The 114,016-nt window shown below is 71.1% G+C and carries 110 protein-coding genes, 3 tRNA genes and 1 pseudogene; 41 read left to right on the top strand and 73 right to left on the bottom strand.

Going from position 1 to position 114,016, the window contains the following annotated elements; genetic code table 11:
• The first annotated feature begins 42 nt into the window (after window positions 1-42).
• The 4 genes from LV457_RS12500 to LV457_RS12485 all read left to right on the top strand — a co-directional run bounded on the left by LV457_RS12500 (window position 43) and on the right by LV457_RS12485 (window position 3,336).
• Entirely contained in the window at window positions 43-621 is a 579-nt protein-coding gene (locus tag LV457_RS12500) for a hypothetical protein (protein ID WP_232171478.1), read from the top strand.
• Between the two features lie 88 nt (window positions 622-709).
• Window positions 710-1,672, top strand: a complete 963-nt coding sequence (gene trxB, locus LV457_RS12495; RefSeq protein WP_232171477.1) for a thioredoxin-disulfide reductase — start codon at window positions 710-712, stop codon at window positions 1,670-1,672.
• Between the two features lie 25 nt (window positions 1,673-1,697).
• Complete coding sequence (trxA, locus tag LV457_RS12490) at window positions 1,698-2,033, top strand: thioredoxin (protein WP_232171476.1); 336 nt, start codon at window positions 1,698-1,700, stop codon at window positions 2,031-2,033.
• A gap of 109 nt (window positions 2,034-2,142) precedes the next feature.
• Window positions 2,143-3,336, top strand: coding sequence for an N-acetylmuramoyl-L-alanine amidase (locus LV457_RS12485; protein ID WP_232171475.1), 1,194 nt, complete (start codon window positions 2,143-2,145; stop codon window positions 3,334-3,336).
• A gap of 7 nt (window positions 3,337-3,343) precedes the next feature.
• On the opposite strand, the gene LV457_RS12480 is transcribed toward LV457_RS12485, so the two are convergent.
• The 9 genes from LV457_RS12480 to rpmH form a co-directional block, all read right to left on the bottom strand.
• Complete coding sequence (locus LV457_RS12480; RefSeq protein ID WP_232171474.1) at window positions 3,344-4,054, bottom strand: acetyltransferase; 711 nt, start codon at window positions 4,052-4,054, stop codon at window positions 3,344-3,346.
• Window positions 4,055-4,177: 123 nt separating this feature from the next.
• Entirely contained in the window at window positions 4,178-5,143 is a 966-nt protein-coding gene (locus LV457_RS12475) for a ParB/RepB/Spo0J family partition protein (protein WP_232171473.1), read from the bottom strand.
• On the bottom strand, window positions 5,140-6,084 hold the full coding sequence (locus LV457_RS12470) for a ParA family protein (RefSeq protein WP_232171472.1): 945 nt from the start codon (window positions 6,082-6,084) through the stop codon (window positions 5,140-5,142). The genes LV457_RS12475 and LV457_RS12470 overlap by 4 nt, the downstream gene beginning before the upstream one ends.
• On the bottom strand, window positions 6,081-6,779 hold the full coding sequence (rsmG, locus tag LV457_RS12465; protein ID WP_232171471.1) for a 16S rRNA (guanine(527)-N(7))-methyltransferase RsmG: 699 nt from the start codon (window positions 6,777-6,779) through the stop codon (window positions 6,081-6,083). The genes LV457_RS12470 and rsmG overlap by 4 nt, the downstream gene beginning before the upstream one ends.
• Window positions 6,780-6,824: 45 nt before the next feature.
• Window positions 6,825-7,370, bottom strand: a complete 546-nt coding sequence (locus LV457_RS12460) for a R3H domain-containing nucleic acid-binding protein (protein WP_232171470.1) — start codon at window positions 7,368-7,370, stop codon at window positions 6,825-6,827.
• A gap of 31 nt (window positions 7,371-7,401) precedes the next feature.
• A complete protein-coding gene (gene yidC, locus LV457_RS12455) occupies window positions 7,402-8,505 on the bottom strand; it encodes a membrane protein insertase YidC (RefSeq protein WP_374198825.1) in 1,104 nt (367 codons plus the stop codon).
• On the bottom strand, window positions 8,480-8,782 hold the full coding sequence (yidD, locus tag LV457_RS12450; protein WP_232171507.1) for a membrane protein insertion efficiency factor YidD: 303 nt from the start codon (window positions 8,780-8,782) through the stop codon (window positions 8,480-8,482). Before yidD ends, yidC begins: the two co-directional genes overlap by 26 nt.
• Before the next feature lie 5 nt (window positions 8,783-8,787).
• Complete coding sequence (rnpA, locus tag LV457_RS12445) at window positions 8,788-9,147, bottom strand: ribonuclease P protein component (RefSeq protein WP_232171468.1); 360 nt, start codon at window positions 9,145-9,147, stop codon at window positions 8,788-8,790.
• A gap of 24 nt (window positions 9,148-9,171) precedes the next feature.
• Complete coding sequence (gene rpmH / locus LV457_RS12440) at window positions 9,172-9,315, bottom strand: 50S ribosomal protein L34 (protein ID WP_019735309.1); 144 nt, start codon at window positions 9,313-9,315, stop codon at window positions 9,172-9,174.
• Window positions 9,316-9,868: 553 nt separating this feature from the next.
• On the opposite strand from rpmH, the gene dnaA reads away from it, so the two are divergent.
• The 10 genes from dnaA (at window position 9,869) to LV457_RS12390 (ending at window position 21,612) form a co-directional block, all read left to right on the top strand.
• Window positions 9,869-11,332 carry a chromosomal replication initiator protein DnaA gene (gene dnaA, locus LV457_RS12435; RefSeq protein ID WP_232171467.1) on the top strand — a complete coding sequence of 488 codons (1,464 nt, stop codon included), beginning with the start codon at window positions 9,869-9,871 and terminating at the stop codon, window positions 11,330-11,332.
• A gap of 496 nt (window positions 11,333-11,828) precedes the next feature.
• On the top strand, window positions 11,829-13,040 hold the full coding sequence (dnaN, locus tag LV457_RS12430; protein ID WP_232171506.1) for a DNA polymerase III subunit beta: 1,212 nt from the start codon (window positions 11,829-11,831) through the stop codon (window positions 13,038-13,040).
• Window positions 13,041-13,094: 54 nt separating this feature from the next.
• Window positions 13,095-13,988 carry a phosphogluconate dehydrogenase (NAD(+)-dependent, decarboxylating) gene (gene gnd / locus LV457_RS12425; RefSeq protein WP_232171466.1) on the top strand — a complete coding sequence of 298 codons (894 nt, stop codon included), beginning with the start codon at window positions 13,095-13,097 and terminating at the stop codon, window positions 13,986-13,988.
• A 2-nt stretch (window positions 13,989-13,990) separates the two neighbouring features.
• Complete coding sequence (gene recF, locus LV457_RS12420) at window positions 13,991-15,151, top strand: DNA replication/repair protein RecF (protein WP_232171465.1); 1,161 nt, start codon at window positions 13,991-13,993, stop codon at window positions 15,149-15,151.
• The gene (locus LV457_RS12415) at window positions 15,148-15,708 is read left to right on the top strand and encodes a DUF721 family protein (RefSeq protein ID WP_308192192.1); all 561 of its coding nucleotides are present in this window, start codon (window positions 15,148-15,150) and stop codon (window positions 15,706-15,708) included. The genes recF and LV457_RS12415 overlap by 4 nt, the downstream gene beginning before the upstream one ends.
• Before the next feature lie 213 nt (window positions 15,709-15,921).
• Entirely contained in the window at window positions 15,922-17,961 is a 2,040-nt protein-coding gene (gene gyrB, locus LV457_RS12410; protein ID WP_232171464.1) for a DNA topoisomerase (ATP-hydrolyzing) subunit B, read from the top strand.
• Window positions 17,962-17,991: 30 nt separating this feature from the next.
• Window positions 17,992-20,508 carry a DNA gyrase subunit A gene (gene gyrA / locus LV457_RS12405; protein WP_232171463.1) on the top strand — a complete coding sequence of 839 codons (2,517 nt, stop codon included), beginning with the start codon at window positions 17,992-17,994 and terminating at the stop codon, window positions 20,506-20,508.
• Window positions 20,509-20,518: 10 nt separating this feature from the next.
• Window positions 20,519-21,289: a DUF3566 domain-containing protein gene (locus LV457_RS12400; protein WP_232171462.1), complete on the top strand. Its 771-nt coding sequence runs from the start codon at window positions 20,519-20,521 to the stop codon at window positions 21,287-21,289.
• Window positions 21,290-21,338: 49 nt separating this feature from the next.
• Window positions 21,339-21,415, top strand: a tRNA-Ile gene (locus LV457_RS12395).
• Between the two features lie 124 nt (window positions 21,416-21,539).
• A tRNA-Ala gene (locus LV457_RS12390) sits at window positions 21,540-21,612 on the top strand.
• Window positions 21,613-21,620: 8 nt separating this feature from the next.
• Here LV457_RS12390 and cwsA read toward each other — a convergent pair.
• Window positions 21,621-22,001: a cell wall synthesis protein CwsA gene (cwsA, locus tag LV457_RS12385; protein ID WP_232171461.1), complete on the bottom strand. Its 381-nt coding sequence runs from the start codon at window positions 21,999-22,001 to the stop codon at window positions 21,621-21,623.
• Between the two features lie 76 nt (window positions 22,002-22,077).
• Here cwsA and LV457_RS12380 point away from each other — a divergent pair, with 76 nt between their 5' ends.
• Window positions 22,078-22,605 (top strand): peptidylprolyl isomerase, encoded by a 528-nt coding sequence (locus LV457_RS12380; RefSeq protein WP_308192191.1) that lies wholly within the window; start codon window positions 22,078-22,080, stop codon window positions 22,603-22,605.
• Between the two features lie 104 nt (window positions 22,606-22,709).
• Here the strand turns inward: LV457_RS12380 and LV457_RS12375 are convergent, their stop codons facing one another.
• Both LV457_RS12375 and crgA read right to left on the bottom strand, forming a co-directional pair.
• Complete coding sequence (locus LV457_RS12375; RefSeq protein WP_232171459.1) at window positions 22,710-23,132, bottom strand: PH domain-containing protein; 423 nt, start codon at window positions 23,130-23,132, stop codon at window positions 22,710-22,712.
• Window positions 23,133-23,288: 156 nt separating this feature from the next.
• Window positions 23,289-23,573: a cell division protein CrgA gene (crgA, locus tag LV457_RS12370; RefSeq protein ID WP_232171458.1), complete on the bottom strand. Its 285-nt coding sequence runs from the start codon at window positions 23,571-23,573 to the stop codon at window positions 23,289-23,291.
• Between the two features lie 83 nt (window positions 23,574-23,656).
• Between crgA and LV457_RS12365 the strand changes: the two genes are divergently transcribed.
• Together LV457_RS12365 and LV457_RS12360 are read left to right on the top strand one after the other, a co-directional pair.
• Window positions 23,657-24,406, top strand: a complete 750-nt coding sequence (locus LV457_RS12365; RefSeq protein WP_232171457.1) for a DUF881 domain-containing protein — start codon at window positions 23,657-23,659, stop codon at window positions 24,404-24,406.
• Window positions 24,407-24,416: 10 nt separating this feature from the next.
• Window positions 24,417-25,085: an aminodeoxychorismate/anthranilate synthase component II gene (locus LV457_RS12360; RefSeq protein WP_232171456.1), complete on the top strand. Its 669-nt coding sequence runs from the start codon at window positions 24,417-24,419 to the stop codon at window positions 25,083-25,085.
• Window positions 25,086-25,114: 29 nt separating this feature from the next.
• On the opposite strand, the gene pknB is transcribed toward LV457_RS12360, so the two are convergent.
• From pknB to LV457_RS12325, 7 genes are all read right to left on the bottom strand, one after another.
• On the bottom strand, window positions 25,115-27,001 hold the full coding sequence (gene pknB / locus LV457_RS12355) for a Stk1 family PASTA domain-containing Ser/Thr kinase (protein WP_232171455.1): 1,887 nt from the start codon (window positions 26,999-27,001) through the stop codon (window positions 25,115-25,117).
• Complete coding sequence (locus LV457_RS12350) at window positions 26,998-28,326, bottom strand: protein kinase (RefSeq protein ID WP_232171454.1); 1,329 nt, start codon at window positions 28,324-28,326, stop codon at window positions 26,998-27,000. Before LV457_RS12350 ends, pknB begins: the two co-directional genes overlap by 4 nt.
• A 16-nt stretch (window positions 28,327-28,342) precedes the next feature.
• Window positions 28,343-29,821 carry a D,D-transpeptidase PbpA gene (pbpA, locus tag LV457_RS12345; protein WP_232171453.1) on the bottom strand — a complete coding sequence of 493 codons (1,479 nt, stop codon included), beginning with the start codon at window positions 29,819-29,821 and terminating at the stop codon, window positions 28,343-28,345.
• Complete coding sequence (locus LV457_RS12340; protein WP_232171452.1) at window positions 29,818-31,236, bottom strand: FtsW/RodA/SpoVE family cell cycle protein; 1,419 nt, start codon at window positions 31,234-31,236, stop codon at window positions 29,818-29,820. Before LV457_RS12340 ends, pbpA begins: the two co-directional genes overlap by 4 nt.
• A complete protein-coding gene (locus LV457_RS12335) occupies window positions 31,233-32,711 on the bottom strand; it encodes a PP2C family serine/threonine-protein phosphatase (protein WP_232171451.1) in 1,479 nt (492 codons plus the stop codon). The genes LV457_RS12340 and LV457_RS12335 overlap by 4 nt, the downstream gene beginning before the upstream one ends.
• Window positions 32,712-32,785: 74 nt before the next feature.
• The gene (locus LV457_RS12330; RefSeq protein ID WP_232171450.1) at window positions 32,786-33,250 is read right to left on the bottom strand and encodes an FHA domain-containing protein; all 465 of its coding nucleotides are present in this window, start codon (window positions 33,248-33,250) and stop codon (window positions 32,786-32,788) included.
• A 122-nt stretch (window positions 33,251-33,372) separates the two neighbouring features.
• Complete coding sequence (locus LV457_RS12325; protein ID WP_232171449.1) at window positions 33,373-34,749, bottom strand: DUF3662 and FHA domain-containing protein; 1,377 nt, start codon at window positions 34,747-34,749, stop codon at window positions 33,373-33,375.
• Window positions 34,750-34,994: 245 nt separating this feature from the next.
• Between LV457_RS12325 and LV457_RS12320 the strand changes: the two genes are divergently transcribed.
• A tRNA-Leu gene (locus LV457_RS12320) sits at window positions 34,995-35,077 on the top strand.
• Between the two features lie 389 nt (window positions 35,078-35,466).
• On the opposite strand, the gene LV457_RS12315 is transcribed toward LV457_RS12320, so the two are convergent.
• On the bottom strand, window positions 35,467-35,985 hold the full coding sequence (locus tag LV457_RS12315; RefSeq protein WP_232171448.1) for a GNAT family N-acetyltransferase: 519 nt from the start codon (window positions 35,983-35,985) through the stop codon (window positions 35,467-35,469).
• Window positions 35,982-36,290: pseudogene (locus LV457_RS12310) on the bottom strand (DUF1778 domain-containing protein); the annotation flags it as partial. The gene LV457_RS12315 and the pseudogene LV457_RS12310, both read right to left, overlap by 4 nt.
• A gap of 216 nt (window positions 36,291-36,506) precedes the next feature.
• Between LV457_RS12310 and LV457_RS12305 the strand changes: the two are divergent.
• The 4 genes from LV457_RS12305 (at window position 36,507) to LV457_RS12290 (ending at window position 39,538) form a co-directional block, all read left to right on the top strand.
• Entirely contained in the window at window positions 36,507-36,653 is a 147-nt protein-coding gene (locus LV457_RS12305) for a hypothetical protein (RefSeq protein ID WP_232171447.1), read from the top strand.
• Window positions 36,654-36,689: 36 nt separating this feature from the next.
• Window positions 36,690-38,129: a serine/threonine-protein kinase gene (locus LV457_RS20130; RefSeq protein ID WP_305071244.1), complete on the top strand. Its 1,440-nt coding sequence runs from the start codon at window positions 36,690-36,692 to the stop codon at window positions 38,127-38,129.
• Between the two features lie 138 nt (window positions 38,130-38,267).
• The gene (locus LV457_RS12295; protein ID WP_232171446.1) at window positions 38,268-39,119 is read left to right on the top strand and encodes an SDR family oxidoreductase; all 852 of its coding nucleotides are present in this window, start codon (window positions 38,268-38,270) and stop codon (window positions 39,117-39,119) included.
• Entirely contained in the window at window positions 39,116-39,538 is a 423-nt protein-coding gene (locus LV457_RS12290) for a thiol-disulfide oxidoreductase DCC family protein (RefSeq protein WP_232171445.1), read from the top strand. The genes LV457_RS12295 and LV457_RS12290 overlap by 4 nt, the downstream gene beginning before the upstream one ends.
• A 4-nt stretch (window positions 39,539-39,542) precedes the next feature.
• On the opposite strand, the gene LV457_RS12285 is transcribed toward LV457_RS12290, so the two are convergent.
• Together LV457_RS12285 and pyrE are read right to left on the bottom strand one after the other, a co-directional pair.
• A complete protein-coding gene (locus tag LV457_RS12285; RefSeq protein ID WP_232171444.1) occupies window positions 39,543-39,875 on the bottom strand; it encodes a GNAT family N-acetyltransferase in 333 nt (110 codons plus the stop codon).
• A 218-nt stretch (window positions 39,876-40,093) separates the two neighbouring features.
• On the bottom strand, window positions 40,094-40,672 hold the full coding sequence (gene pyrE / locus LV457_RS12275; protein ID WP_232171443.1) for an orotate phosphoribosyltransferase: 579 nt from the start codon (window positions 40,670-40,672) through the stop codon (window positions 40,094-40,096).
• Window positions 40,673-40,943: 271 nt separating this feature from the next.
• On the opposite strand from pyrE, the gene LV457_RS12270 reads away from it, so the two are divergent.
• Window positions 40,944-42,044: a phosphotransferase family protein gene (locus tag LV457_RS12270; RefSeq protein ID WP_232171442.1), complete on the top strand. Its 1,101-nt coding sequence runs from the start codon at window positions 40,944-40,946 to the stop codon at window positions 42,042-42,044.
• On the opposite strand, the gene LV457_RS12265 is transcribed toward LV457_RS12270, so the two are convergent.
• The 23 genes from LV457_RS12265 to LV457_RS12155 all read right to left on the bottom strand — a co-directional run bounded on the left by LV457_RS12265 (window position 42,013) and on the right by LV457_RS12155 (window position 66,508).
• Complete coding sequence (locus LV457_RS12265; protein ID WP_232171441.1) at window positions 42,013-42,477, bottom strand: SRPBCC family protein; 465 nt, start codon at window positions 42,475-42,477, stop codon at window positions 42,013-42,015. The two genes, LV457_RS12270 and LV457_RS12265, sit on opposite strands and share 32 nt — an antisense overlap.
• Window positions 42,470-44,281 (bottom strand): bifunctional diguanylate cyclase/phosphodiesterase, encoded by a 1,812-nt coding sequence (locus LV457_RS12260; protein WP_232171440.1) that lies wholly within the window; start codon window positions 44,279-44,281, stop codon window positions 42,470-42,472. Before LV457_RS12260 ends, LV457_RS12265 begins: the two co-directional genes overlap by 8 nt.
• A 63-nt stretch (window positions 44,282-44,344) precedes the next feature.
• Complete coding sequence (locus LV457_RS12255; protein ID WP_232171439.1) at window positions 44,345-46,096, bottom strand: AAA family ATPase; 1,752 nt, start codon at window positions 46,094-46,096, stop codon at window positions 44,345-44,347.
• Complete coding sequence (eccE, locus tag LV457_RS12250; protein ID WP_232171438.1) at window positions 46,093-47,799, bottom strand: type VII secretion protein EccE; 1,707 nt, start codon at window positions 47,797-47,799, stop codon at window positions 46,093-46,095. Before eccE ends, LV457_RS12255 begins: the two co-directional genes overlap by 4 nt.
• Window positions 47,800-47,809: 10 nt before the next feature.
• The gene (mycP, locus tag LV457_RS12245) at window positions 47,810-49,468 is read right to left on the bottom strand and encodes a type VII secretion-associated serine protease mycosin (RefSeq protein ID WP_232171437.1); all 1,659 of its coding nucleotides are present in this window, start codon (window positions 49,466-49,468) and stop codon (window positions 47,810-47,812) included.
• Window positions 49,468-50,991: a type VII secretion integral membrane protein EccD gene (gene eccD / locus LV457_RS12240; protein ID WP_232171436.1), complete on the bottom strand. Its 1,524-nt coding sequence runs from the start codon at window positions 50,989-50,991 to the stop codon at window positions 49,468-49,470. Before eccD ends, mycP begins: the two co-directional genes overlap by 1 nt.
• A complete protein-coding gene (locus LV457_RS12235) occupies window positions 50,988-52,409 on the bottom strand; it encodes a MinD/ParA family protein (RefSeq protein ID WP_374198831.1) in 1,422 nt (473 codons plus the stop codon). The genes eccD and LV457_RS12235 overlap by 4 nt, the downstream gene beginning before the upstream one ends.
• Before the next feature lie 166 nt (window positions 52,410-52,575).
• A complete protein-coding gene (gene eccB / locus LV457_RS12230) occupies window positions 52,576-54,066 on the bottom strand; it encodes a type VII secretion protein EccB (protein WP_232171434.1) in 1,491 nt (496 codons plus the stop codon).
• 112 nt (window positions 54,067-54,178) lie between these two features.
• Window positions 54,179-55,048 (bottom strand): ESX secretion-associated protein EspG, encoded by an 870-nt coding sequence (locus LV457_RS12225; protein ID WP_232171433.1) that lies wholly within the window; start codon window positions 55,046-55,048, stop codon window positions 54,179-54,181.
• Window positions 55,049-55,136: 88 nt separating this feature from the next.
• Window positions 55,137-55,433, bottom strand: coding sequence for a WXG100 family type VII secretion target (locus LV457_RS12220; RefSeq protein WP_232171432.1), 297 nt, complete (start codon window positions 55,431-55,433; stop codon window positions 55,137-55,139).
• 19 nt (window positions 55,434-55,452) lie between these two features.
• The gene (locus LV457_RS12215; protein ID WP_232171431.1) at window positions 55,453-55,761 is read right to left on the bottom strand and encodes a WXG100 family type VII secretion target; all 309 of its coding nucleotides are present in this window, start codon (window positions 55,759-55,761) and stop codon (window positions 55,453-55,455) included.
• A gap of 88 nt (window positions 55,762-55,849) precedes the next feature.
• On the bottom strand, window positions 55,850-57,091 hold the full coding sequence (locus LV457_RS12210; RefSeq protein ID WP_255701656.1) for a PPE domain-containing protein: 1,242 nt from the start codon (window positions 57,089-57,091) through the stop codon (window positions 55,850-55,852).
• A gap of 3 nt (window positions 57,092-57,094) precedes the next feature.
• Entirely contained in the window at window positions 57,095-57,400 is a 306-nt protein-coding gene (locus LV457_RS12205; RefSeq protein ID WP_232171429.1) for a PE domain-containing protein, read from the bottom strand.
• Between the two features lie 77 nt (window positions 57,401-57,477).
• Window positions 57,478-60,507, bottom strand: a complete 3,030-nt coding sequence (gene eccCb, locus LV457_RS12200) for a type VII secretion protein EccCb (protein ID WP_232171428.1) — start codon at window positions 60,505-60,507, stop codon at window positions 57,478-57,480.
• Window positions 60,504-61,661 carry a hypothetical protein gene (locus LV457_RS12195; RefSeq protein ID WP_232171427.1) on the bottom strand — a complete coding sequence of 386 codons (1,158 nt, stop codon included), beginning with the start codon at window positions 61,659-61,661 and terminating at the stop codon, window positions 60,504-60,506. Before LV457_RS12195 ends, eccCb begins: the two co-directional genes overlap by 4 nt.
• 38 nt (window positions 61,662-61,699) lie before the next feature.
• Complete coding sequence (locus tag LV457_RS12190; RefSeq protein WP_232171426.1) at window positions 61,700-61,999, bottom strand: DUF2710 domain-containing protein; 300 nt, start codon at window positions 61,997-61,999, stop codon at window positions 61,700-61,702.
• Entirely contained in the window at window positions 61,996-63,657 is a 1,662-nt protein-coding gene (locus LV457_RS12185) for a PPE domain-containing protein (protein WP_232171425.1), read from the bottom strand. The genes LV457_RS12190 and LV457_RS12185 overlap by 4 nt, the downstream gene beginning before the upstream one ends.
• A 12-nt stretch (window positions 63,658-63,669) precedes the next feature.
• The gene (locus LV457_RS12180) at window positions 63,670-63,945 is read right to left on the bottom strand and encodes a DUF2694 family protein (protein ID WP_232171424.1); all 276 of its coding nucleotides are present in this window, start codon (window positions 63,943-63,945) and stop codon (window positions 63,670-63,672) included.
• A complete protein-coding gene (locus tag LV457_RS12175) occupies window positions 63,942-64,250 on the bottom strand; it encodes a type VII secretion target (protein WP_232171423.1) in 309 nt (102 codons plus the stop codon). Before LV457_RS12175 ends, LV457_RS12180 begins: the two co-directional genes overlap by 4 nt.
• A gap of 10 nt (window positions 64,251-64,260) precedes the next feature.
• Window positions 64,261-65,073, bottom strand: a complete 813-nt coding sequence (locus LV457_RS12170) for a DUF4226 domain-containing protein (RefSeq protein ID WP_232171422.1) — start codon at window positions 65,071-65,073, stop codon at window positions 64,261-64,263.
• A complete protein-coding gene (locus tag LV457_RS12165; protein WP_232171421.1) occupies window positions 65,070-65,210 on the bottom strand; it encodes a hypothetical protein in 141 nt (46 codons plus the stop codon). Before LV457_RS12165 ends, LV457_RS12170 begins: the two co-directional genes overlap by 4 nt.
• A gap of 74 nt (window positions 65,211-65,284) precedes the next feature.
• Window positions 65,285-65,761, bottom strand: a complete 477-nt coding sequence (locus LV457_RS20125) for a hypothetical protein (protein WP_305071243.1) — start codon at window positions 65,759-65,761, stop codon at window positions 65,285-65,287.
• A 30-nt stretch (window positions 65,762-65,791) separates the two neighbouring features.
• Complete coding sequence (locus LV457_RS12155; RefSeq protein WP_232171420.1) at window positions 65,792-66,508, bottom strand: helix-turn-helix transcriptional regulator; 717 nt, start codon at window positions 66,506-66,508, stop codon at window positions 65,792-65,794.
• Window positions 66,509-66,657: 149 nt separating this feature from the next.
• Between LV457_RS12155 and LV457_RS12150 the strand changes: the two genes are divergently transcribed.
• The 3 genes from LV457_RS12150 to LV457_RS12140 all read left to right on the top strand — a co-directional run bounded on the left by LV457_RS12150 (window position 66,658) and on the right by LV457_RS12140 (window position 73,341).
• A complete protein-coding gene (locus LV457_RS12150; protein WP_232171419.1) occupies window positions 66,658-66,948 on the top strand; it encodes a WhiB family transcriptional regulator in 291 nt (96 codons plus the stop codon).
• A 320-nt stretch (window positions 66,949-67,268) separates the two neighbouring features.
• Window positions 67,269-71,879 carry a glutamate synthase large subunit gene (gltB, locus tag LV457_RS12145; protein WP_232171418.1) on the top strand — a complete coding sequence of 1,537 codons (4,611 nt, stop codon included), beginning with the start codon at window positions 67,269-67,271 and terminating at the stop codon, window positions 71,877-71,879.
• Window positions 71,872-73,341: a glutamate synthase subunit beta gene (locus LV457_RS12140; protein WP_232171417.1), complete on the top strand. Its 1,470-nt coding sequence runs from the start codon at window positions 71,872-71,874 to the stop codon at window positions 73,339-73,341. Before gltB ends, LV457_RS12140 begins: the two co-directional genes overlap by 8 nt.
• Window positions 73,342-73,691: 350 nt before the next feature.
• On the opposite strand, the gene LV457_RS12135 is transcribed toward LV457_RS12140, so the two are convergent.
• Window positions 73,692-74,540, bottom strand: coding sequence for an LLM class F420-dependent oxidoreductase (locus LV457_RS12135; RefSeq protein ID WP_232171416.1), 849 nt, complete (start codon window positions 74,538-74,540; stop codon window positions 73,692-73,694).
• 73 nt (window positions 74,541-74,613) lie between these two features.
• Here LV457_RS12135 and LV457_RS12130 point away from each other — a divergent pair, with 73 nt between their 5' ends.
• Window positions 74,614-75,177 (top strand): TIGR03086 family metal-binding protein, encoded by a 564-nt coding sequence (locus LV457_RS12130; RefSeq protein ID WP_232171415.1) that lies wholly within the window; start codon window positions 74,614-74,616, stop codon window positions 75,175-75,177.
• Between the two features lie 23 nt (window positions 75,178-75,200).
• Window positions 75,201-76,211, top strand: a complete 1,011-nt coding sequence (locus LV457_RS12125) for a PHP domain-containing protein (protein WP_232171414.1) — start codon at window positions 75,201-75,203, stop codon at window positions 76,209-76,211.
• Here the strand turns inward: LV457_RS12125 and LV457_RS12120 are convergent.
• From LV457_RS12120 to LV457_RS12110, 3 genes are all read right to left on the bottom strand, one after another.
• The gene (locus LV457_RS12120) at window positions 76,178-76,729 is read right to left on the bottom strand and encodes a TetR/AcrR family transcriptional regulator (RefSeq protein ID WP_232171413.1); all 552 of its coding nucleotides are present in this window, start codon (window positions 76,727-76,729) and stop codon (window positions 76,178-76,180) included. The genes LV457_RS12125 and LV457_RS12120 overlap by 34 nt on opposite strands.
• 64 nt (window positions 76,730-76,793) lie before the next feature.
• Window positions 76,794-78,002, bottom strand: a complete 1,209-nt coding sequence (dinB, locus tag LV457_RS12115; protein WP_232171412.1) for a DNA polymerase IV — start codon at window positions 78,000-78,002, stop codon at window positions 76,794-76,796.
• 35 nt (window positions 78,003-78,037) lie between these two features.
• Window positions 78,038-78,676, bottom strand: coding sequence for a TetR/AcrR family transcriptional regulator (locus LV457_RS12110; protein WP_232171411.1), 639 nt, complete (start codon window positions 78,674-78,676; stop codon window positions 78,038-78,040).
• A gap of 77 nt (window positions 78,677-78,753) precedes the next feature.
• On the opposite strand from LV457_RS12110, the gene LV457_RS12105 reads away from it, so the two are divergent.
• On the top strand, window positions 78,754-80,226 hold the full coding sequence (locus LV457_RS12105; RefSeq protein ID WP_232171410.1) for an NAD(P)/FAD-dependent oxidoreductase: 1,473 nt from the start codon (window positions 78,754-78,756) through the stop codon (window positions 80,224-80,226).
• On the opposite strand, the gene rraA is transcribed toward LV457_RS12105, so the two are convergent.
• From rraA to LV457_RS12065, 8 genes are all read right to left on the bottom strand, one after another.
• Window positions 80,223-80,702: a ribonuclease E activity regulator RraA gene (gene rraA / locus LV457_RS12100; protein ID WP_232171504.1), complete on the bottom strand. Its 480-nt coding sequence runs from the start codon at window positions 80,700-80,702 to the stop codon at window positions 80,223-80,225. The two genes, LV457_RS12105 and rraA, sit on opposite strands and share 4 nt — an antisense overlap.
• A gap of 17 nt (window positions 80,703-80,719) precedes the next feature.
• The gene (locus LV457_RS12095; RefSeq protein WP_232171409.1) at window positions 80,720-81,472 is read right to left on the bottom strand and encodes a MerR family transcriptional regulator; all 753 of its coding nucleotides are present in this window, start codon (window positions 81,470-81,472) and stop codon (window positions 80,720-80,722) included.
• A 44-nt stretch (window positions 81,473-81,516) separates the two neighbouring features.
• On the bottom strand, window positions 81,517-82,113 hold the full coding sequence (locus LV457_RS12090; protein WP_232171408.1) for a hypothetical protein: 597 nt from the start codon (window positions 82,111-82,113) through the stop codon (window positions 81,517-81,519).
• 98 nt (window positions 82,114-82,211) lie between these two features.
• Window positions 82,212-83,129, bottom strand: coding sequence for a CopD family protein (locus LV457_RS12085; protein ID WP_232171407.1), 918 nt, complete (start codon window positions 83,127-83,129; stop codon window positions 82,212-82,214).
• Complete coding sequence (locus LV457_RS12080; protein WP_374198824.1) at window positions 83,126-83,641, bottom strand: copper resistance protein CopC; 516 nt, start codon at window positions 83,639-83,641, stop codon at window positions 83,126-83,128. The genes LV457_RS12085 and LV457_RS12080 overlap by 4 nt, the downstream gene beginning before the upstream one ends.
• Window positions 83,638-84,258, bottom strand: a complete 621-nt coding sequence (locus LV457_RS12075) for a YcnI family protein (protein WP_232171406.1) — start codon at window positions 84,256-84,258, stop codon at window positions 83,638-83,640. The genes LV457_RS12080 and LV457_RS12075 overlap by 4 nt, the downstream gene beginning before the upstream one ends.
• 44 nt (window positions 84,259-84,302) lie before the next feature.
• A complete protein-coding gene (locus tag LV457_RS12070; protein ID WP_232171405.1) occupies window positions 84,303-84,815 on the bottom strand; it encodes a hypothetical protein in 513 nt (170 codons plus the stop codon).
• 4 nt (window positions 84,816-84,819) lie between these two features.
• Window positions 84,820-85,476, bottom strand: a complete 657-nt coding sequence (locus LV457_RS12065) for a DUF6474 family protein (protein ID WP_232171404.1) — start codon at window positions 85,474-85,476, stop codon at window positions 84,820-84,822.
• 181 nt (window positions 85,477-85,657) lie between these two features.
• On the opposite strand from LV457_RS12065, the gene LV457_RS20120 reads away from it, so the two are divergent.
• The 3 genes from LV457_RS20120 to LV457_RS12050 all read left to right on the top strand — a co-directional run bounded on the left by LV457_RS20120 (window position 85,658) and on the right by LV457_RS12050 (window position 88,602).
• Window positions 85,658-86,914: a hypothetical protein gene (locus LV457_RS20120; RefSeq protein WP_232171403.1), complete on the top strand. Its 1,257-nt coding sequence runs from the start codon at window positions 85,658-85,660 to the stop codon at window positions 86,912-86,914.
• Window positions 86,915-86,980: 66 nt separating this feature from the next.
• A complete protein-coding gene (locus LV457_RS12055) occupies window positions 86,981-87,472 on the top strand; it encodes an ImmA/IrrE family metallo-endopeptidase (RefSeq protein WP_232171402.1) in 492 nt (163 codons plus the stop codon).
• Window positions 87,469-88,602: a hypothetical protein gene (locus LV457_RS12050; protein ID WP_232171401.1), complete on the top strand. Its 1,134-nt coding sequence runs from the start codon at window positions 87,469-87,471 to the stop codon at window positions 88,600-88,602. The genes LV457_RS12055 and LV457_RS12050 overlap by 4 nt, the downstream gene beginning before the upstream one ends.
• Here LV457_RS12050 and LV457_RS12045 read toward each other — a convergent pair.
• The 5 genes from LV457_RS12045 to LV457_RS12025 form a co-directional block, all read right to left on the bottom strand.
• A complete protein-coding gene (locus LV457_RS12045) occupies window positions 88,596-89,006 on the bottom strand; it encodes a transcriptional regulator (RefSeq protein ID WP_232171400.1) in 411 nt (136 codons plus the stop codon). The genes LV457_RS12050 and LV457_RS12045 overlap by 7 nt on opposite strands.
• A 445-nt stretch (window positions 89,007-89,451) precedes the next feature.
• Entirely contained in the window at window positions 89,452-90,135 is a 684-nt protein-coding gene (locus tag LV457_RS12040) for a TMEM165/GDT1 family protein (protein ID WP_232171399.1), read from the bottom strand.
• Window positions 90,136-90,382: 247 nt separating this feature from the next.
• Window positions 90,383-90,916, bottom strand: coding sequence for a peptidase (locus tag LV457_RS12035; RefSeq protein ID WP_232171398.1), 534 nt, complete (start codon window positions 90,914-90,916; stop codon window positions 90,383-90,385).
• A 190-nt stretch (window positions 90,917-91,106) separates the two neighbouring features.
• On the bottom strand, window positions 91,107-91,727 hold the full coding sequence (locus LV457_RS12030) for a superoxide dismutase (protein WP_232171397.1): 621 nt from the start codon (window positions 91,725-91,727) through the stop codon (window positions 91,107-91,109).
• A gap of 144 nt (window positions 91,728-91,871) precedes the next feature.
• Window positions 91,872-92,030 carry a hypothetical protein gene (locus LV457_RS12025; RefSeq protein WP_232171396.1) on the bottom strand — a complete coding sequence of 53 codons (159 nt, stop codon included), beginning with the start codon at window positions 92,028-92,030 and terminating at the stop codon, window positions 91,872-91,874.
• A gap of 526 nt (window positions 92,031-92,556) precedes the next feature.
• Here LV457_RS12025 and LV457_RS12020 point away from each other — a divergent pair.
• From LV457_RS12020 to LV457_RS12010, 3 genes are read left to right on the top strand one after another with little or no spacing between them, the layout of a single operon-like run.
• Window positions 92,557-92,907 (top strand): rhodanese-like domain-containing protein, encoded by a 351-nt coding sequence (locus LV457_RS12020; protein WP_232171395.1) that lies wholly within the window; start codon window positions 92,557-92,559, stop codon window positions 92,905-92,907.
• 19 nt (window positions 92,908-92,926) lie between these two features.
• Window positions 92,927-93,976: a DUF4328 domain-containing protein gene (locus tag LV457_RS12015; protein ID WP_232171394.1), complete on the top strand. Its 1,050-nt coding sequence runs from the start codon at window positions 92,927-92,929 to the stop codon at window positions 93,974-93,976.
• A gap of 4 nt (window positions 93,977-93,980) precedes the next feature.
• Window positions 93,981-94,811, top strand: a complete 831-nt coding sequence (locus LV457_RS12010; protein WP_232171393.1) for a glycerophosphodiester phosphodiesterase — start codon at window positions 93,981-93,983, stop codon at window positions 94,809-94,811.
• A 9-nt stretch (window positions 94,812-94,820) separates the two neighbouring features.
• On the opposite strand, the gene LV457_RS12005 is transcribed toward LV457_RS12010, so the two are convergent.
• From LV457_RS12005 to LV457_RS11995, 3 genes are read right to left on the bottom strand one after another with little or no spacing between them, the layout of a single operon-like run.
• Complete coding sequence (locus LV457_RS12005; protein WP_232171392.1) at window positions 94,821-96,026, bottom strand: LCP family protein; 1,206 nt, start codon at window positions 96,024-96,026, stop codon at window positions 94,821-94,823.
• A 9-nt stretch (window positions 96,027-96,035) separates the two neighbouring features.
• Window positions 96,036-96,809 carry a CPBP family intramembrane glutamic endopeptidase gene (locus LV457_RS12000; RefSeq protein WP_232171391.1) on the bottom strand — a complete coding sequence of 258 codons (774 nt, stop codon included), beginning with the start codon at window positions 96,807-96,809 and terminating at the stop codon, window positions 96,036-96,038.
• A 25-nt stretch (window positions 96,810-96,834) separates the two neighbouring features.
• Complete coding sequence (locus LV457_RS11995) at window positions 96,835-97,605, bottom strand: DUF2470 domain-containing protein (RefSeq protein ID WP_232171390.1); 771 nt, start codon at window positions 97,603-97,605, stop codon at window positions 96,835-96,837.
• A 110-nt stretch (window positions 97,606-97,715) separates the two neighbouring features.
• Here LV457_RS11995 and pheA point away from each other — a divergent pair, with 110 nt between their 5' ends.
• Window positions 97,716-98,648 (top strand): prephenate dehydratase, encoded by a 933-nt coding sequence (pheA, locus tag LV457_RS11990; RefSeq protein WP_232171389.1) that lies wholly within the window; start codon window positions 97,716-97,718, stop codon window positions 98,646-98,648.
• The gene (locus tag LV457_RS11985) at window positions 98,645-99,331 is read left to right on the top strand and encodes a histidine phosphatase family protein (RefSeq protein WP_232171388.1); all 687 of its coding nucleotides are present in this window, start codon (window positions 98,645-98,647) and stop codon (window positions 99,329-99,331) included. The genes pheA and LV457_RS11985 overlap by 4 nt, the downstream gene beginning before the upstream one ends.
• A 2-nt stretch (window positions 99,332-99,333) precedes the next feature.
• Here the strand turns inward: LV457_RS11985 and LV457_RS11980 are convergent, their stop codons facing one another.
• The 3 genes from LV457_RS11980 to LV457_RS11970 form a co-directional block, all read right to left on the bottom strand.
• Window positions 99,334-99,528: a hypothetical protein gene (locus LV457_RS11980; protein WP_232171387.1), complete on the bottom strand. Its 195-nt coding sequence runs from the start codon at window positions 99,526-99,528 to the stop codon at window positions 99,334-99,336.
• A 70-nt stretch (window positions 99,529-99,598) separates the two neighbouring features.
• Window positions 99,599-99,937 (bottom strand): metallopeptidase family protein, encoded by a 339-nt coding sequence (locus LV457_RS11975; RefSeq protein WP_239030695.1) that lies wholly within the window; start codon window positions 99,935-99,937, stop codon window positions 99,599-99,601.
• A gap of 17 nt (window positions 99,938-99,954) precedes the next feature.
• Window positions 99,955-101,322 carry a septum formation family protein gene (locus LV457_RS11970; RefSeq protein ID WP_232171385.1) on the bottom strand — a complete coding sequence of 456 codons (1,368 nt, stop codon included), beginning with the start codon at window positions 101,320-101,322 and terminating at the stop codon, window positions 99,955-99,957.
• A gap of 141 nt (window positions 101,323-101,463) precedes the next feature.
• On the opposite strand from LV457_RS11970, the gene serS reads away from it, so the two are divergent.
• Both serS and LV457_RS11960 read left to right on the top strand, forming a co-directional pair.
• Entirely contained in the window at window positions 101,464-102,723 is a 1,260-nt protein-coding gene (gene serS, locus LV457_RS11965; protein WP_232171502.1) for a serine--tRNA ligase, read from the top strand.
• A gap of 30 nt (window positions 102,724-102,753) precedes the next feature.
• Complete coding sequence (locus LV457_RS11960) at window positions 102,754-106,029, top strand: BTAD domain-containing putative transcriptional regulator (protein WP_232171384.1); 3,276 nt, start codon at window positions 102,754-102,756, stop codon at window positions 106,027-106,029.
• A 3-nt stretch (window positions 106,030-106,032) separates the two neighbouring features.
• On the opposite strand, the gene LV457_RS11955 is transcribed toward LV457_RS11960, so the two are convergent.
• Entirely contained in the window at window positions 106,033-106,731 is a 699-nt protein-coding gene (locus LV457_RS11955) for a hemerythrin domain-containing protein (RefSeq protein ID WP_232171383.1), read from the bottom strand.
• Between the two features lie 156 nt (window positions 106,732-106,887).
• On the opposite strand from LV457_RS11955, the gene LV457_RS11950 reads away from it, so the two are divergent.
• Window positions 106,888-108,036 carry a zinc-dependent alcohol dehydrogenase gene (locus LV457_RS11950; RefSeq protein WP_232171382.1) on the top strand — a complete coding sequence of 383 codons (1,149 nt, stop codon included), beginning with the start codon at window positions 106,888-106,890 and terminating at the stop codon, window positions 108,034-108,036.
• Entirely contained in the window at window positions 108,033-108,623 is a 591-nt protein-coding gene (locus LV457_RS11945; protein ID WP_232171381.1) for a hypothetical protein, read from the top strand. The genes LV457_RS11950 and LV457_RS11945 overlap by 4 nt, the downstream gene beginning before the upstream one ends.
• Window positions 108,624-108,626: 3 nt before the next feature.
• Here the strand turns inward: LV457_RS11945 and LV457_RS11940 are convergent, their stop codons facing one another.
• The 3 genes from LV457_RS11940 to LV457_RS11930 form a co-directional block, all read right to left on the bottom strand.
• Complete coding sequence (locus LV457_RS11940; RefSeq protein ID WP_232171380.1) at window positions 108,627-108,968, bottom strand: hypothetical protein; 342 nt, start codon at window positions 108,966-108,968, stop codon at window positions 108,627-108,629.
• Window positions 108,965-110,527 (bottom strand): MBL fold metallo-hydrolase, encoded by a 1,563-nt coding sequence (locus LV457_RS11935; protein WP_232171379.1) that lies wholly within the window; start codon window positions 110,525-110,527, stop codon window positions 108,965-108,967. The genes LV457_RS11940 and LV457_RS11935 overlap by 4 nt, the downstream gene beginning before the upstream one ends.
• A 74-nt stretch (window positions 110,528-110,601) precedes the next feature.
• Window positions 110,602-113,634, bottom strand: a complete 3,033-nt coding sequence (locus tag LV457_RS11930; RefSeq protein ID WP_374198823.1) for an RND family transporter — start codon at window positions 113,632-113,634, stop codon at window positions 110,602-110,604.
• Window positions 113,635-114,016 lie beyond the last annotated feature (382 nt).

The raw sequence follows: 114,016 nt of genomic DNA, 5'->3' as shown, positions 1-114,016 counted from the left end.
CATCACCGACCGCGGTAGCTCACCTACGACGTCAGGACGCCCATGGCCACCGGCGATGACGACGCGCCGCTTCCCCCCGACGTGCTCGCCGCGCTGCGCGCCGACCTGGCCGTGCTGCGCGACTCCCCGGCACCCGAGGTGCCGCCCGTCGTCACCGAGCGCGTGCTGGCGGCGCTGCGGTCAGCGGCCACGCCGCGGCGGACGTCCCGGGCGGCGGCGGTCGTCGGAGCGGTCGCCGCGGGCGCGGTGGTCGTCGTCGGGGGCGTGGCGCTCGCCCGCGACACCGGCACCGCGGATCCGGCGCCGGTCCGGCCGGCGCACCTGATGGCCGAGCCGACCGTTCCGCTCGACGCCGGGCAACTCAGCGCACTGCTGCGCCGCCCACCCGACTTCGGGGCGCTCACCGAGCCGGGCCGCCGCGCCGCCTGCCTGCGCCACCTCGGCTACGGCCCCGGCACGCCGCCGCTCGGGGCGCAGCCGGTCGAGATCGCCGGCGGCCCCGCCGTCCTGCTGCTCCTGCCCGGCGACACGCCGCGCGAGCTGGCGGCGCTGGTCGTGCGGCCGAACTGCAGCGCCGCCGACACCGGGCTGGTCGCGCAGACGCGGGTGCGCCGGCCGTAGGCGGCGGGAACATCGCCGCTTAGGCTGGTGTTTCAGCTAGCGCCGGCGACGCACCCCTGGGTCGGCGGACTCGGGCAGAAAGGCTGGTATGAGCTCCTCCACCGTCCACGACGTCATCATCGTCGGCTCGGGACCGGCCGGATACACCGCCGCCATCTACACCGCCCGCGCGCAGCTCCACCCGCTGGTGTTCGAGGGCAGCCAATTCGGCGGCGCGCTGATGACCACCACCGAGGTCGAGAACTTCCCCGGCTTCCGCGACGGCATCATGGGCCCGGCGCTGATGGACGAGATGCGCGAGCAGGCGCTGCGATTCGGTGCCGACCTGCGCATGGAGGACGTCGACGCCGTCTCGCTCGACGGTGAGATCAAGACCGTCACCGTCGGCGACGAAACCTACCGGGCGCGCACCGTGATCCTCGCGATGGGTGCTGCCGCGCGCTACCTCGGCGTGCCCGGCGAGGAGGCGCTGCTGGGCCGCGGGGTCAGCGCCTGCGCCACCTGCGACGGCTTCTTCTTCCGCGACCAGGACATCGCGGTCATCGGCGGCGGCGACTCGGCGATGGAGGAGGCGATCTTCCTGACGAAGTTCGCGCGCACCGTCACCGTCGTGCACCGCCGCGACGAGTTCCGCGCCTCACGCATCATGCTCGACCGCGCCCGCGCCAACGACAAGATCTCGTTCCTCACCAACACCCAGGTGGTGTCCGTCGAGGGGGACACGAGCGTGACCGGGCTGCGGGTCCGCAGCACCGCCGGGGCGGAGTCGACCCTGCCGGTGACCGGCGTGTTCGTCGCCATCGGTCACGATCCGCGCTCCGAGCTGGTCAAGGGCCAGGTGAACCTCGACGCCGACGGATACATCGAGGTCCGCGGCCGCACCACCGCCACCTCCGTCGACGGGGTGTTCGCCTGCGGCGACGTCGTCGACCACATCTACCGCCAGGCCATCACCGCGGCCGGCAGCGGCTGCTCGGCCGCCATCGACGCCGAGCGCTGGCTCGCCGAGCACGCCGGCTACGACCAGGGCGTCGGCGATCCCACCGACTGACCCGCCCACCCCGGAAGGAACTCCCATGCCCGAAGCCAACGGCTCCACCGTCGCCGTCACCGACGCCACCTTCGCCAGCGACGTGCTGGGCAGCGGTAAGCCCGTGCTCGTCGACTTCTGGGCGACGTGGTGCGGACCGTGCCGCATGGTGGCGCCGGTGCTCGAGGAGATCGCGAAGGATCACGGCGACAAGCTGACCGTCGCGAAGCTCGACGTCGACGCCAACCCGGAGACCGCGCGCGACTTCGACGTCAGCTCCATTCCGACGATGATCCTGTTCCGCGACGGTCAACCGGTGAAGCGCATCGTCGGCGCAAAGGGCAAGGCAGCGCTGCTGCGGGACCTCGCCGACGTCCTCTAGGACGCGTGGTTTTTCCGCTTTCGGGTAACCGTCTGCGAGAATACGGCTAGCTTCTCCTTCCGCCAGCCGCGCTGTGGCGTCAGCGCGCGCCGTGACCGAAAGGCCTGGTATGCCGAGTCTGCGCCGCGGTGACCGTGGCCGCGCGGTGTCGGAGATCCGCGCCACGCTCGCGTCGCTGGGGCTGGTCGAGGATTCCGACGCCGACCTCAGCACCGGCCGGCACGCGATCCCCGAGGTGTTCGACGCCGAGCTCGATCAGGCCGTGCGCGCCTTCCAGCAGCGCCGGGGCCTGCTGGTCGACGGCGTCGTCGGCGAGGCCACCGCCCGCGCGCTGCGGGAGGCGTCGTACCGATTGGGTGCCCGCACGCTGTACCACCAGTTCGGCGCCCCGATGTACGGCGACGACGTGGCCCAATTGCAGTCGCGGCTGCAGGATCTCGGGTTCTACACCGGTCTGGTCGACGGCTACTTCGGGCTGCAGACCCATCAGGCGCTGATGTCCTACCAGCGTGAGTACGGCTTGTTCGCCGACGGGATCTGCGGACCGGAAACCCTGCGCTCGCTGTACTTCCTCGGCTCCCGCGTCACGGGCGGCTCGCCGCACGCGATCCGGGAGGAGGAGCTGGTGCGCAACTCCGGACCGAAGCTCTCCGGCAAGCGGATCATCATCGATCCGGGCCGCGGCGGCGCCGACCACGGGCTGATCATGCAGGGGCCCGACGGCCCGATCAGCGAGGCGGATCTGTTGTGGGACCTGGCATCCCGGCTGGAGGGCCGGATGACGGCGATCGGCATGGAGACGTTCCTGTCGCGGCCCGCCCATCACGGCCCGAGCGACGCCGAACGGGCCGCCACCGCGAACACCGTCGGTGCCGACCTGATGATCAGCCTGCGCTGCGAGACCCAGCCGTCCCCCGCCCCCAACGGGATGGCGTCGTTCCACTTCGGTAACTCCCACGGCTCGGTGTCGACCATCGGTCGCAACCTCGCCGACTTCATCCAGCGGGAAGTGGTGGCGCGCACCGGTTTACAGGACTGCCGGACCCACGGCCGCACCTGGGACCTGCTGCGGCTCACTCGCATGCCCACCGTCCAGGTCGACGTCGGCTACATCAGCAATCCGCGCGACCGCGGGATGCTGGTGAGCACCGCCACGCGCGATGCGATCGCCGAGGGCATCCTGGCCGCAGTGAAGCGGCTGTACCTGCTGGGCAAGAACGACCGGCCCACCGGAACGTTCACCTTCGCCGAACTGCTGGCCCACGAACTGGCCGTCGAGCGCGCCGGCGGTATTCCGCAGTAGCCTCCGGTCAGGCCTGTCCGACCGGCTGCAGCTGCGACGCTTCGAGCAGCCGCTCCAGGGCGGCCTCGACCTCGGCCTTCCAGCCCAGACCCTGGTCCAGTTCCAGCCGCAGCCGCGGGAAATACCGGTGCGGCGCGACCACCGAGAAGCCGGCGTCGACGAGAAAGTCGGCCGCCAACATGCACTGGTCGTACGAGCAGTCCCCCAGCGGTTGCACCACCGGGCGCACCTCGGCCGGCACCGCCGCAGGATCCTGCAGTTCGGCCGCGGCGGCCGTCCGGCCGAAGGACTCCAGCGCCCGCACCCCGCGGCGCACCAGGTCGTTGACCACGTGGGCGAGCAGCGCCTCGGCGAGCGCCTCGTCGCGATGGTCCGCCTCGAGTCCGAGCGTCGTGAGCAGCACCGCGTCGGCGCTGACGGGACCGGTGGGGAAGCACTGCGACCGGGGCACCGCCCGCGGCGGCGCGTAGAACGCGTAGCCCACGCATGCCGGCTCGAGCGAACGGTCGGGCCGGATCTCGCCAGCGGGCACCGCCAGCTGACCGCAGGAGCCCCACTCGAGCATGACCATCGACAGCCACGCTTCCTTCTCGAACTCCGGATCCGCGAGGTGGTCGCGGAGCGTCTGCGGGTCGACCTCCCAGAACACGCACCGGCGGGCATGCTTCGGCAGCTGCTCGAAGTCCTCGAGCCGCAGCGACGTGATTCGAGCAGACACTAGTGTTCCGCGCGTCCGTGCGACGCTCGACAGCAATACGGTTGTGCCGCAACAGCATCGGCGCCACCCGCCACTGCCGCCGTCACAGTGACGTAACGCCCGGGTACGTCCGGGTCCGGCGGTTCAGGCGCCATGGGCCTTCATCATCGACACGATGCGTTGCAGATCGTCGACGGACCCGAATTCGACGACGATCTTGCCTTTGCGCTTGCCGAGGCTGACGGTCACCCGGGTGTCGTAGGTGGTGGACAGCTGCTCGGCGACGTCCTGCAGGCCCGGCATCTGGATCGGCTTGCGGCGAGCCGGCGGGGTGGTGCCGGTGCCGCCCGCGCGGTTGGCCAGCGTGACGGCTTCCTCCGTCGCCCGGACCGACAGGCCCTCGGCGACGATCCGCGCGGCCAGCTCCTCCTGGGCCTCGGGCCCGCCTTCCAGCGACAGCAGCGCGCGGGCATGACCGGCCGACAGCACGCCGGCGGCCACGCGGCGCTGCACCGGGATCGGCAGCCGCAACAACCTGATCATGTTCGTGATCAGCGGACGGGATCGACCGATGCGGGAGGCCAGTTCGTCGTGGGTGACGCCGAACTCGTCGAGCAGCTGCTGGTAGGCCGCCGCCTCTTCCAGCGGGTTCAGCTGCACCCGGTGGATGTTCTCCAGCAGCGCGTCGCGGAGCAGGTTGTCGTCGGCGGTCTCCCGGACGATCGCGGGGATGGTCGCCAGTCCCGCCTGCTGCGCCGCCCGCCACCGCCGCTCCCCCATCACCAGCTGGTAGCGCGGCGAGCCCTCGACCGCCCGGACGACGATCGGCTGCATCAAACCGAACTCGCGGATCGAGTGCACCAGCTCGGCGAGCGCCTCCTCGTCGAACACCTGCCGCGGCTGCCGGGGGTTCGGGTCGATGGCCGACGGATCGATCTCGCGGTACACGGCGCCCACCTCGCCGCGCGCTGCGGTCGGCTGCGCACCGCCGATGACGACGTCCGCGGCCGCTTCCCCCATCCGGGTGCCGTCTCCGTCGGCCGGTCCGGTGGGGATCAACGAGGCGAGCCCGCGACCGAGGCCGCCCTTGCGTCGCTGCGGTTGGCTCATGCGCGTTCCTTCGATCGGCCGCGTTCGGCGAGTTCTCGGCTGGCATCGAGATAGCTCAGCGCGCCACGCGAACCGGGGTCGTAGTCGAGGATCGTCATTCCGAACCCCGGCGCTTCGGACACCTTGACGCTGCGCGGAATGACGGTGCGGAGCACCTTGTCGCCGAAGTGGCGGCGGACTTCCTCCGCCACCTGGTCGGCCAGTTTGGTGCGCCCGTCGTACATGGTGAGGAGCACGGTGGTGACGTCGAGCGCGGGATTCAGATGGGCTTTGACCATGCCGATGTTGTTGAGCAGCTGGCCGACGCCTTCGAGCGCGTAGTACTCGCACTGGATCGGGATCATCACCTCGGGCGCCGCCACGAGCGCGTTGATGGTGAGCAATCCCAGCGAGGGCGGGCAGTCGATGAAGACGTAGTCGAAGTCGGACGTGAGACCCGACAGTGCGGTACGCAGCCGGCCCTCTCGGGCGACCATGCTGACGAGTTCGATCTCCGCGCCCGCCAGGTCGATCGTCGCCGGCACGCAGAACAGCCGCTCGCTGTGCGGGCTCCGCGTCACCGCGTCGGCGATCGGGATGTCGCCGATCAACACCTCGTAGGACGACCGCGTACCGGGCCGGTGTTCGATGCTCAGCGCGGTGCTCGCGTTGCCCTGCGGATCGAGGTCGATGACGAGCACCCGCAGGCCCTGCAGCGCGAGCGCCGCTGCCATGTTCACCGCCGTCGTCGTCTTCCCGACGCCGCCCTTCTGGTTCGCGATGGTGAAGATGCGCTGCCGTGCGGGGCGCGGGAGTTGGCCGCGTGCGCTGTGCAGTACTCGCATCGCCTGCTCGGCGGCCGCCGCGATCGGCGTGTCCGAGTGCAGGTCGGTCGTGGCGGGCCATGTTTCACGTGAAACATGGCCGCTCGAGCGGCCGTCGCGGTTGTCCGTCGAACTCATTGCCGTCCCCCGGCGGTCCGCCGCTTCGCCGCTGCCGGCATCCGACCGCGGGCTCGGTGCGCGACGACCACCGTCGCGGCCGGCTCTAGAACGTCCACGCCACATCTCACCACCCTGACGTCGTGCAGACCAAGTGCGTGCAATGCCGCGCCGTGAGCGGCCACTTCCGCCGCAGCTCGCTCACCCTTCAGCGCAATCATTCGGCCGCCGTCCCGCAGCAGCGGCGCGCACCAGCGGCCCAACCGATCCAGCGGCGCCACCGCCCGGGAGACCACCGCGTCCGCCTCCCCGGCTCGCTGCACCACCGCGCGGTCTTCGGCGCGGCCACGGACGATCTCGACATTGAGCGTCAGCGCCTCGACCACCTCGGCGAGAAAGGCTACGCGCCGCTGCATGGGCTCCACGAGCGTCATCCGCAGATCCGGACGTGCGAGCGCGAGGGGGATGCCGGGCAGACCGGCGCCGCTGCCGACGTCGACGACTCGCTCAGTGGGGCCCAGCAGCTCGGCCACCACGGCGCTGTTCAAGAGGTGCCGCTCCCAGAGTCGGTCGACCTCGCGCGGACCGATCAGTCCCCGTTCCACACCGTCGGTGGCCAGTCGGTGCGCGTAGGCGACGGCGTTGTCGGTCTGCTCACCGAAGACCTCGGCGACCGACGGGGGCGGCGGAGCGACGCCATGTTTCACGTGAAACATCCTCCCCGGTGGCCGCCGGTGCTCGAAATGACAGGCGTGCAATTCTCAGTCGGCGATGACGACGACGCGGCGCGACGGTTCGGCGCCCTCGCTCTCGCTGTGCACGCCGTCGATTTCCGCCACCGCGTCGTGCACGATCTTGCGCTCGAACGGTGTCATCGGGGCCAGCTGCTCCGGCTGACCGCTTTCCAACACACGGCGGGCGACCTTGGCGCCGAGCTCGGCGAGCTCGTTTCGGCGGCGCCGACGCCAGTTGGCGATGTCGAGCATGAGCCGGCTGCGCTCCCCGGTCTTCTGGTGCACGGCCAGCCGTGTGAGCTCCTGCAGTGCGTCCAGCACTTCGCCGTTGCGGCCGACCAGCTTGCTGAGGTCGTCGCCACCGTCGATGCTCACCACGGCGCGGTTGCCCTCGACGTCGAGGTCGATATCGCCGTCGAAGTCCAACAGGTCGAGCAGCTCCTCGAGGTAGTCGCCGGCGATCTCGCCTTCGGCGACCAGTCGGTCCTCCAGGTCCTCGCCGTGGGCCGTCTCCGTCGCCTCGGGCTCCTGGTCGACCTGCTCGCTGCGTTCGGTGGTCTCGGCGTTCGTCATGTGTTCGTCCTTCGTCAGGCCGGTGTCCCGGTCAGCGTTTGCGTTTCTTGGACCTGGCGCCCGGCCGCGGGGTCCGCGGCGCCGTGGCGTTGCCCCGGCCGTTGGTTCGGTTGCCGTTCTTCGGCGGTGGCGAATCGGTACCCGGCCCCTCGGCGCTGTCCTCGACAGCGGTGCTGTCCACCACCTCGACGGCGGCGGTCGGCGTCTTCTTCGCCTTCGGCTTGGCGCCGGGCGCCGGCGCGTTGGCCGCCCGCCGATCGAGCGCCTCCTGCTTCTTGGCTTCCTCTTCCTTCGCGATCCGGCCGAACACGTAGTGCTGCTGGCCGAAGGTCCAGATGTTGTTGGCGAACCAGTAGAGGATGACGGCGAGCGGCAGGAACGGGCCGCCGACGACGACGCCCAGCGGGAAGACGTACAGCGCCAGCTTGTTCATCAGCGCCGTCTGCGGGTTCGCCGCCGCCTCGGCCGATTGGCGGGCCACCGACGCCCGGCTGTTGAAGTGCGTCGCGATGCCCGCGGCGATCATCAACGGCACGCCTACGGCCACCACCGCCCAGCGGTCGAAGTTCACGAACGCCTCTAGGCCACGCTGCTGGATCATGGTGGCGCCCAGCGGCGCGCCGAACAGGTCGGCGCTCAGGAAGTTCCGGACGTCCTCGGCGCTGAAGAAGTAGTTGCCGAGCGCAGCGTTCGCCTCCACCGACAGGCCGAGCCGGCCGACACCGGTCTGCGTGCGGTTGAAGGACATCAGCACGTGGTAGAGCCCGAGGAACACCGGGATCTGCGCGAGCATCGGCAGGCAGCCGAGGACCGGGTTGAACCCGTGCTCGCGCTGCAGCTTCTGCATCTCCAGCGCCATCTTCTGGCGGTCCTTGCCGTACTTCTTCTGCAGCGCCTTGATCTGCGGCTGCAGCTCCTGCATCTGCCGCGTCGTGCGGATCTGCTTCACGAACGGCTTGTACAGGATGGCGCGCAGCGTGAAGACGAGGAACATGACCGACAGCGCCCAGGTGAAGAAGTTGGACGGGCCGAGCACCAGGCCGAAGACCTTGTACCAGAGCCACATGATCCCCGACACGGGGTAATAGATGATGTCCAGGCTCAACCAGTTAAACAAGCGTTCGGCTCCTGACATCGTCGTCGGTGGCGCGCGGCGCGCCGGGGTCGGTGTCCGGGCGGGCTGCACCGCGCTCGGGTATCGGGTCCCATCCTCCCCTATGCCAGGGTCCGCACTTCGCGAGCCGGATGAGGGCGAGCGTGCCGCCGCGGAGCAGCCCGTATTCGGTGAGGGCGTCCACCGCGTATCGGCTGCAGGTCGGCGTGAAGCGACAGGTAGGGAGTCGCATCGGCGACACGTAGGTGCGGTAGAGCTCGATCAGCAGGATCGCCGCCCGGGCCGGCAGCCGCCGCAGGCCGGTCACGGTCGCCCGCCGGGCACCAGCCGGGTCTTCACCAGACCGGTGTGCAGCTGGCGGGCCAGGCTGGCCGACACGGCGTGCCGACTGCTGGGCAACGCGCGGATCACCACCTGATCGCCGGCTTCGAGGTCGGCCAACAAAGGCCGTGCGACGTGGCGCAGCCGCCGGGCGACCCGATGCCGTTGCACCGCGTTGCCCACCGACTTCGCGACGACCAGCCCGACCCGGGGTGCGTCAGCGCCGGTGTCCGCGCCGCGTCGGGCGTGAACCACCAGATCCCGCGAGGCGGCGCGGGCGCCGTGCGCGATGGTGGCGCTGAAGTCGGACGACCGCGTCATCCTGTTGCGAGCCGGAAGCACTGCGGCGACCCCGCATCCGCCCGGTCAGGCAGTCAGCGAACGACGACCCTTGCGACGCCGGCCCGACACGATGGCACGCCCGGCGCGGGTCCGCATCCGCAGGCGGAACCCGTGGACACGGGCGCGCCGGCGGTTGTTCGGCTGGAAGGTCCGCTTGCCCTTGGCCACGGTGATCTCCTCGTTCCTCGGGCTCCCACCGAACGGCACGCCGACATGTCTGGCATACCGATCCGACGCAGGCGCCGCTGCTAAGCTTCGCGTCTCTCGCTAACCGGCGCGGACCCCGGATTCGGTACCCGGATCGCAGCCGTATCGCCGACGTACGGGCGACTGCTCGAGGGTACTGACGGCGTCTGACTGGGTCAAACCACGCTCCCTTCCCCGGCAATTGTTCACTGTCGTCACAGCCGTCACCGAGCGCGAAAACCGGTGTCCCACCGAGCGTTGAGCAATCTCCCAGAACGGTTGGCACCCGCGTCAAAACCTGTTAGCTTCTGCCGAAGCCGCTTCGTGAACCGGAGCGGGCAGGACAACAAGTGAGGACGACCGGACCGACTTGCGGCCGCCAGCGCGCCCGACGCGCTGCCCGCAAATCCGCCGCCTCGTCGCACGCCGGTACCGACGACTCCCGTTGTTTCCACAGCTGTGGATAACAATGTGGATAACTCGGCGTCGGCGGATACAGTCGCTGCAGAATTCGCGGCCAAGGGGGTAGTCGTTCTTGTCGACCGACGTCGAACTTCCCTTCACCGCCATCTGGGAGAGCGTCGTCGCGGAACTCAACGGTGAACCGTCGCTCACCGCCCAGCAGCGGGCCTGGCTCACCCTGGTCACCCCGCTGACGTTCGCCGAAGGCTTCGCGCTGCTCGCGGTGCCCAACAGCTTCGTGCAGAACGAGATCGAGCGCAGCCTGCGCATTCCCATCATCGACGCGCTCAGCCGGCGGCTGGGTCAGCCCGTCGAACTCGGGGTGCGCATCGTGCCGCGGGATCCGGCCGACGGCCACGAGCCGCTCGCCGCCGCCCCGACCCTGCGCCCCGAACTGGAGCCCGACGAGGTCGACGAGGCGAGCGAGGCCCTCGCCAGCGCCCACGAGAGCTGGCCGTCGTACTTCATCGACACTCCGCGGGCCGCGCCGAGTGAGCACTCCAACGGCGTCAGCCTCAACAAGCGGTACACGTTCGACACCTTCGTCATCGGTGCGTCCAACCGGTTCGCCCACGCGGCGGCGCTCGCGATCGCTGAGGCGCCGGCACGGGCCTACAACCCGCTGTTCATCTGGGGCGAGTCCGGCCTGGGCAAGACCCATCTGCTGCACGCCGCGGGCAACTACGCGCAGCGGCTGTTCCCCGGCATGCGGGTGAAGTACGTCTCCACCGAGGAATTCACCAACGACTTCATCAACTCGCTGCGCGACGACCGCAAGGTCGCGTTCAAGCGCAGCTACCGCGACATCGACGTGCTGCTCGTCGACGACATCCAGTTCATCGAAGGCAAGGAAGGCATCCAGGAGGAGTTCTTCCACACCTTCAACACGCTGCACAACGCGAACAAACAGATCGTCATCTCGTCGGACCGGCCGCCCAAGCAGCTCGCCACGCTGGAGGACCGGCTGCGCACCCGCTTCGAGTGGGGCCTGATCACCGACGTGCAGCCGCCGGAGCTGGAGACCCGCATCGCCATCCTGCGCAAAAAAGCGCAGATGGAGCGGCTCGACGTCCCCGCCGACGTGCTGGAGCTCATCGCCAGCCGCATCGAGCGCAACATCCGCGAGCTCGAGGGCGCCCTGATCCGCGTCACCGCGTTCGCGTCGCTCAACAACACGCCGCTGGACAAGGCGCTCGCCGAGGTGGTGCTGCGGGACCTGATCGCCGACGCCGGCACCATGCAGATCAGCGCCGCGGCGATCATGGCGGTGACGGCCGAGTACTTCCAGACCACTGTCGAGGAGCTCCGCGGGCCGGGGAAGACGCGGTCGCTCGCCCAGTGCCGGCAGATCGCGATGTACCTCTGCCGGGAACTCACCGACCTGTCGCTGCCGAAGATCGGCCAGGCCTTCGACCGCGACCACACCACCGTCATGTACGCGCAGAAGAAGATCCGCGGCGAGCTGGCGCAGCGCCGTGAGGTGTTCGACGACGTGAAAGAGCTCACCACGCGGATCAAACAGCGCGCCAAGCGCTGAAAATCCTTGCGTTCGCTGCGAATTCGCGGCAAAAACTTTCGTACCACCCGCATCGCCGGTCACAGGCGCGGCTTGTGCAATCGCTGTGGACAAGGCCCGGACAACCTTGTGATTGAACGGTGAGCCGCGGGCATCGCCGCTCGGCGCTCACACCGCCTCCACAACGACACCCCGATAGTCCCCGCTTCGTCCACAACCCGACGCGCCCGCCCACCAGCACCGAACGCGTGTCGTCCCCAGATTCCACAGCGCCTATTACTGTTGCTGTTCTCTCCATCAGGTTCTTCTTCTAGAAGACGGCGGTGGGGACAACCCCTGCCGAGGCCGTGCGAAACGTCGCATCGAGCACCGATGTCACCGGCTTCGATTAGCTTTCAAGATGGGGTCAAAAGCTCTACGGTTGTGCTTCGACTCCCCTACGGCGCCCCACCCGCGGGACGCGCTCGCCGCACTCGGCCGAGCGCGGGCGCCGATCAGCTGGACGTGAAGGGACGCACTGCACGTGGCGACGACGACTGCCGGCCTGACCGACCTGAAGTTCCGGTTGGTCCGTGAGGACTTCGCGGATGCGGTGGCCTGGGTCGCCCGCAACCTGCCCACCCGCCCCACGGTTCCGGTGCTGGCGGGCGTGCTGCTCACCGGCTCCGACGACGGGCTGACCATTGCCGGATTCGACTACGAGGTCTCCGCCGAGGTCACCGTGCCGGCCGAGATCGCCACCCCCGGCCAGGTGCTCGTGTCGGGGCGGCTGCTGTCCGACATCACCCGGGCGCTGCCCGCCAAACCCGTCGACGTCAGCGTCGACGGCACGCGCGTGGCCCTCACCTGCGGCAGCTCGCGGTTCTCGCTGCCGACCATGGCGGTCGAGGACTACCCCGCGCTGCCCACGCTGCCCGACGAGACCGGCGTCGTCCCGTCCGAGGTGTTCGCCGAGGCCATCGGGCAGGTCGCGGTGGCCGCCGGTCGCGACGACACCCTGCCCATGCTCACCGGCATCCGCGTCGAAATCACCGGCGACGCCATCGTGCTGGCGGCCACCGACCGCTTCCGGCTGGCGGTGCGGGAACTCACCTGGTCCACCAGCTCCCCCGGCGTCGAGGCGGCGGTGCTGGTTCCGGCCAAGACGCTGGCCGAGGCCGCCAAGACCGGGGCCGCCGGTGGCGAGGTGCAGCTCGCGCTCGGCGCCGGCGCCGACGTCGGACGCGAAGGTCTGCTGGGCATCCGCAGCAACGGCAAGCGCAGCACCACGCGGTTGCTCGACGCCGAGTTCCCGAAGTTCCGCCAGCTGCTGCCCGCCGAGCACACCGCCGTCGCCGAGATCGGCGTCGTCGAGCTCGTCGAGGCCATCAAGCGGGTGGCGCTGGTCGCCGACCGCGGCGCCCAGGTGCGGATGGAGTTCAGCGACGGCATGCTGCGGCTCTCCGCCGGCGCGGACGACGTCGGTCGCGCCGAGGAGGACCTGCAGGTGGACTTCGCCGGCGACCCGCTGACCATCGCCTTCAACCCCACCTACCTCACCGACGGCCTGAGCTCGCTGCACTCCGAGCGCGTGGCGTTCGGCTTCACCACCCCCAGCCGTCCCGCGGTGCTGCGGCCCGCACCCGACCGCGGCGCTGACGGTTCGGCGCCGGTCAGCGGCTCCGGACCGTTCCCGGCCGCGCAGACCGACTACGTCTACCTGCTGATGCCGGTCCGGCTGCCCGGCTGACCGCCGCGCGCTGCCCCATCCCCCGACCGACCTGACGACGAGAAAGACACGCTGATGGAACTCGGAATGGTCGGCCTGGGCAGGATGGGTTTCAACATGCGGGCCCGGCTGCGCGACGGGGGGCACACCGTGGTCGGCTACGACCCGCGGCCCGAGGTCACCGATGTTCCGACGCTCGCCGCGCTCGCCGATGCGCTGCCGGCCCCGCGGGTGGTGTGGGTGATGGTGCCGTCCGGCCCGGTCACGCGCGAGACCATCACGTCGCTCGCCGAGGTGCTGTCCGAGGGCGACCTGGTGATCGACGGCGGCAATTCCCGCTACACCGAGGACGGCGTGCACCAGGAACTGTTGGCGCGCAATGGAATACGGTTCGTCGATGCCGGCGTGTCCGGCGGCGTCTGGGGACTGGAGAACGGCTACGGCCTGATGGTCGGTGGCAGCCGGGACGACGTCGAACGCGCCATGCCGATCTTCGACACGCTCCGCCCCCCCGGCGAGCTGGCCGACGGCTTCTCGCACGCCGGTCCGGTCGGTGCCGGCCACTACGCGAAAATGGTGCACAACGGCATCGAGTACGGGTTGATGATGGCCTACGCCGAGGGCTACGAGCTGCTCGCCGCCGAACCTCTCGTCGAGAACGTGCAAGCGGTCATCCAGGCCTGGACCAACGGCACCGTCGTGCGGTCGTGGCTGCAGGAGCTGCTGGCCAAGGCACTCAAGGAAGATCCGGGCTTCGCCGACATCTCCGGTTACACCGAGGATTCCGGCGAGGGACGGTGGACCGTCGAGGAGGCGATCCGGCACCGGGTACCGATGCCGGTGATCGCCGCATCGCTGTTCGCCCGCTTCGCTTCCCGGCAGGACGACTCCCCCACCATGAAGGCCGTGTCCGCGCTGCGCAACCAGTTCGGCGGGCATGCCGTCAAGCGGGTGGGATTGTCCGGGTAGGGATGTACGTCCGCCGGCTCGCGCTGCACGACTTCCGCTCGTGGGCAGCAGCCGATCTCGAGTTGGCGCCCGGCCGGACCGTCTTCATCGGCCCGAACGGTCACGGCAAGACGAATCTCGTTGAGGCGCTGTGGTATACCGCCACGCTGGCCTCACACCGAGTGGCGTCGGACGCGCCGTTGATCCGAGTCGGTGCCGAGCGTGCCGTGGTGTCCACCATCGTCGTCAACGAGGGCCGCGAATTGGCCGTCGACCTCGAGATCACCTCCGGGCGGGCGAACAAGGCGCGGCTCAACCGGTCGCCGGTGCGCAGTGCCCGCGAGGTGCTCGGTGTGCTGCGGGCGGTGCTCTTTGCGCCGGAGGATCTGGCGCTGGTGCGCGGCGATCCTGCCGAACGCCGGCGATATCTCGACGAGCTGGCGACCGTGCGGCGGCCCCGGATCGCCGCTGTGCGAGCCGATTACGACAAGGTGCTGCGGCAGCGGACCGCGCTGCTCAAGACGGCCGGCGGGTCGCGCGCGGCCGCGTCGGCGACGCTCGACGTGTGGGACGGCCAACTCGCCGAACACGGCGCCCAGCTCCTGTCGGCGCGGCTAGCCCTGGTCGCCGAGTTGCGGCCCGAGGTCACCAAGGCCTATCAGCTGTTGGCACCACAGTCCCGGCCCGCGGACATCGGCTACCGCTCGAGCCTTGAGCGGGCGGGTGTCGTGCTCGACGCCGGCGTCACCGACGTGGAGTACCTGGAGGCGTTGCTCCTCGACGGGCTGGCGCGGCGCCGCAGTGCGGAACTGGACCGTGGGATGTGCCTGGTAGGCCCGCACCGCGACGATCTGGAGCTGCGGCTGGGCGACCAGCCGGCGAAAGGGTTTGCGAGCCACGGTGAGTCGTGGTCGATGGCGCTGGCGCTGCGGCTGGCGTCCTATGAGCTGCTGCGCGCCGAGGGCAGCGAGCCGGTGCTGCTGCTCGACGACGTGTTCGCCGAGCTGGATTCCGCGCGGCGCCGCGCACTGTCGGAGCTGACGCAATCCGCCGAGCAGGTGTTGATCACCGCGGCGGTGCCCGACGACGTCCCCGGGGTCGGGGATCATCGCCGGGTGGGCATCTCGATGGTCGAGGATGCAACGAACGACGGGGGTGACCGGATGTCGGTGATGCAGCCGTGAGCGATACCGAGGACGCGGCGGGTCCGCCGGCACACCTGCAGCACCTGGCTGGCATGGATCTGGTGCGGCGCACGCTCGAGGAGGCGCGCGGGGCCGCGCGCGAGCAGGGCAAGGACGTCGGGCGAGGGCTGCGCGGCCGCGCGCCGGCGCGCAAGGCGGCGCCCAACAGCCGCCGCCGCTGGTCCGGACCGGGACCGGACCAGCGCGATCCGCAGCCGCTGGGGGTGGTGGCCCGCCAGATCGTCCGGACGCAGGGCTGGTCGGCGCAGGTGTCCGTGGCGGCGGTGTTCGCGCAGTGGCCGTCGATCGTCGGCGAGCAGATCGCTGCCCACGCCTCCCCCACCACGCTGCGCGACGGTGTGCTGGGCGTCGCGGCCGAATCCACCGCGTGGGCCACCCAGCTGCGCATGGTGCAGGCGCAGCTGCTGGCCAAGATCGCCGCCGCGGTGGGCGACGGGGTGGTCAAGCAACTCAAGATCACCGGTCCCGTCGCGCCGTCGTGGCGCAAGGGCCGCTATCACGTGCCGGGCCGCGGGCCACGGGACACCTACGGATGAAGCTGCGCTTGAGAGGCCGCTGAGCCGCCGCAGCCATCGCCCTCGCCGTCTCGACGCTCGGAATGCCGCGAAACCGCCCCCACGGCGCAATCAGGCGCGAAGAAACGCCGCCTGAGCGACGGTGCAGGGCGCCGACACCGGTAGACTGGACAGCAGACCCGCGGCGGTGCTTTCGGCCGCTTGCCCCGCGAACCCCGAGGAGACCCGTCCAACGTGGCTGCCCAGAAAAAGAACGCTCCCAAGGAGTACGGCGCCAACGCCATCACCATTCTCGAGGGGTTGGAGGCCGTGCGCAAGCGGCCGGGCATGTACATCGGCTCCACCGGTGAGCGGGGTCTGCACCACCTGATCTGGGAGGTGGTGGACAACGCGGTCGACGAGGCGATGGCCGGCTACGCCGATTCGGTGCAGGTCACCATCCTCGAAGACGGTGGCGTGCAGGTCACCGACAACGGCCGCGGCATTCCGGTCGAGATGCACGCGAGCGGGGCGCCCACCGTCGACGTCGTCATGACGCAATTGCACGCCGGCGGCAAGTTCGGCGGCGAGGACGGCGCGTACGCGGTGTCGGGCGGTCTGCACGGGGTGGGCGTGTCCGTGGTGAACGCGTTGTCGACGCGGCTCGAAGCCGACATCCGCCGCGACGGCTACGAGTGGCACCAGACCTACGACCGGTCGGTGCCGGGCACGCTCAAGCAGGGCGAGGCGACCAAGGCCACCGGTACCACCATCCGGTTCTGGGCCGATCCCGACATCTTCGAGACGACCGAATACAACTTCGAGACGGTCGCCCGCCGGCTGCAGGAGATGGCGTTCCTCAACAAGGGCCTCACCATCGAGCTCACCGACGAGCGCGTCGCGCCGGAGGAGGTCGTCGACGAGGTCGTCAGCGAGACCGCCGAGGCGCCGAAATCGGCCGAAGAGGCGGCGGCGGAGAAGGCCGCGCCGGCGCGAAACAAGGTCAAGCACCGCACCTTCCACTACCCGGACGGCCTGGTGGACTTCGTCAAGCACATCAACCGCACGAAGAACCCCATCCAGCAGAGCATCATCGCGTTCTCCGGCAAGGGCACCGGTCACGAGGTCGAGGTGGCGATGCAGTGGAACGCCGGCTACTCCGAGTCCGTCCACACCTTCGCCAACACCATCAACACCCACGAGGGCGGCACCCACGAAGAGGGCTTCCGGGCGGCCCTGACGACCATCGTCAACAAGTACGCCAAGGACAAGAAGCTGCTCAAGGAGAAAGACCCCAACCTCACCGGCGACGACATCCGCGAAGGACTGGCCGCCGTCATCTCGGTGAAGGTCAGCGAACCGCAGTTCGAGGGCCAGACGAAGACCAAGCTCGGCAACACCGAGGTGAAGTCCTTCGTCCAGAAGATCTGCAACGAGCAGCTGACGCACTGGTTCGAGGCGAACCCCGCCGAGGCCAAGACGGTGGTGAACAAGGCGGTGTCGTCGGCGCAGGCGCGGCTGGCCGCCCGCAAGGCGCGAGAGTTGGTGCGCCGCAAGAGCGCCACCGACATCGGCGGCCTGCCGGGCAAGCTGGCCGACTGCCGTTCCACCGATCCCCGTAAGTCGGAACTGTATGTGGTGGAGGGCGATTCGGCCGGCGGATCGGCCAAGAGCGGCCGCGACTCGATGTTCCAGGCGATCCTGCCGCTGCGCGGAAAGATCATCAACGTCGAGAAGGCCCGCATCGACCGGGTGCTGAAGAACACCGAGGTGCAGGCCATCATCACCGCGCTGGGTACCGGCATCCACGACGAGTTCGACCTCGCCAAGCTCCGCTACCACAAGATCGTGCTGATGGCCGACGCCGACGTCGACGGCCAGCACATCTCGACGCTGCTGTTGACGCTGCTGTTCCGCTTCATGAAACCGCTGATCGAGCACGGCCACGTCTTCCTCGCGCAGCCGCCGCTGTACAAGCTGAAATGGCAGCGCTCCGAACCGGAGTTCGCCTACTCCGACCGCGAGCGAGACGGCCTGCTCGAGGCCGGGCTCAAGGCGGGCAAGAAGATCAACAAGGACGACGGCATCCAGCGCTACAAGGGGCTCGGCGAAATGAACGCCACGGAGCTCTGGGAGACGACCATGGACCCGTCGGTGCGGGTGCTGCGGCAGGTGACGCTGGACGACGCCGCAGCGGCCGACGAACTGTTCTCGGTGTTGATGGGCGAGGACGTCGAGGCGCGCCGCAGCTTCATCACGCGCAACGCCAAAGACGTTCGCTTCCTTGACGTTTAACGATCTACCGCCGATAGCGAGGACTTCTCGATGACTGACACCACCCTGCCGCCCGGCGACGAAGCCGGCGACCGGATCGAACCGGTCGACATCCAGCAGGAGATGCAGCGCAGCTACATCGACTACGCGATGAGCGTGATCGTGGGCCGCGCCCTTCCCGAGGTGCGCGACGGCCTCAAGCCGGTGCACCGTCGCGTGCTCTATGCGATGTACGACTCCGGCTTCCGGCCCGATCGCAGCCACGCGAAATCCGCTCGCTCCGTGGCGGAGACGATGGGCAACTACCATCCGCACGGCGACGCGTCGATCTACGACACGCTGGTCCGCATGGCGCAGCCGTGGTCGCTGCGGTACCCGCTCGTCGACGGCCAGGGCAACTTCGGCTCGCCGGGCAACGATCCCCCGGCCGCGATGCGCTACACCGAAGCACGGCTCACGCCGCTCGCGATGGAGATGCTGCGTGAAATCGACGAGGAGACAGTCGATTTCATCCCGAACTACGACGGCCGGGTGCAGGAGCCGACGGTGCTGCCGAGCCGGTTCCCGAACCTGCTCGCCAACGGTTCGGGCGGTATCGCGGTCGGCATGGCGACCAACATCCCGCCGCACAACCTGCGCGAACTCGCCGACGCGGTGTACTGGTGCCTCGAGAACGTCGACGCCGACGAGGAGAGCACGCTCGCCGCGGTGATGGAGCGGGTCAAGGGACCCGACTTCCCCACGCACGGGCTGATCGTCGGTTCGCAGGGCATCGAGGACACCTACCGCACCGGCCGCGGCTCGATCCGCATGCGGGGCGTCGTGGAGGTCGAGGAGGATTCGCGCGGCCGCACCTCGCTGGTGATCACCGAGTTGCCGTACCAGGTCAACCACGACAACTTCATCACCTCGATCGCCGAGCAGGTGCGCGACGGCCGGCTCGCCGGGATCGCGAACATCGAGGACCAGTCGAGTGACCGCGAGGGCTTGCGCATCGTCGTCGAGATCAAACGCGATGCGGTGGCCAAGGTGGTGCTGAACAATCTCTACAAGCACACCCAGCTGCAGACCAGCTTCGGCGCGAACATGCTCTCGATCGTGGACGGCGTGCCGCGCACGCTGCGGCTCGACCAGCTGATCCGGCACTACACCGATCACCAGCTCGACGTCATCGTCCGCCGGACGCGCTACCGGCTCCGCAAGGCCAACGAGCGGGCCCACATCCTGCGCGGTCTGGTCAAGGCGCTCGACGCGCTCGACGAGGTCATCGCGTTGATCCGGCGGTCGGAGACGGTCGACGTGGCCCGCCAGGGCCTGATCGAGCTGCTCGAGATCGACGACATCCAGGCACAGGCGATCCTCGACATGCAGTTGCGACGCCTGGCGGCGCTGGAGCGCCAGCGGATCGTCGACGACCTGGCGAAGATCGAGGCCGAGATCGCCGACCTGGAGGACATCCTCGCCAAGCCGGAGCGGCAGCGGGCGATCGTCCGCGACGAGTTGAAGGAGATCGTCGACAAGCACGGCGACGACCGCCGCACCCGCATCATCCCGGCCGACGGGGACGTCAGTGACGAAGACCTCATCGCGCGTGAGGACGTCGTCGTCACCATCACCGAGACCGGTTACGCCAAGCGGACCAAGACCGACCTGTACCGCAGCCAGAAGCGTGGCGGCAAAGGCGTGCAGGGCGCCGGGCTCAAGGCCGACGACATCGTCAACCACTTCTTCGTCTGCTCGACCCACGACTGGATCCTGTTCTTCACCACCCAGGGGCGGGTGTACCGCGCGAAGGCCTACGAGCTGCCCGAGGCCCAACGCACCGCGCGTGGCCAGCACGTGGCGAACCTGCTGGCGTTCCAGCCCAACGAGCGCATCGCCCAGGTGATCCAGATCAAGAGCTACGAGGACGCGCCGTACCTGGTGCTCGCCACCCGCAACGGGTTGGTGAAGAAGTCGCGGCTGACCGACTTCGATTCGAACCGGTCCGGCGGCATCGTGGCGATCAACCTGCGCGACGGCGACGAGCTGGTGGGTGCGGTGCTGTGCTCGTCCGACGACGATCTGCTGCTGGTGTCCGCGAAGGGCCAGTCGATCCGGTTCGCGGCGACCGACGAAGCACTGCGGCCGATGGGCCGGGCCACGTCCGGTGTGCAAGGCATGCGGTTCAACACCGACGACCGATTGCTCTCGCTGAACGTGGTGCGGGAAGGCACCTATCTGCTGGTGGCGACGTCCGGTGGCTACGCCAAGCGGACGGCGATCGAGGAGTACACCCCGCAGAACCGCGGCGGCAAGGGAATCCTGACGATCCAGTACGACCGCCGGCGTGGCACGCTGGTCGGCGCGCTGATCGTGGACAACGACACCGAGCTGTACGCGATCACGTCGGGCGGCGGTGTGATCCGCACCGCGGCCCGGCAGGTGCGCAAGGCCGGCCGCCAGACCAAGGGCGTGCGGTTGATGAACCTGGGCGAGGGCGACACACTCATTGCCATTGCCCGCAACGCCGAGGAAGCTGACAGCACGGACGAGGTCAACACCAGCCTCGACGGACCGCAGCAGTGAGGAGCCGTAGGTGAGCTCACCGAAGGACCCGGGCTACCCCGGCGGTAGCGACGGACCCCTCAACGGCAGCGCCCGTGAGCCTCGTCCCGCCGCCGGACCGGCCGTCGGCGACCCCGGTGACGGGCCGCCGTGGCAGGGCCGGGGTACGGCGCGACCGCCGCAGCGGCCGCCGGGCCCCGATTCGGGCGGCGTCGAGGCGCGGGTGAACCGGTTCGTCTCGGGCGGCTCGAGCCCCGTGCAGAGCGGCCGGGCGGTCGAGGCCGAACCGCGCCCCGAGGCCTACCGCAGCGAATTGCCCGACCTCTCCGGACCGGCACCGCGGGCGACCGCGTCCCGCAAGCCGCCGGCCGAGCGGAACGACAACCCACCGCCGCGGCCGAGCCCGTCGCCGACACGCGCCGCGGTGGCCGGCAGGTCGTCGCGCGGCCCGGTGCGCGCGAGCATGCAGGTGCGGCGCGTCGACCCGTGGAGCGTGCTCAAGGTGTCGCTGATCCTGAGCGTCGCGCTGTTCTTCGTCTGGATGATCGCGGTGGCGTTCCTGTACCTCGTGCTCGGTGGTATGGGCGTCTGGAGCAAGCTCAACAGCAACGTCGGTGACCTGCTGACGCAGACCAACGACACCGAGCTGGTCTCGAGCGGATCCATCTTCGGCGGCGCGGCGGTCATCGGGCTGGTCAACATCGTGCTGCTGTCGGCGATGGCCACCGTCGGGGCCTTCATCTACAACCTGACGACCGATCTGGTGGGCGGCGTGGAGATCACGCTGGCAGACCGCGACTAGCGTTTTGGGTCGCGCGGCGTCGGTGCGGTAATCTCGTCCGGTCGTTTCCGGGCCTATAGCTCAGGCGGTTAGAGCGCTTCGCTGATAACGAAGAGGTCGGAGGTTCGAGTCCTCCTAGGCCCACCACGTCGAGGGGTGCGTCCGTGAAACTGCTCATGCTGGTCGCTGCGGCCGTAGCCGCTGCCGCGGTGATCCGCCGCCGCCACGGCGACGAAGTGTGGCACACCGCGGCCGAACCCGATCGGCACGAGGGGCCTTAGCTCAGTTGGTAGAGCGCTGCCTTTGCAAGGCAGATGTCAGGAGTTCGAATCTCCTAGGCTCCACTCGCTTTTCACGGTCGCGCTTCGACGTCCACGCTCGGCGGCCGCGGCGACGGCTCGGGCCGCGACGACTGCCGGATCACCGCGAACGCCGCCGCTCCGCCGGCCACTGCGGCCGCGACGCCTCCGACGATCCACAGCCGGCGCCGCCGGTGCTGCTGCCGGCGGTCGGGAAACACCGCCGGCAGTGCCGCCAGCTTCTCCTGCGCGGTGGCGGCGAGCCGGCCCGACCGGTAGCGCGTGCGCGCGGTCGAGGCGGCGGACGTGACGCCGCGCGCGGTCAGCCCCACCGCTGCGCGCGCGATGTCGACCGGACCCGTCGCCGTGTGGTGCAGCCCGCGCCGCAGCCGCTGCCGGGAGGTCAGTGCCGGTGCCTTGATCGTCGTCGCCACGTCCCACACCCTGCCATGCGGTGGCGCTGCCGTGGGGTGAACGACGCGGCGCGAGCACGTGGCAGACTGGCTTCTCGTGACGAGTCCCATTGCGACCGCGACGGCCACGCTGCACACCAATCGCGGCGACATCCAGATTGCGCTCTTCGGAAATCACGCCCCCAAGACCGTCAAGAACTTCATCGGCCTGGCGGACGGCACCAAGAAGTACGAGGGCAAGAACGCCTCCGGTGAGTCGTCGGGCCCGTACTACAACGGCGTCGTCTTCCACCGCGTGATCGAGGGCTTCATGATCCAGGGCGGCGACCCGACCGGCACCGGCGCGGGCGGTCCGGGCTATGAGTTCGACGACGAGTTCCACGGCGAGCTGCAGTTCGACCGGCCGTACCTGCTCGCCATGGCCAACCGCGGCCCCGGCACCAACGGCTCGCAGTTCTTCATCACCGTCGGCCCAGCGCCGCACCTGAACCGGCGCCACACCATCTTCGGTGAGGTCGTCGACCCGGCCTCCCAACAGGTCGTCGACGCGATCGCGTCCACGGCCACCGACGCGCGCGACCGCCCCACGGAGCCGGTCGTCATCGAGTCGATCACCATCTCCTAGCTCGCCGACCGCGGGCGTGCGCTGCGGTACGCGCGCTGCGGCGTGTCGGCGTACCGACACGCACGCTCGCGGGACAGCTGCCTGGCACCGGGACAGGGGTGGGGTCAGCGGCGGCCGGGCGCGTAGCCGGCCTCGGTCAGCGCATCGAGCACGTCGAGCGGGTCGGTGCCCAGATCCCATCGGCTGAGCACGATCAGCCGGTCATTAATGGTGTCGATCTCCAGCAGCCGCACCTTGCGGCCGATGCGGCGGAACTCGGTGATGCGGATGAGCGAGATGTCGTCGCGACGCAGGAGCTGGGTGCGCAACCACCCGCGGATGGTGAGACCGGCTTCGGAGATTGCCAGCTTCGGGCGGGCGCGCAGCGAGAATCCCGCAAAGACCAGCAGCCCCGCTGCGGCAATGCTGGCGAGAAGCCGCCCGGGAGCGTCTGTGACGAGGGTCACAGCGGCGACAGCCATCATGACACCGCCGACGGCGAACGCCGCGACGGCCCCGGTGCTCGGTTGCCACGAAGTTTGCTGCATACGAAAATTACCCGCGCTGACCGCTGGTTTCGCCGCTATCCACAGGTGCTATGCACAATGGGGATGAACTACACGCGTGTGATTGGGCATCCGGCACACCGCGGCGCTGGTAAAGCTCCCCGACGTCGGCCACGAGCGATTCGGTGTTCCGGCTGGTCACCGCCACCGCATCGTGAGCAACAGCCCGGTGATCATGAAGGCAAACGCGATGGCGTAGTTCCACGCCTGCAGGTTGGCCATCCAGACGAGGAAACCGGGCGCATCCAGCGGGTTGGTGGCGGCCAGCTGGTAGACGAGCAGCCAGAAGAGACCGATCAGCATGAGCCCGAGGAACAAGGCCACGAACCAGGTGCTCGACGGCCCGGCCTTCACCTTCACCGGCGTGCGGCTGACCGGCTTGACCGAGAAGTCGTTCTTCTTGCGGACCTTGGACTTGGGCATGGCAACCTTCGGGCAGCTGTTCGGGTGTCGTCGGCCGGGCGGATCGCTCCTGGCTGGCCACTGAGAAGATTAACGTAGGCCGCATGACGGCCGGTCCGCGCGCAGCGTGGCGGACGGCGGTGCCCGTCGTCTGCCTGCTCGCCGGCATGCTGCTGGCCGCCACCCACGGCGTCGCCGACGGCAACGAGATCCGCCGCAGCGACGCCCCCCGACTGGTGGACCTGGTGCGAGAGGCGCGCGACGCCAACGACCGGCTGGCCGCCCAGCGCGAGGCGCTCACCGCCGAGGTGGAGGCCGCGCGGCAGGCGACCGCCGAGGACGAGCGGCTGGCCCCGCTGAAGTCGCGGATCGACGCGCTGGTCTTGGACGCGGGCCTGACGCCGGTGCGGGGTCCGGGCCTGGTCGTCACGCTGAACGACGCGCAGCGCGACGCTGAGGGCCGGTTTCCGCGCGACGCCTCCCCCGACGACCTGGTGGTGCACCAGCAGGACCTCGAGGCCGTGCTCAACGCGCTGTGGTCCGGGGGCGCGGAGGCCGTGCAGATCCAGGACCAGCGGGTGGTGGCGAGCACGGTGGCGCGGTGCGTCGGCAACACCCTGCTGTTGAACGGCCGCACCTACAGCCCGCCCTACACCGTGACGGCGATCGGCGATGTCGCCGGCATGCAGGCAGCGCTGGCGGCGGCGCCGTTGGTCACCCTGTACAAGCAGTACGTGGTGCGCTTCGGGTTGGGCTACACCGAGGAGACGCGCACCGACGTCCAGCTTCCCGGCTACACCGAGCCGGTCGCGGTGCGCCATGCCGCACCGCTGACGGCGCCCGCCGGCCGGTAACCTGGCAGGCGTGCGCGTCCTCGTCGTCGACAATTACGACAGCTTCGTCTTCAACCTGGTGCAGTACCTGGGCCAGCTCGGGGTCGAGGCCACCGTCTGGCGCAACGATGACGAGCGACTGCGCGACACCGCGGCGATCGCCGCCGAGTTCGACGGTGTGCTGCTCAGTCCCGGCCCGGGTACTCCGGAGCGGGCCGGCGCGTCGGTTCCGCTCGTACATGCCTGCGCCGACGCGAGCACTCCCCTGCTCGGTGTGTGCCTGGGCCACCAGGCGATCGGCGTCGCGTTCGGCGGCACGGTGGACCGCGCTCCGGAACTGCTGCACGGCAAGACCAGCGTGGTGTACCACACGAACGCGTCTGTGCTGCACGGACTTCCGGACCCGTTCACCGCGACCCGGTACCACTCGCTGACGATCCTGCCGCAGACCATGCCCGCCGAACTCGAAGTCACCGCCCGCACCGACAGCGGTGTGGTGATGGGTGTGCGGCACGTGACGCTGCCCATCCACGGTGTGCAGTTCCACCCCGAATCCATCCTCACCGAGGGCGGCCACCGCATGCTCGCCAACTGGCTGGCCGAATGCGGCGAAGCGCCGAGCGAGGCGCTGGTGGCGGAGCTGGAGGCGTCGGTCGCGCAGACGGTGCGGGCGGCGACCGCGGGGGCCGCGTCCGGCTAGCGACGCGCCCGCTTTACAGCCTTCGCGCGTCAGGCGCCGAATCGCAGGGTGATGTCGCCGCTGAAGTTGACCTTGGCGCCCGCCGGGGGGCTCTGCGAGACCACGCGATTGCGCTGCTGATCGCCGCCGCCGGTGACGTCGGGACCCTTGACCAGCACGCCGGTCCAGCCCTTGCTCCGCAGCAGCGGCTCGGCGTCCAGCCACACCATCCCGGTGAGGTCGGGCATCGAGAACTGGTTGCCCTTCGACACCCGCAGCTCGATCACCTGGTCGAGCGGAATCGTCGCGCCGGGTGCCGGATTGGTGCCGACGACTTCCCCGGCCGGCGCCACGTCGTCGACCGGCACCTGGTTGAACTTCGTGAACCCGTACACCGCGAGATTCTGCTGAGCGAGGTCGACGGTCTGGCCGGCGACGTCGGGAAGCTGCGCGGTGGCCGGCCCGGAGCCGACGTAGACCGTGATCTCGTTGGTGATGGCCGCCGTCTGGTTGGCCGGCGGGCTGGTGCGCACGACGCGACCGCGCTGTTCCGGCGACGACACCTCCGAGGCCTCGCGGAACCGCGTGAACCCGGCGTCACGCAAGCGGGTGACGGCGTCCTCGTAGCTCAGCGCCGACACGTCCGGCAGCTCGCGCTGCTCCGGCCCGGTCGAGATGTTGAGCGTGATCTCCTCACCGGCGCTGACGGTTTCGTTGCCACCGGGCTCGGTGTCGATGACGTGATCGGGCGGGACGTTGGAGTCCGGCTGCTGCTGGGTGCGGGTCTTGAAGCCGCGGTTCTGCAACGCCGCGATGGCGTCCGCGCTGACCTGTCCGGCGACGTCGGGCACCTGTACGTCGCGCGGCTCGTCGCCCACCATGTTGATGACGACGGCGGTCACCACCGTCAGCACCGCGAGCACCGCGACCGCGATGAGCCAGCGGCCTATCGAGCCGCCCGAGCGCCGGTGTGAGCCGTCGGGCTGCTGGCGCGGGATCCGCTCGGTGTGCGCGCCCGGTGGCGGGGGAGGTGCCGGCGGGTTGTTGAGCAGCGACGTGCGCTCGGCGTCGGTCAACACCTTCGGCGCGTCCGGCTGCTCGCCGTTGTGCACGCGGACCAGGTCGGTGCGCATCTCGGCGGCGCTCTGGTAGCGGTTGTCGGGATTCTTGGCCAGCGCCTTGAGGACGACGGCGTCGAGTTCGGGGGAGATCCCGGCGTGGCGGCGCGACGGGGGCGTCGGGTCTTCCCGCACGTGCTGGTAGGCAACCGCGACGGGCGAGTCGCCGACGAACGGCGGCTCGCCGGTGAGGATCTCGTAGAGCACGCAGCCCAGCGAGTAGACGTCGCTGCGGGCGTCGACCGGTTCGCCGCGCGCCTGCTCCGGCGACAGGTACTGCGCGGTGCCGATCACCGCGGCGGTCTGGGTGACGCTGTTCCCGCCGTCCGCCAGCGCGCGGGCGATGCCGAAGTCCATCACCTTCACCGCGCCGGTGTGGCTGATCATGATGTTCGCGGGCTTGACGTCTCGGTGGATGATGCCGTGCTGATGGCTGAAGTTCAGCGCCTGGCAGGCGTCGGCGATGATCTCGAGCGCCTTGCGGGGCGGGATGGGGCCGTCGTTGTGGACGATGTCGCGCAGCGTGACGCCGTCGACGTACTCCATGACGATGTAGGGGAGCGGCCCGGCCGGCGTCTCCGCTTCGCCGGTGTCGTACACCGCGACGATTGCGGGGTGGTTCAGCGCGGCAGCGTTCTGCGCCTCGCGGCGGAACCGCAGATAGAAGCTCGGATCGCGGGCGAGGTCGGCACGCAGCACCTTCACCGCGACGTCGCGGTGCAGGCGGACGTCGCGGGCCAGGTGGACCTCGGACATGCCACCGAAGCCGAGAACTTCTCCCAGCTCGTAGCGGTCCGACAGGTGCTGTGGCGTTGTCATCGGCAGGTCTCGTGACGTACGTCGGGGAAGGTGGGCAGCGTTACCGCGGTCAGGATCAGCTCGTGGGGGGGCGTTTGCGCGATGTCCCCACCTTGGCCGACGAACCCGTCGTCCGTCCAACTCGACGGCGCGACGGGCGCCGGCTGGCCGGACGGCTCTTCGGTGAGCGTCTCGGTCACCGGCGGCGGCGGGGTCTGATTGCGGTCCTGGTTGACGCGGTCCTCGAACCGCAGGAACAGCAGCACCGCGATGACGATCGCCAGCGCACCGAGCACGCCGGCCGACCACAGCAGCGCCCGCTGCCCGGACGTGAAGGTGCGGCGCGGAGCCGGCGGTGGCCGGTGACCGCCCGTCGCGGGCCGGGCGCGCGTGCCGGTGGCCGGCGCAGACCGGCCGGTGACGTCGACGGCCGCGCGCGCCTGGGTGCTCGACGGGATCGCCGCCGGCGCCGCACGGTTGATGGTGGGCGCCTGGTTCGGCCGCGGTGGCCGGCGCCCGGACCGGACGGCGGCGACCGCGTCGGCGAATGCCCCGCCGCTGCGGTAGCGGGCGCTCGGGTTCTTGACGAGCGTGATCTCGATCAGCTCGCGGACGTTGGGCGGCAGATCCGCGGGCAGCGGCGCCGGCTGCTCCTTGATGTGCTTCATCGCGACCGTCAGCGCGCCGTCGCCGGTGAACGGCCGCTTGCCCGAAACCGCCTCGTACCCAACTACTCCCAGCGAGTACACGTCGCTGGCGGCGGTGGCGTCGTGGCCGAGCGCCTGCTCGGGCGCGATGTACTGCGCGGTGCCCATGACCATGCCGGTCTGGGTGACGGGCGCGGCGTCGACGGCCTTGGCGATGCCGAAGTCGGTGAGCTTCACCTGGCCGGTGGGCGTGATGAGGATGTTGCCGGGTTTGACGTCGCGGTGCACCAGGCCGGCGGTGTGGGCGACCTGCAGTGCGCGGCCGGTCTGCTCGAGCATGTCGAGCGCATGCCGCAGCGACAGCCGGCCGGTGCGCTTAAGCACCGAGTTCAGCGGCTCGCCGTTGATGAGCTCCATGACGAGGTAGGCGGTGCGGCCCTCGCCGTCCATGTCGGTTTCGCCGTAGTCGTAGACGCTCGCGATACCGGGATGATTGAGCATCGCGACGGTGCGGGCCTCGGCGCGGAACCGCTCGACGAACTCGGGGTCGTCGGAGAATTCGGCCTTGAGCACCTTCACGGCCACCCGCCGGCCCAGTCGGCTGTCGACCGCTTCCCACACCTGCCCCATGCCGCCGGTGGCGATCAGCCGCTGCAGCCGGTACCGGCCCGACAGCGTGACGCCGACGCGGGGGCTCATCTCTCGGCTCCGTCGCTCACGAGCGCTCCCGCAGCGCGGCGGCGATGACGGCCCGTCCGATGGGAGCCGCGACGGCGCCGCCGGTGGCGTTGAGCCGGTCTCCGCCGTTCTCCACGAGCACGGCGATGGCGACCTTCGGTGCCTGCGCCGGCGCGAACGCGATGTACCAGGCGTGCGGGGGAGTGTTGCGGGGGTCAGTTCCGTGCTCGGCCGTGCCCGTCTTGGAGGCGATCTGCACGCCGGAGATGGCTCCTCTCTGCTGCGTGCCCTGTTCGGCGCCGATCATCAACTCCGTGAGCTTACTGGCCACGTCCGGCGAGACGGCACGGCGCAGCTGTTTCGGGGCGGTGGTCGACAGGATGGACAGGTCCGGGCCGCGCACGCTCTCCACCAGATACGGCGCCATGACCACCCCGTCGTTGGCGACGGCGGCGGCGACCATCGCGTTCTGCAGCGGCGTGAGCGCGACGTCCTTCTGGCCGATGCTCGAGATGCCCAACGCGGCCGCGTCGGGGATGGGGCCGACGGTGGATTCGGCGACCTGCAGCGGGATCGGCGCCGGCGAGGTGTCGAGGCCGAACGCCTCGGCCGTCTGGCGCAGCGCGTCGCTGCCGGTCTGCAGGCCGAGCTGGACGAACGCGGTGTTGCAGGAGCGGGCGAACGCCTCGCGCAGCGACACGGTGGGGCCGCCGCCGCAGGGGTTGTTGCCGAAGTTGGCGAGCGTGGCGGTGCTGTCCGGGAGCTGGATGCTGGGCTGCGACGTGAGCTGCGTGCGCTCGTCGACGCCGGACTGCAGCGCGGCCGCCGTGGTGATGACCTTGAACGTCGAACCCGGCGGATAGGTCTCCGACACGGCGCGGTTGAGCAGCGGGTTGTCCGGGTCGTCGCGCAGCCGCTCCCACGCTTGCGCCTGGTCCTCGGTGTCGTGCGACGCCAACAGGTTCGGGTCGTAGGACGGCGCGGAGACCAGCGCGAGGATCTTGCCGGTGTCGGGCTCGAGCGCGACGACGGCGCCCTTGCAGGGCCCGCCGCTGCACCCGGTCGACAGCGCGGTCCACGCCGCCTCCTGCACCGGCGGGCTGATGGTGGTGGCGACGTTGCCGCCGCGCGGGTCGCGACCGGTGAAGAAGTCGGCGAGCCGCTGGCCGAACAGCCGCTCGTCGGATCCGTTCAGGACGGTGTCCTCGGCCCGCTCCAGCCCGGAGCTGGAGTAGCGCAGCGAGTAGAAGCCGGTGACGGGGGCGTACACCTGCGGCTCGGGGTAGATCCGCAGGAACCGGAAGCGCCCGTCGGTGGCATCGGAGTAGGCCATCAGCTCCGCGCCGGCCGAGATCTGGCCGCGCTGCCGCGAGTACTCGTCGAGGAGCACCCGCTGGTTGCGCGGATCGGACCGCAGCCCGTCGGCGGTGATGACCTGGGTGAGCGTCGCGTTGGCCAGCAGCAACACGATGAGCGCCATCACGGCGAGCGACACACGGCGCAGCGAGGTGTTCATACCCGCTCGATCACCTCCGTGCCGGCCGCCGCGATCGAGGTGCGCGGTGAGACCGGTTTGGTGTCGAGCGGTTGGCGGGCGGCATGGGAGATCCGCACCAGGATCGCCAGCAGCACGTAGTTGGCGAGCAGCGAGGAGCCGCCGTAGGACAGCCACGGCGTCGTCAGCCCCGTCAGCGGGATGAGCTTGGTGACACCGCCGACGACGATGAACAGCTGGATCGCCAGCGTGCACGCCAGCCCCGCGGCCAGCAGTTTGCCGAAGCTGTCGCGCACCGCGATCGACGTGCGCAGCCCGCGGACGATGACGATCGTGTAGAGCATCAGCACGCCGGCGAAGCCGACCAGACCGAGCTCCTCGCCGACCGCTGCGATGATGAAGTCGGTGGAGGCCGCCGGAACCGTGCCGGGCTGGCCGTTGCCGAGCCCGGTGCCGAAGATGCCGCCGGTGGCGAAGCTGAACAGCGACTGCACCATCTGGTAGCCGGCGCCGTCGGGGTCGGCGAACGGGTCCAGCCAGGTCTGCACCCGCAGCTGTACGTGGTCGAAGATGCGGTATGCCGCAACGCTTCCCGCGGCGAAGAGCGTCAACCCGAGCACCACCCAGCTGATCCGCTCGGTGGCGATGTAGAGCAGCACCAGAAAGGACGCGTACAGCAGCAGCGAGGTGCCGAGGTCCTTCTCGAACACCATCACGCCGACCGAGATGATCCAGCCGGCGAGCAGCGGCGCGAGATCGCGCGGGCGCGGCAGCGTGGCGCCCAGCACGTGCTTGCCGGCACTGGTGAACAGGTCGCGCTTGTCGACCAGCACGGCGGCGAAGAACACCAGCAGCAGGATCTTCGAGAACTCCGCCGGCTGAATGCTGAAGAACGGCAACTCGATCCAGATCTTGGCGCCGTTCTGCTCCGAGACCGACGAGGGCAGCACCGCCGGGATGGCCAGCAGCACGAGGCCGGTGAGCCCGCACACGTAGCCGTAGCGCGCCAGCACCCGGTGATCGCGGAGCAGCACGACGACGACCACGAACGCGACGACGCCGAGCAGCGTCCAGAGCATCTGCTGGGTGGCGCTGGGACCGCTCGACACGCCGGGGGTCAGCTCCGCCTCCGGAAGGTCGAGCCGGTGGATCATGACCAGGCCGAGACCGTTCAGCAGGGCGACCACCGGCAGCAGCAGCGGGTCGGCGTAGGGCGCGAAGCGGCGGATCGCCAGGTGCGCCACCCCGAACAGCCCGAGGTAGCCGAAGGTGTACAGCAGGAGGTCCGGACCGAGCCCCTGCTCCTGGTTCACCTCGACGATCAGCAGCGCCACGGTCGTGATCACCGCCGCATAGCCGAGCAGCAGCAATTCGGCGTTGCGGCGGTTGGGCAGCGGCGGCGTGACCGTCACCGGGGACTGCGGCTGCGTCGTCATGACGCCGCCCGGCAGTTCGTCCCCGGTTCCGGTGGCGGCGGCGACAACGTGGTCGGTCCAGGCGCGGGCCCGGTGGGCGTCGGCCCGGGTGGTGCCGACGGCGACGGCGACGGCGACGGCGCCGTTGATGGCGCCGGTGACGATGGTGCCGGGGGCCGACTGGTGGGCGACGATGCCGGGGGAGGCGCCGACGTCGTGCGGGTGACAGGCCGCGCCGGGCAGATCGGTAGGACGGAAGACGTTGCCAGCGCGTCGATCTGGCTGATCGCCTCGTCGAGTGACCCGCCGGGCAGTCCCGCGTTGACCTGCGCCCGCTCGGGCGGCCGTAGGTCGTCGACCCCGAGCGGCTGGCAGTCGCCGTCGTCCTCGGTGCCCGGGGTCACCAGCGAGAGCTGGTTGCGGTTGTTGAGGCAGCCGGTGAGGTGCGGTTCGGACAGCGGAAAGCCGAGGATCGAGCCCTGCACGCCGCGCATGATCGACACCGTGCCGTTGTTGGCGACCACGTAGTAGTTGGTGCGAATGATCCAGCGCGCCAGCGCGAGCCCGGCGAGCACCAGCAGCAGGACGACCGCGAGCGCCATGAAGATCCGCCGCCGCGAACGCGACTTCTTCGGTGGCGGTTCGGGTTCCGCCGCCCGCTTGGGCGCCTCCGGGCGGGGTCGCAGTGCCGACGCGCGACCGGCCGCGGTGTTGGGGGTGGCCACCTCACCGTCGTCACCGGACACGGCCCCGGCGAGGATGGGGCGGGTCTGGCCGTAGTCGTAGTCGACCACATCGGCGACCACCACCGTCACGTTGTCGGGTCCGCCGCCGCGCAACGCCAATTCGATGAGACGGTCGGCGCTTTCGCTGACGTCCTCGATGCGCAGCGCCTCGGCAATGGTCTCGTGGCTGACCGGATCCGAGAGCCCGTCGGAGCACAGCAGATAGCGGTCGCCGACGCGCGCCTCACGCATGATGAGCGTCGGCTCGACTTCGTGGCCGGTCAGCGCCCGCATGATCAGCGACCGCTGCGGATGGCTGTGCGCCTCTTCGGCGGTGATGCGGCCCTCGTCGACGAGGGTCTGGACGAAGGTGTCGTCCTTGGTGATCTGCGTGAGCTCGCCGTCACGCATCAAATAGCCCCGGGAGTCTCCGATGTGCACCAGGCCGAGGCGGTTACCGGCGAACAGGATCGCGGTGAGCGTAGTGCCCATGCCGTCGAGTTCGGGATCCATCTCGACCTGTGCGGCAATGGCCTCGTTGCCTTCGCGTACCGCCTCCTCGAGCTTGCGGAGCAGGTCGCCACCGGGCTCGTCGTCGTCGAGGTGGGCCAGCGCCGCGATGACCAGTTGCGACGCCACCTCACCGGCCGCGTGCCCACCCATGCCGTCGGCCAACGCCAGCAGCCGGGCGCCGGCATACACCGAATCCTCGTTGTTGGCACGGACGAGCCCGCGGTCGCTACGCGCGGCGTAGCGCAGGACGAGAGTCACGTCGCTCCTCGCGTGCGCGCCGTCATCTCGCTCCTCGCGTGCGCGGCGTCATCTCGCTCCTCGCGTGCGCGGCGTCACGGGCGCAGCTCGATGACCGTCTTGCCGATTCGTACCGGCGTGCCAATCGGAACCCGTACCGCCGTCGTCACCTTCGCCCTGTCGAGATATGTGCCGTTGGTCGATCCTAGGTCTTCGACGTACCAGTCGGAGCCGCGAGGAGACAGCCGCGCGTGGCGCGTCGAGGCGTAGTCGTCGGTGAGCACGAGCGTCGAATCGTCGGCGCGGCCGATGAGCACCGGCTGGCTGGACAGCGTGATCCGGGTGCCGGCGAGCGCGCCCTCGGTGACGACGAGGTGGCGCGCGATGCGCCTGTTACGGGACGGCAGCAGCGTGCCGCGCAGCGGAAGACCGCGCCGCACCATGACCGCACCGGTGGGCGCATAGAGGTCGGTCCGCAGAATCCGCAACACCGACCAGATGAAAAGCCACAGCAGGAGAAGGAAACCGACGCGCGACAGCTGCAGCACCAAACCCTGCATCCGGCGTCCCTTTCCGTCCCACGGTCATGCCGTCGCCACATCGAGGCCACTCGGCAACGTCACGATACTTGGACGACAGTCGAAACGAGGGTGAAGCCCGCAGCTTCACCCCCGCCCCGACCTCAATGGACGCGGACGATGATCTCCGAATGGCCCAGTCGGATGACGTCGCCATCGGCCAGCTGCCACTCCTGCACCGGGGCGTTGTTCACGGTGGTGCCGTTGGTGGAGTTCAGGTCCGTCAGCAAGGCGACCTGGCCGTCCCAGCGGATCTCCAGGTGGCGGCGTGACACACCGGTGTCGGGCAGCCGGAACTGCGCATCCTGGCCGCGGCCGATGATGTTCGCGCCCTCGCGCAGCTGGTAGGTGCGGCCGCTGCCGTCGTCGAGCTGCAGCGTCACCGAGCTCGCCGCGCCGTAGCCGCCGCCGGCGGGCTGGTCGTAACCGCCATAGCCGCCCTGGCCGTAGTCGTATCCGCCGCCCTGCTCGTAGCCGCCGCCCGGCTGGTCGTAACGGCCGTAGTCGGGCTGCGCGTAGTCCTGGCGTCCGTAGGACTGCGGCTGGTAGCTCGGCTGCTCGTAGTCGCCGTAGCCGCCGCCGGGGCGGCCGTAGCCACCCTGGTCGGGATAGCCGCCACCGGCCGGCTCCTCGTGGCGTCCCGGCGCGGCGGGTGCGCGGCCGTAGTCGTAGTCGCCGTAGCCGCCCGGCGGACCGGCGGGCTGCCCGTAGCCGCCGCCGGGGCCCTGCTGCGGATAGCCCTGGTCATAGCCGCCGCCGGGGGGTTGGCCGTAACCGGCCGGCGGGCGCGGCTCGTAGGGCGGCGGGGCCGGGGCGTAGCCGCCCTGATCCGGGTAGCCGCCCCGGTCGTAACCACCGCGCGGCGGGTAGTTCGGCTCAGCGGGCGGCGGCGGGTAGCCGCCCTGATCCGGGTAGGGCGCGCGCGGATCCGGGCCGGCGCCGCGGGGATCGTCCTGCGGGCGGCCGTAGCGGTCGTCGTAGTAGTCGTCTGCTGGCCGCCCCTGTCCCTGGCCGGCGCGGTAACTGGGGTTGTCGGTCATGCGTACTACTCCTGGTTCTGCGTTGTGCGCGTGGTCTGGATGGCGGGGTGTGGGTCGGGGAGGCGTGGCGTCCGGATTGACCACACCGCGCGCCCGAAACTGGCCGGTATGAAGGCCGGCCGACTGCTCGAACCTGACAACCACATCACCATACGTTTGCCAACCTTGCTCCCGAATGTATCCGTTCAGGTGCTTGGCGAACGTATCCGGCGTGATGTCCGGATCGGCTGTCACCTTGCGGTGGTCGGTGGGGCCGAGCGTGATGACGTACTCGTTCGGCGCAAGCCGACGTCCGCCACCCACCGTGCGGACACCGTCGTCGGCCTCACGTTGTAGCGCCGACTCGACTTCCTGCGGAACGATGGTGCCGCCGAACATGCGGGCAGCGGCGTCACCGACGGAGGCCTCGAGCTTGCGTTCGATCCGCTTGACGAAGCTCATTCTCACCGCCTGCCCTTGCTCGTCGTCACCGCCTGCGATGTTGCCGGTGTGTCCTACTGTGCAAATTGTTCACTGCATGGTATCGGCCAACGGCCCTCCAGCGGCACCATGAGAACTCTGAGAATCACGACGCCGCAGGTCAGGGCTCATCCGGTCGGCGTTGGGCACCGGTGACGGGCCCGTCGGACGGCCTCGTAGCGAGTTGGTTTCGGTGCCCGCCGCCGTGTTACAGTCCATCGTCGTCCGGGCGAGTGGCGGAATGGCAGACGCGCTGGCTTCAGGTGCCAGTGTCCTTCGGGACGTGGGGGTTCAAGTCCCCCTTCGCCCACAGCGAGCGGTTCCTTCGAATCGCTGCACAGAGGTCACGAATCAGAAATGGTTCGTGACCTTTATGTATTGAATGGGTGGCACCCCGTTCGGTGGGACTCGCAGTGGGCGGGGACCGACGTCCGCGGATCCCTTGAAACGACTGCCTTCAGAGCGGCAACAGGGAACGTGTCCGAGGCCGGCGCTGCATGCGTCTCGTTTCGCAGGTCGAAGAATTCGCAGGTCGAAGAACCTGTCCGGGCAGGTGCCTGTCGACCTCGCCCTCCCTCTCGGCCTGGAGCCGCTGGCCTTCCGGTGACCGCCGGAACTGGTCCATGTCATCGAAGATCCTCTGCAGCGTCTCCCATGACCGCCACCGCCGGTCGCCCGGTTCACTGTCCGTGTCGGGCATCAGCGGGTCACCTCATGCGGCGGGTCGAGTACGGCGCGGGCGTCTTTGATCAACAGCAGCAGGTGCAGCGGGTCGGTCGGTGAGGGCTCGAAGTCGAAGTGGGCGTAGAACTCCCGTGCCTGCTCGTGCAGGGCGTGCACCAGCAGTGCCCGCACGCCGATGATCTCCGCGGCTGCCACTGCACGGGTGATCGCATCGCGCAGTAGCGCAGCACCCAGGCCCTGGCCCTGCTCCTTGCGGTCGATCGCCAGCCGCGCCAACAGGATCACCGGCACCGGATCGGGCATGTTGCGCCGCACCCGTCCCGGTGTGCCGGCGCGCTCCACCGCCGCTGACGCCAACGCGTAGAACCCGACCACGCGGCCGTCGCGGCACGTCACGAAACACCGGGAGGCGCCCTCGACGTGGTTGGCCAGGGCTCGTCCCCGCAGGTACTCGTCCAGGCTGGGCTCGCCGCTGTCGAACTCGGCGACCACATCGTGCTCGCCGATCGGCCGCGGCGCGCTGTAACCGCTCACTCGTCGAAGATGGAGGGCTCCGCGAACAGCTTCTCCAGCCGCGGCTTGTGCGACACCGGGCGGTCCAGTACCGACAAGAACTCCGACCAGGCCGGGGCGTCGAGCATGAACAGCCGGCGATCGGCGAGCACGTCGCGGGCATGAGCCAGCGTCGCGGTCACCGTGAAGTTGGTCAGATCGGTTCCCTCCACTTCGGCGGCACGACGAATCAGCGCGTCCTGCTCAGCAGTCAGGCGCACCGCGAACCGCTCCGTCTTCCTAGCCATGCCCTCCATTGTGGGCCGATCAGGCACACAATGCAACGCGGTGTTGACCACGCCTCTGAACAGCGACGATGCGCGTCGCACACAGCCCACCCCGCACCAACCACCTCCACCACCCCGAAGAACTCCTCACAGCCACCGACGACGAGGGCTGCCGAGATGGCCCCGAAGCCGGCGAAATCTGAGCGTTTCCTGAGCGTGACGCGCTTGAGTCCGTCGCAACCCGGGTACAGGACCGATGGAGCGAAAGGAACCGCGATGGTGCTCGAAGGCGCAGGTACGAAGCGCATGGCGATCTGTTCGGCGTGTGGATATCCGACGCTCGGCACGCACATCTGCGCGGTCTGCGCACCGATGATGGAGGACGCAGAGCTGGTTTCGGGCAACCTCGAGCCCGCTGCCTGACGATCCGGCCCGTCCTCTCCCCGATAACATCGCTGCATGCCGTTGACCAACGGCGAGCTGTTCGCCGGCTATCGGATCGTGCGGCTGCTCGGCTCTGGCGGCATGGGCGAGGTGTATCTCGCCCGCCATCCGCGATTGCCCCGCCACGACGCGTTGAAGGTCCTGCCGCCGCAGCTATCCGCTGATCCCGACTACCGCGCCCGGTTCAGCCGCGAGGCCGACATGGCCGCGATGCTCTTCCATCCGCACATCGTCGGCGTCCACGACCGCGGCGAGTTCAACGGTCAGCTGTGGATCTCGATGGATTACATCGACGGCACCGACGCGGGCCAGTTGGCGCACGCCAGCCCCGGCGGCATGCCGCTCGACGACGTCTTGGAGATCGTGTCCGCGGTCGCCGACGCGCTGGACTACGCCCACGACACCGGCCTGCTGCACCGCGACGTCAAACCCGGCAACATCCTCATCACGCAGCAGCGCCGGCGGGTGCTGCTCGCCGACTTCGGCATCGCCCGGCCCCTCGACGGCACCCGTGACCTGACGCGAACCAACATGGCGGTCGGCACCGTCACCTACGCCGCCCCGGAACAGCTGGCCGGCCGGCGGATGGATGGCCGGGCCGACCAATACGCGCTGGCCGTCACCACCTATCACCTGCTCACCGGCGCACCGCCCTACGACGACCCCAACGCCGTCGTCGTCGCGACGAAGCACACGACGGCGCCCGTGCCGCGGCTGAGCGCGCGCCGGCCGGACCTCGCCGCGCTCGACCAGGTGTTCGCCACCGCGATGGCGAAGGATCCGGCGGGCCGCTTCCGGCGGTGCGAGGACTTCGCGCGGGCGCTGGCGCGGCCACCCGCGCAGAAGCCGCCGACCGCGGTGCTGCCGACCCCGCCGGTCCATCAGCAGCCGACCTACCAGCCGCCGCCCCACCAGCCGCCGACGCACCGGCCAACGGTCCGCCCGACGCACCAGCCGCCTACGCACCAGCCACCGACGCACCAGCCGTCGGCGCGGTGGCCGATCATCGTCGGCGCGGCGATTGCCCTGCTGCTGATCGTCGCGGTGCTGCTGACGCATCCGTGGCGGCAATCGTCGGGGGCGAACACCTCAGTGGCAACGCCTTCCACATCGGCCTCGGCCTCGGCTTCGCAGTCGGCATCGGGCTTCGACGCGATGCGCGAGCTCGTCACCGCGTACTACGCCGACCTGCCGGACCGCCCGGACGAGGCCTGGCAGCGGCTCGACCCCGGATATCAGCAGCAGACCGGCGAGCAGAACTACCGCGAATTCTGGGCGACGATCCAGGCTGTCGAGCTGGATTCGGTCACGCCGCGGGATGCCACCAGCGTGGTGGCGCAACTGACCTACGTGCTGCGTAACGGCTCCCGGCAATCCGAGAAACGCTGGCTCAGCACGGCGCAGGTGAACGGGACGCTGAAGATCACCGGATCCGCGCGGATCGGTCCGGCGTAGCCGCCGCCGTACCGGCAGTGGCGCGTCGCCCGGCACCGTCACGTTGATCGCGGCGACCCTGGCGTTCATGCTTGGCGGACTGGCCGCGTCGATCGCGGTTGTGCTGGCTTCCGCCGGCACCTAGATGGAGGTGCACTCATGAGCAAGGTTTCCGGCAAGGTCGCTGTGGTCACCGGCGCAGGCTCGGGTATCGGGCGCGCGCTGGCGGTCGAGCTCGCGAACCGCGGCGCTCGGCTGGCCCTCAGCGACGTCAACGAAGCCAGCCTCGGCGAGACCGTGGACGCGGTCAAGCAGCAGAGCGCCGAGGTGCACGCCGCCCGGCTCGACGTCGCCGACCGCGAAGCCGTCAGCCGGTACGCCGACGACGTGGCTACCCACTTCGGCGTCGTCCACCAGATCTACAACAACGCCGGCATCGCCGACTCCTTCTCCGTGACCGACGGCGAATACGCGCGGTACGAGCGGCTGCTCGGCATCAACCTGTGGGGCGTCATCTACGGCACCAAGGAGTTCCTGCCGCATCTCATCGCCTCCGGCGACGGCCATGTGGTGAACCTGTCGAGCCTGAACGGGTACCTCGCGCAGCCGGAGATGTCGGCGTACTGCACCGCAAAGTACGGCGTCCGCGGTTTCACCGAAGCGCTGCGGTGCGACATGCTGGCGGAGGGCCACCCGGTGCAGGTGAGCGTCGTGCATCCCGGCGGTGTCGCGACCAACATCGCCAACGCGGCGCTGGCCAGCGGCGAAGAGCGTGGCGAGACGCCGACGGAGAAGGACCTGGCGCGAGCCAGGACGTACAACGAGAAGCTGCTGCGGATGCCCGCGACGCGGGCTGCGGCGATCATCGTCGACGGTGTCGAAGCCGGCCGCAGCCGGATCCTGGTCGGACGCGACGCGATCGCACTCGACGCGCTGGTCCGGTTGGCCCCCGGTTGGGCACCCGGTCTGGCGATGTGGGGTCTGCGACGCCTCGCCGCGGGGAAGCGATGACGACCGCCGCGCCCGTCCTGCTCTACGACGGCGTCTGCGGGTTCTGCAACGAGACCGTCCGTACCATCCTCAAGCTCGACAAGCACGGCACGTTGCGCTTCGCCGCCCTCGACAGCGACGCGGCGCGAGGAATCCTCGACCGCCATCCCGAGCTGCAGGGCGTCGACTCCGTCGTCTTCGTCGAAAACCCGGGCACCGCAGCCGAATCCGTCAGCATTCGCTCCACCGGTGCGCTCAAGGTGCTCGAGTACCTCGGCGGCCCGTGGCGTGCGGCGCTGATCCTCAAACTGGTGCCGCGGCCGATCCGCGATGTCCTCTACGACCGGTTCGCCGCCGTCCGCTACCGCATCTTCGGCCGCTACGACACCTGCCCGCTGCCGGCTCCCGAGGTCCGCAGCCGGTTCCTCGACGTGGGCTGACGCGTCAGCGCGACCGCAGCCATGTGGTGATGTCCTCGCCGGGCGGGTCGACGTAGTCGCTGTACTCCGGGTGCTTGTCGACGTAGCTGGCGACGGCCGCGCACATCGGCACGATGCGCATACCGGCGTCCCGGGTGGCCTCCAGCGCCTCACCGATCAGGATGGTCGCCAGCCCGCGGCCTTCGTACTCCTCGTCGACCTTGGTATGGGTGAAGATCCGCTGCTGGTCCCGGTCGGCGTATTCGGCGAGGCCGACCGTCTTGCCTTCGACGGCGATCGTGAAACGGTCGGGCTCGGGGCTGACCGTGGTGGCGGCACCTGTCTTGTCTGTCGTCATCGCGGTCCTTTCGCCGACGGGGGCTGTGCGCTCACCGGTGCAATACCCACATCCCGGTAATCGATCAGCGGGACGTACGGCACACCCAGGCCGGTGAACAGCTCGGTCGCCGCATCGCCGCGGTCCACCATCGGGATGACTCCCGACACCACCGCGCCGGCCTCGACGATTGCCTATGGGCGCGCTTGGTATGGAGGACTTGGATGAGTAGAAGGTGCTTAGACCTGACCGACAGGTTCGATGGCGAGATCCTGATAAGTGATGAGCGGTACGTAGGGCACCCCTTTATTGGCGAAGAGCTTGGTCGCCGCATCGCCACGATCAACCATCGGGATCACGCCGACTACCGTCGCTCCGTCCGCCTCCGCATGATCGAACGCGTCGAGTATCGAACCGCCAGTGCTAACCACGTCGTCAACCAGGAGGACCTTCGTTCCCTGCTCAAATCGAGTTCCTTCGATCCATTGGTTACGGCCGCGCTCCTTCCTTGCCTTGCGGACCGAGAACCAGCGCTTGTGTCCAACGATGGACACGGCTATGGCCAATGGATCGGCGCCCATGGTTAGTCCGCCGACCGCTTCGAACGCAATCTCGTGGTCCGCAGCTAGCTCGACGACTGCGCGAGCCACCAGGACAAGATTGTCGCCATGGTCCACTGCATACTTGCCGTCGATGTAGTCGTGGCTCAACTGGCCGCTTGCGAGAGCGAAGGGCTCATCACGCCGCTCGTAGCCGCGGTTCTTCACTAGCTCGAAGGCCGCCTGCCATGAGTCGGATCGCACGCTAGGATCGGGCATTGCACTCTTCTCTGATCGGCGATGCACCCCGAAGGGTGAGCTCGGATACTTCGACTGATTCGCCGTCGGTCCTGCAGCCTGTCGGTCTCGTGGAACGAGCCCCAATCATAGTGCCGATACTAGTGCGCGCGAAATCGAGCGGTTTGCACCAACACGCAATAGCTGGCAAGCGCTCGCATCGAGTAGCTCGGCACTTGTGGAGGCGTACTGCTCGATACCGCCCCCGGCGTCGGACTGGAACGTGTTCTAATCTCGCCGTGAGGTGCCGCCGATGACCGCCGCGTCCACGATTCCCGGCGATCCGTCGGACGTGACGGCCGAATGGCTGGGCGGGGTGCTCAGCACCGCCGATCGCCGCGTCGAGATCGCCGGCGTGGACGTCACACCGGTAGGCACCGGACAGACCGGCGCGACGTACCGGGCGAGCGTCCGCTACGCCGCCGGGTCCGGCGGACTGCCCGCCAGCTTCGTGGTCAAACTGCCGTCGCAGGATCCGGAGGTCCGCGCCCGCGTCGCGCTGGGGTACCGCTCGGAGTACACGTTCTACACGCAGATCGCGGACACGGTCAGCCTGCCGATGCCGCACTGCTACCACTGCGAGATCGCCGACGACGGCGCGCAATTCGCGCTCGTCCTGGCCGACCTGGCGCCGGCCGAGCAGGGCGATCAGCTCGCGGGCTGCACCCCCGCCGAGGCCCGGCTGGCGGTCACCGCGCTCGCCGGCCTGCACGGGCCGCGCTGGTGCGACCCGGCGTGGCTGACGTTCCCCGGGCTCGTCATGGGCCACCCCGACGAGGACACCGCCCGCGGCCTCGGCGACATCGCCCGGATGGCCACCGACATCACGCTCGAGCGGCTCGGCGGGGCGGTGAGCGCCGCCGACCGCGAGACGCTCGACGCCGCGACCTCGCTGATCACGCCCTGGCTGCTGCTCGAACCCGGCCGCTACAGCGTCCTGCACGGCGACTACCGCCTCGACAACCTGCTGTTCGACCCGGACCGGACCCGCGTCACCGTCGTCGACTGGCAGACGCTCGCGGTCGGGCTGCCCGCGCGCGACCTCGCGTACTTCACCGCGACGAGTCTGCAGCCCGCCGACCGCGCCCGCGCCGAACGGGACCTCGTCGCCGCCTACCACGACGCGCTGCGTGACCACGGCGTGACCGACTACGGCGCCGAAACATGTTGGCGCGACTACCGGTTGGGCATGCTGCAGGCGCCGCTCATCACGACGCTGGGGTTCGCGTTCTCGGCGGCGACCGAACGCGGCGACGACATGGTGCTGACGATGCTGCGCCGGTCGTGCACCGCGATCCGCGAACTCGGCACCGTCGAACTCGTCAGGGAGTCGGCGCCTCCACCACCGCCTTGATGCGCTCGAGCGTCTGCCGCATGCCGTTGCGGTTGGTGCGTCCCCGCGCCCACCCCAGCAGCGCCCAGTAGATCCGCAGCAGCGGGCGGTCGGCGAGCGCAAAGGATTCGGTGACGGCGGTTCCGCCGTCGGTGGGCTCCAGCCGGTAGTGCCACGAGTTGATGGCCTTGTCGTCCGGGCCGACGACGTCGAAGCCGAATTCGCGGCCCGGCTCGCACGCGGTGACGCGGCAGTTGGTCCAGTAGACCGGACCCCTCCCGTTCCGCTTGACGTGACCTTGGAATCGGGCGCCGACGGCCGGCCCGTCGCTGCCCTTCGACCAGCGGCCCTCGAAGGTTTCGGGACTGAATTCGCCGATCCGGGTGACGTCGCTGATCAACGCCCAGATGCGGTCGGGGGCAGCGGCCATGTGGACGGTCACGGAGTCACGCATGCCGTGACCGTACCGGGCCGGCCGGCGCTACCGGCGCAGTCGAGCGCGCCGCCACCGCGGCGACCACTTCGTGGCGGGCCTGCGCGGCACCGAAGTGGAAACCCTGTGCCATCGCGAACCCCATCCGCTCCAGGGCGGCCGCCTGCTCCGCGGTCTCCACGCCCTCGACCACGACGGGCAGGTTCAGCGCGTCGGCCAGCGCGGCGACCGCCCGCAGCAGCGGCGCCGAGGACCGCGGCTGCCCGAGCGATGCGGTGAACGCCGCGTCCAGCTTGAGGTAATCGGTGGGAATGGTGTGCAGCCGACTCAGCGAGGAGTACCCGCTGCCGAAGTCGTCGATCGCGATGCGCACGCCGTGGCGTCGCACCTCGTGCAGCGCGGACGTGGCCGCCGGCGTGTCGGCGTCCAGCACGCTCTCGGTGACCTCGAGCACCAGTTGGTCGGCGGGCCAACCGGTTTCCTCGAGGATCTCGCGAACCCGGTCGGCGTAGCCCGCCTCCGTCAGCTCGAGGCCCGAGACGTTCACCGCCAGCAGGAGTGGCCGGTCCGAAACCTGCGCCTGCATCCAGCGCGCGTCGAGGCAGGCACGGCGCAGCACGTAGCGATCAAGCGCCGCGATGAGGTTCGCGTTCTCGGCGGCCTCGATGACATCGGCGCAGGTCAGGGATGGCCGGGAGTCGGGTACCCAGCGCACCAGCGCCTCCACCGCGATCACCGTCTCCGGGTCGGCGAGCCGGACGACGGGCTGATACCGCACGTCGATCGCGTCCGCGTCCAGCGCGTCACGCAGTTCGACGGCCAGCGGTGTCAATCGCGAGGACTCCAGCATGGTCCGGTTGCGGCCACCGCGCTTGGCGCGCCGCAACGCGATGTCGGCGCGGCTCAGCAGGGTCGCCGCCGACTCGCCGGGCTGCCAGCCGGTCACGCCGGCCGCGCAGTCGCGTCCCGCCGCGGCGCGCAGGCGGTGACTCAGCGCCACGGCCTCGGTTTCGCTGGCCTGTGGCAGCAGCACCGCGAACTCGTCCTCGGCCAGTCGGGCCAGCACATCTTCGGGCGCCAGCACCTCCCGCCAGCGGGCGATCACCGTTTGCAGCAGGTCGTCGGCGGCCCGGTAACCCAGCTGCCGTCGCATGGCACCGCACTCGTCGATGCAGATCAGCACCAGCGCCGGTTGCGGGCCGTGGGGATGCGAGCGGTTGAGGGCCATGTCCAGCAGGCGGTCGAAGCCCTGCCGGTTCGGCAGCCCCGTGAGCGGGTCGATCTCGCCGCGCACCACCAATCGGCTGAGGAACGCGATGAGGCTGCCGATGGCGGCCGTCGTCCCGGCCGCGATGAGGCCCGCCCACCACGGCGCGGCCGACGTCTGGGCCAACGTCAGCAGGCAGCAGAGCACCGCCAGGCCGACGTGCACCACGGCAGCGGGCCAGGGCACGAAGAACCCGGCGCAGGCGATGAACACGTACAACGTGGCCATGGAGACCGCACCGAACGCGGTCGACGCCTCGTACACCGCAACGGAGACCTGCACCGTCGCGATCAGCGTCAGGATCTGGAACTGCCAGAAGCTCAGGCGGCGGCCCCACAGCAACGTGCAGACGCCGAGCGTGACGCCGACCGCCGCGTTGCCGTACTCGACACCGACGGAGTCGAAGGATGTCGGCGCCAGGGTGGCGATCGCGGCCACCAGTGGACTGCCGATCAGCAGGAGGGTGCCGGCGGCCCGCGCGGTCAACTCCGGCGTCGCGATGCCCGGCCACAACCGCGCACGCTGATACGCCGCCCATCCGGCACGCAGCCACCTCACGGCGGAATGCTATCCGAGCAAAGATCGACGTGGTGGCCGAACCTGCCAAACTCTTTGCGATCGTCAGTTCTGTGCGAGCGCGGCGCCGATCGCGCGCCGCATGTCGTCGGCGTTGATCAGCAGGTCTTCGGCGGGTGCCTGCGCCAGCAGGTGCGGGGGCATGGTGGACAACCGCCGCGCCCGCTCGTGCTTGCAGTGGATGACGACCTTGCGGGCGAAGCGGCCGTTGCCGGCGGTGTCCAGTGCGGTGCCGTGCTCGAGCGGGGTGTCGCGCAGCCTCGCGGCTTCGGCGCGCAGCAGCGGCCAGGCCGCGTCGGTGATCGCGATCTTCTCCTTGCGGGCGATCAACTGCCCGATCTGCACGATCTCGTCGGGCGTGTAGCTGGAGAACGTCAGCGTCAGGTGGAACCGCGACGCCAGGCCCGGGTTCGCCTGCATGAACCGCCGCATCTCCTTCGGATAGCCGGCGACGATCACCACGAACCGGTCCCGGAAGTCCTCCATGTACTTCAGCAGCGTGTTGATCGCGTCCTTGCCGAAGGAGTGGCCCTCCTGCTCGGGGGCCAGCCGGTACGCCTCGTCGATGAACAGCACGCCGCCCAGCGCCTGCTCGCACACCTCCCGCATCCGCGCCGCCGTCTGCGAGATGTACCCGACGACGAGGTCCTCCTCGGTGACCTCCAGCACGTCGGGCCGCTCGATCTTGCCCAGCCCGAACAGGAACTCGGCGGCGATGCGGGCGAAGGACGTCTTCGCGGTGCCCGGCGGCCCCTCGAGCACCATGTGGTTCTCGTTGGTGGTCGACGTCTCCTCGCCGCGGGCCGCGAGGATCTGGTCGATCTGGATCTCGGTGCGCCACACCGTGATCTGCTCCTTGGGGCCGGACAGCCCGATGAGCTCGTCGAGCTTGGTCTGCGCCGCCGCCAGCACCGCTTCCTGCTGCGAGGCGAGGTCGGCCGCCGCCCGCGCCTCCCGGCTGGTCTCCGTGCTGCGGTCCCACGGGTCGGTGCGGCTCGCGATGGTCTCCTCGTCGGTCACCACCAGCCGGTAGCCGGGGTTGGCGAGCGCTTCCCGCGCGGCGTCGAGCAGCACGCCGTTGGCGGTCGCCTGCTCGAAGGCGGCGCGGGCCGCGTCCTCCTGGCCGAGCTCGCGCAGACACCAGCCGCGGGTCAGCGCGGCGTCGGCGGCGATGTACTGGTTGGCGGTGCGCACCCGTTCGGCGCGGTCCAGGCCGGTCTGGAACTGTCCGAGCGTGGCGGCCGCCGAGGCGCCGAGGGTGTTGACGGCCGCCGTCAGGTCGTCGATGACGTGCGTGGCGTGGGCCGGTGGGGACGTCGCCGTCGCCGACAGCACGTCCGGCCAGCGGTGCGACAGGTGGTACAGGGCCGCGGTCAGGAACTGGCACCACTGCGCGGCCATCGGGTCCGCGGTGACCACCGGATCGGCCAGCACCGCCGCGGCGGCCGGGAACCGCTGCTCACGGATGAGCGCCGCGGCGTACCCCAGCGCCACCGTGGCCCGCGACCACACGGGCAGCGTCACGTACATCGGAGCGTCGACGCGCGCGTGCAGGTCGCCGTCGACGAGCCCGATCCGGCGGGTCTCGCGGTACAGCGACCGGGAGTTCTCGTGCGCCGCGGCGATCACGTCGAGCCCGGTGTCGCCGCACGCCAGGCGCCCGAGCCAGGCGTCGGACATCGACGGCTGGGCGGCGGTGATCGCCCGGAAGCCGGCCAGCGCGCCGGCGGTGTCGCCGGCCTTGTAGCGCTCGACGGCGGCGTCGAAGGCCCGTCGCTGGTCGGTCGGCGACGTCATCGCAGCGCTCCCCTCGCCGGCGCGTACCGCGGCGAGCGGGGCGGCTCGATCTCGCCGAGGAACGGCTGCTCGGCCTTGAACGTCGCGATGTTGACATCGGTGGTGAACGCGGCGGTGGTGATGCGCACCGTCGACGGCGACGTCTGGACGAACGCGATGTCGGGCGCGCTCATCCGGTCGGCCTCGCCGAGGGTGATGACGGTCGACGCCAGCCCGGCGGGCGGGGGTCCGCCGCGGCGGTCACTCACCAGGATCGTGGGCACGAACTCGGGCGGATGGTGCCGGTCGACGATGGCGATCAATGGCTGCGCGAGGCCGGCCCACTGCCGCGGGTTGTCGGTGTACACCGCGATCCGCTCACCCACCGCGGCCGCCCGGATGAGCAGCTGGCGGGTGTAGGCGGTGCCGGTCCGCAGGTGGATGCGGGTCGCCTGCTCCGGATCGGTGAGCGGCAGCAGCAGCAGGTCGCCGGTTGCCGTCGTGCCGACCATGACGCCCGACGGACCCACCGGAATGTCGAGTCCGACGTCATCGAGCGGCCGTTCGGGCAACCGGGTGTAGGAGCGCTCGGCGGGCAGGCAGCGGACCGCGGCGGGCTGCTGGTCGCCGGGCAGCGTGTTGAGGTACAGGTTCGGCGGGTTCGACGGCGGCTGCGGATCGTTGAGCCGGACCAACGCCGCCACCTTGACCCGGTCGTCGACGGGGCTGCGGTCCTTGCGCATCGCGACGGTGACGACCACCTCGTCGGAGCGCAGCGCCCACAGCTGGTTGAGCGCGGTCGTGGTGATGTCCTCGGGGGAGAACCAGTAGGTGGTCAGGTAGCCGGGGTGGGCGGCGATGGTGTGCCAGCGCTCCCGCGGCGGCGGCGGTGGCGGTGGCCGCATGCCCACCCAGCCGGCCTGCCCGATCTCGTCGCCGGCGGCCGCCTCGCCGCCGTCGCCGGTGCCCGCCGCGGCCACGGCGACCATGCCGGCCCCCAACTCGGTGAGCGCGGTGTCGAGCTCCTTGGCGGTGAGCGGGCGGGCCCGCACTCCGCGCTGCAGCAGCGCGTTCACGATGCGCTCGGTGGCGGCCGCGGCCGTCGCGCCCACCGACGTGCGGTACACCAGGCCGCCGAGCGACTCCGACGTGTCGAGCCGCACGATCAGCCGGGTGGTCCGCTGGCCGGCGGCGGGCCGGTCGGCGAGCAGCGTCGAGTACAGCGGCGGGTAGCCGGTGCCCCGTCGCACCCGCACCCCGCTCGACACGACGTCGATTCCGGCCAGCCGGACGCCGCCGGGCTGGTCGAGCGAGTCGGCGAGGACGTCCATCGGCAGCAGGTTGGTGGTCAGTGCGTTCGCCGAACCGGTGAGCGCCGTCGCCGCGTACGGCTGACCGGCCACCGCGATCATGGTGATCGCCTCGCCGTCGACCGTCCGGACGCCGCAGAGTGCGCTGCCGTGCGGGATGTCCAGTGCCGCGGCCACCGTGACGGGCAGGCGGCCCCGGCGCCGGCGCCAACGCCAGACCGCGGCGAGCCAGCCGAGCGGGGTGCGGCGATGCACTCGCAGGAACAGCAGCAGCACCGCCACCAGCGCCACCGCGATCAGCGGATACCAACTGACGTCCGCCGGCGCCAGCGCCAACGCCGCCACCAGCACGAGTACCTCGACGGCGATGACGGCGCCGACGGGAGCGGCGAACTCCACCGGCCGGGCCTTCACGAGACGCTCCTCACGAGGACCTCCGCCGCAGCGACGCCGCCGCACCGGCCACCGCCGCGACCGCCAGGACGACGCCGGCGCCGATCAGGGCCGTGTACCGCGGCCGCAGGTCCGGCTCCGGCGGTGGCGGGGGCACGTACAGCAGCGAGGTCAGCCGCTCCGCCGGCTGCCGCTCACCCAGCGGGACGTCGAACGTCAGCGCCGCGACCGGGTCCACCACGCCGTAGCCGACGGCGTTGTCGACGCCGCGCGGCGGGTTGTGCGCGGTCTCGGTGATGCGGCGGATCACCTGGTGCGCCGTCAGGTCGGGGTACTTCGCCCGCACCAGCGCCGCGACGCCCGAGGTGTAGGCGGCCGCGAAGCTCGTCCCCCACAGCGGGTCCGCCTGCCCCGGCACCTGCGCGTTCGGGATGGCGTTGACGGGCCGGCCGTTGCGGTTCGACAGCCCCATGATCTCCAGGCCCGGCGCGGCCACGCCGACCCACGGCCCGGCGATGCTCTTGGGTACCGGCTGTCCCTGCGGCGACACCGCGCCCACCGCCAGCACGTAGTCGGAGTACCAGGCGGGGGTGACGATGGTCCGCACGTCGTGCCAGTCGCGCGGATCGTCGGAGCGCAGCGGGTCGAACACCGGGTTCTGCCCGCAGTCGTCGCCGTCGCCCTCGTTGCCGGCGGCCACCACGACCACGACGTCCTTGTCGACCGCGGCGTAGCGGATCGCGGCGCCCAGCGCGTTCTGGTCGACGGGCGCGGCGGTGTTGATGCACGCCGTCACCGAGATGTTCATGACGTCGACGCCGAGGTTCGCCAGGTGCACGATCGCACGGGCGAGCGTGTTGATGTTCCCGGCCTTCTGCCGGTTCTTGTCGCCGGCGCCGGGGTCGGGTTTGGCGGGCACGAACGCGCGCGACGACTGCCTGATCGAGATCAGCGACACGTCCGGCGCGACGCCGACGACGCCGTCGGGACTGTTCGGCGGCGGCGGGGGCACCGGCGGTTCCGCGCCGAGCGGCGGCCCGGCCGCCGGGGCGTCCGGCGGGGGAGGCGGCGGCGGTTCGGGTGCCGGCGGCGGCGGCGGCGGTGGAGGCGGCGGGGCGGGCGCGGTGACGGTGATGGTCGGGGGCGGCGGCGGAGGCGTCGTCGGGTAGGGGGAGGCCGGTGGTGGGGGCGGCGGCGCCTGCGGGGCGCTGCCGGCGGGCATCGGCGGCGGCTTGGCCCCCGGCTCCGACGGCTGGGCGCCGATGATCGAGGCGACGACCGTGCCGTGCGCATCGCAGTCGTCGAGTCCGCCGTTGGCCTCGCCCATCACGTAGTCGCCGCCGGCGTACACCCGCGGCAGCCGCGGGTTGGGGGTGACGCCGGTGTCCACCAGCCCGACGGTGACGCCCGCGCCCGTCGAGTATCGCCACGCCTGGCTGACGTCGAGCATCACGGTGCCGGGGGCGGGCCGGGTGACGTCGGGCGTGGCGACCGTCACCGGGTCGGCGCACAGATCGTTCTGGCGCATCTCCCGGTCGGGGCCCGGCGTGTCGTCGGGCGGCAGGAACGCCGGGTCGACCTTCGGCGGCTCGATCGCGTGGGCGGCCGCCGGGGCCAGCACGTGCACGCCCAGCAGGGCGGTGGCCGACGCGAGCGCGGCCGTGGCGCGCAGCGGGGGAGCGATCCGCATCAGTGGTACCGGATGTACTGCAGCAGGCCGATCGCCCACGCCGCGAACGGCACGACCAGCGCCAGCAGGATGTACTCGCTGTACTCCACCACCTTGCGGACCGGCGGGGAGAAGATGCGCGGCGGCACGACCGTCGCGGCGACCAGGCCGGCCGCGGCGACCCCGAGCGCCGCCCCGCCCGCGATCAGCGCAGCGGCCGTGTTCGCGGCGTCGGCCGCCAGCCCGTCGCGGGCCGCGGTGCCGATCATGGCGGCGGCGGCCGCGGCGACCAGGATGATCGCGTGCCGCCGGTCGCGGAACGCCCGCGCCCGCAGGATGAGGATCACCGCGATGACGCCGACGATCGTCACGTGCGCCCAGTGCCGGTCGCCGTGCGGCTCGACCGCGATGAGCGACGCGGGCACGACGACGGCGGCGATGCCGAGCAGCACACCGGTGAGCACCGTGTTCGACCGGCGGGCGGCGGCGGCCACCTGGTCGCCGGTGAGCGTCACGTCGGCGGGCGGACCGTCCTCGACCGGGGAGATGGTGTCCTCGGGCTGGCCGGGCGCGCGCGCGAAGATGTCGCGGCCGGTGATGGAGCCGAACGTCTGCCGCGGCACCTTGGCCAGCGTGAGCGCCACCGCCGGCGCCGCCGCGAGCGCGACGAGTGCAGCGATCAGCGCCACCACCGCGATCCGCTGGCCCGGGACCTGCCAGAACAGCCGGACACCCGCCGCCACGCCCGCGAAGGTGCCGGCCGTCATGATGGCCGCGGCGGCGCTCCAGTAGCGGTGGGTGAGCCGTACCAGCAGCCAGGTGCCCGCCAGGGCCGTCACGGCGGCGAGGAAGGCGTGCGGGGCGCCGGGCGACCCGCCGGGCGGCAGCACCGCGCCGGTGAGCACGGCGGCGGCGAGCGCAGCCCACGCCGCACCGTCGGTGGCGACCCGGCCCGCCCGCAGCCGCGCGCAGAGCCCCGCGGCCAGCAGCAGCGCGAGCGTCGCGCCGCCGAACAGCAGCACCACCAGCAGCGAGAAGTCCGTCGTCCACCGCAGCCGCCACACCAGCCCGGCCGCCACCGCCAGCGCCGCGCCGGTGATCGCCACGCCCACGGCCAGCGCATCGCGCGCCGACACCCGCACGAAGTGGTCCGACGCGTACTGCGCGAGCGCGGTCGACACGTTCTCCACCACCGGGCCGTAGCGCTCGGCGGTGCCGGCCGGCACCAGCACCAGCACCTCGCCGTCGAGGATGTTGTGCCCCGACAGCGACACGTCCGACGCCAGCGCCGTCATGCCGGCGGCCCGCGCGAATTCGTAGGCGCCGCTGGGCAGTTCGGGCGCGCCCCGGCCCCGCAGCACTTTGTTGATCGCGACGACGGTCGGCTCGAGCAGCGTCGACAGCGGCGCGGCGGCCGGCAGCACGAGGTCGATCTGGTGGGATTCGCCCGCCAGGATCGACACCCGGCAGGACGGCGGCACGGCCAGCGGGGCGCCGGCCGCGGGCGCGGGCGCCGGGACCGCCGGGGCGCGGAAGGTGGTCACCGGCCGCCCCGCGGGCCGTCGGTGGTGGACGCGAAGTGCTCGGCGATCGCGGCCGCGATCTCGATGATCCGGCGCCGGGTCGTCGGGTTGAGCTCCGAGGTGACGTCGATGACGCCGCCGGGCCGCAGGTGCGGGTCGAACGGCACCTCGATGACCACCTGCCCGCGGCTCGCGAACTGCTGCACGAGGATGGACCGGGTGCGCTTGTCGGCGTGCCCGTCGGAGTCGTTGAGCACCACGACCGTGCGGTGCAGCAGCCCGGTGAGGCCCCGGTTCGCCAGCCACTCCATCGTCTGGCCGGCCGCCGACGCGCCGTCCACCCACGGCGACGACACCACGATCAGCGCGTCGAGGTCGCGCAGCACCTCCTGGGTCACCGGCGCGTCCATCGTCGACCCGCAGTCGATGATCGAGATGGTGAAGTGCCGGTCCAGGCGGGACGTCGCTTCCCGGTAGATGCCTGGATCGAGCACCCGCCGCCGCGCCGCGGAATTCTCGCCGGCGAGCACGAAGAGCCCGGCGGCGTTGTTGCCGACCCGGCTGCGCACGTCGGCGAAGGTGTCGAGGTGCTGGTCGGCGGCGAGCTCCCAGTACGAGCCGGCCGCGTTGGGGTCGATGCGGCTGCCGAGCTTGCCGAACGAGGTGTCGGCGTCGATCGCGACGACACGGTCGTCTTGCCGGAGCTCGGCGAACACCGAGCCGACGCTGGCGGCGATCGTGGTCTTGCCGACGCCGCCCTTCCCGAGGACGCCGATCTTGTACCGGCCGCGCAGCAGCGAGCGGATCTTCATCTCCAGCGCGGCCTGGCGGCGTTCGTCGGGGGACGGGCCGGGGTTGATCAGGCCCAGCGAGCCGCGGTAGACGGCGCGCCGCCAGCCGCGGCGCGGCGGCTGCCGCTTGCTGGGCACGAGCTCGGAGGACCGGATGCTGTCGACGTAGGACCAGCCGCCCGCCGATGCCGGCGCGTCCTGCCAGCCCGGTGCACCGCCCCAGCCGGGCTGCTGCGCCGGCCGGCCGGGCACCGGCGGCAGGTCACGCGTCGGCTGCTGCTGCCACGGCCCGGCCGGCGCGTCCGCGCGGGTCGCGAAGACGTGCGTCGTCTCGCCGGCCGTCGAGAACGCCCCGGGTGCGGGCGTGCCCGGTGGCGGCGGCTGACCGGGGCCGGGGTGGGGTCCGAACGGTGCCCGCGCCGGACCCGGGCGCAATGGGTCGGGCGCCGGACCCGGGCGCAATGGATCGGGCGCCGGACCCGGGCGCGATGGATCGGGCGCCGGGCGCGGGGGGTCCTGCGGGGAGCGCGGCGGGTCGGGGGGTGCGCTCGGCCGCTGCGGCTCGGGCAGCGGACCGGCCCACCCGGGCGGCGGAACACCGGGAACGGGGGGTTCGGACGGCCGTGCCGGCGGCTCCGGCGGGCGCACCGGGGTCTCGGTGGGTCGCGGCACCTCGGTGGTCCGGCCCTCGGGGCGCGGCGCGAACGGATCGGGCGCCGACGGCACGTCGGGCGTGGGCGTTTCGACGGAGTCGTCGGGGTTGGTCACGGCGCGCCTTTCGATCGGCTGTGCCGGCTGTCCGGCAGGCATGCGCTCATTGCGGTCGGCTTCCGAGCGGCGCCGACTCGTCGGCGGGGTCGAGGGTGTCGTGCTGCGTCAGCGCGTCCGGCCGGGTCAGCGCCGGTCCGGCCGCGAACAACCGGACGAGCGGCCACGGCGCCTGCCGCGCCTGCTTGGGCTGAACCCCCAGCGCCCGCAGCGTCTCGTCGTCGAACGCGATGCCGAAGCGCACGCCCTGATCGCTGATCCACCACAGCGACTCCCGGCTGGTGGCGTCCGGTGCGGCGCTGGTGGTCTGCACCAGGTTGGTGGCGCCGGGGCTCATGTACACCTGGTCGGCCTCCAGCCCGCCGGTCGAGGGGCCGCTCTTGACGAGTTGCAGGAGGTGATTCTCCGACGACACCGGGATCGGCAGGCCCTTGCCGCTCAGCACGGTGGTCACCGCCGACCGGTCGGTGGACCCTTTCGCCCAGGACACGCAGGTCACCGGGTTGGCGACGGTGTCGACGAACTGCAGCCGGGTGGTGGGGTAGTAGTCGACGGGCAGGCTCTGCACCACCGGGACCTTCGCCAGCCGGTCGGGGGTGACCTCGATGGGCAGCAGATCGCCCTGCGAATCGGCCGTCCGCAGCAGCGACGCGACCAGCGGGGACACCCGCTGCACGCCGTTTTGCAGCAGCACGTAGAACTGGCTGCTGTTGCTCTGCAGGTCGCGTACCGAGAGCACCGAGCCGACGCGGGCGTCGGGCGCGACGTCCCAGCGCGACGGGCCGCCGGCGCCGGGGACCGCCGGGGTCGACAGCGGTTCGGTGGCCGGCAGGGCGTCGTAGAGGGCCGTGGAGATCTCGATGGGCTCGGGCGCCCCGGAGTCGAGGCCCAGCGCCAGGGTCACCGCCTGGTTCGACAGGTCGATCTGCGATCGCTGACCGCCCCAGATCACGTAGTCGTTGTCGCCGTGGCGGACCAGCACCGCCTTCGGCGGCTCCAGCGGCAGCGTCCGCGCGCCGAGCGTCAACGTGCCCCCGATGGCCGTCACCACCGGCGGCGCCGAGATGTTGGGGCCCGGGGCGGTGTCGCAGACCGCCCACTGCGAGGCGTCGCCGGTCCGCATCGGCATGACGGGCGGGGCGCCGGCGATGCCGACGGTGGGGCCCTGCGGGTATTTCGCCAGCTCCGCGGACTTCACGAAGGTCGGGTTGGCGGCCTGCCCCGCGATGAGCCGTGCGCTCACCAGGTTCAGCGCCGGATGCAGCCGGCCGTCCACCAGGACGTAGGTGGCCCCGGTGTCGCGGTCGGCGAGGATGCTCGACTGCCCGACCTGACCCGCCGGCTTGAACCAGGACAGGACGAACATCAGCGCCGTGGCCAGGACCGCGAACACGAAGCCCAACAGCAGCGAGGCCCGCTGCCGCTGCACCGGATCGAACTCCATGCGCACACCGTGGTGCGACAGCGCGGCGGCAGTGCGCCGTTGCCAGAAGAAATGGGCGGACACCTGCAATCCGCTGGCCAGGTTGAGAGCCACGGTTGCCTACTTTACTGACGGCGCGGTCGTGTGCTGACCGCGTATTGCGGCGCTGAGCCGACCCGGAAAATCATTTGCTGTCACAAATATCGCAGAGATGTTCGGGGGGCGTTCACCGGACAAGGCGCGGCGCCCCGATGATCTTCGCCAAATCGTCGCGCAAGCCGGCCGCCGACGTGGGCCAGATACTGGTCCAGCGCGATCCGTCGGCGCCGGCGGTGTAGGTGACGGTGACCCGGCCGTGCTCGGTGTCGACCACCGTCAGCACCGTCGGATGGACGTGATCGGTGATGCCGTGGTCGATCACGGTGACGACGCCCATCGCCGAGGTGTCCATCCGGATCGCCGCGGCGACCACCGCGATCTGGTCGGGGGAGAGGCCGAGCCGCGCCAGGGCGGTCGCGACGATCCGGGGATCCTGGTTGTACGTCTCGGTCAGCGCATGCTGCAGTGCGTCGGTCGGCAGGTTGATGCCGTCGATGGGCGCCGGTGCGCCGGGCCCGAAGGCATGGATCACCGCCTCGGAGACCAGCGCGACCTGGTGCTCGCGGTGCGGTGTCTCGCCGACCGGCGCCACCACCACCTCGTCGCCGAAGCGGGCGATGGACGCCAGCCAGCGGTCCCGCATGCACACCGACATGGTGCGCTCCTGCACGAAGCCGCCACCGGGAACGCCTGCGTCCGCCGCGGCGGGGCTGCGGATGGCGACCACCACCTCGCGGTCCGGCCGGCCGATCACCGCCATCCAGTCGCGGACCGCCTCGTCGACGCGGCCGTGCTCGTCGATCACCCCGGCCGCGACCAGCGAGGCGTATTCGACGGTCTCGGTCAGCGGGCGTTCACCGGCGAGGGTGACGACCGTCGGCCCGGCGTCCACCGACGGGATGTAGGGCCGAAGCCGCATCGAGATCGGCATCGACTCGATGCCCAGCAGCGATTGCAGCACCCAGACACCGGACGGTGTGGTGGTGAGATCGGCCATCGCGCCATCCTTTCGGGCTCGGGACCATTCGGACACGAAACAGGGGAGGCCGGCCGGCCTCCCCTGCCTCGCGCTGCCGAAGAAGCGGTCAGAACCCGAACGACTGCGCCGCGGCGGCGTCGGTGCCGATCATGTCCTGGTGGGCGGTGTCGACCACGCTGGCGTGCCGCCGGATGACCTCCTGGCCGGAGTTGATGCCGTCGTTGATGGTCATCTGCGCCTGGGTGAAGGCGTCGCCACCCTGGGAGGTGAAGAACTCCTGGATGCCGTTGAGCACGTTCTGCGCCTGGCCGCGCACGTCTTCGAGCTGCGAGCTGGCCTGGGTGACCGCGTGCACGTAATCGGGCAGCGCGGAGGGGCTGTATTCGAACAATCCATCGGGCATATCAGTCAGGTCCTTTCGATCACATGCTCTGGGAAACGCTGGCGATGGTGCTCTGCGAGCTCTCTTCCTGCTGCTCGTACCGGTCGGCCGCGGCGCGCAGCGTCTGGATGAGCTCGCCCCACTGCGTCGTGAGCTTGGTCTGCGCGTTGTGGATTTCCTCGGCGGCGTTGATGTTGGCCGCGGCCGCCGCGCCCTGCCAGGCGCCGGGCGCCATGACGTCGTGCGAGGCGTTCAAATAATTCTGGAGCGTGCCGGTCGCCTGATCGCGCAGGCTTTCCAAATTCTGGGCTGCGGCCCGCAGCTCGTTTACGCCGACTTTCAAAGCCATGTCATTTCCCCTCGGTCATTGGTGTTTGCGGGATGTTCAGCAGTCTATGGGGCATCGGATGGGTGTCGATGCACGAATTTCTCGACGATCAATCGCTTCGCCGCGGCGCGGACGTCAGCTGGACCGTCCGGCCTCCGGAGCTGTCGCGATCGCGGTCGTCGCGTGCCGCGTGCGGCGGCGGCGCCCCGTAGAGGCCGCCGGTGCCGCCGGCGCCCATGCCGCCGCCACTGGGGGTCACCGACGACGCGACCTCCGGCACCGCGGCCCCGCCGCCCCAACCCTGCGGCAACTTGGGCGGGCCGGGCGCGTTGAAGCTGCCGGTGGGCTTGGTGTAGGCCGACATCATGGCGCTGCCGGCGGCCCCCATGCCACCGCCGCCGCCGAGACCGCCCGCGCCGGCTCCCGACGCGGCCGCCAGCGTCGGATCGAGCCCGGTGCCGCCCACCTCGGCGACCTGGGTGGCGTCGTCCGCCCCAGCGGCACCCATGCCGTTCATCATCGGGCCGAGCATCCCGGTCATCATCTGCGGGAACTGGCCGAGCAGCTGCGGGAACTGGCCGAGCATCTGCATCGGCTGCATCATCATCTGCGGGATCTGCGCCATCTGGCCCATCAGCTGCGGCGCCATGCTCGCCATGGACTGCGCCGGCGACGCCGCCGCCTGCACGCCGGACTGGCTGCCGCTGGTGGCCTCGTTGACGCCCTGCAAGCCGGCCTGCATCCCGGCCTTGGCCGCACCACTGGCCACCGCCTCGCCCACGGCGGCGGCCTGCGCGGCCGGACCCGCCGGGTTGGCCGTCAGCGGAGCCGGCGGCGGCGGGACCCCGAGCTGCCCGATCACGGTCATGACCGCACTCTCGTACGCCGACATCGTCGCGGCGTTCGACGTCCAGAAGTGGCCGAAGTACTCGGTGTCGAGGGCGACGATCTCCGGCGTGCGGAACCCGAGGAAGTTCGTGGCCACCGCCGACGCCTGCGCCGTGCGGTTCGTGTTGCACGCCGGCACGGGGATCATGGCCGAGTTCGCGGTGTTGTACGCCTCCACCAGCGCCAGCGCGGACGCCGCGGACTGCTCGACCCACCCCGTCAGAGCCTCCAGCGCGGCCACGTACGGTGCGGCGGTCCCCAGCATCGCCAGGCTGCCGGCACCCATCCAACCGGTGGCGGCGGTGCCGGTCGCCGTCGACATCATCTGCGCGCCCTCGGCGGCCAGCGCCGCAGCCAAGCCCTGGTACGCCGTCGCCGCGGCCGATGTGCTGGCGGCGTGATCACCGGTCATCAACTGACCGGCGTTGACCTCAGGTGGCTGCGCTCCCCACTGCCCCGGCATGACCTACGGCGCGATGGCGGCGGTCGCGGCGCTGATGCCCTCGACCGCCGAGTAGGTGGCACCGCTGCTGCCGACGGCGCCCGCGAACAGCTCGCGCATCGCGACGTACTCCGTCAGGATGCCGGTGGTGGCGGCGCCGCGGGCGTTGAGGGCGGCGGCGGCCATGGCCGACGCGGTGTCGGCGCCGGCCGGCAGCACCGCGCTGATCGCGGGGGCGGCGGCGGCTGCGGCGGCGGCCATGGTGGCCGCGCCGGCGGACTCTTTGCCGGCTGCCGCGGCGAGCGCAGGCGAATCGACGAGGATGGTCATTGGTCCCTCCCGACCTGAGAAAGTGGTGTCTCGAGTGTAAGGGCGTCCCGGAGGCGCCCACTACCCGAAATCGGTAATTACACAGCTGCCGGTGATGTTTGCGGTGTCGGCGAGCCGGGGAAAGTCGGCGGGCTGCTCCACGCGATCAGTGCCCCGGTGGTGCCCGAGCGCGTGAAGAAGATCGCTTTGCCAGGACGCTGCGGCTCCGCGACGATGTCCCCCACGATCTTCCCGGCGTCGCGTCGGCCGTCGAGGATCAGGGTGGGCGCCAGCGAGGCCCGGAGCTTGCCGAGCAGCGAGTTGCCGATGGCCACCTGGTTCCAGTTGGCGACGGCCGTCGCGGCCAGCACGTGCAGGCCGGTGTCGCGGGCCTGCTCGATGTGCGGCGCCAGCGCCATGAGCGGGTTGTCCATCATCGGCCACACCCCGGCGTCGTCGACCACGACGAAGATCTCCGGTCCCGACCAGAACTTCTTGGTCATCATGTCCTGCTGCGACGTGCCGGGCGGCGGCTGCCGGGCGTCGAGTTCGGCAACCACCGAGCGGACCGCCTCCTTGATGGCCGTCTGCGTGTAGGCGTATTCGCGCAAGTGTGCGCCCTGCACGACGCCGAGCAGGGTGCGCCGCGGATCGAGCACGACGATGCGGGCCTCGTCGGGATGGTAGGTCGAGGTGATCGCCTGGCACATGACGCGCAGGAAGTTGCTGCGTCCCGAGCGCGGGGCGCCGACGGCGACGGCGTGCGGGTGGTCGACAAGGTCGAGGTAGGCCGGTCCGAGATCGACCTCGGACAGCCCGAACGCCAGCAGACCCTTGCGGCTGTCCGCGAGCCGGGCGACCTCCTCGAACGGAACGGACTCCGGCAGCCGGCTGACGGTCGCGGCCTTCTGCACGCCCGACACCGCGGCCACGACGGCCCCCACCTCGCGGGCGCCGACCCGGCCGCCGGGGCGTTCCCCGAGCTCCGGCACACCGATCAGCAGGTGCATGCCGGCCTTGGTGATCCCGCGGCCGGGAATGTTCTTGGGGACCTTCTTGGCGAGCTGGCGGTCCATCTCCGAATCGCTCGGATCGGTGAGCCGCAGCTCGATGCGGCTGGTCGCGAGCGGTTTGAGCGCCTGCTTGAAGCCCTGCAGATAGCTCGTGTGGGAGACGACGACGTGCACGCCGTAGCTCAGCTGGCGGCTCAGCGCCACGATCTGGTCGACGTACTGCGGGTACTCCGCGGCGAACGTCGCCCACCCGTCGATCACCAGCACGACGTCGCCGCCGGCAATCGGCACGGCGTTCGGCTGCGGCCCGGCCCCGGTCTGGTGGTCGCGGCCGAACTTGATCCGCCGCACCTCGTCCATGTCGAGGCCCGTGCGCGCGAACGTCGCCTCGCGTTCGGCGACGATGCCCTGCACCGACGCGATGATCCGGCCGACGCCTTCCCGGTCGAGCGCCGGGGCCAGGCCGGCGACGTGCGGCAGCGAGGCGGCCGCGGCGAGGCTGGGCCCGCCGGCGGCGATGCAGTAGAACTGCACCCGCTCCGGGCGGTAGGTGAGCGCGGCGGTGGTCATCATCGTCACCAGCGTGGTGGTGACACCCGACTGCGGCGCCCCGATGACCAGCGCATTCGATGTCAGCAAGTCGATGTGGTGGACGTCTTGCCGGTGCTGGCGGGGCCGGTCCTCGATGCCGACCGGGAAGGCCAGCCCCGGATTGTCGCCGTAGTCGACGTCCCACGGCTTGCCGCGCGAGAGCCGCACCAGCTCGTCGGCCGGGGCGGGTGAGACCAGCGGCGGCAACCACAGCTGCCGGGGCGGCCGGGCGCCGGTGGCCTTCAACGCCTTGACGACGGTGTCCACGACGGTCGGCGGCAGCTCACCGGGCGCCGCCGCCGCCGCCGGCGGCTCGACGTGCCCGTTGCCGCGCTGCCCGTTGCCGGCGTGACCATTGGCGTTCTGACCACCCGGCTCGGGGTGGGCCAGCAACCCGTCCTCGTCGTCGGCGGCGGTGGCGGTGAACGGCCGCGGCGTGAACCACGTGCCGGCGGCCGCGACGGGCGCCGGGCCGCTCTCGGACGGGGGGATGAACGGCGCCGACGAGTAGAACGCGCGGAACTCCCGCGGCGGCCGCTGGCCTTCGCGCAGGTACCCGGTGCCCTCCTTGCCCTTCTCGGGCAGATGCGCCGCGATCGTCGAGCCGATGGCCTCGCGGGAGTCTTCTTCGGTGCCGGTGCGCAGCGCCATGAAGAAGCCGATCAGGCTGCGGATCTTCTGCAGCCGATGCACGTCGACGGTCTGCCCCGCGAGCTGCAGGAACACGTGCAGCGAACGGCCCTGCCGCACGATGCGCCAACACAGGTCGATGAACTTCGGGCCGAGCTCGCTGCCGAACAGCTCCTGGTACTCGTCGATGATGACCACCAGCCCGGGGACCGGCTCGAGCGACGGATCGATCATCCGCTTCTCGTTGTAGACGTTGAGGTCCTTGCAGTTGGTCGCCGCACACAGCGCGCCGCGGCGGTCCAGCTCGCCCTCGAGCGCTTCGAGCATCCGCTCGACGAGGTGGATCTCGTCGCCCAGGTTGCTGACGCTGGCCACCACGTGCGGGAACTCCTCCAGCACGATGCCGGCCGACTTCATCTTCCAGTCCAGGAACGCGACGTTGACGGTCTCCGGCGAGTGCGTCAGCGCCAGCGACATCACCTCGGTGATGATCGTCTCCGACTTGCCGGAGCCGGAGAACCCGATCAGCACCGAGTGCATGCCCATGCCGTACTGGGACGTCTCCTTGAGGTCGAGCTCGACGACCTCGCCCGACGGGTCGAGCCCGATCGGGAAGCGCATCCACTGCCGCCCCTGCGTGCGCCGCGCCGACCACAGCCGGTCCACGTCCAGCACGCGGGCGTCGCGGATGCCGAGCACCTCGAGCAGGTCGCGCGCCGGTCCGTCGGTGCTGACGGTGGACGCCGACCCGACCGGCCGCCACGACGACACCGCGCGGGCGAACCGCTCCGCCTCGGCGAGGCTCATCGAGTCCGCGACGGCGTAGAACGCGTCGTCGAGGTCCTCGGGCGGGGCCGCGGCGCCGGTGACGCGCGGTGCGTACGCGCCGGTCACGGGCGGTACCCGCCGGCCCGCTTGCGCAGCACGCCGGCGCGCAGGTGATAGGTGTGTTCGGGGTCGAAGCCGACGCCCACGCCGGGCGACGGCGCCAGCCGCACGAAGCACACCCGGCCGACGCCGCGCTTGCCGGTGACACCGGCCCACTCCTCGGCCGTGCCGCAGTGGTCGTCGATGGTCACCCACAGCGGCGGCGCCGACGGATCCGGGCCGCCGTGCAGCCCGCTGGCCGGCGGCAGCCACTCCTTGCGATCGAGCAGGTCATCGCCGGCGAAGCTCTCCAGTTCGCCCGGCGAGCCGAACACCAACCGGCGCTCACCGCAGCCGTCGCGGGCGTCGGCGCTCTGGCAGTGTGGCAGCCACTTCACCCAGTCCCAGTGCGCCGGCGCCGACGACACCACCATGATCTGCAGGTGCGCCGGACTGTGGAACGCCGCCAGCTGGCACACCATGGCGCGCGCCACGCCCCGCAGCGCGTCCATCTCGCCCACCAGCGACATGCCCGGCGTGCGCTCGAGCCACACGACGCGCGCCATGTCCGGCACGTGCCGCTGCTCGAGCAGGAACTTGCGCAGCGCGTGTCCGGTGGCGGGTTCGATCTTCGACGCCGCCGGCACCTGCGGCTTGTCGATTGTCATCGCCAGCGACACCTTGCCGGTGCCCAGCCGGACCACACCGAACTCCGGATCGCCCGGTCGGCGCTCCCACATCCGGTCCGAGCCGGCCGCGCTCACCAGCTGTGACGGCGGCCAATGGCTGTGCGCGCGGTGCGCCCACTGTTTCTCGGCGGCGGCCTGCACTTCCTCCCGCACCTCGTCGAGGCGGGCGAAGTACTCGCGGCGGTACTGCTCCAGCTGGCTCCACGGCATGCGCTGCGACGCCCCGCGGCCGCGGAACAGCATGCCGCCCATGCTCATCAGCATGATCAGCGGGAAGATCGCGAACCCGGTGGCCAGCGAGCGTTGTCCGGAGACGTACATCGAGATGATGAACCCGAGCACGCCCACGATCAGGCCGATCGGCAGCACGATGCCCCAGATGCTGCGCGGCGGTGGCACCGGCGCGGCGATCGGGGCGTCGACGGCGATCTTGCCGCCGCCCACCTCGGGCGGCGGTGTCGGCGCAGGCGGAACGAACGGGCGCGTCGTCACCGGTCCACCTTAAGCCCGCGCGCGGCGCCGGTCAGGCGTCAATACGCGTCACGCCAGGACTCGCCCGCCACCTCGTTCGCGTCGGCGAGCAACCGCGCGATCTTGTTCTCCAGGCCTTCGTTGGTGAGCCGCGACGTCACCGAGGGGTGCAGCGACAGCGCGATCAGCCGGCCGTCGGAACCGAGGGTGAGCTCGACGTCGCCGTCGGGGTCGACGGCCTCGGTGCGCAGCCGCGCCAGCCGGTCCAAGAGCTCGTTGAGCCGCGCGTGCGTCTGGGCCAGTTCGGCCTGGCTGTAGCGGACCTTGTCGGCGTCGTCGAGTTCGTCGAACGCGGTCACGGCCCCTCTTCTCGCCGCGGCGGCAGCGTGATCCGCCGCACGGCCGGCCGCGCGCCTTCCTGCGCTGCGGCGTCGGCGGGGCTGTCGGCGGGGACGTCGTCGCGGGCGGGCCGCGATGCGGCCGTGGTGGCGATGCGGTCGGGCGTCACCCTGCCTGTCACCGACTCAGTATGCGGTTTGGCGGGCACGACGAGCTTCCGGTCCGCCGCCGCCCGGTTCTGGCCGTCGGGCGCGCCCTGCTGACCCTGGTTGAGCAGGCCCGGATGCATCATGCCGCCCATCGGTGTCGACGCCGTCCGGGCGCCGGACGCAGGGTCGGCGCCCGCCCCCGCGACCGGCCCGGTCGCTCCCATCGGGGTGGTCATCGCCGGGGGCGGGGAACCCGCGGTCGACGGCGTCACCGGCGGCAGGTTGACGGGCCCGCCACCGCCACCACCGACGCCACGGCCACTGCCACCGCCACCCCCGCCTTTGCCGGCGCCGCCACCGGTACCCGCCGCCGGCGAGGTGCCCACCCGTTTGGCGTCGAGCCCCGGCAGCTTGCTGCCGCCCAGGCCGCCGGCCATCCCGGTCATCGCCTGTGCCAGCCCCTGGCCGGTCTGCATCAGCGACTGCGGCAGCTGGCCCACCATGCCCACCGCGCCGCCCGCCATGCCGCCGACGGCGCCGAGCAGCTGCGGGAGCATCCCGACGAGCTGGCTCGAGAGCTGTCCCGACGGCTCCGGGCCGCCCGTCGCGGAGTCGCGTGGCCGGTCGGCGTCCCGCGCTGCGGGATCGCCGGGCCGGTCGGCGTCCGCCGCTGCGGTGGGCGCCTCGGCGGTGCCCGCCTCCGCGGCCGCGTGGTATTCGCCGCGGGCCTTGAGCGCCTGCTGCTGCAGCTCACCGAGCTTGGTGCGCAGCGCCGAGACGACCGGTGTGTGGGCGCCGCGCGCCGCGACGTTCGCCTGTTGCGCGAGCTCCAGCTGCTGCCGGGTATCGGCGAATTCCGCCGGCGACGGCACCACCGCCGACGTGGTCTGGTAGTGCCCGGCGTGGGTGCTGGCCTGCTGCGCCAAGCCTTCGGCGCGCTCGGCGAGGGTGGACAGCGCCTGGGCGCTGGACTGCAGCCGTTCGCCGGCGGCCTGGGTGCCGACGGGGCTGCTCCACAGTTCGGGCAGCTCGCCGAGCACGCCGCGGACGGTTTCGGCGGCACGGGTGGACGCGGCGGCGCGGGCCCGCCAGGTCGCGATGTAGCCGGCGCCGGCCGACGCCGAACCGGCCGCGAGCTGGGTGGCCACCGCCTCACCGTCGGCGATGACGGGCGGTGGCATCGCCGGCCGGACGTCGGGCGGCAGCGCCGGCAGCGGCGCCAGCGGATTGAACGTCGTGATGCCCGCGCCGGACAGCGCGAGCCGCGCCGTGCGGGCGGCGTTCTGGTCCTCCGCCGAGGTGAACCCGCCGGCCAGCCCAGCGATGTGCTCGGCCAGCGACAGCAGCGACGCGGCCTGGCCGTTCATCGCGCCGAGCAGACCCGCACCGGCGCTGCTGAGCCTGGCCGCCGCGCCGGCCGAGGTCTCGTCGGCCGCCAGCGGCGGATGCACGTCGCCGCCGGGGATGACGAGCTGCAGCGCGGCGCCGAGCAGCCGCTGCGCCGCGTCGAGCAGTCCGGACGCCTCCACCCTCATGTCGTGCTAGATCTCCCGTAGGTTCCGCTCGGCCTGCGCCAGGTCGGCTTCGGTGGGCATGTCGTCCACCGGTATCTGGCTGCGCTCCAACGCTTGGCGGATCGCGAGCTGCCCCCGCAGGTAGGCCACGTCGTTGCAGGCCATGATGCGCCGGGCGATCTCGTGCGCCGGCAGGCGCATGGCCCCCTCCTCGATCTGCACGCCGAGAGTGTGGCCCTGCACCGCGACCCGGACGTAGACGAGGTTGTCCGGGGAGACGGCGTCGAACGATTCGGGCGTCATGACAGGCGCTTGGTGGCGGCGGCGTTGGCGTCTTCCTGCTCGGTGAACCTGGCGGCGGCCTGCCGCAGTGCGGTCGCCGCGGTGCGGTGCCGGGCCTCCTGGGCGGCGAAGGCCTCGTCGCGGCGCGCCACGGCGTCACGGACCGCCCGCTTGAAGCGGTGCATGATCGGCCCGTGGGTGGCGGCGGCGGCCAGGATGTCCTCGCCGGCACGCCGGGCGGCGGCGAGTTCGTCTGCGATCCGGTCGTGGGAGCCGGCGATCTTCAGCAGCGCCTCGGGGGTGACCCGGATGGTGCGGTCGGCCATGGCGGTCCTCTCAGCTCGCAGCGGGTCGCGTCGGCGGCGCGCCGGCCGGCGGATCGATCGGTCGCTCGGGCGGCTCGTCGGGCGCCGTGTCCTCGGGCGCGTCGTCGGCGGGCGGGTCGTGCGAATCGTCGGCCCGCGGCGGTTCGTCGGGGTCCGCGTCGGTCGCGTCGTCGCCGGCGGCGTCGCGGCGCGGTGTCGGATCACGCTCGTCGGCCACCCGCTCGTCGGCCACCCGCTCGTCGGCACCGCGCTCGTCGGCACCGCGCTCGCCGGCGGACCCGGCGGAGCCGAGGAGCTCCGAGGCCAGGCCGACCAGTGGTTGCGCGGCCGCGGTGAGCAGCGGCACCGGGTTCGCCGCGGCCGCCAGCCCACCCATCGCCTGCATCAGTCCCGACGCCAGCCCCGCCAGCGGCGACGCGGCGCCTGCCGCCGGGGCGGCGCCTGCGGCCGGGGCCGGGGACGCCGCCGGCGCCGGGTAGTCGCCGCCGAGCGCCGAGGTGAGGCGGGCCTGGTCTTCGTCGCGCAGGACCCCGTCGTCGACGATGCCGCGCAGTTCCCCGACCATGCCCCGCAGGAACAGCAACAGCTGGCGCTGGCCGGCGGGGGTGTCCAGCGCGGTCGCCGGGTCGTCGAGCAGTGCCCGCAGCCGCTGCTGCAGCTCGTGCAGCCGCTGCCGGCCGCCGTCGGTGACCGCGCGGGCCGACAGCAGCGCGTCGGCGAGCGCCGCGTCCGACGCCTGCAGGCCGCGGTAGCGCTGCGACAGGTCGGCGTGCAGGTCGGTGAGCGCCTCGCCGGCCCGGCCCTGCAGCGCGTCGACCGTCATCGGGCGAGCTCGCCGTCGCCCCCGGCCGCGAGCACGAAGGAGGTGGGTGCGTCGGGCGGGGTGGTGCCGAAGAGCTCGCCGGCATGCTCAAGCGCGGTCAGTACGTTGCTGAGTTCTGCGGCAACGCGTGCGTCCACCGGGTGCTCCCTTCCGTTGCGTCAACCCTAACGCTGCGCGCGCGGCCTGCTCAGCACCGTTTTCGGCGCAGCGGTCAGAACAGCCCGCCGACGCCGTCCGCCAGCTCCCGGGCCTGCTGCTGTTGATCGCTCAGCAGCTGCTGCTGGCGCCGCACCAGCGCGAGCACGGCGGTGAGGACGGCCCGTTCGGCGGCGGGCGAGTCGGCGAGCGCGCCGAGGTCGCTGAGCCGGTCGATGCTGTCGAGCAGCGCCGCGGTGGACGCGCCGCCCGTCGCCTGCAGCTCGGCGGCCTGCGCGAACGCGGCGGAGAGCCGGCTCTCTGCGGCGGCGAACATCTCCAGGTCGGCGGGGTGCAGGCCGGCGACGTCGCCGAAGTTCTCCAGCGCGGTGCCGGACATGTCGGCGGCGCGGGACTGTTCGGAGCGCACGGCGTCGGCGGCCGCGGCGAGGTCGGGGCCGGCGTCGCGCGGGACGGCCGGCTCGGGTGCATACAGCGACTGGGCGCGCGTCAGCACCTCGGCGACGTCGTTCACGACCTGTCGGCGACCCACCGACCCAGTATCGGCCACCGCGGCGCGGCGTCACGCACCAATCGCGGCGAGCAGTTCGGTGACCGCGGCGACGTCGCCGTCCGACGCCGGCCGGCCCTCCTCGATGGCGGTCACCGTCTCGGTGGGCACGCCGGCCGCGGCCGCGAGCTCGGGGGCGGTGAGGTTGGCGCGGCGCCGGGCGGCGTAGAGCCGGGGACCGAGCGGCGCGTCGGGCAGCGCGGCGACGCGAAAGACCAGGGCGTCGTGCGTGGTGCGCACCGCGCTGAGCGCTTTCACGACGGCGGGCGTCCCGCGGCTGCGGCGCGCGGCGCGGGCCACGACCGTCTCGAGCTTGCGCAGGTCCGCGACGATCACGGTCGCCCGGTCGAGGAACGCGGGGTCGGTGTCGGCGGGCAGCGCCTCGACCGCCGCGGTGAACGTCTTGAGCGCGACGTCGACGGCGCCGACGATCAGGGCGGCCTCGCCGTCGTCGGCGGCGGTCTCCGCGGCCGCGCCGGGCACCGCTCCGCCGTACCGTATCTTCGCTATGGTTCCGGGCGGCCACTGCAGCACTTCTTCGAGCTTCGCCCGCGTCCGTTCCCGCGGCCAGCTGCGGCCCTTCTCGAACGAGATCAGCGCGCCGGCGTTGATGATCTTGTATTTCGCCAGGTTGCGCTGCTTGATGTCCAGCTCACGCCGTCGAGCGGCGACCGCGGCACCCGCTCGGGCGATGCCCGGGTCCTCGGACACCTCGCCGTCGGCCGTCACCTGATCAGTGTAGCCAGCGACCCGGCTCGCCTCGGTCTTCGACGCTTACGCCGGCGGCGTGCTGCCAAAGCGTTGCGGTGCTACGGATTGAGCGCTACAGTTCTGCACATCGCCGGATCCGCCGGCTATCCGACCGCTAGGAGCTTCCGATGACCTTGGCGCTGAGCCCGGACACCATCGTCAATTCGTTGGCCGATTCGCCCGTCGGCGCCTGCACGCAGGATCCGGACCGCTGGATGGAGGCCACGGACGACAGCACCAAGGCGGTGTGCCGCGCCTGCCCCCGCCGCTGGCTGTGCGCTCGGGAAGCGTGCGAGATCCCGGGCGCGCAGGGCATGTGGGCGGGGATCCACATCCCCGAAGGCGGCCGCGGCCGCAACCACGCACTGCGGCAATTGCGCTCCCTCGCGGAGCGGGGCGGGTATCCCGTCCGTTCGTGAGGAGTCCCGACGGGGCCGTGACCACGGCGCTTCGGCGCTGTCGAGGGGTGGTCACGGCCCCGTCGTCGTGTCCGGCGCCGGCCCTCGCGGTCGAAGCGGGCGGGGCAGCGTAGCTTAGGACCGACTAAGTTGGCATGTCAGCCACTGTTTGACATATCGTTTTGACCACTTGTCGCGACCGGACAGGAGCGCCGTGCAACGCCGCACGTCGACACCCGAAACCGCACAGCTCTGACAAGTCCATCGGGGCTCGCAACGGCGCGCGCTCCGAGCGGATTCCCGGTGGCGATAGACCAGCTTCTCTGAAGGGTCAGGTCGGTATGAAGCCCAGCAAGAACGGGCTGTACAACCCCGCTTACGAGCACGACGCGTGCGGCGTGGCGATGGTGGTCGACATGCACGGTCGCCGCAGTCGCGACATCGTCGAGAAGGCCATCACCGCGCTGCTGAACCTCGAGCACCGCGGCGCCCAGGGGGCCGAGCCCAACACCGGCGACGGCGCGGGCATCCTGATCCAGGTCCCCGACGAATTCCTGCGTGCCGTCGTCGACTTCGACCTTCCGCCGCTGGGCAGCTACGCCACGGGTATCGCGTTCCTGCCGCAGTCGTCCAAGGACGCCGCGATGGCTTGCTCGCAGGTCGAGAAGATCGTCGAGGCAGAGGGCCTGCAGACGCTCGGCTGGCGCGAGGTGCCCACCGACGAATCCTCGCTGGGCGCGCTCGCCCGCGACGCGATGCCGACCTTCCGGCAGCTCTTCGTCGCCGGCGCCGAGGGCATGGACCTCGAGCGCCGCGTCTACGTGGTGCGCAAGCGCGTCGAGCACGAGCTGGGCACCAAGGGACCCGGCCAGGACGGGCCGGGCCGCGAGACCGTCTACTTCCCGAGCCTGTCGGGGCAGACCTTCGTCTACAAGGGCATGCTCACCACGCCGCAGCTCAAGGCGTTCTACCTCGACCTGCAGGACGAGCGGGTCGCCAGTGCACTCGGCATCGTCCACTCCCGGTTCTCCACCAACACCTTCCCGTCGTGGCCGCTCGCGCATCCCTACCGCCGGGTCGCGCACAACGGCGAGATCAACACCGTCACCGGCAACGAGAACTGGATGCGGGCCCGCGAGGCGCTGATCGACACCGACCTGTTCGGCCACGGCGGCGTCGAGAAGCTCTTCCCGATCTGCACACCCGGCGGCTCCGACACCGCGAGGTTCGACGAGGTGCTGGAGCTCTTGCACCTGGGCGGACGCAGCCTGCCGCACGCGGTGCTGATGATGATCCCGGAGGCGTGGGAGCGCAACGAGTCGATGGACCCGGCGCGCCGCGCGTTCTACGAGTACCACGCCTCGCTGATGGAGCCGTGGGACGGGCCGGCGTCGGTGTGCTTCACCGACGGCACCGTGGTCGGCGCCGTGCTCGACCGCAACGGCCTGCGGCCGTCGCGCATCTGGGTCACCGACGACGGCCTGGTGGTCATGGCGTCGGAGGCCGGTGTGCTGGACCTCGACCCCGCCACGGTGGTGCGCCGGCTGCGCCTGCAGCCCGGCCGCATGTTCCTCGTCGACACCGCGCAGGGCCGCATCGTCTCCGACGAGGAGATCAAGGCAGGGCTAGCCGCCGAGCAGCCCTACCGCGACTGGCTCGACGGCGGGCTCGTTCCGCTCGGCGAGCTGCCGCAGGGACCGTACGTGCGGATGCCGCACCACCGGGTCGTGCTGCGCCAGCAGGCCTTCGGCTACACCTACGAGGAGCTGAACCTGCTCGTCGCGCCGATGGCCCGCACCGGCGCCGAACCCATCGGCTCGATGGGCACCGACACGCCCATCGCGGTGCTCTCGCAGCGGCCGCGGATGCTGTTCGACTACTTCCAGCAGCTGTTCGCGCAGGTCACCAACCCGCCGCTCGACGCGATCCGCGAAGAGGTGGTGACCAGCCTGCAGGGCACCCTCGGCCCCGAGGGCGACCTGCTGAACCCCGACGCCGACTCGTGCCGGCAGATCATCCTGCCGCAGCCGATCCTGCGCAACCACGAGCTGGCCAAGCTCATCAACCTCGACCCCGACCAGGAGGTGGGCGGCCGGCGGCACGGATTGCGCAGCAAGGTGATCCGCTGCCTGTACCCGGTGGCCCAGCGCGGCGCCGGCCTGCGGGCCGCGCTGCACGACGTGCGCCGGCAGGTGTCGGCCGCCATCGACGAGGGCGCCCGCATCATCATCCTGAGCGATCGGGAGTCCAACGAGCGCTATGCGCCGATCCCGTCGCTGTTGGCGGTCGCGGCCGTGCACCACCACCTGGTGCGCGAGCGCAGCCGCACCAAGGTCGGCCTCGTCGTCGAAGCCGGCGACGCCCGCGAGGTGCACCACATGGCGGCGCTGGTGGGCTTCGGTGCGGCGGCGATCAACCCGTACCTGGCGTTCGAGTCCATCGAGGACATGCTCGACAGAGGCGTGCTCGGCGCCGCCGGCGAGGCACCGTCGACCATCGACCGCGAAACCGCGCTGCAGAACTACATCAAGGCCGCCGGCAAGGGCGTGCTCAAGGTGATGTCGAAGATGGGCATCTCGACGCTGGCGTCCTACACCGGCGCCCAGCTGTTCCAAGCCATCGGCATCAGCCAGCAAGTGCTCGACGAGTACTTCACCGGGCTCTCCTGCCCCACCGGCGGGATCGAGCTCGACGACATCGCCGACGACGTCGCCGCCCGCCACAACCTGGCGTACCTGCACCGGCCGGAGGAGCGCGCACACCGCGAGCTCGAGGTCGGCGGCGAGTACCAGTGGCGCCGCGAGGGCGAGTACCACCTGTTCAACCCGGACACGGTGTTCAAGCTCCAGCACGCCACCCGCACCGGGCAGTACTCGATCTTCAAGGAGTACACCCGCCTTATCGACGACCAGAGCGAGCGCATGGCCTCGCTGCGCGGGCTGCTGCAGTTCAAAGACGGTGTGCGCAAGCCGATCCCGATCGACGAGGTCGAGCCGGCCAGCGAGATCGTCAAGCGGTTCTCCACCGGCGCGATGAGCTACGGGTCGATCAGCGCCGAGGCGCACGAGACGCTGGCCATCGCGATGAACCGGCTCGGTGCCCGGTCGAACTCGGGCGAGGGCGGCGAGGACGTCAGCCGCTTCGAGCGCGACGAGAACGGCGACTGGCGCCGCAGCGCGATCAAGCAGGTGGCGTCGGGCCGCTTCGGCGTCACCAGCCACTACCTGAGCAACTGCACCGACATCCAGATCAAGATGGCCCAGGGCGCGAAACCCGGTGAGGGCGGCCAACTTCCGGGCCACAAGGTGTACCCGTGGGTGGCCGAGGTGCGGCACTCGACGCCGGGCGTCGGCCTGATCTCGCCGCCGCCGCACCACGACATCTACTCGATCGAGGATCTGGCGCAGCTGATCCACGACCTGAAGAACGCCAACCCGCAGGCCCGCGTGCACGTCAAGCTGGTCTCCGAGAACGGCGTGGGGACGGTGGCCGCCGGCGTCTCCAAGGCGCACGCCGACGTGGTGCTGATCTCCGGCCACGACGGCGGCACCGGCGCGACGCCGCTGACCTCGATGAAGCACGCCGGCGCGCCGTGGGAGCTCGGCCTCGCCGAGACCCAGCAGACGCTGCTGCTCAACGGCCTGCGCGACCGGATCGTGGTGCAGGTCGACGGCCAGCTCAAGACCGGCCGCGACGTGATGATCGCGACGCTGCTCGGCGCCGAAGAGTATGGCTTCGCGACTGCACCGCTGGTGGTGTCCGGCTGCATCATGATGCGCGTCTGCCACCTCGACACCTGCCCGGTGGGCGTCGCGACGCAGAACCCGGTGCTGCGGGCGCGATTCAACGGCAAGCCCGAGTTCGTGGAGAACTTCTTCATGTTCATCGCCGAGGAGGTGCGGGAACTGCTGGCGCAGCTCGGGTTCCGCACCATCAACGAGGCGGTGGGCCAGGTCGGCGCACTGGACACCACCCGGGCGGCCGAGCACTGGAAGGCCCGCAAGCTCGACCTGCGGCCGGTGCTGCACGAGCCCGAGTCGGCGTTCATGAACCAGGACTACTACTGCAGCTCGCGCCAGGACCACGGCCTGGACAAGGCGCTCGACCAGCAGCTGATCGTGATGAGCCGCGAGGCGCTCGACTCGCAGACGCCGGTGAAGTTCTCGACGACCATCTCCAACGTCAACCGCACGGTGGGCACCATGCTCGGCCACGAGCTGACGAAGGCCTACGGCGGGCAGGGACTTCCCGACGACACCATCGACATCACGTTCGACGGGTCGGCCGGCAACAGCTTCGGCGCCTTTGTGCCCCGCGGCATCACGCTGCGGGTGTTCGGCGACGCGAACGACTATGTGGGCAAAGGACTCTCGGGCGGCCGGCTGGTGGTGCGGCCGTCGCGGCAGGCGCCGCCGTCCTACGTCGCCGAGGAGAACATCATCGGCGGCAACGTCATCCTGTTCGGCGCCACCAGCGGTGAGGCGTTCCTGCGCGGCGTCGTCGGTGAGCGGTTCGCGGTGCGGAACTCCGGCGCCCACGCGGTCGTCGAAGGCGTCGGCGACCACGGCTGTGAGTACATGACCGGCGGCAAGGTCGTGATCCTCGGGCCGACCGGGCGGAACTTCGCCGCGGGCATGTCCGGCGGCGTGGCCTACGTCTATGACCCCGACGGCGCATTCCCCGCGCAGCTGAACACCGAGATGGTGGACCTCGAGCCGCTCGACGCCGAGGACGCGCAGTGGCTGCGCGAGATCCTCGGCAAGCACGTGGCGGCCACCGATTCCGCGGTCGGGCAACGAATCCTGCGAGGCGGGGGCGACGAACTGAAGCATTTCGTGAAGGTGATGCCGCGCGACTACAAGCGGGTGTTGGCGGCGATCGCGGAAGCCGAACGCCGCGGCGCGGGCCCGGAAGAAGTGGCCGAGGCGATCATGGCGGCGGCTCGTGGCTGATCCGAAGGGCTTCCTGAAGTACACCGTCCGCGAGACCCCGCAGCGCCGGCCGGTGGACCTGCGGCTGCGCGACTGGCGCGAGGTGTACGAGGACTTCCCGCTCGACAAGCTGCAGACCCAGGCGGCTCGCTGCATGGACTGCGGCATCCCGTTCTGCCACAACGGCTGTCCGCTCGGGAACCTCATCCCGGAGTGGAACGACCTGGTCTACCGGAACCGCTGGCGCGAATCCATCGAGCGACTGCACGCGACCAACAACTTCCCGGAGTTCACCGGCCGGCTGTGCCCCGCCCCGTGCGAGGCGGCGTGCGTGCTCGGGATCAACCAGGACCCGGTGACCATCAAGCAGGTGGAGGTCGAGATCATCGACCACGCCTTCGACGAGGGCTGGGTGGTGCCGGTGTTGCCGGACCTGCGGACCGGCCGCACGGTCGCCATCGTCGGCTCGGGTCCGGCCGGGCTCGCCGCGGCCCAGCAGCTCACCCGCGCCGGTCACGACGTGACGGTGTTCGAGCGGGCCGACCGCATCGGGGGCCTGCTGCGCTACGGCATCCCCGAATTCAAGATGGAGAAGCGCCACATCGACCGGCGCCTCGACCAGCTGCGCGCCGAGGGCACGAAGTTCGTGACGAACTGCAACGTCGGTGTCGACATCACCGCCGACGAGCTGCGCGAGCGGTTCGACGCCGTCGTGCTGGCGGGGGGCGCCACCGCGTGGCGTGACCTGCCGATCCCCGGGCGCGACCTCGAGGGCATCCACCAGGCGATGGAATTCCTGCCGTGGGCGAACCGGGTGCAGCTCGGCGATCCGGTGCTGGGCGACGACGGCGAGCCGCCGATCACCGCCAAGGGCAAGCGCGTGGTGATCATCGGCGGCGGCGACACCGGCGCCGACTGCCTGGGCACCTCGCACCGCCAGGGCGCGGTGAGCGTACACCAGTTCGAGATCATGCCGCGGCCTCCCGAGAGCCGCGCGGAGACGACGCCGTGGCCGACGTATCCGCTGCAGTTCCGGGTGTCCTCGGCGCACGAAGAGGGCGGCGAGCGGGTGTTCTCGGTCAACACCGAACAGTTCTGCGGCGACGAGTCCGGCCACGTGTGCTCCCTCAAGGTGCACGAAGTCGTGATGAAGAACGGCAAATTCGAGAAGGTCGAGGGCTCGGACTTCGAGCTCGACGCCGATCTCGTGCTGCTGGCCATGGGCTTCGTCGGGCCGGAGCGCGAGGGCTTGCTGACCGAGCTGGGCGTCGACTTCACCGACCGCGGCAACGTGGCGCGCAACGACGACTTCGAGACGTCGGTGCCGGGTGTGTTCGTGGCCGGTGACATGGGCCGCGGGCAGTCGCTGATCGTGTGGGCGATCGCCGAGGGCCGCGCCGCCGCGGCTGCCGTCGACCGCTACCTGATGGGCGTGACGGCGCTGCCGGCGCCGATCAAGCCGACCGCCGCGCCGCAGCGGTAGCTCTCAACCTGTCGTCGAGGCTTTCGGCGCGTCGGCGGGTGTTTGCTTGGGCGAGGTGTTAAATGGTCGCGGGTGGGTAAGACGAGATAACGTAGTCACCCGCGTCAATAACGAATTGCTCGACCGCAGGAAGTGATCGCTGTGTATCACAACCCGATACCGAGAACCCGGGTGGGGCGTATGGCCTGGTCATTGCTTCGACACCCGATGAAGAGCCGAGAGTTCCCCGCCAGGCGCGAACGCCTGGTCACCATGGAGGACCTGCTGCGCTACGGCGTGTAGCGGCCTGCGCCCGGAGTGCATCGAGCCGGCCCCACCTTTGCTGACTGTTATCGTTTCGTGATCGGCGCTCAGCCGAGCAGTCCCGAGTCCCTGATGCGCTCGGCGAGCGGCTCCAGCACCGCCGGATCGTAGGGCGGCGGCAGGTAGACGATCGCGAGATCGAGGCCCTCCGCGCCGAGTGCTGCCGCCTCCTCGACCACCCGTCCGACGTCGTGGGCGTCGTCGAGCCGGACATGTGCGCTGGTCATGATCTCGGCCGGGTCGCGGCCGATGTCCGCGCAGTGCGAGGCCAGCACCGCGCGCTTGCGGGCAAACTCCTCCGGTGGGCCGCCGACGAAGTTCCAGTGCCGTGCGTAGCGCGCGGTGATCCGCAGCGTGCGCTTCTCGCCGCTGCCGCCGATGCAGATCGGCGGGTGCGGCTGCTGCGGCCCCTTCGGCTCGTTGCGCGCGTCGGTCAGCTGGTAGTAGCGGCCCTGGAACGTCGTGGTCTCCTGCGTCAACAGCCCGGTGAGGACCTCACACGCCTCCTCGAACCGGTCGAAGCGCTCCCTGATGCTGCCGAGCGGGATGCCGTAGGCGCCGGACTCCTCTTCGTTCCAGCCGGCGCCGATGCCGAGCTCCAACCGGCCGCCGGAGACGATGTCGAGCGCCGAGGCCATGTTCGCCAGTACGGCGGGATGCCGGTAGTGGATGCCGGTGACCAGGACGCCCACCCGCAGCCGGGTGGTGGCCTGGGCCAGCGCGGTGAGCGTGATCCAGCCCTCCAGGCACGGGCCGGTGGAGTCGGAGAAGATCGGATAGAAGTGGTCGAACGTCCAGCCGGACTCGTAGACGTCGATGTCGTCGGCGGCCTGCCACACGGCGAGCATGTCGGCCCAGGTGGTGTTCTGCGGTGAGGTCTTGAAGGCGAAGCGCACGACTCCCGAGGCTAGTCCCGCTTCGTGACAGCGCGCACGATGAGTTTCGTGAGCGGGGCGAGTCGGTACCGGCATGATCGATATCAGCCCGGCGTGCCGCCGAACCGCCGGCATCGTCGCCGCCGTACCCGATGACCTGCTCGACGCGCCCACCCCGTGCGCGGACATGCGGCTGCGCGATCTGCTCGCGCACGTCGGCATGCTCGCCCAGGCATTCACCGCCGCCGCACAGAAGAATCTCGGCGAGTGGACCGACTCCCCGCCCGGCCCCACGCCGCTGGACCCGGACTGGCGCAGCGCCTACCCGCAGCACCTCGCCGAGCTGGCCGCCGCCTGGCAGGACGCCGACGCCTGGACCGGCATGACCCGGGCCGGCGGTGTCGACCTGCCCGGTGAGGTCGCCGGCGGGGTCGCGCTGGCCGAGGTGGTCATCCACGGCTGGGACGTCGCGGTGGCATCCGGCCAGCCCTACGACGTCGATCCGGCCACCGCACAGGCTTGCCTCGAGCACCTGCAGCAGTTCGACGCCGCCGGCACCGAGGGCCTGTTCGGCCCCGCGGTGCCCGTGCCCGACGACGCGCCGGTGCTCGACCGCATCATCGGCCGCAGCGGCCGCGACCCCTCCTGGCGGGGGTGACCGGCGCAGGCACACTGGAAGCCGTGGACCCCGTCGACGCGCTGCGGCAGATCGCGTATTACAAGGACCGCGCCCGCGAGGACCCGCGGCGGGTCATGGCGTACCGCCGGGCGGCCGACGTGCTCGACGGGCTGGACGACGCGACGCGGCAACGCCACGCAGCCGCCGACAGCTGGCAGACGCTGCCGGGCATCGGACCCAAGACCGCCGCGGTGATCGCCCAGGCGTGCGCCGGCCGGGAGCCCGACGTCTTGGCCGACTTACGGCGCGCCGCAGCGGATCTCGGCGGCGGCGAACTGCGAGCCGCGCTGCGGGGCGACCTGCACGTGCACTCGAATTGGAGCGACGGGTCGGCGCCGATCGAGGAGATGATGGCGACGGCCCGCCGGCTCGGGCACGACTACTGTGCGCTCACCGACCACTCGCCGCGGCTGCGGGTGGCCAACGGCCTGTCGCCCGAGCGGCTCCGCGCCCAGCTCGACGTGCTCGACGAGCTGCGGGAGCAGCTGGCGCCGTTCCGAATACTCGCCGGCATCGAGGTCGACATCCTCGACGACGGCTCGCTGGACTGCGAACCCGAGCTGCTCGACCGGCTGGACGTGGTGGTCGCCAGCGTGCACTCGAAGCTGTCGATGGACGCCGCGGCGATGACCCGCCGCATGGTGCGGGCGGTGTCGCATCCGCGGGTCAACGTGCTCGGGCACTGCACGGGCCGGCTCGTCGCCGGATCACGCGGCCTGCGCGCCGAATCGCAATTCGACGCCGAGGCGGTGTTCGCGGCGTGCCGCGAGCACGGGACCGCGGTGGAGATCAACTCTCGGCCCGAGCGGCGCGACCCGCCGCGGCGACTGCTCGACCTGGCTCGCGACATCGGCTGCCTGTTCTCGATCGACACCGACGCCCACGCCCCGGGGCAACTCGACTTCCTGGGCTACGGCGCTCAGCGGGCGCTCGACGCCGGCGTGCCCGCCGAGCGGATCGTCAACACCTGGCCGGCCGATCAGCTGGTGGAGTGGGCCTCGGCGCTGCGGTGAACCCCGTTGTGCGCGCCGGTGGTTGCCGCGGTGAACTCACCGGCCAGCGCCGGGTCGGACGACTCGACCGCCCGCCACAGCACGCGGGTGCCCACATAGCGGGCCAACGCGTCGGCAGCGCGACGGCGGTCCCCGAACCGCTCGGCGAGCACGTCGAGGAAGCGGCGCAGGCCGTCGGCGTACACCTCGGACAGGCCGCCGTCCTTGGTGGCCGACTCCGAGAGCATGGCGGCGTTGAGGCATTCGCCGAAGTCGGCGCTGTCCGGACGCGCCCGCTCCGGGTCGGTGCCGTTGCGGCGCACCGCCTCCAGCGACCGTTCGAAGGAGGTGCGGACCGCGTGGACGACGAGCTCGTCCTTGGAGGAGAAGTGGTTGTAGAACCCGCCGTGGGTGAACCCGGCGTCGGCCATCACCTCGGCGACGCCGACCCGATCGACGCCGCGCTCACCGAACAGCCGGATCGCGCTGTCGAGAATCCGCTGCCGGTTGAGCGCGGCCTGCTCCTTCGTCACCCGCATCCGAACCTCCTTTGTGGTAGCCCGCTATACCCACGGCCGTCGGCGGCTACACAGCAAATGTCCGTCAGTACTCCGGCAGCAACGGCACCTCCACCCCCGGGTCGCGGGTCAGCAATGTCGCCCGGGTGACCGACCGGGTGCCGTAGCGGCTGCGGACCGAGTCCATCGCGGCGTCGAGCGCGAACCGGTGATCGTCACCGTCGAGCGGGAGTTCGAGCTGCGCAGAGCCCGTCCGGTCGATGTTGGTGACGGTGAACCCGACGAGCGTCAGGCCGCGTTCGGCGATCAGCGGCCGGGCCGCGTCGACCAGCGAGCGGGCGGCGGCAAGCAATGGCTCGGTGGCCGCCGTCGACCGCGCCAGCGTCTGGGAGCGGGTGGCTCTGCCGTAATCGTCGAAGCGCATCCGCAACACCACCGTCCGCCCGCTGCGGCCGGCGGTGCGCAGGCGCCGCGCGATGCGGTCGACGAGCGCGGCGACCGTCGCGTCGAGATCGTCGGGTGACAGCCTGCGCCGGCCGAGCGCGTGCTGGGCGCCCATCGAGCGGCGGCGCGGACCGGTGACGACCCGCCGGCTGTCGATGTTGTGCGACAGCGCATAGAGCCGACGTCCCATCGCCCGGCCGACCAGCGACTGCAGGGTGCTCTCGCCGAGGTCGGCGACATCGGCGACGGTCTCGATGCCGTGGGCCTGGAGCTTGTCGGCGGTCACGGCGCCAACGCCCCAGAGTCGCCGCACCGGCAGCGGCCGCAGGAACTCCAGCTCGCGGTCCGGCGGCACCAGCAGCAGTCCGTCCGGCTTGGCGACCTGGCTGGCCACCTTCGCGAGGAACTTCGTGCGGGCGATTCCCACCGTGATCGGCAAGCCGACCCGCCGCCGCACGTCACCGCGCAGCCGGTTGGCGATGCGGACCGGCCCGCCGGCGATGCGGCGCAGGCCGCCGACGTCGAGGAACGCCTCGTCGATGGAGATCGGCTCGACCAGCGGCGTGGTGTCGCGGAAAACGTCGAATACGGCGGCGCTGGCCTCGCTGTAGGCCGACATCCGGGGCGGCACCACGACCGCCTGCGGGCAGAGCCGGCGTGCCTGGCGGCCGTTCATCGCGGTGCGCACCCCGTACGCCTTGGCCTCGTAGCTCGCGGCGAGCACCACCCCGGCGCCGACGATGACCGGGCGCCCGCGCAGCGACGGGTCGTCCCGCTGCTCGACCGACGCGTAGAACGAGTCGAGGTCGGCGTGCAGGATGGTCGCCTGCTCCACTCCGGACACGAACATATGTTCGCATGACGGTCCGACAAGCGGCGCCGACGTCAGCTGCGGGGGGCGTAGATGGTGCTCGTCCAGATGTGGGTCAGGGTGTCGAGGATGCGGTCGTCGGGGACGGCCGGTTCCTCCCCGGCGAACGCCGCCGCGAGCACCATCTCGTTGAGCAGGTTCAGCGCCGTCGACAGGTCCTCCGCCGGCAGCGTGACCGGCGCCGCGCCGTAGCTGCGCTCGGCCTCGATGACGGCGGTGGTGTGGGCGACCCACTTGCGCATGAACTCCGACCACAGCCGGCGGACCTCGGCGTTGGTGAACTTGACGGCCGCGGCCGCGCGCGCGACGGCGCGGTGGCTCCGGAAGGTCTCGACGAACACCTCGATGCCCGTGCGCCACAGCGCGGCCAGCTCGGCCGGCGGCGCGTCGACCAGGCGCTGCAGGGCGGCGTCGGCCTCGGCGGCGATGGCGTCGAGCAGCGACAGCAGCACCGCCTCCTTCGACGGGAAGTAGAAGTAGAACGTCGGGCGCGAGATCCCGGCGCCGCGCGCCAGGTCGTCGACGGAGATGTCGGCGAGCGGGCGGTCCTCGAGCAGCCGCTCGGCCGTGCGGAGGATGGCCTGCTCGCGATCGTCCCCCGACGGCCGGGAGGAGCGACGGCCGCGCGGGGCGGAGGTCGGCACTGCGGTCATGGCCTCGACTTTACGCCACGTCGACTTTCTCGACACGGTGTTGACTACATCGACGCGTTGTTGATACCGTCGGTCCCATGACCGAACACCTCGACGTCGTGATCGTGGGAGCCGGCATCTCCGGCATCAGCGCCGCCTGGCACCTGCAGGACCGCTGTCCCACCAAGAGCTATGCGATCCTCGAACGCCGCGACAATCTCGGCGGCACCTGGGACCTGTTCAAGTACCCCGGCATCCGGTCGGACTCCGACATGTTCACGCTCGGCTTCCGCTTCAAGCCGTGGACATCGGCGCAGGCCATCGCCGACGGACCCGCCATCCTGGAGTACCTCAAGGAGACCGCCGCCGAGTTCGGCATCGACTCACACATCCGCTACCGCCACAAGGTGGTCTCCGCCGACTGGTCGGACGACGAGGGCCAGTGGACGGTCCGCGTCGAGGTCGACGGCGAAGAGCGCACCATCACGTGCAACTTCCTGTTCGCCGCCAGCGGCTACTACAACTACGACCAGGGCTACTCTCCGAAGTTCCCGGGCGCCGAGGACTTCCGCGGCACGATCGTGCACCCGCAGCACTGGCCGGATGACCTCGACTACGCCGGCAAGAACGTCGTCGTGATCGGCAGCGGCGCCACGGCCGTCACGCTCATCCCGTCGATGGTGAAGACCGGCGTCGGCCACATCACCATGCTGCAGCGCTCGCCGACCTACATCGGCACCCTGCCCGCCAAGGACCCGTTCGCCGACCGGGTGAACAATTCCCCGCTGCCGCAGAGCGTTTCGTCGTTCCTCGTGCGGTGGAAGAGCGTGCTGTTCCAGTTCGCGCAGTACCGCCTCGCGCGCCGCTACCCGAAGTTCATGCGCAAGACGCTGATGACCATGGCCGAGCGCCGGCTGCCCGAGGGCTATGACGTCGAGAAGCACTTCGGCCCGCGCTACAACCCGTGGGACGAGCGACTCTGCCTGGCGCCCAACGGCGATCTGTTCAAGGTCATCCGCGAGGGCAAGGCCGAGGTGGTCACCGACACCATCGAGCGGTTCACCGAGAACGGCATCTTGCTGACGTCGGGCCGGGAGCTGCCGGCCGACATCATCATCACCGCAACGGGATTGAACCTGCAGCTGTTCGGCGGGGCGACCCTGCACCGCAACGGCGAGCCGATCGAGCTGAACCAGACGATGGCCTACAAGGGGATGATGCTCTCCGGCGTGCCGAACCTCGCGTTCACCATCGGCTACACCAACGCGTCGTGGACCCTCAAGGCCGACCTGGTGAGCGAGTACGTGTGCCGGGTGCTCAACTACATGGACGCCCACGGCTACGACTGCGTCGAGCCGTCGCGGCCCGGGCCCGACGTCGAAGAGCGTCCGCTGATGGACTTCACGCCGGGCTACGTGCTGCGCGCCCTCGACTGGCTGCCCAAGGCCGGCTCGAAACTGCCGTGGCGCCTCAACCACAACTACATGCTCGACCTGCGGCTGATCCGCTACGGCAAGGTCGACGACGAGGCGCTGCACTTCAGCCGGCAGCGCACCCCGGTCTCCGTCTAGCGCGGCGCCTCGGTGACGACGATGCCGTCGTCGTCGCTGTAGGCGATCTCACCCGGTACGAACGCGACGCCACCGATCTCCACGGTGACGTCGCGTTCGCCGTCTCCGGTCTTGGTCGACTTGCGCGGGTTGGTGCCCAGCGCCTTGATGCCCAGGTCGACACCCCGCAGCGCCGCGCTGTCGCGCACGGCGCCGTTGACGATGATCCCGGCCCAGCCGTTGTCGGCGCCGAGGCCGGCGATCACGTCGCCGACCAGCGCGGTGTGCAGTGACGCCGACCCGTCGATGACGAGCACGCCGCCGTCGCCGGGTTCGGACAGCACCGACTTCAGCAGCGCGTTGTCCTGGAAGCACCGCACGGTGGTGATGCGTCCGGCGAAGACATCCCGCCCGCCGAACTGCCGGAACTGGGTGTCGCAGCTGCGGACCTCGGGGCCGATGTCGTCGACCAGGTCGGCGGTCGCGCGGGGGTCGATCGGTGCGTTACTCACAGTCAGGAGTATGCGGCCACGATGGCGTCGTGCACGAACTGGGCCAGCCCCGGTTCGGCGTCCTCGTAGTACCGGGTGAACCGCTCGTCGGCGAGGTAGAGCTCCGCCAGCCCGATGTGCAACTCCGGCGGGCAGTCGTAGAACTGCTCGATGGCGGCCCGGTGGCGCGCCACCAGCGCGTCGGCCTCGGGTGATCCGGGCGTGACGCCGGTCCGCTTGGCGTGCGCCAGATCGGCCAGGAGCGCATCGCCGTCGGCCTTGACGCGCTGCCAGTCGGACTTCGTCAACCGCGCGGCGCGTTGCTGGGACTGCCGCCAGGCGTCGGTGTCGCCCCAGCGGTCGCGCGCCTCGTCGGCGTACTCGTCGCCGAACCGGGTGGTGCCGAACACCTCCACCTGTTCTTCGGCGGTGAGTTGCAGTCCTGATCGGTGTGCGGTCATGAGTTTCTCCACGGCGAGGATGGTGTGTTGGAGCCGGTCGGCCTGTGCGCTGAGCAGTGCGTGCTGACGCCGCAGCTGGCTGAGCACATCGACGGCCGGATCGTCGAGCAGTCGTCGGATGTCGGAGAGCGGCAGCCCGGCGTCGCGGTAGACGAGCACCAGGTGCAGCCGCTCGACGTCGGCGTCGGTGTAGCCGCGGTAGCCGGCGGTGGTGCGCACGCTGGGCACCACCAGGCCGATGTGGTCGTAGTGGTGCAGTGTGCGCACCGACACGCCGGTCAGCGCGGCGACGGCCCCGACCGTTCTGACGTCCATGCGCTCACTATGGCGCCTGACGCCGCGTCAGGGTCAAGCGCCGGTCAGTCGTCTTGCAGTCGCCGGATCAACAGGACCGCCAGCAGGCTGACCAGGACGGCAATCCCGATGGCGGCGCGCGACTGCGGCGGCCACGGCGTGGCGGCGCCGGCCAGCGGATCGGGTGCGCGTTGCACTGTCGCCTTCGCCTGTGCTGCCACGGTGTCGGCGCCGGCTCGCCGGTTCGCGGGGGCGGCCTCCTGCGCAGCGGGTGGCTCGGGCGCAGCGGGTGGCTCGGCAGCCGCGGGTGGCTCGGGCGGCGGCGCGGGACTGTCCTTGCTGGGGGACTCGACCGTCTTGACCGACTCGACGGCCTGTTCGGCCGCCTTTCTTGCGGCCTTCTTGGCGGGCGGCTGCTCCGGGGCCTTCGCCGCCGGCTGCTGTCCGGCCTTTTTCGCCGGCGTCTTCGCGGCCGCCTTTTTCGCCGGCGTCTTTTTCGCGGCCGGCGTCTTCGCCGCCGTCTTTTTAGCGGGAGCCTTCTTCGCCGGCGTCTTCTTGGCGGCCTGCTTCTTCGGCGGCGCCGCGGGCGAGTCGGCCGGCCCGGGGGATGCCGCGCCGCGAGGCGGGTGCGGTGTCTCGGGTCGATCCTGCTCGTCCGCCATGTGGCCACTCCTTCCAGGGCGAGCGCAGCGACCGGGCCGGGCCGTTGCTTCGCAAGTGGTACCCATCTTGCCAGCCGCCGGTCCAGGCGAAACCGGAGTCACCCCGTCACCGCCAGTGCCGCGGCGGCCGTGACGGCGACCGCCATGACCGCCACCTCCACCCGCAGCCGGGCACCGGATCGGCCGGCGGTCGCGCGGTGCGCGCGGGCGGCCGGCGTCCACAGCGTGCGGCCCCGCCAGCCGAGCACCCCCAACACCGCCGCGAGCAGCACCTTGGCGAGCAGCAACCGGCCGTATCCGGTGGAGATCAGCGCGGCCGCCGACCCGATCGCCGGTACCGCCGCCACCACCCCGCTCAGGATCACCGCCGAGAAGCACCAGAGCGCAAGATGAGAGAACCGCGGCAGCACCCGCGCCCAGCCGCCCCGGTGTCGCACGACCAGCACCAGCCCCGCCAGCGTGCCCACCCAGGCGGCGGCGGCCAGGGCGTGCACCGCCACCGCGGCCGCCGCGACCGGCTGGTCGGCCAGATGTCCCGTGACCGCCCGCGCGGCGATGCCGGCGGCCGTGATACCGGCGACGGCCGTGGCGACACCGGAGCCGGGCACCCGGGCGGCCGCGACTCCGCCGACCACCGCGGCCGCCACCACCGTCGCCACCGCCGCACGGCCGGGCGCGGTGTGGAACGCGAAGTCGGTGAGCACCCTGAGCGGCAGCCGGGAGACGGGCACCGCCGCGGCCGCCGCGGCGGCCAGTGCCATCCGCAGCAGTTCGGCGACGAGCCAGCAGCCGGCCGCCACCAGCAACGGCCGCCCGATCGCGGCGGTGATCCGCGGGCGGTGCCGCGGCTCCTCGAGCGCCGGCGCCAGCGCCAGGCCGAGGGTGAGCGCCGCCGCGCCGTCCGCGAACGCTCGGATCGCGGTGACACCGGCATCGGCGCCACCGAGCGCGCGGAACGCGATCAGCGCGGCGGCGACCAGGCCGGCGGCCGCCGCGCCCATCGCCGGGCGCGTCACCGACCGCGGCGCCGCAGGCGCACCCACCCCAGGCCGGCGAGCCCGCCCGCGGCGAGCACGACGGCCGGAATGCCGAGCAGCCACGGCCAGGCCGGGAGACCGGTTCCGACATCCGGCGCCGCAGCGGACGGACCGGGTTCACCGGTGCCGGCCACCCTGAGGTGGAAGGTCCACGAGCCCGACACCACGTGCCCGTCGGCCGACGTCACGCGATAGTTGACGGTGTACGGACCGGCCGGGCCGAGCGGCCGCACACCGACGCTGATGGCGGCGCCGGTGACCTCCGCGTCCCCCGCCGACCACAGGTTGCCGTCGGGCCCGACCACCGTCATCGAGGCGAACTCACGCTGCAGGGCCTCGTTGAAGGTGGCGCGGACCCGCGTCGGGCCGGCGTCGAGCACCGCGTCGGCCGCCGGTTCCGCACCGACCCGCGCGGCGTGCGCGGACGCCGTCGCCGGCAGCGGCCACGCCAGCACCGCCAGCAGGGCGACCACGCCCGCCACGAGCCTCACGACCGCCGCCGCACCGTGAGTGCGGCGACCAGCGCCGCGATCCCGGCGACCAGCGCCACCCCACCGAGCCACCGGGCGGTCGCATCCGCCGGCCGCGCGGCGACCGCCGACGTCGGGCCGTCCGCGGCGGCCAAGGTGAGCTCCGGCACCGGATGCTCGGGTTCGGTGCCGTCGGCGGGCGTCGGCTGATCCCAACGCACGACGGTGCCGTCGCTGTAGGTCTGGACGGCGGGGAAGGCGGCGGTGTCGGCGTCGGGCAGCACGACGCGCACCCGGAACACCGCGAACTGGTCGGACGAGATGCCGGTGCCCGGGACGGCCGACCAGGTGACCGCGCGCACGGTCCCGGCAGCCGGGTCGCGGTCGAGCCGCGCGGACCAGCCGGGCATCAGCTCGGTGCGGGCGGAGGTCACGTCGGGCAGTTCGACGCGCAACGCCGTGGTGAGCGCACCGGTGTCCGATTCGCCGGGCACCCGGAACTCGAGCGTGGCCGACCCGCCGCGGACGAGGTCGTCGGCGTCGACGTGGACATGGGCGGCGGCGGTGGGGGCAGCGACTGTGGCGGCCGCGGCCAGGGGAATGGTGGCGTACAGCGCACGCCGAAGAACAGGGGACATGGAGGTTCCTACGGTCGTCGGGGACCCCGCGAACGGGGCGAAGGTCAGCGCAGTGCGCCCGACGGGGGACCTCGGTCAGGGATCGACGCGACACGCAGCAGCGCCCACTGCGGCGGCTGATCGGCCGCGACGAACGTTCGGGAGACATCCGCGACGACGCCGGCGCGGGGCTGCAGCAGCGCCGTCGCCACCGCCGACAGGGCGCCGCACAGCCGGTCGCCGGCGGCGATGAGCAGCGCGGCGGCGGCCACGGCCAGCAGGTGGGCGGCGAGCATGGGCGCCGCCGGCGACCCGCCGGCATGGCCGTGGCCGGCCGCTTCGAAGACGACGTGCGCGGCGGCCTGGCCGGCGGCGAGCAACGCCGTCACGTGCGCAGGTCCGGGGCGGCGCGCCTGTCCCGCCACCGCGCCGACCGTCACCGCGACCACCGCGCCCGCGGCGGCCCCGCCGCCCGACGGCGCGCCGCCGGCTGCCGCGTGGGCGGCGAGCGCCAGGGCCGCGGTGGCGAGCCCGCACGCCGCGCCGCGCAGGCGGGCGGTCGGTGCAGCCGGCGCCACCAACTCAGGCGACGCCGAGGCGCGCCATCAGGTCGGCGTCGATGCCGTCGAGCTGCCGGGCAATCGCGGCGTGCGCGTCGCGCCGGCGCTGCGGCGGCATGTTCTCCGCGGCGGTGACGGCCGCGCTCAAGTCGGTCAGCCGGCCGGTGATGGCGGCGACGAACTGCTGCGTCTCGCCGTCCTTCGGATTGCGCTGGGCGAGCAGTTGCAGCGACTGTTCGGCGGCGGCGATGCGCGCCGACAGCTTGGCGCCGTGGCCCGAGAACTGCCCGAGCTGGGAGAGCGGCACGCCCAGCCGTTCGGCGCGGCGCTCGTCGAGGATGCCGCGGGCCGCCATGGCGCCGCGGTAGGCCACCGGGACGATGATCGGGGCCAGCAGCCGGGTGACGGTCAGCGCGCGACGAATCTTGGTCGGCGACAACAGCTTTCCCTCGCGGACCGCCTTGAGCTGCAGCTCGGCGGCCCGCAGTGCGGCGCGGTCGCTGTCGCGCTGCGCGCGCAACTGCGCCCGCACCGCCTTGAGCTCGGCGCGCTGCGACGACTTGAAGCGGCGCGCTTCGTTGCGCGCGGCCAGCCGGGCCTCCATCTTGGCGCGCTTGATGACCGCCCGCGCCTCGGCGCGCCGGACTGCACGGCTCTTGCGCTTGGTGAACAGGCCCATCGGCGGCTGTCTCCCGTCTGTTCCGTCGCTACCGGGCCTCACCCTATCGCTCCACCCCAGCGCCGGTTTTCGCAGTGCAACCTGACACCGCCCGATGGCTACTTTCGCCCGCGCACATGTGGAACAATGGCCGGACGCGGCGCGCGCCGACCAGGCGCCGTGCGTACATGGTGAGGAAATCGTGGAGCGGTCGCGCGTATGTCAGGCGGCAGCCGCCGCCGTCGTGGCTGCCGGGCTGCTGGCCGGCGGTGCCGGCGGGTTCGGCATCGCCACCGCCGTCGCCGACCCTAAACCCCGCCCGGGGTCCGAGCGGTCACCACAGCGGTCCGGCGCGTCCGACTCCGACGGGTCGCGTGGCGGCGGCAGCGACTCCAGCGCCCGCGGCAGCACCGGCAGCGCCCGCGGCGGCAATGACTCCGGCGCTCGCGCCGGCAGCGCTCGCGGCGCTGGTTCGCAGCGAGGTTCCGACGAACGCGGCGGCGGATCGCGGTCCGACGGCCAATCGGGTGGCGGGTCCGGCGGCGAACGGCCCGACAGGCCCCGCGGCGACGACGCCGGACCTCGCGGCGAGCGGCCCGACGGTCCCCGAGACCCGGGCCAGGACCCCCGACCTGCGGGGCCGCGTCCGCGCCATCACCCGCACAACCCTGACGATCCCGACGATCCTGACCACCACTGCGGTCCGGGGGGGCCCGGACACAATCCCGGTGACAACCCGGGCGAGAATCCTGGTGAGAACCCCGGCGACAACCCGGGTGACAATCCCGGTGACGACCCGGGCGAGAATCCTGGTGAAAACCCCGGCGACAACCCGGGTGACAATCCCGGGGAGAACCCCGGGGACAACCCGGGCGAGCATCCCGGTCAGAACCCCGGCGGAAATCCCGGCGAACAGCCCGGCAAAAGCGGCGGCGGAGGTGGCGGGTCACATCAGCCGCAGCAGCCGGCGCCGCAGCAGCCGGCACCGTTGGCCGACCCCGGCCAGGCCGCCCGCTCGGCAATGTTCTCCAGCATGCAGCTCTTGGTGCCGCCGCTGGTGATCCCGCCGCTGCCGGTCCCGCCGGTGCCGCTGATCATGGTGTCGGTGCCGACGGTCTCGACGCCCGCACCGATCGGCGCCGATGCGTCGGCCGCGGGGCCGCCGAACCTGCCCGCAGCTCCGGCACCGGCGGTGCGGCCGCCGGCAACCGACCCGCGTCCCAGCGCCGCGCCGGCGACGTCGGACCGCGGTGGGTTCGCCCAGCTGCCGGACGGATTCCGCAGCGGCTACAGCGATTACCTGCGGACCGCCACGATCGCCGATCTCTTGCTGATGGCCATTCCGGGGGTCACCGGCATCGCGCTCCTCGCAGCGGTAGGTGGGTTCATCGGCTACCGTCAGGCCAAGGTGGGGCATGCGGTGCGGACGACGGGGATCTCACGCTTCCTCGATCGGTAGTCGGCACGTCACGGTCGGGTGTCTACTAAAGGTGAGTGGCCGACCGGAATTCGAGAGGGGGGTCGCATGCCTGCCAGCCGCCGGGTCACTCGGGCTGTGGCCGCTGTGCTCGATCTCGCCCCCCGCCGCGGCGAAATTTCGCTGACGCGCCTCGTGCGTGCCGTCAGCGAGGACCGTGGCCGGCCCATCGACATCGAGACCGCCGACTTGCCGGCCGGAGTGTGCGGCCAGTGGCGGCAATACGCCGACCACGACGTGTTTCTCATCCAACGCGGGCTGCCGGCCTGGGACCGCACGCTCGCACACGAACTCGGCCACCTGGTGCTGGGCCACGAGGGCATCCACGTCGTGGAGGCCGCGAAGAGCAGGGTCGAACTCGCCAGCGACGACCTCATCGGCTACATGCTCAACCAGCGAACCGGCTGCATGGGGCCCGGCGGCGAGGACGTCGAGCAGGAAGCGGAGGACTTCGCCGCACTGCTGCTGTACCGCCTGGGCCGGCTGCCCTCGGACCGGTCGTCGATCGTGCAGGTCCGCCTCGGGGAGGCCTTCGGGTGATCGTGTGGGTGATCGCCGGGCTGCTCGCACTGGCCACGGGGCTGCGGGTCGGCTGGGCGATGGTGAACAAGCAGTCGGTGGTGTCCACCGCGATGATGGTCGCCCTCGGAAGCCTCGCCGTGGTCGCCGCGTTCAACTGGCAGCCGCTGGCCCTGCTCCTCGACACCGCGCTGCACTGGCCCAACGTCACGTTCGCGCTGTCGCAGGTGGCGCTGATCGCCTGCGCGGCCGGCTGCTGCGTGATGATCACCAGCGTCTCGTCGAACGGGCCGGCGACCAAGGTCCGGCGGCTGTCCTACGTGCAGTACGGCATCGCCGGGGTGATCGCGGCCATCAGCCTGGCGCTGTTCTTCACCGACGGCCAGCAGCCGGTGATGGCGCCGGACGAGTACCTGCGCCGCAACCTCGACTCGCCGCACGTGTCGCTGAGCTGGCTGGTGCCGCTGCTCTACGTGATGCTGCTGCTCACCGTCGTCGCGTGGGTGGGGATGCGCTACTCCAGCCGCAGCCGCCGCGGCCGGGCGCTGTTCGTGTTCACCGTCGGCATCGGACTCATCGTGGTCGCCAGCGCGTTCTTCCTGCTGCGCGCGGTCGGCAACACGCGGTTCGTCGGCGTCGGGGCGGCCGTCACGCTGTTCGCGGGCGCGATGATCGTGGTGGCGGCCGGTTCGCTGCTGCCCACCATCGAGGACTGGTTCGGGTCGCGGCGCGAAATGCGCCTCATCGAGCCGCTGTCGGCGGAGCTGGCGGCCCGGCACCCGGACGCCGGCATCGGTGTCCGGCCGCGCGGGCCGCTGGCCTTCCGCGTCGCCGAACGGATGTCGCTCATCTCTGACGGCTTGTACCTGGAAGCCACCACCGCGGCGGCGCGCAACCGCGGCCTGACACCGCAGGAGTGGCGCGGCGAACTGGAAACGGTGACCGTGCCCGACGTCACGCCCGTCGAGCAGGCGCAGCGGCTCGCACGCTGGATCGCGTCCGGCGAGGACGCGGAGTTCCCGGGACTCGGCTGGCTACGGCAGCCCGACAGCCACGCGGACCGGGAATGGATCCTGGAGATCGCTCGGCAGTACCGGGAATTGGAAACCGAAGGCGCTGCCCGTCGCGCCGCCGAAGTGCCCGCCTACTGAGTGTCCTGATTGTCCAACTGCTCGCGGCGGCGCAGTTCCTCCGCCTTGGCCACCAAATCCTCCTGGGCCTCCGGCGACAGTCCGATGGTGCGCGCGGCGATGCGGCGCACACCTTCGTCGCGCATGTTTGCCAGCCACGTCAGCTCCTTGTCGAGCTTCTCGTAGTACTCGTCGTCGGTGAAGTACGCCGGCTTGATGCGGAAGAAATTCGCGAGCGCGGTCATGGTCGCCGCGGACGGGTTGGTGCGGTTGCCCGACCGCAGCTGGGAGAGGTACGGCGCCGACATCGTGACGCCCTCGGCCTTCAGTGCGGCGATCACCTCGGCGGACGTGTGCGGCCCGCGACCCGGCGGATACACGGTGTCGAAGAGTCGGTTCAGGCGAGCAGCGAACGTCTTGCTCATGTGGGACCTCCAGCGCTGGCGATGCGGGCGCATCCTTACGCGCATTTGCTGATCATGGTAGCGAGTGTTCTGCACTCAACCAAGTGCAAACCACGGAAAAATTAGCGCCGGTGTCGATTCTAGGGCGAGCCCGTGACCGCGTCGAGCACTTTCTACCACCGAAAACCCGTCAAAGGCGGCAATTCGTGCGGCTCCTCGGCGTGTCGCGACGGCCACACGTGCGACGGACCCCGTGCTACGCCGTCAGCGAACAGCGGGGGCGCCGGCTGGTCGAGGCAACGGAACCCACGGGCTGACGGAGCCGTCAGCGACTTTGCTACATCCCATGGTCGAGGGGCCGCGACGGCCCCGGCGGCTTGGCTGCCGCAGGAGACGATAGCGGCGACGCGGCCGTAGCGCAGCGCATCGGCAGGTGGTCCCGCCCGCATCGTCCTTACGGGCCTGCTCAGGTGGTCCGCGAGGCCGCGCCGCGGCGGGCGCGTCCGACGCGGACCGCGCCGATGCCGATGGCGACGAGCGCGGCCGTGACGGTGACGACGACGGCGACGTGCGGCATCCGCAGCGCGCTGTAGAACAACAGCCACAGGCCGACCAGCAGGAAGAGCACGCCGGCCAGCGAGTGCAGGAAGCGTTCGGGGAGCTGCTTGTGGAGGGCCACGCCCAGCGCGATCGCGAGGCCGTCGGCGACGACCATCGCCAGCGTGGCGCCGAGCCACACCCCGGTCCAGTCGTGCTCGCTGGCGAGCGCCACCGTGGCGAGCATCGTCTTGTCGCCCAGTTCCGCCAGCAGATAGGACGAGATCACCGCCAGCACCACGTACCGCGGTGCCCCGCCGGCGGTCACCGGCCCGTCGTCGTCCTGGCGGCGACCGTCCCACCACGTCCACACCGCGAACCCGAGGAAGGCCAGCGCGGCGGCGACGGCGATGGGCCGCTGCGGCAGCGTCAGCCCGAGGAAGTGCCCGACGAGCACCGACAGCCCGTGGATGAGGAAGGCGGCGACGGCGACACCGGAGAGCACCACCCACCACCGGTGGCGCAGCGCGTAGGTCATGGCGATCAGCTGGGACTTGTCGCCGAGTTCGGCCAGGAAGACCACGCCGAAGCTGACCAGGGTGGCAGCGAGCATCCGGACCACCTCTCGACGCGTCGCCGCCGGTGCACGCCACCGGCGGATCGGAGTCGAAGGTCTCGCCCACCGCCTTCGACCACCAGACGGTCCGCCGGCCGGGCCCCCGCGGGGCCGATATGTCGACACGACGATTGGGGACTACTCCCCTTCGCTGCTGCCAATGTAGTGAAGGACGCGCCAGGCGCCAACCCCGTTAGGCGGTTTCGGGGACCCGTAAGCCGCAGGTCAGCAGGGGCGAAAGTGGTTATGCGGCAAGCAGCATCGCGAGGATGGCGGTGTCGGGATCACTGATCGGGTCCACGCCGACCCGGCTGACCATCGACGTGACGGTGCCGTCGGCCTCCGCCTCCACCCACGCCGCGCGGTGCTCCAGCCCGAGGTGCGGCAAGCCCGGGAGCAGCACGCAACCCGAAGCCGCACCGGAACATTCGGGCAGCGACGGCGTGGTCTCCGACGGCGGGTGCAGCATCATCAGCGCCGGCGGCTGGCGGTCGGTGAAATGCCCTGGCGCCAGGGAAGTCTCGCCGACCACCGTCCCCTCGGCGATGACCAGTCCGACCGTGCCGGGGCTGGGCGCATCCGGAAGTTCCTCGCGGACACCGAAGATCGTCGTGGTGGAGAGCAGACCGGGCAGCGACGCCACCCGGACCGCGGCCATGAGGAGTTGCGCCCACTCCTTCGTCGAGTCCGGCCAGCGGCCCGACACCACGAAACCCTTGAGCGAACCCCCGGATTGGAAGGGGGCGATACCGATCGCCCGGTCGGACCAAGTCGTCATCCGTACCGTGATCCTCTCCGACGTCTGCGAATACGAACAGTGCAGGCGACACCACGCCGGGTCGATCGGCACAGCATGATCGACGCCCCACCTGGCACACAAGTGCACGCGAGTGCCAATCCGGGTGCGCGGGGAAACAGCAGGGGCGCCGCGCGATGCGCGACGCCCCCGATGCGGTGCGGTGCCCCGGTCAGAAGATGAGACCACTGCCCTTCGACGTGGCGGCCTCGAAGCGCTGCTGGACGTCGGCCCAATTGACGACGTTCCAGAACGCCTTGACGTAATCGGCCTTCACGTTCTTGTACTGCAGGTAGTAGGCGTGCTCCCACATGTCGACCTGCAGCAGGGGGATGATGCCCAGCGGCACGTTGCCCTGCTGGTCGAAGAGCTGGAAGGTGAGCAGCCGGTTACCCAGCGTGTCGTATCCCAGGACGCCCCACCCCGAACCCTGCAGGCCGTTCGCGGCGGCCGCGAACTGCGCGCGGAACTTGTCGAACGAACCGAATTGGTCGTCGATCGCGGCTGCCAGCTCACCGGTCGGCTTGTCGCCGCCGTCCGGCGACAGGTTCTTCCACCAGATGGTGTGGTTGACATGCCCGCCGAGATGGAACGCGAGGTTCTTCTCGTTGAGGAAGATGGCCGCGTGGTCGTCGTTGGCCCGCGCCTCCTCCAGTTTGGCGATGGCGTCGTTGACGCCCTTCACGTAGGTCGCGTGGTGCTTGCTGTGGTGGATCTCGTTGATCTGACCCGAGATGTGCGGTTCCAAGGCGCCGTAGTCGTAAGGGAGATCCGGCAGGGTGTATTCGGCCACGTGATTCCTTTCATTCGATGGGCTATGACGCTCCACTCGCAAGGACGCGTGCCGGATCGTCGGGCGAACCGGCACGAAGGTCAACACTGCTCCATGGCAGCCCGCACCGCAAGGATGCGCCTCCGGGCGCGCGACGGGCGCGGATCAGAACAGGACGACGACGGCGAGGACGCCGAGCAACACCAGCGCGATGACCAACGCCCGCATGGCGGCCATCAACTGGGAACGGTTGTACGCCGCGCCGGCGGACGTCCACGACGACTGATTGCCGGCGGGATCGCCGCCGAACGGATGGGTCGTCATCGAATGCCCCTGGCCTGCATGGATAGCGTGTCCTCGGTGAGATCGATCACAAAAACGGCTGCTCGCGCCGATCATAACCCCTCCGCGGAGTCGAGCAAAGTCCTGTCGAGACGACGCGATGACGCTCGAATATCGCCGTCTCGCGAGGCCTCGTTACGACACCCGCTCCGACTGTCGATTACCCCCGGGCCCCCGCGGGCAAACGGCGGCGGAAGGCGTTTCGCTCGCTGGGAAACATTCGTGTTGATCGGACGTCATGTGCCGTTCACCGTTATCCACAGCATCGGTGTGGCCTGCGCCACAAACCGCCGGACACGGCGGCCGCAGCGCCGCCGACGGCGGGCCGGGCCTGTGGATCAACCTGTGGAAACTGTGGATAACGCAATGCTGAAAGGGCGTTGCTAAGCGGAGCCGCCGGAATGGGCCGCGACTTTCCGGCCGCAACCGTGCGGTGAATGTCCAGCAGTTCGGCGCGGCCGGCGGCCGCAAGCCGGCGCGTCCGGTGGTCGTCTGCCACCATCGAGGAATGGGCGCAGAATCCGACCGCGACGTCCGCCACGTCGGCATTGACGCCGTCCCGGCGACCGTCGAGCCGCCCGCGGTGTTGCTGGACGTTCGCGAACCCGACGAGTGGCGCCGCGGCCACGCGCCGGGTGCGCTGCACATCCCGATGGGCGAGGTGCCGGCGCGGCTCCACGAGATCGACCGTGACGCCGAGCTGTTCGTCGTGTGCATGGCCGGCGGCCGCTCGCTGAAGGTGGCCGAGTACCTCCGGACCCAGGGCTACGAACCGGCCAACGTGACGGGCGGCATGCTCGCCTGGGCCGCCGCCGGGCGCCCGGTGGTCACCGACGACGGGTCGCCCGGCGCGGTGTGAGCGTCGTTAGGCTGGTCCGATGATCCAGGTGTGCTCGCGGTGCGGGACGCGGTGGAACGTCCGCGACCGCCGGCGGGTGTGGTGTCCGCGCTGCCAGGGCACCCTGCTGGCGCCCAGCGCTGATCCGTCACCCGCGCCGGGCGCGCCCACGCCGTCGTCGCCGCGCGGGGCGACGAATCTGCCGCCCGGCTACCGCTGGATCGCGCTGCGGCCCGGTGCGCCGCCGCGGCGCGGTCCGCGCCGGACCTCGCTGGGGCCCACCCCGCGCTACGCCACCATCCCGCGCTGGGGGCTGGTGGATCCGCCGCGCACGGCGGATGAGCGCGCATCGGCCGCCCAGGTCGGCCCGTCGTACCGGATGGTCCGGTTGACGCTGCTGCTGGGCACCGGCGTGCTCGGCGCCGCGGCGCTGCTGTACCTCGTCCGCTACCTGCTGATGGTGTGGAACCGCTCGGTCCTGCTGCCGCGGGCGATCGCGTGGTTCGGGGTGTGGCCGCCCCGGGTGGTGGGTGTGCTCGCGATCTTCGCGGCGGTCGCGGTAGCGGTCGTGCTCACCGAATGGCTCATCGCCCGGCGTGCCGCGGCGTTCGCGCACCAGCGCCAGCAGGACCCGCGTCGGCCGGGTGCGATCCGGCTCGGCTGCCTGCTCCCCGTCGCGAACCTGTTCTGGGCGCCGGTCTTCCTGATCGAACTGGCGATGCTGGAGGGCCGGTACACCCCGATGCGCCGGCCCGTCACCACCTGGTGGCTGGTCTGGGTGGCCTCGTACCTGGCGTCGCTGTGGGCCACCGCGGTGCCGCTCTGGGCGGTGTTCACGGCGCGGCAACCAGACACCCAGGGCATCGCCGACAACACCGAGTGGTTCGTGATCGCCTATCTGCTTGCCACCGCCGCGGTGCTGCTCGCGGCGCGCCTCGTCGCCCGGTTCGAGGCCGCCCCGGTGCAGCGGCCCGCCCACCGGTGGGTCGTGGTGCCCCGCGAGGCGCCGGCGCCAGCGGACGTCGCAGATCGTTCACCGGACGCTTCCCGCGTTCCGGTTGAGCAGATGCGGGCAGAACCGGCAGCATGAGCCCATGCAGTGGGGCTCGGGCTCACCGGACGGCGTGCGCTACGACCATCCGTTCGTGGTCGCGCACCGCGGGGCATCCGCCGACCGCCCCGAGCACACGCTGGCGGCCTACGACCTAGCGCTGCAGCACGGGGCCGACGGACTCGAGTGCGACGTCCGGCTCACCCGCGACGGCCACCTGGTGTGCGTGCACGACCGGCGCATCGATCGGACCTCGACGGGTCGCGGCCGCGTCAGCGGGCTGTCGCTGGACGAGCTGCGCCGCCACGACTACGGCGCCTGGCACGCCGCCGAGCCTCCGCTCGAGGACATCACCGACATGCTCACCCTCGACGCGCTCATGGCGCTGGTCCTGGACTGGCAGCGGCCCGTGAAGCTGTTCATCGAGACCAAGCACCCGACGCGGTACGGCGCGCTGGTCGAGAGCAAGGTGCTCGCGCTGTTGCACCGGTACGGCGTCGCGTCGCCGCCCTCCGCCGACCGCTCGCGGGCCGTCATCATGTCGTTCTCCGCCACGGCCGTGTGGCGCGTGCGGCGGTCGGCGCCCATGCTCCCGACGGTCCTGCTCGGCGGCGCGACCCGGCTGCTGAGCGGCACGGCGGCCACCACGGTCGGCGCGACCGCGGTGGGCCCGTCGATCGCGTCGCTGCGCGCGAACCCGGAGCTGGTGGACCGGGCCGCCGCGGCGGGCCGGGCGACGTACTGCTGGACCGTCGACCACTACGAGGACGTGGAGTTCTGTCGGCGTCACGGCGTGGCGTGGATCGCGACGAACTATCCCGGCCGCACCAAGAGCTGGCTGGAGCGCGGGCTCACCGACTCGCCGCGCCGCTGAGGCCCACGGTCAGGGTGTCGAGGCGTCCAGCGCGTCGGCGGGCAGCGGCGCGTCGGCGGCGACCGCCGCGAACAGCCGGCCGGCCGCGTCGGAATCCCAGACCACGGCCGACCCGTAGGCGCCCTCGTCGGAGCCGCCGATCGGCACCGTGGTGGTCACCATGTCGCCCCGTATCGCCCAGCCGAGCCGAGCGAGGCTCCAGATGTGGCAGTCGTCGTCGACGGTCAGCGCGTCGGTGGCCGACGTGGCGAGCGGATACCAGCGCAGCGGGTTGAGCCACACCGCCGGGCTGGCCACGCGGTGCAGCAGCGTCGACAGGAACGCCCGCTGGTGGGCCATCCGGTCGAGGTCGGCGCGGGGGGTTGCGCGGGTCCGGACGTAGCCCAGCGCCTGGCGACCGTCGACGCGCTGACAGCCGGCGGGCAGGTTGATGCCGGCGAGCGGGTCGTCGATCGGCTCGGGCGGGCACACCGTCACGCCGCCGGCCGCGTCGACCACGGTCGCGAACCCGCCGAAGCCGACCTCGGCGTAGTGGTCGAACCGCAGCCCGGTCGCCAGTTCGACCGTCTGCGCCAACAGCGCCGGCCCGCCGTAGGAGAACGCGGCGTTCACCTTGTCGCTGCCGTAGCCGGGGATTTCGACGAGCGAGTCGCGGGGGATGGAGATCATCGCGACCGGCGCCGACGACCCGATGCGGGGGATGTGCACCACCATGATGGTGTCGGTGCGGCTGCCCACGTCACCGCCCGTGGCCAGCTCGGCCTGTTGCTCCGGGGTCAGCGCGTCGCGGCTGTCCGATCCGACCAGCAGCCAGGTGGTGCCCCGGCCGGCGTCGGGCCGCTCGGCGTAGTCGGCGAACACCGCCGTGCGGTGCAGGGACGTATCGAGCCACAGCGCCAGCCCGCCCGTCGCCGCCAACACCAGCACCAGGCACACCCCCAGCCAGCGGCCCCAGCGCCGGGGGCGGCGCCGGGCGGGCGGCCGGGGCCGCGTCGCGGCCGGTCGGGGTGGTGCGGGGCGCGGCCCGGATGGTGGGGCCGCGGCGGGCCGGTACGGCCGTGGGGCGACCGCGGGCCGATGGCCGGGCGGCGGCATGCGCGGCGGCGGGGCGGCCGGCCGACGCAGCACCTGCGGTCCTTCCCGGGGCGGCGCGGGCCGGCGCGGCCCCCGGCGGCGCGGATCACCCGCCGGGTACGCGCGCCGATCGTCTGCCACGACGCAAATCTAGGCGGTGCCGCCGGCGAGCCCCAGCGGCCCGGCGAACAGCGCGTATCCCACCAGCGCCACCACGTCGATCACGGTGTGGGCGACGATCAGCGGCCACAGCCGGCCGGTGCGCCGGTACAGGTAGCCGAACACCACGCCCATCGCGACATTGCCCAGGCCGCCGCCGAAGCCCTGATACAGGTGGTAGGCGCCCCGCAGCAGCGCCGACGCCGCGATCGCCCGCGCCGGTGACCAGCCGAGCTGCCGCAACCGGGTGAGCAGATAGCCGACGACGATCACCTCTTCGGCCCAGCCGTTGCCGAACGACGCCGCGATCAGCACCGGCACCCGCCACCAGGTGTCGTCGAGCGTCGACGGGACGACGTCGGAGTTGAGACCGAGGTGCCGGGCGAGGGCGTACAGCCCGAGCCCGGGCAAGCCGATCAGCGCCGCGAGCCCCAGCCCGCCGAGCCCGTCGGGGCGCCACGCGAACCGTCCCAGCCCCAGCCGCGCGGGGCCGATGCCGCTGCGCCACAGCAGGTAGACCGCCAGCGCGCCCCACGCCAGCAGCTGCGCGATCGAGGCGAGGTTCAGGCCGAGGTCGACGAGGTCGACGTAGGAGCGCCGGGGGTTGAGGATCGCGCGGGTGTCGCCGAGGTTCCGCAGCACCGCGTCGGTGAGCCGCAGCACGGCCGTGATCGCGCTGATCCCGAACGTCACCCCGAGCACGACGGCGATCTCGATGCGGATCGCCCGCCGGTCGTCGCCGTCGGGGGCGTCGGCCGGCGTCACGCAGGCCACCGTAGCGGCCGCCGCGTCAGGTCCGGCGGGCGCGCAGACCGTTGAGGAAGGGGCAGCCCAGCAGGATGCGGATGGCCTGCGACAGGCCGGCCAGATCGTCGACGGGCTTGTGGAACGGCAGCCGGATGTCGTGATCGCCGTCGACGGATTCGACCCGCAGCCGCACGCCGTAGCGGTCGATCCCCAGCGGGCGCACCGAGCCCCGCCGCAGGCCGGCCGGCAGCCGGTTCGCGAGCCGCGCGACGACGTCGGGGTGGTCGGTGTCGATGTGGCGGAGCCAGCAGTGCTCCATGCCGCAGAACGGGTCGGGCTCGGCGTCGAGCAGGGCGCTGACGGGAACGGCTTCGGCGCCGGTGGCGTCGGCGACCACGACGGACTCCACCTCCAGCCGCATGAGCGTCGTGTCGTGCTCGACCGCTAGCAGCGCCGGGTTCGGGTCGGCCTCGGCGATGAGATCCAGCAGGGCGGGCACGTCCGCCGCCGGCACGCACCGCAGTCGCCCGCCGATCCACACCAGTGAGCGGACCGGTTCCCGCAGCGCCAGCGGGGCGAAATCGGTGAGCTCGAGCACCGCCTGCACACCGCCGTGCCCGCCGCTGATCACTCGGGCAGCGGCGGCGCCGTCGGCGGGGACGGTGACCGCGAAGGAGCCGTCGGGCAGCAGGTGATGCACGGCGGTGGGGGCCGGTTCGACGCCGTCGACCGCGAGCATCGCGCCGCAGTCGCGGGCACACGCGCTGCGGATCCGCTCGGCGGTGGTCGGTGATGTCGGGGTCGTCAGCGTCATGCGCGGTCCTTCGCTTCGGCGTTCATGTTAGGCAACCCTAACCTAAGTGAGCGTTGGCTGGACCCGCAAGACCTCCGGCGGCCCACCGGCGACCGGATAGGGTTCGGGACGTGCCGCGCATCGCCTTTCTGGGTCCGGAGGGGACCTTCACCGAGGCGGCGCTGCTCCAGATGGCCGCCGCCGGGCTGATCCCCGGGGCCGGCGACGTCGAGCCCGTCGGCGCCGACAGCGCGGTCGCCGCGCTGTCGGCCGTGCGCGACGGCGACGCCGACTTCGCCTGCGTGCCCATCGAGAACTCGATCGACGGATCGATCGCCACCACCCTCGACGGGCTGGCCGCCGGCGCGCCGCTGCGGTTGTTCGCCGAGTTGACGCTCGACGTCGCCTTTGCGATCGCGGCCCGGCCGGGCGTCACCGCGGCGGGCGTCGGCACCGTCGCGGCGTTCCCGGTGGCCGCCGCGCAGGTGCGCCGCTGGCTCGCCGCCCACCTGCCCGCCGCGCGGCAGACCCCGGCGCTGTCGAACGCCGCCGCCGCCGCCGAGGTGGCCGCCGGGCGCGCCGACGCCGCGGTCACCACCGCGCTGGCAGCGCAGCGCTACGGCCTCGACGTGCTGGCCGCCGACGTGGTCGACGAGCCGAACGCGCGGACCCGGTTCGTGCTGGCCGGACCGCCGGCGCCGCCACCGCCGCGCACCGGCAACGACCGCACGTCGGTGGTGCTGCGGGTCGAGAACCGCCCCGGCGCCCTGGTGACCGTGATGAACGAGCTCGGCATCCGCGACATCGACCTGACCCGCATCGAGTCCCGCCCGACCCGCACCGAACTGGGCACCTACCTGTTCTTCCTCGACTTCGTCGGCCACATCGACGACGCGGCCGTCGCCGAGGCACTCAAAGCGCTCCACCGGCGTTGTGCTGATGTGCGATACCTGGGTTCCTGGCCGACCGGTTCTCCCCTCGGCGCGACACCGCCCGACGACGACGAGGCCGCGGCGTGGTTGACGGCGCTGCGCGGCGGTGCGCCGGGAGACAGCGCCCGGTGAGCGGCCGGTTGGTGTTGCTGCGCCACGGGCAATCGCTCAGCAACGTCGAGCGCAGGCTCGACACCCGCCCGCCCGGTGCGGAGCTCACCCCGCTGGGGCGCGAGCAGGCCGGGCAGTTCGCCGCCTCCCATCCGCTGCGGATCGGCATGCTGCTGCACTCCGAAGCCGTCCGCGCCGCCCAGACCGCCGAGGAGATCGCACGGGTTGCCCGGCTGGGGAAGCAGCGCGTCGAGGGCATCCACGAGGTGCAGGTGGGCGACCTGGAGCTGCGCAACGACGACGAGGCGATCACCACCTTCAACGACGTCTACGCGCGGTGGCATGCCGGCGACCTCGGGCTCGCCCTGCCCGGCGGCGAATCGGCGGCCGACGTGCTGGACCGCTACCTTCCCGTCCTGACCGAACTGCGGCTGCGCTACCTCGACGACGACGCGTGGACCGACGACATCGTCGTGGTGAGCCACGGCGCGGCGATCCGGCTGGCCGGCGCGGTGCTGTCCGGCGTCGACGGCACCTTCGCCGTCGAGCACCACCTCGCGAACACCGAGGCCGTGGTGCTCGCGCCGGTCACCGACGGGCGGTGGAGCTGCGTGCAGTGGGGCGCGCACACGCCGCCGTTCCTGCCCGATCCGGCGGGTATGCCGCCGGCGGCGGAGCTCGGCGGCGACGACCCGATGGGCTGACGTCAGCTCGCGGCGTGCAGGCGTTCGAGCTGCGCGCAGTCGCAGCCGACCGCCGCGCAGTCGATGCTGAACGTATGGGCGACCTCGACCGTCACGCAGCCGTCCTCGGTGCACTCGCTGCGCCGCCACGCGTGGTGCACCAGCGTGCCGTGGCAGTGTTCGAGCCCCTCGGCGCAGTGGCGGCATCCCCGACCCATGACACCAGTCCTACCACCGGGGTCCGACAGGTGCCGGCTGCCACGCCCGACGCCGGCCGGCGAGAGCCGGTCAGCCCCAACCGAGCTCGTGGAGCCGGGCGTCGTCGATCCCGAAGTGGTGCGCGATCTCGTGGATGACGGTCACCGCCACCTCCTCGACCACCTCGTCCTCGGTGTCGCACATGTCGAGCAGGGCGCCGCGGTAGATGGTGATGGCGTCCGGCAGCGCGCCGGTGTACCAGGAGTCCCGTTCGGTCAGCGCGACGCCCTCGTACAGCCCGAGCAGGTCCGGCTCGTCGGGGTGGCGGTCCTCGACGAGCACCACCACGTTGTCCAGCGCGGCGGTCAGCTCCGGCGGGATCGCGTCGAGCGCGTCGGACACCAGCTCGTCGAACCGCTGCGCGCTCATCTCGACGGCCACGCCGGCTACTGCCCGGGCGGCGGTGCGGGTTCGGCGGGCGCGGGCGCCGGCGCCGGAGCGGGCGCCGGTTCGGCCGGCGGTGCTGGTGCGGGTGCAGGTGCAGGTGCTGGTTCGGCGGGCGGTGCTGGTGCGGGTTCGGCGGGCGCGGGTCCTGGCAGCGGGCCGGGACCGGGCGCGGCCGGCGTCGACGGGGTGTTCCCGGCGCTGGTGGGCTGCGAGGTGGTGCCGGTCTGTGACGACTGGTCGGTCTCGGGTGCGGTGGCCGGCGTGACGTCGACGGGAAGCGGGATGGGCGGCAGGTTCAGCCGCTCGTCGGGGATGTCCGGCGGCGGCACCGGCGGTTGTCCGTTGATGAGCAGGGCGCCCTTGGCGCTGTTGATCAGCGTCGCCCAGCCGCCGTTGCCCAGCGTGGCGCCGATGCTGCACGACACCTGGCGGCTGCCCGCCGTCCAGCTCGGCAGCGACACCGTGCTGTAGATGAGGGTGAGCGTAGTGGCGCGCAGCGCCACCGGCGCCAGGTAGGCGTCGGTCATCCGAGTGCAGGCCTCTTTGATGAAGCCGTCCTGCTCCGGTTCGGGCGGCAGCCCGCCGGGGAAGCGCTCGCCGACGTTCACCGTGCCGGTGACCTCCATCGCGTGCGGGGACGCGCAATCCACCGGGACGTCGGTCGGCTGGTTGGTGCTGGGATCGATGCCCAGGCAGGTGCCGGCGGGCCACACCTTCGACTGGTCGATGTCGGCGACCTTGCCCCGGAACAGCACGGGCAGGTTCTTGGCCCCCTGCAGCTGCAGACCGCACAGCACCCGGCGCTCGCCGTGCTGGGTCCAGCCCTTGTCGCCCGGCCAGAGCATGCTGATGCTGAAGCGGCTGTTGGGGTCGTACTTCGGGCCGAGGTAGCGCTCGACGGCGACCTGGCACTGCTCCTGGCTGATCTGCTGGATGCGGGCCGGCGACGGCGGCGCGGCGTCGGGGCCGTACTCGCTGCCCGGGAAGGTCCGCATGTCGACCGACTCGGCCACCTCGAAACGGTGGTCGTCCTTGCAGCCGACGATCGTGGCGTCGTCCGGCATCTCGTCGGGCCAGGTGAGGCAGTCGCCGCTGCGGGCGCTGTTGAACGACGCGTTGCTGCGAGAGCCGGTGCTCGGCACCGGATCGCCGTCGATGTAGGCGACCAGCTGTCCCGGCTCGCTCAGGCGCAGGCCCAGTGCGGTGGTGAGGCCGGCGATGAGGAGCGCCCCGAGGGCGGTCAGCAGCAGCGCCCGCCGGGTGGCCGTCGCCTGCAGCGTGCTCCACCACGGCGCCCGCAGTCGCCACCGCGGGCGGCGATCGGCGCGCGGTTCTTCCTGCTCGGGGAGGTCGGACATCGCCTCCATTCTGACAGGCGTGGCGCCCGCTGTGACAAGTGATGCAGTTGTAACGTTATGGGGTTGTGGCCCGCGCCGGCCGGGGCCGCACCGCTGCCGGTGTCCCTCGCGGTGGTCGGCGGCGGGCGGGCCGCAGTAGGGTTGCAGCCCGTGATCGACCTCAAGGTGCTGCGCGAGGATCCGGACGCGGTACGGCGCTCGCAGCGCAGCCGCGGTGAGGATCCTGAGCTGGTGGACGCCCTGCTGGCCGCCGACGCCCGCCGCCGGTCTGCCATCGCCACCGCCGACGCGCTGCGCGCCGAGCAAAAGGCGGCCAGCAAGCGGATCGGGGCCGCCGCCAGGGAGGACCGGCCCGCCATGGTCGCCGCCGCCGCGGAGCTCGCGGCCAGGGTCAAGGCCGCCGAGGCCGAGCAGGCCCAGGCCGAACAGGCGTTCGCCGCCGCGCACACCGCCATCCCGAACGTGATCCTCGACGGCGTGCCGCCCGGCGGCGAGGACGACTTCGCGGTGCTCGACGTCGTGGGGGAGCCGCCGGCGATCGCCGACCCCAGAGACCACCTGCAGCTCGGCGAATCGCTCGGGCTCATCGACACGGAGCGCGGCGCCAAGGTGTCGGGCTCGCGGTTCTACTTCCTCACCGGCGCGGGCGCGCTGCTGCAGCTGGGCATCATGCAGCTGGCGGTGCGGCTGGCGACCAGCAACGGGTTCACGCTGATGATCCCGCCGGTGCTGGTGCGCCCGGAGGTGATGGCCGGCACCGGCTTCCTCGGTGCGCACGCCGACGAGATCTACCGCCTCGAGGCCGACGACATGTACCTCGTCGGCACCTCGGAGGTGCCGCTGGCCGGCTACCACGCCGACGAGATCCTCGACCTGTCGGCCGGGCCGCGGCGCTACGCCGGCTGGTCGACGTGCTTCCGCCGCGAGGCCGGCAGCTACGGCAAGGACACCCGCGGCATCATCCGCGTGCACCAGTTCGACAAGGTCGAGGGCTTCGTGTTCTGCCGCCCCGAGGACGCCGAGGCCGAGCACCAGCGGCTGCTGGGCTGGGAGCGGGAGATGCTGGCGCTGGTCGAGGTGCCCTACCGCGTGATCGACGTCGCCGCGGGTGACCTCGGCGCGTCCGCCGCCCGCAAGTTCGACTGCGAGGCATGGGTTCCCACGCAGCAGACCTACCGCGAGCTCACCTCGACGTCGAACTGCACGACGTTCCAGGCGCGCCGGCTGTCGGTGCGCTACCGCGACGACGCCGGGCGGCCGCAGATCGCGGCGACGCTCAACGGCACCCTCGCGACCACCCGCTGGCTGGTGGCGATCCTGGAGAACCACCAGCAGCCCGACGGCAGTGTGCGGGTGCCGGCCGCGCTGGTGCCGTTCGTCGGCACCGAGGTGCTCGAACCGGTGCGCTGACGCCCGATGGCAACGCCAGCCCCCGTCCGAGTGGCCGTACTGGGCCAGGTCCGTGCGTGGGTCGGGGACGAACCCGTCGACCTCGGCGGTCCACGCCAACGCGCGCTGCTCGCCCGGCTGGTGCTGGCTCACGGCCACGTCGTGTCGGTCGACCGCCTCACCGAAGATCTCTGGCACGGCGAACCGCCGCCGAAAGCGCTGGCGGCCCTGCAGGTTTACATATCGCACCTGCGACGGGCGCTGGAGCCCGATCGGCCGCGCCGCGCACCGGCCACCGTCGTGGTCAGCGCCGCGCCCGGTTACTGCCTGAGGTTGCCGGACGAGCAGGTGGACTCCTGGCGTTTCGAAGCGTTGGTTGCCCAGGCGCAACGGGAAACGGAGGGAGAGCGGCGCGCGGTCCTACTGGACGAGGCGCTGAGCCTGTGGGTCGGAGAACCGTTCGGCGAGGTGGGCGACGCGTTGTGGGCCGCCGCCGAGGTGAGCAGGCTGGCAGAGTTGCGGCTCGCTGCGGCGGAGGCGAGCGCGCAGACACAGCTGTCCCTCGGCCGCGACAGCCAGGTGATTTCGGCGATGCAGCGCCATGTCAGCGAGCATCCCAGCCGGGAGCACGCGGCGTGCCTGCTCGCAACCGCGCTCTACCGGACCGGCAATCAGGCCGCGGCGCTGGATGTCCTGCGCCGGGTCAGGGGCCACCTTCTCGACGAGCTCGGGCTGGAGCCCGGTCCCGTCCTGCGTCAACTCGAATCCGACATTCTCCAACACGCCGACCGGCTGGTAATCCCCAGCGCGACCCCCGTTCCCACACCGCCGGCTGCCCCGCGGCCGGGTGCGGCAGCGGCGCCGCTACGGGGCCGAGACGACGAACTCACCGCCATCGAGCGGGCGGGTGCGGAGGCTGCCGCCGGATGCAGCCGGATCGTCTGGATCGGCGGCGAAGCGGGCGCAGGTAAGACCGCGCTCGTGCGCACCGCCGCGCAACGGCTCCGCCACAGCGGTTTCCGCACCACCTTCGGCAGCTGCCCGGAGACCGACGGCGCGCCGCCCGGATGGGCGTGGACCGAGGTCCTGCGTGATCTCGCCGACGACGTCAAGCCGTCTCACGGGCGCGAGGCGCTCGGACCGCTGCTGCACGAGGGTTCTGCGGGCCGCGGATCGGGCTCGTTCTGGATGGCTGATGCGCTGGCCGAGGTGTTGCAGCAGGCGGCGGCCCGCCGACCACTCGCCATCATCATCGATGATCTCCACCGCACCGACGGGCTCACGCTGGAGCTCTTGCGGTTGGTCACCGCCCGTTTGAACGACGAACCGATGTTGGTGGTGGGCACGTATCGACCGTCGGAGTCGGACTCTGAGGTGGAGAGCGCACGGGCCGCGCTCATCGCGCACACTTCGGCGCACCTGTTGCTTGCCGGCCTCGATGCGGCTGCCACCACCGCGCTGCTTGACGACCACGGGTTGCCCGCGGTCAGTGGTGAGACGCTGCGGATCCTGCGTGAGCGCACGGGCGGGAACCCGCTGTTCGTGCGAGAGATGGCCCGCCTGGTGTCCGCGGAGGGCGCGCACGGCTTGCGCGGCGTGCCAGTAGGTGTTCGAGACGTATTGCGGCGTCGGCTGGCCCGGCTGCCGGGCGTCACGGTGACGACACTGCGACAGGCGGCGGTCCTCGGCCGCGATATCGACATGGACCTGCTCGCCGAACTCAGCGGCCGCGATGTCGACGATCTGCTCGAGGCACTCGAACCGGCGGTGCTGGCCGGCTTGCTGGACGAACCCGCGCCGACACGCCTTCGGTTCGCGCACGCGCTCATCCGTGACACCCTGTACGAGGACTTGTCGTTGCTGCGTCGTACCCGACTGCACGCCGCCGCACTCGACATGCTGCGTCGACCGGGTCGAAAGACCGACGCCACCCAACTAGCACACCACGCGGTGTCGTCGGCGACCAGCGAAACCGCCTGGGACGCAGCGCAGTTCGCGATGACCGCGGCACGCGACGCCGACGCAGCGGGCGCACCGACCGAAGCGGCAAGGCTGTGGCGGTCGGTGTTGCACATGTTGGCGCTGGCGCGATCCCATCCGACATCGCCACTCGACCTCGACACAACGGTCGAGGCACGGTGCCGCTTGGTGGCATCGTTGGCGAACGCCGGCGACGCGGTGACCGCACGAGCTGAACTGAAGCACACGCTCGCCATGGTCGACGGTCAACCCGACCTCACCATGCGCGCCCTGTCGGCATGGGACGCGCCCCTCGTCTGGCGAATCCGGACCACCGACGGCATCGATGAGGACATCGTCGAGCCGCTTCGCCGCACACTGCGGGCCGATGTGCCCGGGCCGGTCCGGGTCAGGCTGTTGGCGACCCTGTTCGCCGAATTGGAGGGGGCCGAGCCGGAGGCGGCGCGCAGCGCCAGCGCACAGGCCGTCGCGTTGGCGCGCCGTCTCGACAGCGCGGACCCCGGCACCACGAGGTTGACGTGCGCGGCACTGAACGCGGCCGCATACTGCGCGCTGGGCCCCGACGATGCCGCCAACCGCGATGCCGCTGCTGCGGAATTCCTCCGGTATGCCCAAGCTGCGGGTGAAGCCGATTACGAGGCGGTGGCGCACTGGCTGGTGTTCCTGTCCGCCGCGAGTCGCTCCGACCTTGTGACGGCGCAGCGCCACGTCGACCTTGCAGTCGCTCGCGCCCGTACCGGCCAGCTCGGACACCTGCTCACCGTGCTGGACATCTTCACCGCACAGCTCACGGTGTTGGCCGGCCGGCTCGACGAGGGCGAGAAACGCTATCTCCTGGGGTCGGCGCGGCTGGCGGAGCACGGCGCGGCCAACGGCGAGTACTTGGCTGTGGTCGGCCGCGTATCCGCCGGCCTTGCCCGGGGCGACCTCGGTCCGATGGTCGACGAACTGGTGTTCATCAACGATCACGTCTCGGCCATGGTGAGCGACGCTGCGGTGCTCGCGCTGTTGTCGGTGGGACGCACCGACGAGGCTTATGTGGTGTGGGCCCGTAGGCGTCCGGTCGAGCGGTCCTATTACTGGCTGGCGCTGACGACGCTGCGAGCCCACGCGGCCGCTGCTGTCGGCGATCGTGTGGAAGCGCGACACTGCGCTCGGGAGCTTGCCGGGTACAGCGGACGGATGGCCGGCCTCGACAACGGAAGCCTGCTCACCGGACCGGTCGACGAGGCGCTTGCCGCCGTCGAGGAGCTGCTGGGGGCGACCGACCACGCGCAGGCTCACCGAGCGGCCGCGCACGCGTTGCGCGCGCGGCTGGCAGCGGAAGCCGCACGCCTGATCGATTGACTCTCAGCCGAACACCGTGCGCTCGAGCCGGCGATGCCGCACCGACAGCGCACCGATGACGATGCGCAACACCGGACCGATGGAATGCGCAAGCTGCGCACGTTCGTCGTCAGTCATCACCGCCATGGCGCGTGGGCCGTCGAATGACATGCGGCCGCCCTTCTGGGCCGCCTTCTCCACTGCCTGCCAGTCGCCCACCGACACGTGAGCGGTGATCACCGGGAACACCTCGCGCTCTTCCTCGACGATGTGTTCGGCGAGCATGGTGTGGAGGTCGGTGAGCGCGGCGCCCAGCGAAGCGGCGGTGATCGCGTCGCCGCCGGATCGCCGCAGTTCGGCCGCCCGGGCGCGTACGTGCTCCAGTCGGGGCTCGAGGGCAGCGTGGTCCGCGGTCAGCTCGCTGAGGTCGACGTGCTCACCGGCGCTGGCCTGGATCAAGGGCCACAGCACTTCGTCCTCGGTGGTGTGGTGGTGGTGAATTGACTCGCACAGCAGGTCGACGTAGCGGCAGATCGCCCTGGCCCGGGTGGCGGTGCACCGTAGGCGCCCCTCACCGATCGCCGTGACCACCTCGGCGATGCGGCGCGAATCGGTCACCATGGCGCGATGACCGAGCCGGATGCCGGTCAGATCCGGGGTTGGGTCACCTGCGCGGCGCGGACTGACGTGCACGCTCTTCAGGGGCCTGGTGGTCGAACCCATCGTAGTTCCTCCTTGTCAGGTGATCGTGAAACGACTGTGCAGGGGAGCGCTTAAGGACCACTTGTGGCTGACTTGCGCCGAGCGGGCCGGTCGCGGGAATGGTTTCGGCCTGATTTACCGGGGTAGTTCGACCGCATTGACGTTGGGAGAATGCACATGTTGGCGATGGCGTACCGCGGTCCGTACAAGATCCGGGTCGAGGAGAAGGACGTCCCCCGGATCGAGCACCCCAACGACGCGATCGTCCGGGTGACCAAGGCCGCGATCTGCGGTTCGGACCTGCACCTTTATCACGGCATGATGCCGGACACCCGCGTCGGCATGACCTTCGGCCATGAGTTCATCGGTGTCGTGCACGAGGTCGGATCCTCGGTGGAGCGGCTGGCGCCGGGCGACACCGTCATGGTGCCGTTCAACATCTACTGCGGCTCCTGTTACTTCTGCGCCCGCGGCCTGTATTCCAACTGCCACAACGTCAATCCGAACGCCACGGCCGTCGGCGGCATCTACGGCTACTCGCACACCTGCGGCGGCTACGACGGCGGTCAGGCCGAATTCGTGCGTGTGCCGTTCGCCGACGTGGGCCCGGCGAAGATCCCGGACTGGATGGACCACGAGGACGCGCTGCTGTGCACCGACGCTCTTGCCACCGGGTACTTCGGCGCCCAGCTCGGCGACATCGTCGAGGGCGACACGGTGATCGTGTTCGGCGCGGGGCCCGTCGGCCTGTACGCGGCGAAGTCGGCGTGGCTGATGGGCGCCGGCCGCGTCATCGTCATCGACCACCTCGAATACCGGCTGGAAAAGGCCCGCGATTTCGCGCACGCGGAGACGTTCAACTTCGCCGAGTACTCCGACATCGTCGTCGAGATGAAGCAGCAGACCGACAACCTCGGCAGCGACGTCGCCATCGACTGCGTGGGGGCCGAGGCCGACGGCAACTTCCTGCAGCACGTCGCCGCGGCCAAGCTGAAACTGCAGGGCGGTTCGCCGGTTGCGCTGAACTGGGCGATCGACTCGGTGCGCAAGGGCGGCACGGTGTCGGTGATGGGCGCTTACGGGCCGATCTTCTCGGCGGTGAAGTTCGGCGACGCCATGAACAAGGGCCTCACCCTGCGGATGAACCAGGCGCCGGTGAAGCGGCAGTGGAACCGGTTGTTCACCCACATCCAGAACGGCTACCTCAAGCCGAACGACATTGTCACCCACCGGGTTCCGTTGGAACATATTGCCGACGCCTACCACATCTTCTCGGCGAAGCTCGACAACTGCATCAAGCCGATCATCGTGAACGACGCCGCATGAGCGCCGCAGAGGAGTCCCGGATGTACACCTACACCGCCGCGCACCCGCCCCGGCCGAGCGCCGACGAGTTGCGCGCGCGCATTCCCGGGTGGGGCGTCGACTTGGATCCGAAGGATCGGCCCGCCATCCCGAAACTGAACGCCGAGGACACCGGCGCCCACTGGGACTTCCCCGAGCGACAGCCGGAGCGCTGGCCGCGCGAGCGGTCGATCGAACACCGCTTCGTGACACCGGTGTTCGGCACGTCGACACCGCCGAAGGGCCTGTCGGGTGTGATTCGCAAGTACTCCTATCGGCGGTTCAGCGAGGCCCGGGCGGCGCACTGGCTGCTGCTGATCGCCGCCGACCGCGTCGACGCCGTCGAGAGCCACCTGGCGTCGTTCGTCACGCTGCGGCCCGACAACCCGTTCACGCAGACGGGCGTCAAGACGGAGTTCACCCACAACGGGCTGGCGGCGCGCCGGGGCAGCAAGCGCGCCGACGTCAAACACGCGTGGCTGGATCCGATCCTGGTGGGTGGACCGTGGATCGCCTCCGGCGCGCTGCTGGCCCGCGGCGTGCGAAAGCTGGTGCGCCGCAAGCGCTAGGCGTCAGCGACGACCGTCGAGCAGCGCGTCGAGCAGGGCCACGAAGCGGTCGGGGTCGGCCGGCGTGCAGGCGGGGGCCGGCCGGGTGCCGGGGACGTCGAGCGTGATCAGCGTGGAGCGCAGCGGCCGCTTGACGTCGAGCGGCAACCAGCGCCGCAGATCCGACGACCCCCACAAACGGAACCGCTGCAGGAACAGCCCGAGCGGGGTGGCGCGGTAGCCGCGGACCTGGCGCAGCGGGATCACCTTCGCGGTTCCCGACGGAAAGTGGTAGCGGCGCAACGTGATCGCCTGGCGGTCGAGGAGCACCAGGCCGTCATCGTAGGTGTCCTCGGAGCCGTTCACAGCTTCTCGCAGCGCAGTTCGTGGCCCTTGGTGGTCAGGCAGCGGCCGGTCTGCAGGTTCCACTGCCAGCCGTGCAGGTTGCATGTCAGCGTCGTGCCCGCCACGACCCCGAACTTCGACAGGTCGGCCTTGAGGTGGGGGCAGCGCCGCTGGATGGCGTAGCCGTCGAGCTCGATCGTCGCGCTGTCGTCGTGCGCCTCGGCGAACCACCCGTCGGCGTAGGCGATCCGCTCGTCGGTGAGGCATTTGAAGAAGGTGTACAGGTACTCGTTGTAGCCGCCGACCCGCCAGGCCCGGAAGCGCGTGGACAAGAAGATGGTGTTCACCCAGTCGGGTTCGTCGTCGCGCAGCACGGTGCGCACCAGCTCCGGCGCGATCGCGAAGCCGTACCGGAATTTCTCGTGCGGGACCGGTTCGCGCACAATGCGTTTCGGGAAGTCGAGCACGACGATTTCTTCTCGGTCTCCGCCCCGGATGCGCAATTCCACCGGATAGCCGATGCCGTCGCAGATCTGGTCGCTGCGGGTCATGATCGGCTCGAAGCGCGCGCGCAGCGGCTCCAGCAGCGGCTCACCCTCCGCCGGTGCCCAGCGCGCCTTCTCGGCGGCGATCACCGGCGCCATGCGCTGGGCGTAGGCCTCGATGTAGTCCGCCTTGGCGGTGGTGAAGATTGCCTCCGCGTCGGCGTCGGGCACCGGGTGGGTGAGCGAATTCAACTGAGAGCCGGTGAGATCGGCGACCGTCCCGGGGATCATCAGCAGCCCGCCGGAGTGGCCGTGGCGACGCAGCTGGTCGAGGAACACCATCTGGTCGGGAAAGATGTTGGCCGGATCGCCGTGGTCGTCGTTGAGGTCCCGGAGCTCGGGGTCCAAGAAGCACGGCGGCCCCGCGGACGGCACCACCCAGGTGGCGTCGACCTGGGCGATGTACTGGCGGCAGCGGTCCATCTGGCGCTGCCGCTTCTGGCTGCCGAACGCGGCCTTCGCGCGGGCCGGCATGTCGTAGACCATCGGGTACCAGATGGCGCCGGAATATTGCAGCATGTGCAGGTCGACGTGCCCGAAGTTCGTCTCCAGGACCGACAGGTCGATGGGCCGCGCGTCGTTCATGTTGAACGCCGTGGTCTCGCCGTCGGACACCACGAGCCCGGAGTCGCCGATGGGGCCGTCGGCCGGCGCCCGCAGCGCGATGATCATCACGTCCAGGTCGCCCTTCGGCCCGCTCACCCGGTGCTTCACCGAGTCGGTGGTCTCGAAGAAGCGGTGGAATCCGAGCGCCTCCAGTTCCCGGCGCAGGTCCGGCACCGGATAGTCGGGCAGCAGGACGACGGCGTCCTTGCTCACGTGGTCGCGCAGCAGCCGCGGGTCGAAATGGTCGGCATGCAGGTGGGAGACGTAGAGGTAGTCGACGTCTCCCAGCGCGTCCCAGTCCAGCCCGGAGTTGTCCGGGAACGGGAACCAGGACGCGAAGTAGGCCGGATTGACCCACGGGTCGCACAGGATGCTCCCCGCTGCGGTGTCGATGCGGAAGCCCGCGTGTCCGACGCTGGTGACCTGCACGAATATCCCCTCGTCGCGTGTCCGGTGCCCGCTCGAGCTTAAGGGAAGCGCGGCGGTCAGCCCGCCACGGCGCATCAGCGCCGCGCGGGCTGCCACCTCGACGGCCACCAGTTGGCGCGGCCCACCAACACCGCGATCGCCGGCACGGTGACGGTGCGCACCAGGAACGTGTCCAGCAGGAGCCCGACGCCGATGATGAAGCCGGCCTGCACCATCGTCGCGATACCGCCGAACAGCAGGCCGAACATCGACGCGGCGAAGATCACCCCGGCCGAGGTGATCACCCCGCCCGTCGAGCCGACGGTCTTGATCACCCCGGAGCGCACGCCGTGCGGGGATTCGTCGCGGATGCGCGAGATGAGCAGCAGGTTGTAGTCGGCGCCGACCGCCACCAGCACGATGAACGTCATGCCCGGCACACTCCACGACAGCTCGTCGCCCAGGACGTACTGGAAGAACAGCACGCCGATTCCCAGCGCCGACAGGTACGAGATGATGACCGAGCCGATGAGGTAGAGCGGCGCCACCACCGCCCGCAGCAGCAGCACCAGGATCAGCAGCACCACGAGCACGGTGACGGCGACGATCAGCGTGAGGTCGTGGTAGTAGAAGTTGCGCATGTCGCGCAGCGTGGCCGGGAAACCCGCCATCGACACCGACGCGTCGGCCAGGGCGGTGTTCGGCTGCGCGGACCGCGCCGCGGCCACGACGGCGTCCACCTGGTCCATCGCCGCGGTGCTGAACGGGTTGAGCTCCGTCTGCACCAGGTAGCGCACGCCGTGGCCGTCGGGGGAGATGAACGCCGCGGCGGCGTCGGTGAAGTCCTTGCCGGCCAGCATCGCGGGCGGGATGTAGAACCCGGACATCGACGGCGCACGCGCGTCGCGCTTCATCGCGAGCAAAAACGCCGACGCCTCGCCGAGCCCGGAACCCATGCTCTTGGTCTGGTCGACCAGCAGCGTCACGCCGTCGGCGAGCCGGCGGCTGGCGTCGGCGAGGGTGTCGGCGCCCCGCTGCAGCTCGTTCAGCCGCGACTGGACCGCGCCGGGGTCGCCGAGGCCGAGCCTGCGCAGCGCGCCCGTGGCCCGGTCGAGCGCGGCGCCCAGGCCCCGGGCGGTCGCCGCGAGCGTCTGGGTGCCGGTGGTCTGCGTCAACTGCCGCGCCAGGTCGGCGAGCTGGTCGAGTGAGCCGTCGTCGTTCGCCCGGACCAGGCGCTGCAGTTCGCCGCGGGCCTCGCCGCACGCCGGATCGGCGTCGCAGACCGGGCTGGCCTCCAGCGCCGTCAGCACCGGCGCCGCCCAGCGCAGGTTCCCCGACACCAGGTCGAGGTTGTGCTGCAGGGTGGCGCCGAGTGCCCGCATGCCGCCGAGCAGTTCCGCGGCGTGGTCCAGTTGCGCGAGGGTGGCGCCGCCGCCGAACCGGCCGCTCACGCCGGACAGGGCGTCGACGAGCCCGCGGATGGCGACGACGGCCTGGGCCACTCCGCCGCGCACCTCGCCGAGCCGGTCGGCGAGCGTGTCGGCGCCGCCCGCGAGGGTGTCGAGGTCCGCGGTGCGGTCGGTGATCGTGGTGGCGGCGCCCGCCAGCTTCGCCCCGACCTCGCCGGCCTGGTGGGTGGTCTTCGCCTGCTCGAGCGTCTCACCGGTGGGCCGGGTGATGCCGCGGACCGCGGCGACGCCGGGCACCTGGCTGACCCGCTGCGCGAGCTGCTCGAGATCTGCCAGCGCCTCGGGCGTGCGCAGATCGTGCGGAGAGGAGATGAACAGGTACTGCGGGATGGTGGCGTTCACCGGGAAATGGCGGTCCATCGCGGCGTAGCCCTGGTTGCTGCCGACGTCGGCCGGCAGCGTGCTGCGATCGTCGAAGTTGAACCGCACCAGGCCGGCGCATCCGGCGAGCACCGCGAGCACCACCAGGCTGGCGACGAGGTGGGCGGCGGGCCGCCGGACGATGTGGATGCCCGACCGCCGCCAGAAGCGGGTGGTGAGATCGCGCCTCGGCCGCACCCAGCCGCGGCGGCCCGCCAGCGCGAGCAGCGCCGGCAGCAGTGTCACGGCGGCCAGGAACGCGACGGCGATGGCGACGGCCAGCGCGGGACCGATCGTGGCGAACAGCCCCAACTTGGTGAACATCATGCCGAGAAACGTGACGGCGACCGTGGCCGCCGACGCCGCGATCACCTTGCCGATGGATGCCAGCGCCTTGACGACGGCCCGGTCCGACGTCTCGCCCAGCCGCAGGTACTCGTGGTAGCGGCTGATGAGGAACACCGCATAGTCGACGCCTGCGCCCACCAGCATGCCGGTCAGGAAGGTGATCGTCTGGTTCGACAGCCCCAGCCCCAGTGCGCTCATCCCGGCGACGAGCTGTTGGGCGACCACCAGCGACACGCCGATGGTCGCCAGTGGCAGCGCCATGGTCACCGCGTTGCGGTACACGATCAGCAGGATCGTCAGCACCATGACGGCGGTGGCGATCTCGATCGCGTGCAGGTCGCGTTCGCCGACGGCGGTGAGGTCGGCGACGGTGCCCGACGGCCCGGTGAGGTGGCTGGTGAGGCCGGGGTCGGTCACCGTCTCGGCGACGATCTGCTCGACGCCGGTGTAGGCCTCGTAGGCCGCGGGCGTGCCGATGTCGCCGGTGAGCCCCACCGCCAGGTAGTAGGCCTTGCCGTCGGCGCTGGCCATGGCCTCGCGCAGCGGGGGGGTGGCGACGAAGTCCTGCACCATCACGACGTCGCGGGTGTCGCCGCGCAGCCGGTCGGCCAGCTGCCGATACGTCGCCTCGTCCGCCGGCCGCATGCCGTCCTCGCGCTCGAGCACGACGACGAGCACGTTCTGCGATCCGCTCTCGTCGAACGCGTCGGTCATCTGCGCGGTGGTCACCATCACCGGCGCGTCGGCGGGCAGCAGGTCGACGGGCCGCTCGAGCACCATCTGGTTCAGCGACGGCAGGGTCGCCAAAAGCGCTGCGGCAAGGGCGATCCAGCACAGGATGACCACCACCGGCCGGCGCACCACGAGCTCGCCCAGCCGAGCGAAGGCACTCGAGTGATGTCCCCCCGGAGGCTGCGCCGCACGGCCGATGTCGTCGGTGGGCGGTGACACGTCGTGCACGCTACACGCGAATTCAGACCTCGAATTCGAGCCAAGATCAGTTCGCCGCACCGGAATTTGCTGAGAGAAGATCGGCGACGCTGACATCTGGAGTTTTCAGTGCGTTGACCAGCGGCGAACGACGACGTCGCGAACCGCCACTCCTTCGCAGCGCAATCACAGCCGGACACACAGCAACATATGGAAGCGCTGTGAGCTGCGCAAACGCCGCTAACAGTAAAATGTGAACTGCGTCACATTACGGTACCGTAGGTTGTCCGCGGTGCCCGCTGGTGTGTCAGCATCGGCGCGACCGCTTGGTCGATTCTCACCACTTCTGCGGCGCAGCGTTTTGCGCCGTCCCGTTCTGCTGAAGAAGGCGCAATGGTTGCTT

Source organism: Mycobacterium sp. MYCO198283 (assembly GCF_021213805.1).
Lineage (GTDB): Bacteria > Actinomycetota > Actinomycetes > Mycobacteriales > Mycobacteriaceae > Mycobacterium.
Note: the sequence above shows the minus strand (reverse complement) of the source record. Positions and strands in the feature narration are given on the sequence as shown.

Excerpts from the sequence above, each read along its gene's own strand:
- rsmG (WP_232171471.1), bottom strand. The coding sequence starts at position 6,779 with ATGTTTCACGTGAAACATGGCGTCGCTCCGCCGCCCCCGTCGGTCGCC.
- trxA (WP_232171476.1), top strand. The coding sequence starts at position 1,698 with ATGCCCGAAGCCAACGGCTCCACCGTCGCCGTCACCGACGCCACCTTC.
- LV457_RS12095 (WP_232171409.1), bottom strand. The coding sequence starts at position 81,472 with ATGGACGTCAGAACGGTCGGGGCCGTCGCCGCGCTGACCGGCGTGTCG.
- LV457_RS12110 (WP_232171411.1), bottom strand. The coding sequence starts at position 78,676 with ATGACCGCAGTGCCGACCTCCGCCCCGCGCGGCCGTCGCTCCTCCCGG.
- gltB (WP_232171418.1), top strand. The coding sequence starts at position 67,269 with ATGAAGCCCAGCAAGAACGGGCTGTACAACCCCGCTTACGAGCACGAC.
- LV457_RS12325 (WP_232171449.1), bottom strand. The coding sequence starts at position 34,749 with ATGAGCTTCGTCAAGCGGATCGAACGCAAGCTCGAGGCCTCCGTCGGT.
- gnd (WP_232171466.1), top strand. The coding sequence starts at position 13,095 with ATGGAACTCGGAATGGTCGGCCTGGGCAGGATGGGTTTCAACATGCGG.
- LV457_RS12290 (WP_232171445.1), top strand. The coding sequence starts at position 39,116 with ATGACGACCGCCGCGCCCGTCCTGCTCTACGACGGCGTCTGCGGGTTC.
- gyrA (WP_232171463.1), top strand. The coding sequence starts at position 17,992 with ATGACTGACACCACCCTGCCGCCCGGCGACGAAGCCGGCGACCGGATC.
- LV457_RS11945 (WP_232171381.1), top strand. The coding sequence starts at position 108,033 with ATGAGCGCCGCAGAGGAGTCCCGGATGTACACCTACACCGCCGCGCAC.
- LV457_RS12375 (WP_232171459.1), bottom strand. The coding sequence starts at position 23,132 with ATGCAGCAAACTTCGTGGCAACCGAGCACCGGGGCCGTCGCGGCGTTC.
- LV457_RS12210 (WP_255701656.1), bottom strand. The coding sequence starts at position 57,091 with ATGCCGGGGCAGTGGGGAGCGCAGCCACCTGAGGTCAACGCCGGTCAG.
- LV457_RS12025 (WP_232171396.1), bottom strand. The coding sequence starts at position 92,030 with ATGACGACCCATCCGTTCGGCGGCGATCCCGCCGGCAATCAGTCGTCG.
- LV457_RS12215 (WP_232171431.1), bottom strand. The coding sequence starts at position 55,761 with ATGGCTTTGAAAGTCGGCGTAAACGAGCTGCGGGCCGCAGCCCAGAAT.
- LV457_RS12130 (WP_232171415.1), top strand. The coding sequence starts at position 74,614 with ATGATCGATATCAGCCCGGCGTGCCGCCGAACCGCCGGCATCGTCGCC.
- LV457_RS11975 (WP_239030695.1), bottom strand. The coding sequence starts at position 99,937 with ATGAGCGCGCAGCGGTTCGACGAGCTGGTGTCCGACGCGCTCGACGCG.
- pyrE (WP_232171443.1), bottom strand. The coding sequence starts at position 40,672 with ATGCCCGATCCTAGCGTGCGATCCGACTCATGGCAGGCGGCCTTCGAG.
- crgA (WP_232171458.1), bottom strand. The coding sequence starts at position 23,573 with ATGCCCAAGTCCAAGGTCCGCAAGAAGAACGACTTCTCGGTCAAGCCG.
- mycP (WP_232171437.1), bottom strand. The coding sequence starts at position 49,468 with ATGCGGATCGCTCCCCCGCTGCGCGCCACGGCCGCGCTCGCGTCGGCC.
- LV457_RS12105 (WP_232171410.1), top strand. The coding sequence starts at position 78,754 with ATGACCGAACACCTCGACGTCGTGATCGTGGGAGCCGGCATCTCCGGC.
- LV457_RS12150 (WP_232171419.1), top strand. The coding sequence starts at position 66,658 with ATGACCTTGGCGCTGAGCCCGGACACCATCGTCAATTCGTTGGCCGAT.
- LV457_RS12010 (WP_232171393.1), top strand. The coding sequence starts at position 93,981 with ATGCAGTGGGGCTCGGGCTCACCGGACGGCGTGCGCTACGACCATCCG.
- LV457_RS12460 (WP_232171470.1), bottom strand. The coding sequence starts at position 7,370 with ATGACGAACGCCGAGACCACCGAACGCAGCGAGCAGGTCGACCAGGAG.
- LV457_RS12175 (WP_232171423.1), bottom strand. The coding sequence starts at position 64,250 with ATGGCCGACCGCACCATCCGGGTCACCCCCGAGGCGCTGCTGAAGATC.
- LV457_RS11970 (WP_232171385.1), bottom strand. The coding sequence starts at position 101,322 with ATGGAGGCGATGTCCGACCTCCCCGAGCAGGAAGAACCGCGCGCCGAT.
- LV457_RS12020 (WP_232171395.1), top strand. The coding sequence starts at position 92,557 with ATGGGCGCAGAATCCGACCGCGACGTCCGCCACGTCGGCATTGACGCC.
- LV457_RS20130 (WP_305071244.1), top strand. The coding sequence starts at position 36,690 with ATGCCGTTGACCAACGGCGAGCTGTTCGCCGGCTATCGGATCGTGCGG.
- LV457_RS12295 (WP_232171446.1), top strand. The coding sequence starts at position 38,268 with ATGAGCAAGGTTTCCGGCAAGGTCGCTGTGGTCACCGGCGCAGGCTCG.
- LV457_RS12285 (WP_232171444.1), bottom strand. The coding sequence starts at position 39,875 with ATGACGACAGACAAGACAGGTGCCGCCACCACGGTCAGCCCCGAGCCC.
- dinB (WP_232171412.1), bottom strand. The coding sequence starts at position 78,002 with ATGTTCGTGTCCGGAGTGGAGCAGGCGACCATCCTGCACGCCGACCTC.
- LV457_RS12270 (WP_232171442.1), top strand. The coding sequence starts at position 40,944 with ATGACCGCCGCGTCCACGATTCCCGGCGATCCGTCGGACGTGACGGCC.
- LV457_RS12255 (WP_232171439.1), bottom strand. The coding sequence starts at position 46,096 with ATGACGTCGCCGACCGACCAGCGACGGGCCTTCGACGCCGCCGTCGAG.
- LV457_RS11950 (WP_232171382.1), top strand. The coding sequence starts at position 106,888 with ATGTTGGCGATGGCGTACCGCGGTCCGTACAAGATCCGGGTCGAGGAG.
- LV457_RS12015 (WP_232171394.1), top strand. The coding sequence starts at position 92,927 with ATGATCCAGGTGTGCTCGCGGTGCGGGACGCGGTGGAACGTCCGCGAC.
- LV457_RS12055 (WP_232171402.1), top strand. The coding sequence starts at position 86,981 with ATGCCTGCCAGCCGCCGGGTCACTCGGGCTGTGGCCGCTGTGCTCGAT.
- LV457_RS12340 (WP_232171452.1), bottom strand. The coding sequence starts at position 31,236 with ATGACGACGCAGCCGCAGTCCCCGGTGACGGTCACGCCGCCGCTGCCC.
- LV457_RS12045 (WP_232171400.1), bottom strand. The coding sequence starts at position 89,006 with ATGAGCAAGACGTTCGCTGCTCGCCTGAACCGACTCTTCGACACCGTG.
- LV457_RS12120 (WP_232171413.1), bottom strand. The coding sequence starts at position 76,729 with ATGCGGGTGACGAAGGAGCAGGCCGCGCTCAACCGGCAGCGGATTCTC.
- LV457_RS12075 (WP_232171406.1), bottom strand. The coding sequence starts at position 84,258 with ATGTCCCCTGTTCTTCGGCGTGCGCTGTACGCCACCATTCCCCTGGCC.
- LV457_RS12330 (WP_232171450.1), bottom strand. The coding sequence starts at position 33,250 with ATGCAGGGTTTGGTGCTGCAGCTGTCGCGCGTCGGTTTCCTTCTCCTG.
- LV457_RS12205 (WP_232171429.1), bottom strand. The coding sequence starts at position 57,400 with ATGACCATCCTCGTCGATTCGCCTGCGCTCGCCGCGGCAGCCGGCAAA.
- LV457_RS12180 (WP_232171424.1), bottom strand. The coding sequence starts at position 63,945 with ATGACGCCCGAATCGTTCGACGCCGTCTCCCCGGACAACCTCGTCTAC.
- LV457_RS12065 (WP_232171404.1), bottom strand. The coding sequence starts at position 85,476 with ATGGGCCTGTTCACCAAGCGCAAGAGCCGTGCAGTCCGGCGCGCCGAG.
- pbpA (WP_232171453.1), bottom strand. The coding sequence starts at position 29,821 with ATGAACACCTCGCTGCGCCGTGTGTCGCTCGCCGTGATGGCGCTCATC.
- LV457_RS12265 (WP_232171441.1), bottom strand. The coding sequence starts at position 42,477 with ATGCGTGACTCCGTGACCGTCCACATGGCCGCTGCCCCCGACCGCATC.
- LV457_RS12090 (WP_232171408.1), bottom strand. The coding sequence starts at position 82,113 with ATGGCGGACGAGCAGGATCGACCCGAGACACCGCACCCGCCTCGCGGC.
- trxB (WP_232171477.1), top strand. The coding sequence starts at position 710 with ATGAGCTCCTCCACCGTCCACGACGTCATCATCGTCGGCTCGGGACCG.
- LV457_RS12350 (WP_232171454.1), bottom strand. The coding sequence starts at position 28,326 with ATGAGCCCCCGCGTCGGCGTCACGCTGTCGGGCCGGTACCGGCTGCAG.
- LV457_RS12220 (WP_232171432.1), bottom strand. The coding sequence starts at position 55,433 with ATGCCCGATGGATTGTTCGAATACAGCCCCTCCGCGCTGCCCGATTAC.
- LV457_RS11955 (WP_232171383.1), bottom strand. The coding sequence starts at position 106,731 with ATGGGTTCGACCACCAGGCCCCTGAAGAGCGTGCACGTCAGTCCGCGC.
- LV457_RS12035 (WP_232171398.1), bottom strand. The coding sequence starts at position 90,916 with ATGACGACTTGGTCCGACCGGGCGATCGGTATCGCCCCCTTCCAATCC.
- LV457_RS12170 (WP_232171422.1), bottom strand. The coding sequence starts at position 65,073 with ATGACGGTCGACGCGCTGCAGGGCCGGGCCGGCGAGGCGCTCACCGAC.
- LV457_RS11995 (WP_232171390.1), bottom strand. The coding sequence starts at position 97,605 with ATGACGCTGACGACCCCGACATCACCGACCACCGCCGAGCGGATCCGC.
- yidC (WP_374198825.1), bottom strand. The coding sequence starts at position 8,505 with ATGTCAGGAGCCGAACGCTTGTTTAACTGGTTGAGCCTGGACATCATC.
- LV457_RS12040 (WP_232171399.1), bottom strand. The coding sequence starts at position 90,135 with ATGCTCGCTGCCACCCTGGTCAGCTTCGGCGTGGTCTTCCTGGCCGAA.
- LV457_RS12305 (WP_232171447.1), top strand. The coding sequence starts at position 36,507 with ATGGTGCTCGAAGGCGCAGGTACGAAGCGCATGGCGATCTGTTCGGCG.
- LV457_RS12485 (WP_232171475.1), top strand. The coding sequence starts at position 2,143 with ATGCCGAGTCTGCGCCGCGGTGACCGTGGCCGCGCGGTGTCGGAGATC.
- LV457_RS12500 (WP_232171478.1), top strand. The coding sequence starts at position 43 with ATGGCCACCGGCGATGACGACGCGCCGCTTCCCCCCGACGTGCTCGCC.
- LV457_RS12475 (WP_232171473.1), bottom strand. The coding sequence starts at position 5,143 with ATGAGCCAACCGCAGCGACGCAAGGGCGGCCTCGGTCGCGGGCTCGCC.
- LV457_RS12225 (WP_232171433.1), bottom strand. The coding sequence starts at position 55,048 with ATGGCCGATCTCACCACCACACCGTCCGGTGTCTGGGTGCTGCAATCG.
- LV457_RS12365 (WP_232171457.1), top strand. The coding sequence starts at position 23,657 with ATGACGGCCGGTCCGCGCGCAGCGTGGCGGACGGCGGTGCCCGTCGTC.
- recF (WP_232171465.1), top strand. The coding sequence starts at position 13,991 with ATGTACGTCCGCCGGCTCGCGCTGCACGACTTCCGCTCGTGGGCAGCA.
- LV457_RS11980 (WP_232171387.1), bottom strand. The coding sequence starts at position 99,528 with ATGGGTCGGGGATGCCGCCACTGCGCCGAGGGGCTCGAACACTGCCAC.
- pknB (WP_232171455.1), bottom strand. The coding sequence starts at position 27,001 with ATGACAACGCCACAGCACCTGTCGGACCGCTACGAGCTGGGAGAAGTT.
- LV457_RS12470 (WP_232171472.1), bottom strand. The coding sequence starts at position 6,084 with ATGAGTTCGACGGACAACCGCGACGGCCGCTCGAGCGGCCATGTTTCA.